At 48.1% G+C, this 112,554-nt stretch carries 94 protein-coding genes and 1 rRNA gene; 18 read left to right on the top strand and 77 right to left on the bottom strand.

The window, feature by feature from the left end; translation table 11 throughout:
* The 3 genes from C0033_RS21935 to C0033_RS21925 form a co-directional block, all read right to left on the bottom strand.
* Positions 1–64, bottom strand: a 16S ribosomal RNA gene (locus C0033_RS21935); the annotation flags it as partial.
* Positions 65–635: 571 nt separating this feature from the next.
* Positions 636–1,730, bottom strand: coding sequence for a slipin family protein (locus C0033_RS21930; RefSeq protein ID WP_103230059.1), 1,095 nt, complete (start codon positions 1,728–1,730; stop codon positions 636–638).
* A gap of 485 nt (positions 1,731–2,215) precedes the next feature.
* Entirely contained in the window at positions 2,216–3,448 is a 1,233-nt protein-coding gene (locus tag C0033_RS21925) for an RtcB family protein (RefSeq protein ID WP_103230058.1), read from the bottom strand.
* Positions 3,449–3,596: 148 nt separating this feature from the next.
* Here C0033_RS21925 and C0033_RS21920 point away from each other — a divergent pair, with 148 nt between their 5' ends.
* Together C0033_RS21920 and C0033_RS21915 are read left to right on the top strand one after the other, a co-directional pair.
* Positions 3,597–4,841: a WYL domain-containing protein gene (locus C0033_RS21920; RefSeq protein WP_103230057.1), complete on the top strand. Its 1,245-nt coding sequence runs from the start codon at positions 3,597–3,599 to the stop codon at positions 4,839–4,841.
* Complete coding sequence (locus C0033_RS21915; protein WP_180994851.1) at positions 4,841–5,818, top strand: WYL domain-containing protein; 978 nt, start codon at positions 4,841–4,843, stop codon at positions 5,816–5,818. Before C0033_RS21920 ends, C0033_RS21915 begins: the two co-directional genes overlap by 1 nt.
* A gap of 102 nt (positions 5,819–5,920) precedes the next feature.
* On the opposite strand, the gene C0033_RS21910 is transcribed toward C0033_RS21915, so the two are convergent.
* The 4 genes from C0033_RS21910 to C0033_RS21895 form a co-directional block, all read right to left on the bottom strand.
* Positions 5,921–7,222, bottom strand: coding sequence for an alpha-glucosidase/alpha-galactosidase (locus C0033_RS21910; protein ID WP_103230055.1), 1,302 nt, complete (start codon positions 7,220–7,222; stop codon positions 5,921–5,923).
* 40 nt (positions 7,223–7,262) lie between these two features.
* Positions 7,263–8,672, bottom strand: a complete 1,410-nt coding sequence (locus C0033_RS21905; RefSeq protein ID WP_103230054.1) for a sugar ABC transporter substrate-binding protein — start codon at positions 8,670–8,672, stop codon at positions 7,263–7,265.
* A gap of 35 nt (positions 8,673–8,707) precedes the next feature.
* A complete protein-coding gene (locus C0033_RS21900) occupies positions 8,708–9,535 on the bottom strand; it encodes a carbohydrate ABC transporter permease (protein ID WP_103230053.1) in 828 nt (275 codons plus the stop codon).
* 62 nt (positions 9,536–9,597) lie between these two features.
* Positions 9,598–10,470, bottom strand: coding sequence for a sugar ABC transporter permease (locus C0033_RS21895; RefSeq protein ID WP_180994850.1), 873 nt, complete (start codon positions 10,468–10,470; stop codon positions 9,598–9,600).
* 255 nt (positions 10,471–10,725) lie between these two features.
* On the opposite strand from C0033_RS21895, the gene C0033_RS21890 reads away from it, so the two are divergent.
* Positions 10,726–11,562 carry an AraC family transcriptional regulator gene (locus C0033_RS21890; protein WP_103230051.1) on the top strand — a complete coding sequence of 279 codons (837 nt, stop codon included), beginning with the start codon at positions 10,726–10,728 and terminating at the stop codon, positions 11,560–11,562.
* Between the two features lie 129 nt (positions 11,563–11,691).
* Here the strand turns inward: C0033_RS21890 and C0033_RS21885 are convergent, their stop codons facing one another.
* The 3 genes from C0033_RS21885 to C0033_RS21875 form a co-directional block, all read right to left on the bottom strand.
* The gene (locus tag C0033_RS21885) at positions 11,692–13,230 is read right to left on the bottom strand and encodes a HAMP domain-containing sensor histidine kinase (protein ID WP_103230050.1); all 1,539 of its coding nucleotides are present in this window, start codon (positions 13,228–13,230) and stop codon (positions 11,692–11,694) included.
* Positions 13,227–13,904 carry a response regulator transcription factor gene (locus C0033_RS21880; protein ID WP_103230049.1) on the bottom strand — a complete coding sequence of 226 codons (678 nt, stop codon included), beginning with the start codon at positions 13,902–13,904 and terminating at the stop codon, positions 13,227–13,229. Before C0033_RS21880 ends, C0033_RS21885 begins: the two co-directional genes overlap by 4 nt.
* A 281-nt stretch (positions 13,905–14,185) precedes the next feature.
* A complete protein-coding gene (locus tag C0033_RS21875; RefSeq protein WP_103230048.1) occupies positions 14,186–15,079 on the bottom strand; it encodes a LysR family transcriptional regulator in 894 nt (297 codons plus the stop codon).
* Positions 15,080–15,187: 108 nt separating this feature from the next.
* On the opposite strand from C0033_RS21875, the gene C0033_RS21870 reads away from it, so the two are divergent.
* Positions 15,188–15,772 carry a LysE family transporter gene (locus C0033_RS21870; RefSeq protein ID WP_103230047.1) on the top strand — a complete coding sequence of 195 codons (585 nt, stop codon included), beginning with the start codon at positions 15,188–15,190 and terminating at the stop codon, positions 15,770–15,772.
* Positions 15,773–16,208: 436 nt separating this feature from the next.
* Here the strand turns inward: C0033_RS21870 and kduI are convergent, their stop codons facing one another.
* The 13 genes from kduI to C0033_RS21805 form a co-directional block, all read right to left on the bottom strand.
* On the bottom strand, positions 16,209–17,051 hold the full coding sequence (gene kduI, locus C0033_RS21865) for a 5-dehydro-4-deoxy-D-glucuronate isomerase (RefSeq protein ID WP_103230046.1): 843 nt from the start codon (positions 17,049–17,051) through the stop codon (positions 16,209–16,211).
* Positions 17,052–17,192: 141 nt separating this feature from the next.
* On the bottom strand, positions 17,193–18,113 hold the full coding sequence (locus C0033_RS21860; RefSeq protein WP_103230045.1) for an AEC family transporter: 921 nt from the start codon (positions 18,111–18,113) through the stop codon (positions 17,193–17,195).
* Positions 18,114–18,124: 11 nt separating this feature from the next.
* Positions 18,125–19,918 carry an aspartate--tRNA ligase gene (aspS, locus tag C0033_RS21855; RefSeq protein ID WP_103230044.1) on the bottom strand — a complete coding sequence of 598 codons (1,794 nt, stop codon included), beginning with the start codon at positions 19,916–19,918 and terminating at the stop codon, positions 18,125–18,127.
* Positions 19,919–19,949: 31 nt separating this feature from the next.
* Complete coding sequence (gene hisS, locus C0033_RS21850) at positions 19,950–21,221, bottom strand: histidine--tRNA ligase (protein ID WP_103230043.1); 1,272 nt, start codon at positions 21,219–21,221, stop codon at positions 19,950–19,952.
* 177 nt (positions 21,222–21,398) lie between these two features.
* Entirely contained in the window at positions 21,399–22,853 is a 1,455-nt protein-coding gene (hemZ, locus tag C0033_RS21845) for a coproporphyrinogen dehydrogenase HemZ (RefSeq protein ID WP_103230042.1), read from the bottom strand.
* A 14-nt stretch (positions 22,854–22,867) separates the two neighbouring features.
* On the bottom strand, positions 22,868–23,518 hold the full coding sequence (locus tag C0033_RS21840; protein WP_103230041.1) for an MBL fold metallo-hydrolase: 651 nt from the start codon (positions 23,516–23,518) through the stop codon (positions 22,868–22,870).
* Positions 23,519–23,604: 86 nt separating this feature from the next.
* Positions 23,605–25,884 (bottom strand): bifunctional (p)ppGpp synthetase/guanosine-3',5'-bis(diphosphate) 3'-pyrophosphohydrolase, encoded by a 2,280-nt coding sequence (locus C0033_RS21835; RefSeq protein WP_103230040.1) that lies wholly within the window; start codon positions 25,882–25,884, stop codon positions 23,605–23,607.
* A 116-nt stretch (positions 25,885–26,000) separates the two neighbouring features.
* Positions 26,001–26,978 carry a porphobilinogen synthase gene (gene hemB, locus C0033_RS21830; protein ID WP_103230039.1) on the bottom strand — a complete coding sequence of 326 codons (978 nt, stop codon included), beginning with the start codon at positions 26,976–26,978 and terminating at the stop codon, positions 26,001–26,003.
* Positions 26,954–28,048, bottom strand: a complete 1,095-nt coding sequence (gene cobD / locus C0033_RS21825; RefSeq protein ID WP_103230038.1) for a threonine-phosphate decarboxylase CobD — start codon at positions 28,046–28,048, stop codon at positions 26,954–26,956. Before cobD ends, hemB begins: the two co-directional genes overlap by 25 nt.
* Positions 28,045–29,022, bottom strand: coding sequence for a bifunctional adenosylcobinamide kinase/adenosylcobinamide-phosphate guanylyltransferase (locus C0033_RS21820; protein ID WP_103230037.1), 978 nt, complete (start codon positions 29,020–29,022; stop codon positions 28,045–28,047). The genes cobD and C0033_RS21820 overlap by 4 nt, the downstream gene beginning before the upstream one ends.
* Before the next feature lie 53 nt (positions 29,023–29,075).
* Positions 29,076–31,031, bottom strand: a complete 1,956-nt coding sequence (gene cobK, locus C0033_RS21815) for a precorrin-6A reductase (protein ID WP_103230036.1) — start codon at positions 31,029–31,031, stop codon at positions 29,076–29,078.
* Position 31,032: 1 nt separating this feature from the next.
* Positions 31,033–32,193, bottom strand: coding sequence for a cobalt-precorrin-5B (C(1))-methyltransferase CbiD (gene cbiD / locus C0033_RS21810; protein WP_103230035.1), 1,161 nt, complete (start codon positions 32,191–32,193; stop codon positions 31,033–31,035).
* 90 nt (positions 32,194–32,283) lie between these two features.
* Positions 32,284–34,464 (bottom strand): ASKHA domain-containing protein, encoded by a 2,181-nt coding sequence (locus C0033_RS21805; protein ID WP_103230034.1) that lies wholly within the window; start codon positions 34,462–34,464, stop codon positions 32,284–32,286.
* A 113-nt stretch (positions 34,465–34,577) separates the two neighbouring features.
* Here C0033_RS21805 and C0033_RS21800 point away from each other — a divergent pair, with 113 nt between their 5' ends.
* Complete coding sequence (locus C0033_RS21800) at positions 34,578–35,837, top strand: AraC family transcriptional regulator (protein ID WP_103230033.1); 1,260 nt, start codon at positions 34,578–34,580, stop codon at positions 35,835–35,837.
* Between the two features lie 20 nt (positions 35,838–35,857).
* On the opposite strand, the gene C0033_RS21795 is transcribed toward C0033_RS21800, so the two are convergent.
* From C0033_RS21795 to cobI, 9 genes are all read right to left on the bottom strand, one after another.
* The gene (locus tag C0033_RS21795; RefSeq protein ID WP_103230032.1) at positions 35,858–36,490 is read right to left on the bottom strand and encodes a precorrin-8X methylmutase; all 633 of its coding nucleotides are present in this window, start codon (positions 36,488–36,490) and stop codon (positions 35,858–35,860) included.
* A gap of 4 nt (positions 36,491–36,494) precedes the next feature.
* Positions 36,495–37,991, bottom strand: a complete 1,497-nt coding sequence (locus C0033_RS21790; RefSeq protein WP_103230031.1) for a cobyric acid synthase — start codon at positions 37,989–37,991, stop codon at positions 36,495–36,497.
* 21 nt (positions 37,992–38,012) lie between these two features.
* A complete protein-coding gene (hemC, locus tag C0033_RS21785; protein WP_103230030.1) occupies positions 38,013–40,400 on the bottom strand; it encodes a hydroxymethylbilane synthase in 2,388 nt (795 codons plus the stop codon).
* Between the two features lie 3 nt (positions 40,401–40,403).
* On the bottom strand, positions 40,404–41,156 hold the full coding sequence (gene cobM, locus C0033_RS21780; RefSeq protein ID WP_103230029.1) for a precorrin-4 C(11)-methyltransferase: 753 nt from the start codon (positions 41,154–41,156) through the stop codon (positions 40,404–40,406).
* Positions 41,157–41,158: 2 nt separating this feature from the next.
* Complete coding sequence (locus C0033_RS21775; RefSeq protein ID WP_103230028.1) at positions 41,159–41,947, bottom strand: sirohydrochlorin cobaltochelatase; 789 nt, start codon at positions 41,945–41,947, stop codon at positions 41,159–41,161.
* Between the two features lie 29 nt (positions 41,948–41,976).
* Entirely contained in the window at positions 41,977–42,927 is a 951-nt protein-coding gene (gene cbiB, locus C0033_RS21770; RefSeq protein ID WP_103230027.1) for an adenosylcobinamide-phosphate synthase CbiB, read from the bottom strand.
* Complete coding sequence (locus C0033_RS21765) at positions 42,924–43,694, bottom strand: adenosylcobinamide-GDP ribazoletransferase (protein WP_103230026.1); 771 nt, start codon at positions 43,692–43,694, stop codon at positions 42,924–42,926. The genes cbiB and C0033_RS21765 overlap by 4 nt, the downstream gene beginning before the upstream one ends.
* Positions 43,695–43,793: 99 nt before the next feature.
* The gene (gene cobJ, locus C0033_RS21760; RefSeq protein WP_103230025.1) at positions 43,794–44,522 is read right to left on the bottom strand and encodes a precorrin-3B C(17)-methyltransferase; all 729 of its coding nucleotides are present in this window, start codon (positions 44,520–44,522) and stop codon (positions 43,794–43,796) included.
* Positions 44,523–44,601: 79 nt separating this feature from the next.
* On the bottom strand, positions 44,602–45,297 hold the full coding sequence (gene cobI, locus C0033_RS21755; RefSeq protein ID WP_103230024.1) for a precorrin-2 C(20)-methyltransferase: 696 nt from the start codon (positions 45,295–45,297) through the stop codon (positions 44,602–44,604).
* 468 nt (positions 45,298–45,765) lie between these two features.
* On the opposite strand from cobI, the gene C0033_RS21750 reads away from it, so the two are divergent.
* Positions 45,766–46,671, top strand: a complete 906-nt coding sequence (locus C0033_RS21750; RefSeq protein ID WP_103230023.1) for a LysR family transcriptional regulator — start codon at positions 45,766–45,768, stop codon at positions 46,669–46,671.
* 120 nt (positions 46,672–46,791) lie between these two features.
* Here the strand turns inward: C0033_RS21750 and C0033_RS21745 are convergent, their stop codons facing one another.
* The 6 genes from C0033_RS21745 to C0033_RS21720 all read right to left on the bottom strand — a co-directional run bounded on the left by C0033_RS21745 (position 46,792) and on the right by C0033_RS21720 (position 53,541).
* Entirely contained in the window at positions 46,792–47,505 is a 714-nt protein-coding gene (locus C0033_RS21745; protein WP_242984574.1) for a peptidoglycan recognition family protein, read from the bottom strand.
* A 12-nt stretch (positions 47,506–47,517) separates the two neighbouring features.
* A complete protein-coding gene (locus tag C0033_RS21740; protein ID WP_103230022.1) occupies positions 47,518–48,372 on the bottom strand; it encodes a 3-isopropylmalate dehydrogenase in 855 nt (284 codons plus the stop codon).
* Between the two features lie 631 nt (positions 48,373–49,003).
* On the bottom strand, positions 49,004–49,273 hold the full coding sequence (locus C0033_RS21735) for a hypothetical protein (protein ID WP_103230021.1): 270 nt from the start codon (positions 49,271–49,273) through the stop codon (positions 49,004–49,006).
* A gap of 14 nt (positions 49,274–49,287) precedes the next feature.
* Positions 49,288–50,841, bottom strand: a complete 1,554-nt coding sequence (locus C0033_RS21730; RefSeq protein WP_103230020.1) for a xanthine/uracil/vitamin C permease — start codon at positions 50,839–50,841, stop codon at positions 49,288–49,290.
* A gap of 26 nt (positions 50,842–50,867) precedes the next feature.
* Positions 50,868–52,244 carry a monomethylamine:corrinoid methyltransferase gene (locus tag C0033_RS21725; protein WP_103230019.1) on the bottom strand — a complete coding sequence of 459 codons (1,377 nt, stop codon included), beginning with the start codon at positions 52,242–52,244 and terminating at the stop codon, positions 50,868–50,870.
* A 277-nt stretch (positions 52,245–52,521) separates the two neighbouring features.
* Complete coding sequence (locus C0033_RS21720; RefSeq protein ID WP_103230018.1) at positions 52,522–53,541, bottom strand: ADP-ribosylglycohydrolase family protein; 1,020 nt, start codon at positions 53,539–53,541, stop codon at positions 52,522–52,524.
* Positions 53,542–53,628: 87 nt separating this feature from the next.
* On the opposite strand from C0033_RS21720, the gene C0033_RS21715 reads away from it, so the two are divergent.
* Entirely contained in the window at positions 53,629–54,414 is a 786-nt protein-coding gene (locus C0033_RS21715) for a GntR family transcriptional regulator (RefSeq protein ID WP_103230017.1), read from the top strand.
* A gap of 64 nt (positions 54,415–54,478) precedes the next feature.
* Here the strand turns inward: C0033_RS21715 and C0033_RS21710 are convergent, their stop codons facing one another.
* From C0033_RS21710 to C0033_RS21680, 7 genes are read right to left on the bottom strand one after another with little or no spacing between them, the layout of a single operon-like run.
* A complete protein-coding gene (locus C0033_RS21710) occupies positions 54,479–54,883 on the bottom strand; it encodes a secondary thiamine-phosphate synthase enzyme YjbQ (RefSeq protein WP_103230016.1) in 405 nt (134 codons plus the stop codon).
* A 12-nt stretch (positions 54,884–54,895) separates the two neighbouring features.
* Positions 54,896–56,035, bottom strand: a complete 1,140-nt coding sequence (locus C0033_RS21705) for an SIS domain-containing protein (protein ID WP_103230015.1) — start codon at positions 56,033–56,035, stop codon at positions 54,896–54,898.
* A 22-nt stretch (positions 56,036–56,057) separates the two neighbouring features.
* Positions 56,058–56,957 carry a sugar phosphate isomerase/epimerase family protein gene (locus C0033_RS21700; RefSeq protein WP_103230014.1) on the bottom strand — a complete coding sequence of 300 codons (900 nt, stop codon included), beginning with the start codon at positions 56,955–56,957 and terminating at the stop codon, positions 56,058–56,060.
* The gene (locus C0033_RS21695) at positions 56,954–57,766 is read right to left on the bottom strand and encodes an HAD family hydrolase (protein WP_103230013.1); all 813 of its coding nucleotides are present in this window, start codon (positions 57,764–57,766) and stop codon (positions 56,954–56,956) included. Before C0033_RS21695 ends, C0033_RS21700 begins: the two co-directional genes overlap by 4 nt.
* A gap of 18 nt (positions 57,767–57,784) precedes the next feature.
* The gene (locus tag C0033_RS21690) at positions 57,785–59,203 is read right to left on the bottom strand and encodes an extracellular solute-binding protein (protein WP_180994849.1); all 1,419 of its coding nucleotides are present in this window, start codon (positions 59,201–59,203) and stop codon (positions 57,785–57,787) included.
* A gap of 52 nt (positions 59,204–59,255) precedes the next feature.
* Positions 59,256–60,089, bottom strand: coding sequence for a carbohydrate ABC transporter permease (locus C0033_RS21685; protein WP_103230011.1), 834 nt, complete (start codon positions 60,087–60,089; stop codon positions 59,256–59,258).
* Complete coding sequence (locus tag C0033_RS21680; RefSeq protein WP_242984573.1) at positions 60,086–60,982, bottom strand: sugar ABC transporter permease; 897 nt, start codon at positions 60,980–60,982, stop codon at positions 60,086–60,088. The genes C0033_RS21685 and C0033_RS21680 overlap by 4 nt, the downstream gene beginning before the upstream one ends.
* Positions 60,983–61,350: 368 nt before the next feature.
* Between C0033_RS21680 and C0033_RS21675 the strand changes: the two genes are divergently transcribed.
* Complete coding sequence (locus tag C0033_RS21675) at positions 61,351–62,745, top strand: sodium-dependent transporter (protein WP_103230010.1); 1,395 nt, start codon at positions 61,351–61,353, stop codon at positions 62,743–62,745.
* 155 nt (positions 62,746–62,900) lie between these two features.
* Here C0033_RS21675 and pepD read toward each other — a convergent pair whose 3' ends face one another.
* From pepD to C0033_RS21650, 5 genes are all read right to left on the bottom strand, one after another.
* Positions 62,901–64,409: a beta-Ala-His dipeptidase gene (gene pepD / locus C0033_RS21670; protein WP_103230009.1), complete on the bottom strand. Its 1,509-nt coding sequence runs from the start codon at positions 64,407–64,409 to the stop codon at positions 62,901–62,903.
* A gap of 47 nt (positions 64,410–64,456) precedes the next feature.
* On the bottom strand, positions 64,457–65,767 hold the full coding sequence (locus C0033_RS21665) for an ABC transporter permease (RefSeq protein WP_207656887.1): 1,311 nt from the start codon (positions 65,765–65,767) through the stop codon (positions 64,457–64,459).
* The gene (locus C0033_RS21660; protein WP_103230007.1) at positions 65,767–66,810 is read right to left on the bottom strand and encodes an ABC transporter; all 1,044 of its coding nucleotides are present in this window, start codon (positions 66,808–66,810) and stop codon (positions 65,767–65,769) included. The genes C0033_RS21665 and C0033_RS21660 overlap by 1 nt, the downstream gene beginning before the upstream one ends.
* Positions 66,803–68,410: a sugar ABC transporter ATP-binding protein gene (locus C0033_RS21655; RefSeq protein ID WP_103230006.1), complete on the bottom strand. Its 1,608-nt coding sequence runs from the start codon at positions 68,408–68,410 to the stop codon at positions 66,803–66,805. Before C0033_RS21655 ends, C0033_RS21660 begins: the two co-directional genes overlap by 8 nt.
* A 159-nt stretch (positions 68,411–68,569) precedes the next feature.
* The gene (locus C0033_RS21650; protein WP_103230005.1) at positions 68,570–69,820 is read right to left on the bottom strand and encodes a DUF3798 domain-containing protein; all 1,251 of its coding nucleotides are present in this window, start codon (positions 69,818–69,820) and stop codon (positions 68,570–68,572) included.
* A 250-nt stretch (positions 69,821–70,070) separates the two neighbouring features.
* On the opposite strand from C0033_RS21650, the gene C0033_RS21645 reads away from it, so the two are divergent.
* Positions 70,071–70,979 (top strand): LysR family transcriptional regulator, encoded by a 909-nt coding sequence (locus C0033_RS21645; RefSeq protein WP_103230004.1) that lies wholly within the window; start codon positions 70,071–70,073, stop codon positions 70,977–70,979.
* A gap of 457 nt (positions 70,980–71,436) precedes the next feature.
* On the opposite strand, the gene C0033_RS21640 is transcribed toward C0033_RS21645, so the two are convergent.
* Positions 71,437–71,814 (bottom strand): DMT family transporter, encoded by a 378-nt coding sequence (locus C0033_RS21640; protein WP_103230003.1) that lies wholly within the window; start codon positions 71,812–71,814, stop codon positions 71,437–71,439.
* Between the two features lie 103 nt (positions 71,815–71,917).
* Positions 71,918–72,844 (bottom strand): LysR family transcriptional regulator, encoded by a 927-nt coding sequence (locus C0033_RS21635; RefSeq protein WP_103230002.1) that lies wholly within the window; start codon positions 72,842–72,844, stop codon positions 71,918–71,920.
* Between the two features lie 125 nt (positions 72,845–72,969).
* On the opposite strand from C0033_RS21635, the gene C0033_RS21630 reads away from it, so the two are divergent.
* Positions 72,970–73,833 (top strand): DUF6282 family protein, encoded by an 864-nt coding sequence (locus C0033_RS21630; RefSeq protein ID WP_103230001.1) that lies wholly within the window; start codon positions 72,970–72,972, stop codon positions 73,831–73,833.
* An 18-nt stretch (positions 73,834–73,851) separates the two neighbouring features.
* Positions 73,852–75,147 carry an SLC13 family permease gene (locus tag C0033_RS21625; RefSeq protein WP_103230000.1) on the top strand — a complete coding sequence of 432 codons (1,296 nt, stop codon included), beginning with the start codon at positions 73,852–73,854 and terminating at the stop codon, positions 75,145–75,147.
* A gap of 129 nt (positions 75,148–75,276) precedes the next feature.
* On the opposite strand, the gene C0033_RS21620 is transcribed toward C0033_RS21625, so the two are convergent.
* Genes C0033_RS21620 through C0033_RS21590 form a run of 7 tightly spaced genes read right to left on the bottom strand, consistent with a single transcriptional unit; the run spans position 75,277 to position 82,659 of the window.
* The gene (locus C0033_RS21620) at positions 75,277–76,449 is read right to left on the bottom strand and encodes a M20 family metallopeptidase (protein ID WP_180994848.1); all 1,173 of its coding nucleotides are present in this window, start codon (positions 76,447–76,449) and stop codon (positions 75,277–75,279) included.
* 42 nt (positions 76,450–76,491) lie between these two features.
* Entirely contained in the window at positions 76,492–77,466 is a 975-nt protein-coding gene (locus C0033_RS21615; RefSeq protein WP_103229999.1) for a dipeptide ABC transporter ATP-binding protein, read from the bottom strand.
* Between the two features lie 3 nt (positions 77,467–77,469).
* The gene (locus C0033_RS21610; protein ID WP_103229998.1) at positions 77,470–78,441 is read right to left on the bottom strand and encodes an ABC transporter ATP-binding protein; all 972 of its coding nucleotides are present in this window, start codon (positions 78,439–78,441) and stop codon (positions 77,470–77,472) included.
* 11 nt (positions 78,442–78,452) lie between these two features.
* Positions 78,453–79,292, bottom strand: coding sequence for an ABC transporter permease (locus C0033_RS21605; protein ID WP_103229997.1), 840 nt, complete (start codon positions 79,290–79,292; stop codon positions 78,453–78,455).
* 16 nt (positions 79,293–79,308) lie between these two features.
* Entirely contained in the window at positions 79,309–80,256 is a 948-nt protein-coding gene (locus C0033_RS21600; protein ID WP_103229996.1) for an ABC transporter permease, read from the bottom strand.
* 20 nt (positions 80,257–80,276) lie between these two features.
* Entirely contained in the window at positions 80,277–81,929 is a 1,653-nt protein-coding gene (locus C0033_RS21595) for an ABC transporter substrate-binding protein (protein ID WP_103229995.1), read from the bottom strand.
* Positions 81,930–81,978: 49 nt separating this feature from the next.
* On the bottom strand, positions 81,979–82,659 hold the full coding sequence (locus tag C0033_RS21590) for an SGNH/GDSL hydrolase family protein (RefSeq protein WP_180994847.1): 681 nt from the start codon (positions 82,657–82,659) through the stop codon (positions 81,979–81,981).
* Positions 82,660–82,853: 194 nt separating this feature from the next.
* Between C0033_RS21590 and C0033_RS21585 the strand changes: the two genes are divergently transcribed.
* Positions 82,854–83,816 (top strand): LysR family transcriptional regulator, encoded by a 963-nt coding sequence (locus C0033_RS21585; protein ID WP_103229993.1) that lies wholly within the window; start codon positions 82,854–82,856, stop codon positions 83,814–83,816.
* A gap of 21 nt (positions 83,817–83,837) precedes the next feature.
* Positions 83,838–83,963: a hypothetical protein gene (locus C0033_RS27695; RefSeq protein ID WP_278320772.1), complete on the top strand. Its 126-nt coding sequence runs from the start codon at positions 83,838–83,840 to the stop codon at positions 83,961–83,963.
* A gap of 822 nt (positions 83,964–84,785) precedes the next feature.
* On the opposite strand, the gene C0033_RS21575 is transcribed toward C0033_RS27695, so the two are convergent.
* The 8 genes from C0033_RS21575 to C0033_RS21540 form a co-directional block, all read right to left on the bottom strand.
* Positions 84,786–86,180, bottom strand: coding sequence for an MATE family efflux transporter (locus C0033_RS21575; RefSeq protein WP_103229991.1), 1,395 nt, complete (start codon positions 86,178–86,180; stop codon positions 84,786–84,788).
* Between the two features lie 2 nt (positions 86,181–86,182).
* On the bottom strand, positions 86,183–86,617 hold the full coding sequence (locus C0033_RS21570; protein WP_103229990.1) for a MarR family transcriptional regulator: 435 nt from the start codon (positions 86,615–86,617) through the stop codon (positions 86,183–86,185).
* Between the two features lie 284 nt (positions 86,618–86,901).
* Positions 86,902–87,348 carry a DUF3237 domain-containing protein gene (locus tag C0033_RS21565; protein ID WP_103229989.1) on the bottom strand — a complete coding sequence of 149 codons (447 nt, stop codon included), beginning with the start codon at positions 87,346–87,348 and terminating at the stop codon, positions 86,902–86,904.
* Positions 87,345–88,250 carry an alpha/beta hydrolase gene (locus tag C0033_RS21560; RefSeq protein WP_103229988.1) on the bottom strand — a complete coding sequence of 302 codons (906 nt, stop codon included), beginning with the start codon at positions 88,248–88,250 and terminating at the stop codon, positions 87,345–87,347. The genes C0033_RS21565 and C0033_RS21560 overlap by 4 nt, the downstream gene beginning before the upstream one ends.
* A gap of 168 nt (positions 88,251–88,418) precedes the next feature.
* The gene (locus C0033_RS21555; protein WP_103229987.1) at positions 88,419–89,348 is read right to left on the bottom strand and encodes an alpha/beta hydrolase; all 930 of its coding nucleotides are present in this window, start codon (positions 89,346–89,348) and stop codon (positions 88,419–88,421) included.
* 21 nt (positions 89,349–89,369) lie between these two features.
* Positions 89,370–90,863, bottom strand: coding sequence for a tripartite tricarboxylate transporter permease (locus C0033_RS21550; protein ID WP_103229986.1), 1,494 nt, complete (start codon positions 90,861–90,863; stop codon positions 89,370–89,372).
* 15 nt (positions 90,864–90,878) lie between these two features.
* Positions 90,879–91,340, bottom strand: a complete 462-nt coding sequence (locus tag C0033_RS21545) for a tripartite tricarboxylate transporter TctB family protein (RefSeq protein ID WP_103229985.1) — start codon at positions 91,338–91,340, stop codon at positions 90,879–90,881.
* Positions 91,341–91,378: 38 nt separating this feature from the next.
* On the bottom strand, positions 91,379–92,479 hold the full coding sequence (locus C0033_RS21540) for a tripartite tricarboxylate transporter substrate binding protein (RefSeq protein ID WP_103229984.1): 1,101 nt from the start codon (positions 92,477–92,479) through the stop codon (positions 91,379–91,381).
* A 231-nt stretch (positions 92,480–92,710) separates the two neighbouring features.
* Between C0033_RS21540 and C0033_RS21535 the strand changes: the two genes are divergently transcribed.
* Both C0033_RS21535 and C0033_RS21530 read left to right on the top strand, forming a co-directional pair.
* Positions 92,711–93,712 (top strand): LysR family transcriptional regulator, encoded by a 1,002-nt coding sequence (locus tag C0033_RS21535; protein ID WP_103229983.1) that lies wholly within the window; start codon positions 92,711–92,713, stop codon positions 93,710–93,712.
* Positions 93,713–93,772: 60 nt separating this feature from the next.
* Positions 93,773–94,666 carry a LysR family transcriptional regulator gene (locus tag C0033_RS21530; protein ID WP_103229982.1) on the top strand — a complete coding sequence of 298 codons (894 nt, stop codon included), beginning with the start codon at positions 93,773–93,775 and terminating at the stop codon, positions 94,664–94,666.
* 68 nt (positions 94,667–94,734) lie between these two features.
* On the opposite strand, the gene C0033_RS21525 is transcribed toward C0033_RS21530, so the two are convergent.
* Positions 94,735–96,258: an altronate dehydratase family protein gene (locus tag C0033_RS21525; RefSeq protein ID WP_103229981.1), complete on the bottom strand. Its 1,524-nt coding sequence runs from the start codon at positions 96,256–96,258 to the stop codon at positions 94,735–94,737.
* Between the two features lie 279 nt (positions 96,259–96,537).
* On the opposite strand from C0033_RS21525, the gene C0033_RS21520 reads away from it, so the two are divergent.
* Positions 96,538–97,440 (top strand): LysR family transcriptional regulator, encoded by a 903-nt coding sequence (locus C0033_RS21520; RefSeq protein WP_180994846.1) that lies wholly within the window; start codon positions 96,538–96,540, stop codon positions 97,438–97,440.
* 415 nt (positions 97,441–97,855) lie between these two features.
* Here the strand turns inward: C0033_RS21520 and C0033_RS21515 are convergent, their stop codons facing one another.
* The 9 genes from C0033_RS21515 to fdrA (C0033_RS21475) form a co-directional block, all read right to left on the bottom strand.
* Entirely contained in the window at positions 97,856–98,035 is a 180-nt protein-coding gene (locus tag C0033_RS21515) for a fdrA domain protein (RefSeq protein WP_103229979.1), read from the bottom strand.
* Positions 98,032–99,606 carry an acyl-CoA synthetase FdrA gene (gene fdrA / locus C0033_RS21510; RefSeq protein ID WP_103229978.1) on the bottom strand — a complete coding sequence of 525 codons (1,575 nt, stop codon included), beginning with the start codon at positions 99,604–99,606 and terminating at the stop codon, positions 98,032–98,034. Before fdrA (C0033_RS21510) ends, C0033_RS21515 begins: the two co-directional genes overlap by 4 nt.
* A 9-nt stretch (positions 99,607–99,615) precedes the next feature.
* Complete coding sequence (locus tag C0033_RS21505) at positions 99,616–100,851, bottom strand: DUF1116 domain-containing protein (protein WP_103229977.1); 1,236 nt, start codon at positions 100,849–100,851, stop codon at positions 99,616–99,618.
* 29 nt (positions 100,852–100,880) lie between these two features.
* A complete protein-coding gene (locus tag C0033_RS21500; protein WP_180994845.1) occupies positions 100,881–102,104 on the bottom strand; it encodes an Nramp family divalent metal transporter in 1,224 nt (407 codons plus the stop codon).
* A 26-nt stretch (positions 102,105–102,130) separates the two neighbouring features.
* The gene (locus tag C0033_RS21495) at positions 102,131–102,964 is read right to left on the bottom strand and encodes a DUF2877 domain-containing protein (protein WP_103229975.1); all 834 of its coding nucleotides are present in this window, start codon (positions 102,962–102,964) and stop codon (positions 102,131–102,133) included.
* A 13-nt stretch (positions 102,965–102,977) separates the two neighbouring features.
* Complete coding sequence (locus C0033_RS21490) at positions 102,978–104,561, bottom strand: L-lactate permease (RefSeq protein WP_103229974.1); 1,584 nt, start codon at positions 104,559–104,561, stop codon at positions 102,978–102,980.
* Positions 104,558–105,808 carry a DUF1116 domain-containing protein gene (locus tag C0033_RS21485; protein ID WP_103229973.1) on the bottom strand — a complete coding sequence of 417 codons (1,251 nt, stop codon included), beginning with the start codon at positions 105,806–105,808 and terminating at the stop codon, positions 104,558–104,560. Before C0033_RS21485 ends, C0033_RS21490 begins: the two co-directional genes overlap by 4 nt.
* A 135-nt stretch (positions 105,809–105,943) precedes the next feature.
* Positions 105,944–106,882: a carbamate kinase gene (gene arcC, locus C0033_RS21480; RefSeq protein WP_103229972.1), complete on the bottom strand. Its 939-nt coding sequence runs from the start codon at positions 106,880–106,882 to the stop codon at positions 105,944–105,946.
* Positions 106,872–109,862: a DUF1116 domain-containing protein gene (gene fdrA / locus C0033_RS21475; RefSeq protein ID WP_103229971.1), complete on the bottom strand. Its 2,991-nt coding sequence runs from the start codon at positions 109,860–109,862 to the stop codon at positions 106,872–106,874. The genes arcC and fdrA (C0033_RS21475) overlap by 11 nt, the downstream gene beginning before the upstream one ends.
* A 119-nt stretch (positions 109,863–109,981) precedes the next feature.
* Here fdrA (C0033_RS21475) and C0033_RS21470 point away from each other — a divergent pair, with 119 nt between their 5' ends.
* Together C0033_RS21470 and C0033_RS21465 are read left to right on the top strand one after the other, a co-directional pair.
* On the top strand, positions 109,982–111,592 hold the full coding sequence (locus C0033_RS21470) for a PucR family transcriptional regulator (RefSeq protein ID WP_103229970.1): 1,611 nt from the start codon (positions 109,982–109,984) through the stop codon (positions 111,590–111,592).
* 16 nt (positions 111,593–111,608) lie between these two features.
* Positions 111,609–112,469: an alpha/beta hydrolase gene (locus tag C0033_RS21465; protein WP_103229969.1), complete on the top strand. Its 861-nt coding sequence runs from the start codon at positions 111,609–111,611 to the stop codon at positions 112,467–112,469.
* The last annotated feature ends 85 nt before the right edge of the window (positions 112,470–112,554 follow it).

The raw sequence follows: 112,554 nt of genomic DNA, 5'->3' as shown, positions 1-112,554 counted from the left end.
CGACTTGCATGTGTTAAGCACGCCGCCAGCGTTCATCCTGAGCCAGGATCAAACTCTCATGTTAAAGTTTTGATCTTGATTCAAAATTAACGTTAGCTAATTTTAAATCCGGAGAGTGTTTTTCAACTCTCTTTACTGTTTTTGTTTGGTTCGTATACATCTCTGTATTGTTCTGAACTTCTCATTCAAGGCCATCAAACATGACCTGTTTTATTAGAATTTTCAGGGTTTTACATACTGTTCAATCTTTAATTATCAAGGTTCATTCTGTGTTGTTGTCTTCAACAGCAACTCGATTATCTTATCACATGTTCAAGTGCTTGTCAACAACTTTTTTTATTTTATTCAAAACTTTTTTACAAAGTTTCTTTGTTTTTGCCTCATTTCGTAAGGCGAATATTATAATATCAAACCATTCATCAAAAGTCAACAGGTTTTTACATATTTTTCTAAGTTTTTTTCCTTTCATTTTACATTTTCCGCTTCCCCTTTGATTTGGCCTGCAAAAAACGCTATATCTTGTATACGCAGTCTTTCTTCTATACAAGAAAGACCGGAACAGATATAGCGTTTTTTGTTGGGTGATGTCAATCGCAAGATGTTTTTTATATGCGGCACTTCTTTTGCGCTGCTTTTTAACCCATTAAATTGTTCAACTGCTCCAGCAAAGTTCCGCTGCCGGCCACATTGATATTTCCAACTTGGGTGCAGATTCTCTCCAAACATTCCATTTCTTTTAATTTGTAGAGGGTTTTATTCTCATCCATCAGTTTGGCTGTGTTGAGAAGGGAACGGGTGGATGCCACCTCTTCTCTTCTGGTGATCACATTGGCCTGCGCTTTTTTCTCTGCGATCAGCACCGTGTTTAAGATCTCCCTGATTTCGCCCGGAAGGATGATGTCTTTGATTCCGGCGGAAAGGAATTCTACGCAGTTGCGGTCCTGCTCTTCTTTTAACCTCTGATAGATGTAGCCTGATATCTCTTCTTTCTGCTCAAGCAGTTCGTCCAGGCGGTAGCGGCCTATATATTCCCGGATGATTAACTGAGCGCAGGAATACAGCTGGTTTTCCAGTCCTTTTATGGTATCCACCATTTTTCTTGGGTTGGCAATCCGGTAGGTACAGATCAGATTAATACGGATTCCGATTCTGTCGGCTGTCAATATCTCCTGTCCGGTAATATCCAGTTCTTTTGTTTTCAAGTCCACAATCCGGCATAAAACGTCTTTTGAATAGAGCCAGTAGTAGTGAGTGCCGCTGGTCAGTTCGTCGGTATACTGGTTATCCAGATATAGCAGGCCGGTTTCACCTGGCTGGATTTCTATTTTTTTGTAATATTTAAGCGGTATGTAGGACAAATACTGTTTTGTCACCTCTTTGTCCATAACCGTTTCCCTCATATCCAACAGGCGGTATTCGTATTTTTCCCATACGTTCCAGAAAAGATATTCTTTTTCGGTTAAAACTCCGTTCAGGTTGCCGTTTAGATATAAGAGCCCAAGGAAACCGTCGGGAATTTGGATATGCAGAACCTGTTTAGAGAATTCAGGGTCCTGAAGCAAAACTGCTTTTGGAATCTTGGAAAATTTCACCGGTCCGTTCATCTCTTCGACGATCACTTCATAGCCCAATGATTTTATGTAATTGTGTTTTCCGTTGGACAGCATTTTTACATAGCTGCCGTCTTTTAACAAGAAACCACACTGCGTTTGATTGATTATATATTTCATGATTACCTCCGTTCTTCTGCCTTTGGCAGCTTAACTTTTTTAATAATTTGAAGCTTGTGATTCCGGTTTGCATCACAAGAAATATGCGGAGTCTGATTTAGGCAGAATCGAAAAGAACCGGCTTCCCGAAACAAGTTCCGGGACATGGGGACTTTTTTCAAGCTGCGGTAGCCATCGGGCTTCAGGGCATTTTCCCTGCTGCCATTTTCGTAACGGTAAAGCGGCGCTGGCCTTTTTACCGTTTGCGAAACGGCCGATACAATCCGGTATCACTTGCACATTTGAGAAGAAGTTCATTCTTCTAAACACTTGACAGGTGTTTTATGATTGCTCTACCCACTGAGTTACGGCGTTAGCCGGCAGGATTCGAACCTGCGACAAATCATTTCTGCTATCCCACATAGCATTTATCATAATTACTACGGCATACCAAACTGCAGCGCAGCCGGCACCATCCGGCATATATGCCAAGATACAGTAGTTAATTATCCTTTTATAACCCCTACGGTTTTTAACCGTTTTATGGGGACTACCAGATCGGTCTGGCTGTCCATGACCGACTCGATATCCTTGTATGCAAAGCGGCTTTCTTCCGCCACATCGGATTTATTATATTTTCCAAGCACGACTCCCTGCTGCTTTAAATCTGTCATAACCTGTTCGCAGGAAAATGCGGCCATAGCTCCCTTTCTGGAATAAGCTCTTCCGGCGCCGTGGGAGGAGGAGCAAAAGCTTTCTGGATTTCCTTTTCCCATAACCACGTAGCTGTAGGAACCCATAGCGCCCGGTATTACAGCCAGCTCGCCATTTCTGGCTCTGGTGGCGCCTTTTCTGTGAACCCAGACATTTTTGTCATAATGGTTTTCCAGAGCCGCATAATTGTGGTGGCAGTTGATCTCTTTTCCGCAGTTCATCTTCAGGCCCATATGTTTCTCAATCTGCGCTGATGTTATGGCGATTACCTTTTTCGTCATGCGCTCCCTGTTTTCAAAGGCGTATTCCAGAGCCAGGTTCATCCAGTCAATGTATTCACGCCCCTCTTCGGATTCAACCGGGAGAAATGCCAGACGGTATTCATCCGGCACTTTGCTGTGCCACATGGTGTTTAACGCTCTCGCTCTGTTGTGGTACTCATCACAGATTTCCTTTCCAAAATGGCGGCTTCCCGAATGGATCATGATTCCGAGAAATCCGTCCTGGTCCTCTTGAAGTTCAATAAAATGATTTCCTCCGCCCAGAGTGCCGACCTGGTAATAAGCGTCTTCAATTAAGGGAAACAAATGTGGATTTTTCTCATAAATTTCACGGTTCTCCATGGCGCGGTTCAAAACCTGGGATTCCTGCTTTGTTTTATAGGAATTAAAGCCTACGGGAATATTTCTTAAAATATCTCCTACTATGGACTGGATCAGTGTTCCGTTTCCGGTCATGATCCCGCGCATCTCTTCCACTTTTATATCAATGGATACAAAATTCATTCCGCATCCGATATCCACGCCTACCGCATTGGGGATAATAACGCCTTCCGCTGCGATCACGCCGCCGATGGGCATTCCTTTTCCGGTATGGGTATCAGGCATGAGACAGGCCCATTTATGTATAAACGGAAGATTCGATAAATGGTAAGCCTGTTCCAAACAGCTTTCTTCTATCTGTCCTGCTGATTCCAGCCAGACTTTAATTGGCTTATTTGTTTTTTCATTATAAATTACGAACATCTCTTTCTTCCTCTCTTTATTATTCCGTGTTGTTTTGTTGTGCCTTTATCGTATCAGGAATCTTATGAAGTATCATTTAAAAAAAGTTGCGAACTTCCATTAATAACCAGTATAATGATTTTAAATAGCAGTTCAGGGAGGCGGGAATATGTCGGAATTCAGTGAATTGGTGAAACGGTTTGATAAGATAAGGACTTATGTCCGCGATTTCTATATCTATGGCTTTAAAACGAGGGAAGACTATCAGAATAAAAGCGCCCGCACCTATGACAATGAGCGGAGGCGGATCGAAAGCTGGTTTTCCGATTACATACAAAGCGACTATAATTCGGAGCGAAAAAAATCGGTGGCTATCACCATTGACAGCAGCCGCATCTCGGTCAATCCGCTGTATTCGGTCTGGAAATCAAAAAGTTTTACTTCCAATGATATTATGCTTCATTTTTTCATTCTGGATTTGCTTCAGGACGGGGAACTGAGAAGCGTGGATGAGATTACAGATGAAATTCAGATCAATTATCAGGTTCTGTTTGATTCTCAGACGGTTAGAAAAAAGCTGGTGGAATATGAAAAGAGCGGGCTTTTCACTCTCTATAAGGAAGGGAAGCAGAATCTATACGGGGTGAATCCCAGTGTGGAGGAAGAAATACCTGAGGAACTGCCTGACCTTTTAAATGCGGTTCGTTTTTATCAGGGAATCTCGCCGTTTGGGTTCGTGGGAAGCACCATTCTGGATAACCAGCAGACGGATAACGATCTGTTTCGCATGAAGCACGATTATCTGGTGCACACGCTGGAAGATGAAATTCTTCTGCCTCTTCTCACCGCGATTAAAGAGCAGAAGGTTGTATCCCTGACCATAAGAGGCAGCAAACGGGGAAATGTTTCCGAGGCAATAGGCACGCCTCTTAAAATATTGGTCAGCACTCAGACAGGAAGGCGGTATGTCTGTCTCAGGAACCGACGTTCCTGCCGCTTTCACGCCTACCGGCTGGATACCATCCAATCCGTATCTGTGGGCGAAGCCGAACCTGAATTTTCCAGGCATATGGAAGGTTTGCTGAGGAATCTCAGTTTTTGCTGGGGCGTATCCTTCGGCAGCAAGCGGAATCCGGAAGAGGTGAAGCTCACTTTAAAGATTAATGAAGAGACGGAACAATACATATTAAACAGGCTGGAACGGGAAGGAAGACATGGAACCATAACCAGAACAGGTCCCGGAGCTTACCTTTATGAAGTCCGGGTATGGGATGCCAATGAGCTGCTGCCCTGGGTTAAGACATTTACCGGTCGCATCCTCTCTTTTGAATGTTCCAACAAGCAGGTGGAGGCCATTTGGCGAAGGGATATGGAGCGGATGATCAGCCTGTATCTGGGGGAGGAGGATTTTTAATGGAATTGTTCTCAGAAATCTATAACTGTTATTATCAGGTTGTGGACCGTATTTTAAAGAAGGGGGCGCTGGAACCGGTCAGCGTAAAGGAGATGAACCGGCTGGCGGATACTTATGGGTATGGAGAAAGCGCAGTCTCCATTGTGCCCCGTTTGACCGGCGGGGATTGGGACCTTCTGGTTAAAACGGACGAAGGGTATCTTTCTAAAATTGATAACCTGCAGGTGCTGCCTCTGACCCTGCTTCAAAAATCCTGGCTGAAATCCCTGCTCTTTGACCCGAGGATCACCCTGTTTTTGACGGACTGCCAGCTTCGCATCCTGTCGGACTATCTCAGAGATGTGGAGCCTCTGTTTAGAAATGAAGATTTTCTCTATTTTGACCAGTATTCCGACGGGGATATGACAGGATCGGATGCTTACCGCAGGCATTTCCAGACGATTGTAAAGGGGATTAAAGAAAAGCAGACGCTGAAAATCGCCTATTATTCCGGCAAGGGCAAGCTGTCGGAACGGACTTATCTGCCCTGCAGGATTGAATATTCTGCAAAGGATGATAAATTCCGCTGTTTTGCGCTGTTTAAACGGGCGGGAAGGGATTGGAGACTGGAAACGTTAAATATCGGCCGGATGTTTTCCGTAAAGGAAACGGGATTTTTCGTAAAGGATGAAGTGGATATTGACCGGTATATTGAAAAATCTTATTGTGAAGATCCTGTGGTTTTGGAGATTTCCGAGGAACGCAATGGGCTGGAACGGGCTATGCTGCATTTTGCCTGCTATGAAAAGCGGATTGAAAAAATGGAGGCCACAGGAAAATACCGTTGTTCCATCTACTATAATCAGAGTATGGAAACTGAGCTTTTAATTCAGATTCTATCTTTTGGACCGGTGATAAAGGTGTTGGGGCCGGAAGGGTTTTTGGAACAGATTAAGATGAGGGTGCGAAAGCAGGCGAGACTGCTTTCCCGGAACTAAATAGTTAATTAAGCCGGAGATGATCAGCGTGAAAGAGGAACCGGCGGCAGCGATGGGGCTGCCGCCGGTTCCTCTTTTATGCATTTTCGATGTAAAAACTCATTATTTATACTGAGGCATCCAATCTTTATGCGCTTCGAACATCTCGTCGCACATGCTGATAATCTCATCCATAGTCAGCTCGGCCGATGTATGGGGGTCCAGCATTACGGCATGGTAAACGGTCTCTTTTTTCAGGGTCCTTGCCGCTTCGATTGTGAGAAGCTGGACATTTAAGTTGGTCCGGTTCAATGCGGCCAGCTGTTCCGGCAGTCTGCCCACATAGCATGGGGTGATGCCGGATGCATCGGAGATGCAGGGAACTTCCACACAGGCTTCCGGCGGCAGGTTGGAAATCAAACCGTTATTGATTACATTTCCGCCGAATTTGAAGGCTTTGTTGGTAAGCACGGATTCCATAATGTATGCTGCGTATTCCTTGGACTGTTCGTGGGAATTGATCAGCTTTTCTCTCATTTCCGCCCATTCATCGATGTGGCGGATGCAGCGGCGGGGATATTCGTCCAGCGGAATGTTGAACCGGTCAATCAGTTCGGGATATTTGTCCTTGATGAAATAGGGCATGTATTCGGCATTGTGTTCGCTGGATTCAGTCACATAGTAGCCGAACTTGTGCATGATCTCGTGGCGCACACGGTCTTCGGCTGGGGCGCCCTGTTCCAGAGACCTGCGCTTGATCTCGGGATAAAGGTCTTTTCCTCCTTTTGTTATCTCTAAAACCCAGGCCATGTGGTTAATTCCGGCTATTTTCCACTGAATCGTATCATCATAGTCCATGCCCACGCCTGCCATCAGTTTGGGAACGGCAACCTGTACGCTGTGGCATAATCCCACCAGATTCACATCCGTATACCGGAGCATATAGCCGGTCAGGATTCCCATGGGATTGGTATAATTCAGGAAAATGGCGTTGGGGCAGTATTTTCCGATATAATCGGCAAATGTCTGCATCACCGGAATGGTCCTCAATGCCCGGAACACGCCGCCCACGCCTAATGTATCCGCTATGGTCTGGCGCAGGCCGTATTTTTTCGGAATTTCAAAATCGGTCACCGTGCATGGCTCGTAGCCGCCCACTTGAATCGCATTGATCACAAAATCGGCACCTGTCAATGCTTCCGGCAGTTCAGTTAAGCCCACATACTTTTTGATAACTACCTTGCCTTGTCTGAATTTGTTGTTGATCGCCTGGAGCATGGCATAGCTGTCCTGGTCTCTTACCGGGTCTATGTCGTATAACGCAAATTCCAGGTCTCCCATATCAGGGTGAAGCATGCAGTCCCCCAACACATTTCTCACAAATACGGAACTGCCCGCTCCTAAAAATGTAATCTTGGTTGCCATCGCTTTATAAGCCTCCTGTCTCATAGTTTTGAGTCATTTATTAATAATCCTGCAGAATTTCCGTCATTGTCTCCTGGCAGGTTTGTACCACTTCTTCGGCGGTCTTGCTTCCGTCTACAATCATCGGGTCCATGGCCTCGCAAAATGCCATATTCAGGTTCTGGAACGGCACGGAAGTCTCATCCGCTCCCATTTTAGGATCAACGGTTCCCGCAATCTCCAGGAAAAGATTCATTTCATTCTGAAATTCGCTGAATGTCAGGCCTTCTTCCATAAGGCTCTTTCTGACGGGGATGAAATTGCCGGCTTCACAAAAGCCTTTCATGTGTTCTGCGTCTGTGAGATATTCGATTACAATTGCAGCTGCTTTCGGATATTTTGTTCCGGCATAGGCGAATAAACCGTTGCCGCCCATATCTGATCCTGTTTTACCGTTTTTCTGCGGCATATAGGTAACGCCCCAGTTTTCCGGATCAGGCATATTTTCTTTCATATAAGAACAGTGCCAGCTTCCTGAAAATGTAAATGCAAGCTGCTCTGCCACGAACAGCTGGTTGGCAACTGTTTCGCCGGTGAACGCGTTGTTGTTGATTAAGTCCTCTTTTCTCCATGTTTCATAAAGCTGGATCGCTTCCAATACTTCCGGTGTGTCCATAGTAACTTCCGTCTGGTCCTCATTTAAAATGGCGCCGCCGTTCATGTAGACAAATGGAAGATAGCGGTATCCGGATGTCTTTTCCCAGATTCCGGCAAAGGCATAATCCAGGTTGTGATCCTTTTTCAAGGTTCTGGCAATGTCGGTTATCTCGTCCCAGCTCCAGGATTCGTCTATGGACTGTGGAACTTTGATTCCTGATTCCTCAAACATGCGCTTATTGTAATAAACGGCCATTACATCCGTATGATGAGGCATTGCAACTAATTTTCCGTCATATTCACATGCCGTTTTGTAGGCGGGAACGAGATCGTCCAGGTTTTCTTTCGAAATGTATGGGGACAGATCCAGCATGGTATCCGTTTCTTTGAATTTTCCGAGGCGCTGGTAGGTGTACCGCATTACGTCCGGCCAGTCATTTCCCGCAACTCTGGTATCCAGCATGTCGCGGTATTTGGAAGACGGATAGGTCTGGGCCGTGATCTTAATCTCAGGATGGTCTTTCTGAAGATTTTCCAGCGCCCAATCCCATGCCGCTTTATCGGATTCCGAGCCCTCCCAATATGCGACTTCGATTTCCGCCCCTTCTTCTGCGGTGAGTTCTCCGCTTTGGCCCGCTTCGGTTTGGGCTGCGCCGGTCTGAGGGGCTTCTGTCTGGCCTGCCTCAGCCTTGGTGGTCTGCTGTTCGGGCGCCTTTGTTCCTGCTTCCTGGCCGGATGATCCGCATGCGGCCAAGGACATGGCCATGAACAGACCCATCATCAGTGCAGTCAGTTTTTTTCCTCTTTTTTTCATGTTATTTCCTCCTCTACTTTCTTTTATTATTTCATTTAACCTTTGATACCGCTGGATGCCATTCCCTGCACAAATTGTTTCTGGAAAAGCAGGAATATAATTACCACAGGGCAGATGGAGATCAGGGATGCGCTCATCATATCGTTCCAGTTTACATGCTGGGAACCGTTTAGGAAGGCTAAGCCCAGCTGAACGGTGTATAATTTGGAACTGGAAACCATAATAAGCGGCCATTGAAGGTCATTCCACCGCCACATCACGGTAAAAATTGCCAGCACGCTGATTAATGGTTTTACGTTTGGAACCACGATCCTGGAAAAGATTCCGAATTCGGTGGCGCCGTCGATTCTGCCTGCCTCTAAAAGTTCATTGGGAATCTCTTCCATAAACTGTCTTGACATGAAAAGCCCGAAGGCCTCTGCGCATGGAGGTAAAAACAGGCCGATATAGGTATCTCTGATCCCGATTTTGGACGCTATGATGAAGTTGGGGATCATGGTGACCTGTAAGGGAATCATCAGAGTGCTCAGCACGATTAAAAAGCAGAAATTCTTCCCCTTAAATTCATATTTTGCAAATGCAAAGCCGGCCAAAAGGTTGATTCCGATTGTGATTAAAGTTGCCAGCGTTGTGACAATAAAACTGTTTTTGAAATAAGTATTGAAATCCGCCACCTTCAGTGATTTTGCAAAATTGCTGAATACAAACTCGGAAGGCCATAATTTAGGCGGGAAGGCAAATACCTCGTTCAAAGGTTTTACGGCTGTGATGAACATCCAGTAAAAAGGGAATAAGGTGATAATTGTCACGCCCAGCACAAACAGAAAAATGACGATCTTGATCAGTATTGCTTTTCTCTTCATTTCTTTTCCTTTCCGAAGCATTTCGCCGCTGAATACGGCGGTCCAAATATCCGGTCAGCCTCTTATGATTCTTTATTGTTCATTAAACGAATTGCGGTCAGCACAAACATAGCTCCGAATAAAACCATGCCCGCGGCTGCGGCCCGTCCATAATAGTTCTTGGTGAAGCCCATCTCGTATATGTACATGACAAGGGTTTTCGTGGAATTAAGAGGTCCGCCCTGCGTCATGGTGTACACCAGGTCAAAGGAACGGAAGCTGTGTATTATGCAGGTTACCAGCACAAATACATGGGTGGTTTTCAGAAGCGGAAAGGTGATGTACCGGAACTTCTGCCAGGAATTTGCCCCGTCCACCGTGGCGGCTTCGAAATAGTCCTGGGAGATTCCCTGAAGCCCTGCCAGATAGATCACCATGTTGTATCCGGTTCTCTGCCAGATGGTGCCGACGATAATCATGATCATGGCGAATTTGGGATCGTTTCCCCATTTAATCGACTGAAAGCCCATCAGGTTCAGCAGATAGTTGATAAGGCCCAGCTGATCCTGAAACAGCCACATAAAGACTACGCCGACCACAACGGTGGATACGACGGCCGGCACATAGATCGCCGAGCGGAATACTCCTTTAAAGGGAAGCTGTGTGTTGAGCAGTATTGCCAAAAACAAGGCCAGAACCATGACTAAAGGAACTGTTGCCACCGCGTAATAGACAGTGTTCCAGACGGATTTCCAAAATACATCGTTGGAAAACAGCCAGGTATAATTTTCAAATCCAATGAACTGAGGCTTTCCGATCCCCTTCCATTTCGTAAGGCTGTAGTAAAAATTCATGAAGATGGGGATGATCATGAAAACTAAAAACAATATCATGTTCGGCATGATGTAAAGATAGGGCACCACTTTGATATTTCGCCAGAAAGGTTGTTTCTTCATGTACATTTCCTCCTTTTTTTGCATAAAAAAATACACTGCATCTGATTTAATTGCAGGCTGATCCAATATATTTTTATCTATTTTTACTTTTTTTGTCGGTTTTTATCTCTTTTTTTATGTATTTTATATAATATATCTTAGATTTTTTCGCTTGCTTCCGCAATATATTAAACTTTCATTATATGGAATTTTCTTGCATTTCACCAGAGATTGTGATAGATTTTGTTTAAGACCTGCTTTAGAAAGGAGTTTTCCATGGAGGAACCGTTTAAAAAATTTTTTAATTTCCCTCATGCCAACATGAACGGGATCGTTATCAATACCGGAGGGATTTCCCAAACGGAACCGAATCATATCTGGGGGCCGGGAATCCGTACCTATTACCTGATGCACTATGTCATTTCCGGCACCGGCTGGTACCATGTGAGTAAGAACCAGTATCAGCTGAAGGCCGGCGATCTGTTTCTGGGATATCCCAATGAAGTGATCTATTACGGAGCCGATATCAAAAATCCCTGGAAATACTGCTGGGTGGGGTTCAGCGGCCTGGATATACCGGGGATATTAAAATACACGGATTTTTCCAAGAAGAATCATATAATGCACATAGAAGATCCCAATGTTCCCGATGCGATCATCTCCCTGGCTAACTGCTATGGCATGTCCATGGTCGATTATTTTTCCATGCTGGGACATCTGAACAACCTGTTTGCGCTATTAATCAAATATTCAAAAAAGGAACAGCCTCAGGCTGTGAGAAATATCCATTTAGACCGGGCGGTCGCTTATTTTGACAATTGTTTCAGCAATTCACGGATGACTATCGAGGATGTGGCCGAATATGCGGAAGTGAGCAGCAATCATCTGTACCGCCTGTTTATGGAGGCATTTTCCCTTCCTCCCATCAAATATCTGACGCAGCTGCGCATCCGTGAAGCCTGCAAGATGATCCGCGATCTTCCCACCAGCCCGATCAGTCTGATCGCCTATTCGGTTGGTTACGACGATCCTTTATACTTTTCAAAAGTATTTAAAAAGCTGACTCATGTCTCTCCAAGTGAATACAGGAAAAACGGCGCGGCGAAATCTTGATTCAGGTTGTATGCGCAAAAGAAAAAATCCCCCGGCGGGAATGATCAGGTTCAGAAGGCTATTCGGTTCTGCCTCACATCTGATCGTTCCCGCCAGGGGATTTTCTCTTATTTATTTCTTTCTTACTGTTTAACACATATCATTACTCGTATCCAAAGTGAACCAGAACTCCACTCCGTCTTCCATATTGCGGACACCGCACTCTTTGTGATGGGAATCCATTATGGCTTTTACGATGGACAGACCGATCCCGCTTCCGCCGTATTCCCTCGTTCTGGCCTTATCCACTTTATAAAACTTTGTCCAGATATTAGGCAAATCCGCTTCCGGTATGGGTTGTCCCGTATTGCGGACGGAAACGCGGACCTCTCCGTTATTCTCTTCCATCCTGATGGTGATCTTCTTCTCCCCATCCAGATGGTTCAGCGCATTGTTTAAATAATTGGTGACCACTTCTTCGATCTTAAACTCGTCGGCCCACACATAAACCGGCTCATCCGCCTGAAACTCCACTGCGGCCTGCTTATTCTGAATCAGGATTCCGGCGGAGGAAAGCACGCCCCGGATCAGTTCCGTCAAATCGAACCGTTCCATCACCGCCGTATCATTACCAAACTCCAGAGCTGTTAAGGTCAGCAGCTGGCGGACCATCTTGTTCATCTTATTGGCCTCGTCCATGATCACTTCACAGTAGTAGTCGCGGCTTTCTTTATCTTCACACATGCCTTCCGTCAGGCCTTCCGCATATCCCTGGATCAGCGCGATGGGGGTTTTCAGTTCATGGGACACATTAGCAATGAACTCTTTGCGCATCTCATCGATCTGAATCTTCTCCTCAATGTCCTTTTGCAGCTCTAAGTTGGCGGATTTCAATTCACCGATGGTGTCCTTCAGTTTATCGGACAGCCGGTTCATGCTGGTTCCCAGCACCCCGATCTCATCCTGGGCATTGCCCTCATATTTGGCCTCAAAATCCAGATTGGACATTTTTTCCGAAAGGGAAGCCAGCTTGAGAATCGGAGAGGTCACTTTTCTGGTGGTCAGATAGACGACGATACAGCTTAAAATCATGGCAAGCGATCCCACATAGGCCAAAAAGCGGTTGGAAACGGCCACGCTCTCCCTGATGCTGGCTAAGGGAGTGGACATGATAAAAGTTGTCCTGTTGTCGGAAAAATACCCCCAGCTCTCCAGGTAAAATGCTTTCGACCTGCTGTCATATGCCTTCTGAATCGTAAAATTCTCCGCCCTTCGCAGCACCTCGGTCTTTGGCAAATCATATCCCAGAATGTACCGCTGGGCTTTATCGGCCAGAAAAGCTCCCTCTCTTGCAGAAGGCAGAATCGTCTCTCCCGTCACGCTGTCGGAAACCACGATGGAAATGTTGTATTGCTCCGCCACCATTCTGAGCAGAAATGCCACATCTCCCAACGTTTCTTTATTTGAATTTTCGCTTTCTTCAAAGTCTTGAATCAAGGTTTTTCCATCTCCGGCCTTGTCCAGAACCAGCTGGTCAAATCTTTCATAGACCCGCTCCAGAACCCGGAGCTTATCCATCATATAAAAGCTTTCCAGACACAGGTTATTCACACACCAGATCGCCACCAGAGATAATGCGGACAGCCCTACAAAAATCAGGGTAAATCTGGTTCTAATGGATTGTTTCATTCACTCACCTCGAATTTATACCCCATGCCCCATACGGTTTTGATGTAATCTCCCTTCTCACCCATCTTGCTTCTCAATTTCTTCACATGGGTATCGATGGTTCTGGCATCTCCGAAATAATCGTAATTCCACACATTATTCAGTATCTTTTCCCTGGATAAAGCGATGCCCTGATTTTCGATGAAATAGCACAGAAGTTCAAATTCTTTATAGCTCAGTTCGATTTCTTTACCGTCTATGGTCACCTGATGAGCCGCCTTATCCACACGGATTCCTCCGATATCCACCGCATCGCTTAAACTGGAGCTGCTCCGCCTTAAAATCGCTTCCACTCTGGCAACCAGAATCTTGGGGCTGAACGGTTTTGAGATATATTCGTCCACTCCCAGATCGAAGCCTTGAAGCTCATCCCGCTCTTCTCCTCTGGCCGTCAGCATGATGATCGGCACTTGGGAATATTTGCGGATGGTCTTGCAAACCTCCCATCCGTCCATCTTGGGCATCATCACGTCTAATATAATTAAGGCGATATCTTTCTGATCAAAGAAAACGTCCACCGCTTCCTCTCCGTCAGAGGCTTCTATCACCTGAAATCCTTTTACTGTAAGAAAATCTTTTACCAGCTTCCGCATTCTCGATTCATCGTCCACAACCAATACCTTCAACTGATCCATATTGCCCTCCTAACATTACTATCTAATTCTTTCGTAATTGTTCAGTACCCTCACAATTACGAGCAAAAATCCATGCAAAATCGCCTGCGGCGATGGGATTTTTGCCTGCTTTCCCGCATTTTATTACGGTCAGCGCAGTAAATGCGCAGACCTACTGAACAGTTACATACTTTCTAATATTGTAGCAGATAAAAAAACAGTTTTCTACGTTTTCACAGAGATTTCACAGTTGGCCGTGAACAGTAACGTTGGCCGTAAAGCGGGCCTTTCAAGTGATCGGATCAGCTTTCAGACATGTTATCGGTCAGCAGACTGATGAACAGTTCCATGAGCGGACTGATCCATTTATTCTTATGATGACCGCATACTCCGGTGATCGTCCTGTGTTTCAGCTCCGTCTGTATCTCTTCCAGTTCCCCGTTCTCCAACTCCTCTTTCACCGTAAATTCCGGCAGGTAGGACACGCCCATATCATTTTTTACCAGATTTTTTATGGTGGGAATGCTCCACAGTTCAATGGTATGATCCAGCACAATCTCCTTTTCTCTCAGATAGGATTCAAACATCTGACGGAAAATGCAGTCCGGCTCATCGATGATAAACGGCACATTCATCTGCTGGCCGGGTGTGATGAAATCCGGGTATCTCCGCTTCGTATCGGCGGAGGCCACTAAGGCCAGGGAATATTCGCCGAACGGATAGGTGCGGATCGACTGTTCCAGCCCTCCGATCTCCCGATAGAAAAGTCCCAGGTCAATGGTTCCTTCCATCAGTTCCCTTCTGATCTCATAACAGTTGGTGGAACGCAGGAACAGCCTGGCATTGGGGGCGGCTTCGTGAAACTGTTTTAAAATGGGCGGAAGCTTATAGCACAAAAAGGACTCTCCAACCGCAATCCGCAGGTCTCCCCGCAGTCCGTCCGATGCTGTTCCAAAATTCTGCATCCTGTCCACAGAAGCCAGCACCTCATCCACATAGGGGATCAAGCTTTCTCCCGCTTTTGTCAAAACCATTCTGCGGCCAATCTTTTCAAAGAGCTGAGCGGACAGCTCCTGTTCCAGCTGCTGCATCTGAAATGTGATGGTGGACTGGGTATAGTTTAACATCTCGGCGGCCTTGGAAAAGCTTCCATAAACCACGATATGTTTAAATGTGTTCAGATATTTTAAATCCATTCCTGCGCCTCTCTTTACTTCAATAAAATCAAATTATTTTTATAATTATTTCAATTTGTTTTAATATTATTTTGATTGTATTATATTCCAAAAGGAGGATGATAACAAGTGCTGACTACTATTTTAATTTCTTATCTGCCCTATGCTATGATAACCGCATTCACCCCCGGGCCCAATAACATTCTGGCGCTCAACACCATGACCTCTTACGGATGGAAACGCGGAAAACCCATGATACTTGGGATCGCTTCCGGCTTTACATGCGTGATGGTCATCTGCGCCGCCGGCTGTTTTGGTATGGCAGGAGTTCTGCCCGCTTTTACTTCGTTCATGAAATACATAGGGGCGGCATATCTGATTTGGCTGGCCGTACACATCGTTTTAAGCCGGCAGGATAACACGGAAAGCGGCGGAAAAAGTTCTTTTTGGAACGGGTTTTTGCTGCAGTTTATGAATGTGAAAATTATACTCTATGCGGTCACTATTTATACATGCTATGTGCTGCCGTTTTCCCGTTCCGTTCCGTCTCTCGCGGCTTCTGCCTTTTTGAATACAGCCGTCGGCATCCTGGGTACACTTACCTGGGCTATGGCGGGAAATGCACTTCAGTCCGGCATCGGAAAGCACCGGAAGCTTTTCAACTGGGCTATGGGGATTATTCTGATTTGGTATGGAATCAAGCTGGTGATATAAAAAACTTGATTTCTAATCCAACAAATCTTATTTATCCTCGGCTAGCCAAGCAACAGCCGGAAAGAAGGGGAACCCCAGGCAGGCGGCGGAAGGAATATGATAAATGGGGATCGTATGGAACCCCTTAGTTGTACTTAGATCTGCAGAGACAAAAAGAGACAGGTAGAAACTGATTTCCAGGTCAGTTTCTAAAGCGCCCCCTGAGCAGTGAAGTCATCAGGAGTTCACTGCGAATGGGCGCTGCCCTGTCTCTTTTTGTCTTTGCGGGTCTTAGTACATCTTAGGGGCGAATCCCGAATCCCCATTTATCATATTCCTTCCGCCGCCTGCCTGGGGTTCCCCTTCTTTCCGGCGTACCTTAGTTAACTAAATAAAAATTGCCAATCCCCGCGCCCGGCTTTCGCCGGCCGCAGGATTGGCAATCGATTCAATTCTATTATCTTAATTCAGTTGTTGGAATGGTGTCCATATCGTCGAATGCCTGGTTCTCGCCGCCCATAGCCCAGATAAAGGTATAGTTGCTGGTACCTGCTCCTGCATGGATGCTCCAGGATGGGCTGATAACTGCCTGCTCATTCTGCATTACGATATGTCTTGTTTCATTTCCTTCGCCCATCATATGAAATACTACGTTGTTTTCCGGAACTTCGAAATACATATAAACTTCCATACGTCTCTCATGTGTATGAGCCGGCATGGTGTTCCAAACGCTGCCCGGATCTAAAACAGTCATACCCATGGATAACTGGCATGTTTCAAGAACATCCGGATGGATGAACTGGTTGATCACACGCTTGTTGGATGTTTCCATAGCGCCAAGAGGTTTCTTAGCTGCGTCTTCGATCGGAATAAATGTGGTCTTGCATGCCTTGTGGGCAGGTGCGCTTACCATATAGAATTTTGAAGGGTTGGAAGCGTCATCGCTGGAGAACAGAACTTCTTTTGTTCCCTTTGTGATGTATAAGCAGTCTTTATATCCCATCTTGTATTCAACGCCGTCAGCTTTGATCACACCTGATCCGCCGATGTTGAAAATACCGATTTCACGTCTCTCAAGGAAATAGCTTGTACCAAAATTAGCCCAGATATCGATTCCTTTATCAATGGAAACAGTCTCTGTCGTAGGCATACATCCCAATGTTACCATACGGTCAACGTGAGAATATACGGCTACCACTTCGTTGGGAACATATAAGTTCTCAATCAGGAACTCATCCCTTGTCTCCTGTGTTGTATAACGTTTAAAGTCTCTCTGGTTGCAAGAATAACGAATATCCATTGTAAACATCCTCCTTAAATTTATGTCTTATTATGTACTTGTATACACTTTACATCTGTTTTCATAATAACACAAATGCCTTGTGATTACAAGGCATTTTAAATATATGTCCATATTTTCTTTTCGCTCAAAAGACATTTTCTATAAAAAAGTGTATACAAGCATCACGAGAGGAATCGTGATTAAGGACAGGGTTGTCGTCACCCCGAAAAGCTCGGATGCATAGATGGCGTCCTTTCCGTACCGGAGGGCGAATAAGGTTCCTGTCGATCCAGCCGGACAGGCTGTGGCTAAAACTACCGTGGTTGTAACCATGGGGTCCAGATGAAATGCATTTAAAACAACCATGGTTATAAGCGGAATCACAAGAAGTCTGAGCGAGCTGATCAGATATATCCTCTTTTTCTTCAGCATCTTAATCAGGCTGCTGTCTGCCAGGGAAGCGCCTGCTACCAGCATTGCCACCGGAGTGTTCATGTCTCCTAAAGCGGCCAAAGGTTCCCGGATCATTTCCGGCAGTCGGATCTGGAAGAGATAGAAAATGAGGCCGGCTGCAATTGCGAATATGGTCGGCGTTTTCATCGCCTTCAGCGCCTCTTTTGCCGTCTGCTTTCCAATCATCAATAAAATTCCGTGGGTCCAGACGAACAGGTTGAACACGGTTATGTAGGCGGTTATGTAAAATACGCCGTCAGCGCCAAAGATTCCATTGACCAGGGGGATTCCCATAAAACCGCAGTTGGAATAAATGGCGGCCATGCTTTCAATTCCATAATTTTCTCCCGAACTTTTCCGGATGAATACTTTTGTGATGAGAATTGCGATAACATGGCTTACAGCAGCCAGAAACAGAGCCATGAAAAGCCCTTCCAGCTGCTGTCTGCTGAATTCCCTCTGATAGGAACAGAAAATCATCAGTGGTGCGATCACCATCAAAAGAAGATTGGATAATTTTCCGTTTGTTTCGGAGGTAATAATATTTGTTTTGAAACAAACCGCACCGATCATCGCCATCACAAACATGGTGATGATCTTATACGCGGTTATGGCTGCTAATTCCATCTGACCTTCCTTTATTCCTGAGCGCCTTTACTCACTTCAATGCCAAGTTCTTCCAGCTGCTTCACATCTACAACGGACGGAGCTTCCGACATCAGACAGGACGCATCCTTCACCTTAGGGAATGCGATCACGTCGCGGATGCTGTCACAGCCTAACATCAGCATTGCCACACGGTCTAAACCGTATGCCAGACCTGCGTGAGGCGGAACGCCGTATTTAAATGCATCTAACAGGAAGCCGAACTGCTCATAAGCGGATTCCGGTGTGAATCCAAGAACTTCAAACATCTTGGACTGAATATCGGCCTGATGAATACGGACAGATCCGCCGCCCAGCTCCGTACCGTTTAATACGATATCATAAGCTTTTGCCCGGACTGCGCCCGGATCGGTGTCGATCATATGCCAGTCTTCTTCCATAGGCATAGTAAACGGATGGTGCATTGCCATGAAACGTCCCTGCTCTTCGGAGTACTCTAAAAGCGGGAATTCTGTTACCCACAGGAATTTGAAATCATCTTTTTTAAGCAGATTCTGCTGTTTTGCCAGTTCCAGACGCAGGTTGCCAAGCACGTCGTAAACAACTTTATTCTTATCCGCTGCAAATAAAAGCAGGTCGCCAGGCTTTCCGCCCATAGCTTCCACAAGCGCGGTCAATTCTTCTTCCTTCATGAATTTTGCAAAGGAGGATTTATAAGTTCCGTCTTCATTTACAGCCAGATAGGCCAGGCCTTTTGCGCCGAAGCCTTTTGCAAATTCAACTAATGCGTCGATCTTCTTTCTCGGCATAGCGCCCTGTCCTTCTGCGTTGATTCCGCGGACAGAACCTCCATTTTCAAGAGCGCCTTTAAATACTGCGAACTCACAGCCCTCCACCACTTTTGAAACATCTTTTAATTCCATGCCGAAACGCATATCCGGCTTATCGGAACCAAAACGGTCCATGGCTTCCTGCCATGTCATCCTTTGGATCGGCAGTTCGATATCGTAGTTCAGAATCTCCTTAAATAACTTCTGCAGAAGTCTTTCATTGACATCCAGCACATCGTCCACATCCACAAATGATAATTCCATGTCGATCTGTGTGAATTCCGGCTGTCTGTCCGCACGAAGGTCCTCGTCGCGGTAGCATCTTGCCAGTTGGAAATAACGGTCATATCCGGAGCACATCAAAAGCTGTTTGTAAATCTGCGGAGACTGTGGAAGCGCATAGAAGGAACCTGGATGCACGCGGCTTGGAACCAGATAATCGCGGGCTCCTTCCGGGGTACTCTTAACCAGAGTAGGAGTTTCGATCTCCAAAAATCCTTCTTCTGCCAAAAACTGTCTTGTGAGAATCGCGATATCGCTTCGAAGCATCATATTCCTTTGAATATCAGGTCTTCTCAGATCCAGATAGCGGTATTTCAGACGAAGTTCTTCTTTCGTCTTGCTGTTTTCCTCAATCGGGAAAGGAGGTGTTTCCGACTCGGATAAGATGCGCAGGCTGTTGGCACGGACTTCAATCGCTCCGGTTGCCAGGTTTTCATTCACTGCGCCGGAACGGGCTTCCACCCGTCCTGTAACGGCCACAACGAATTCGCTTCTCAGCTTCTCAGCTTTTTCAAAATTTTCTGTTCCACAGTCGCTCTCTTCAAATATTAACTGGATGATACCGGAACGGTCTCTTAAATCCACGAAAATGATGCCGCCTTTATTTCTGCTCTTCTGTACCCAGCCCATAACGGTCACTTCCTGGCCGATATTAGCGGTTGTAACTTCTGTACATCTGTGGGAACGTTTCAGTCCCCTCATTGACTCTGCCATGACTTTTCTCCTTTTACGCTCGTTCTGCTCTCTATTTTAACGCTTCTTTATAAAATTCCTTAAATTCCAGATATCCTTCTTTCTGAAGCTGCTCTTTCTGGAATTTTTTATTCTTGTTCATCTGGGAAACCAGAACCTGAACTCCCTCGGACCGTTCCTGCATGGCCTCTTCGATTACCTTGGACATCACCTCGCTGCTGACGCCTTTTTCAATCAAATATGCCTTTTTAGCCTTGGAACCAGGCACAGTAAATCCATTTTCCATCAGAATTGTTATGATTCTTTCAAAACCGATGGAAAATCCGCAGGCCGGCGTTTCCATGCCGGTGAATTTGCCGATCATCTTGTCATAACGGCCGCCGCCGCCCACTGATCCAGGGAAACCTTCCACTTCAATCTCAAAAATAGTTCCCGTATAGTAGGACATGCCGCGGACTAAGGTCGGGTCGAACACGATATCGAATTTGCAGGAAGGAACATTGGCCACGCTGTCCATGATCACGGCCAGATTCTCGGCTTTTGCCGGCTCCATCACTTCTGCAAGGACTTCTCCCAAACTGCGGACGCCTGACGCGTCATGGGTCACGGAAGAAAACAGTCCCAGATATTTTTTCACCTGGTCTGCGTCATATCCCATCTCAGTCAGCTCTGCCTCTACGCCGTCCATGCCGATCTTGTCCATCTTATCTAAAGAAATGAAGATCTTATCATAATCGTCTTCCGGGAAGCCGCAGTAAGCTGCCATTCCTTTTAAGATGTTGCGGTCGTTGATGCGGATGCGGTAATTATATTTGTCAAAACCGATCTTTCCAAGCAGGGTTGTGGTAGCTAAAATCAGCTCGATCTCAGCCAAATTAGTAGGATCGCCTAAAATATCGATATCACACTGGACAAACTGTCTGAAACGTCCTCTCTGAGGGCGGTCGGCTCTCCATACGGAGCCCATCTGAAGGGCTTTGAACGGAGCCGGAAGCTGTGCCGCATTGTTGGAATAATACCGGCAGAGGGGTACAGTAAGGTCGTAGCGCAGTCCGCTGTCCACCAGATCCTTTTCCTCCTGTGCTGTCTCCAAATTCAGTTTTTCGCCTCTCTTCATGATTTTAAAGATCAGCTTTTCATTATCGCCGCCCTGCTTGCTGGTTAAATTCTCAATATGTTCCACGCAGGGAGTTTCAATCGACTGGAACCCGAAACCGCGGTAGGTTTCTTTTATCTGATTCATCACATAATCCCTTACCTGCATCTCTGCGGGAAGGATGTCTTTCATGCCGGTAACCGGCTTCTTTTTCAGTGTTGCTGCCATAATTTCCTCTCATTCTGCCGCAGCTGCGGCTTTTCTAATTCAAGGGACCACCGGATTTAACATTAAGGGTGAAGGCATTTTCGAAAATGCCTTGACGTTTTACTTTAAACGTGAAGGCATTTTCGAAAATGCCTTCACCCTTAATGTTAAATCTTGATGGCCACGTTCTATTTTAAATTACATTTCTAATTTTGCAAGCAATTTTTCCTTTCTTGCTATCATTTCATCTGTTTTTTGAATATACAGATCCACATCCTTCACATTCTCCGCCCGTTCCAGCCTGTTTTCCGAAGCATAGAGCACTTTTGTCGTAGTTCCCGCGCCGCAGGCTGCGATGGTCTGCTTCTCTTCCATAATCAGAATATTATAGATACATGCCTTTCCGGGAAGCGCATAACCTACATTTTCAAAATTCCCGGCCATGTTCTTCTGGCGGTACAGATAATAAGGTTCCATGCCCATCTCTCTGGCATATCTTGCGGTCAGGTCGATCATCTCCTGGGTGTTGGTAATCTTCAGGTCTGCATATTTTTCTTTAAACATGTTGAGGCGGGCGGCTCTCTTGATGGCAAGGGAATGAACCGTTACGCTGTCCGGCCCTAACGCCTTGATCTCTTCCATGGTACTTACCACGTCTTCCATGGTTTCTTCGGGAAGTCCGATGATCAGGTCCATATTGATGTTGTCAAATCCCATCTCACGGGCCAGTTTAAAGCAGTCCTTCACCATTTCCACCGTATGATGGCGGCCGATCAGGTCCAGGGTCTCCTGCTTCATGGTCTGCGGATTGATGGAAATGCGGTCCACGCCGTGTTTTTTCAGCACTTGGAATTTTTCCCTGGTAATGCTGTCGGGCCGTCCTGCTTCCACGGTAAATTCCTGAACGGATGAAAAGTCAAATGTCTCTTTTAATTTGGTGATCAGCCGATCCAAATCTTCGGCCGGAAGGGAGGTGGGGGTGCCGCCTCCGAAATACACCGTATCCAGAGTCCGTCCTTTCATCCTCTCTGCCACGTATTCCATCTCATGAAACAGAGCTTCCAGATAGAGATGGGTTCTGCCCTGCCATTTGCCGATTGGGTATGAGGTGAAGGAACAGTACAGACAGGTGGTTGGACAAAATGGAATTCCGATATACAGGCTGTACCCATGTTCATAATCAATGGTGGACAACAGCTGTTTTTCCCGTTTGGCAATCTCTATGCTCAGCGCGATTTTTTCATCGCTGGTATAATACGTATCTTTCATGTAATGATAAATCTGTTCCTCTGTCATGCCTTCCTGAAACTTGGTCATGGCGATTTTGGTAGGGCGGATGCCGGTCAGAGTTCCCCAGGGAAGTTCTTTTCCGGTGCGCTCTTTCAGCATCAGATACAGATGCCTCTTTATCCTGTTTTTTGTTTCAAAACGGTCCTGGTAAATCACAGCGAAAGAGCATTCCTGCTCGAAAGGCTGTTCTGCCGCTTTCATCCGGAGGGTGAAATTTGAATGGGAATCATCCAGGATTCCTTGTATTTCAAATGTATTATCTGTGGTTTCTTCGTGGGAAAATGTCTCTCCCGGATAGAAAGCCATCAATAATTCCCTGATATCCTGCTCATAGGCAGAATCATTTAGCAATATTCCTATCATAGTTTTATCAATTCCTATCTTCTTCTCATATAAACCGCAACCGGATTATATTTTTTCTCGTGTCCAATGGTGGTGGGCTCTCCATGGCCCGGATAAACCATGATATCGTCTTTTAACGGAAACAGCCGTTCTGTTATGGACTTCACAATCTCCGAAGAACTTCCGGTGGGCAGATCCGTTCTGCCGAGAGAATCCGCAAACAGCGTATCCCCGCTGATCAGCACATCTTCGTCTTCGAACAGATAGCATACGGAACCAACCGTATGGCCCGGCGTCTCCAACACCTTGATCTTATATCCTGCCACAGTGATGACTTCATTATCCCGCAGCAGATAATCCGCTTCCATGCTGGTCTGTTCCGATCCCATGGTACCGGAAAGGTTCTGATACGGGTCTTTCAACAGGTTCTCCTCATTCATCCCCATATACACGGTTACCCGGAATGACCGCCTGATATCGTCCACAGCCATGATATGATCAAAATGGCCGTGGGTCAGAAGAACTGCGGCGGGAGTTACCCCCAGCTCTCTGCACCTGTTTAAAATATACATCCCGTTATCCGCCGGATCAACAATAATGCCCTCTTTTTTATTCTCATTATATATGATATAACAATTGGTGCTGACCATTCCCAGCACACAAGTCTTAATACGAAAATCGCTCATGTTCCCTCACCTTCCATTTCCTGTTAGACAGCTGTTCTAATATCAGCAGAAATCATCTCCTATGATATGAGAAAAACTGCGATATCCTACCCCGCAGTTCTCTCAATATCTAATACGCCTTCAATTTGTCTCAATTTATCTGTCAAACGATTCAATTCCTCAATTCCATGTATGTCAAATGTCATAATAATCGTGGCTTTTCCCTGTTTGCTGGTCCGCACATTCATGGACGTAATGTCGATCTGCCGCTCTGTGAAAACCTTGGAAATATCTACGAACATGCCGATCCGGTTGTTTGCATAGATCTGGATCTCTGTGGAATAGCGCTCGCGGTTTTCGCCGCCTTCCGCCTGCTGCCACTCGGCATCAATCAGTCTGGCCCTCTCGTCTTCCGGAAGGTTGATGATATTGATGCAGTCCGTTCTGTGTATGGAAACGCCACGGCCTCTGGTCACAAATCCCACGATCTCGTCGCCCGGAACCGGGCTGCAGCATCTGGAGAAACGCACCGCCACATCGTGAATTCCCTTTACCACAATGCCGCTCTTGGATTTTTTGGAAACAGGAACCTTGTTGGTCATCTCCGCAATGCCGTCTAAGATGTTGGTGTCCGTCACTTCTTTTTTCAGTTTCTTTTCCCGCTCATCCAGCATCTTGTTGATGATCTGGCCTTCTTTCAGGCCTCCGTGTCCGATGGAAGCGAGAACCGAATCCCAGTCACGGAACGCATAACGGGCCATAACCTTTTCCATGTATTCCGGTTTATTGATATCGGATAAGTTGATGCCCTTCGCCTTGCAGTAGCGTTCGATCATCTCCTTACCTTTTAAAATGTTGTCTTCTTTCAGTTCGGTCTTAAACCACTGGTTGATCTTATTCTTGGCCTGTGTGCTCTTAACCAGGGAAAGCCAGTCACGGCTGGGCCCCTTGGAGTTCTGGGACGTGATGATCTCGATTCTGTCGCCGTTCTGGATCACATAATCGATATTGACCAGTTTTCCGTTAACCCTGGCTCCCACCATCTTGTTTCCCACCGCACTGTGAATCGAATATGCGAAATCGATGGGAGTGGAACCGCTGGGAAGGGTTTTCACATCTCCTGACGGAGTAAAGCAGTAAACGCTGTCTGAAAACAGGTCCAAGTCGCTCTTAATCAGGCTCAGGAACTCTTTGTTGTCCGACATGTCCCGCTGCCATTCCAGAATCTGACGAAGCCAGCTTAACTTGGCCTCTTCATCCCCTGCCGCCACCTGGCCGCTTCCGCTCTCTTTATACTTCCAGTGGGCCGCAATACCGAATTCCGCGGTGCGGTGCATCTCAAAGGTTCTGATCTGAATCTCAAATGGGCGTCCGCTGCTGCCGATCAGCGTGGTATGGAGGGACTGGTACATATTGGGTTTCGGCATGGCGATGTAATCCTTGAAACGGCCCGGAATCGGCTTGTAAAGCTCGTGGATCACTCCCAATGCGGCATAACAGTCCTTTACGGTGTCCACAATAATGCGGACTGCGAACAAATCGTAAATCTGGTCCAGGGTCTTATCCTGGTTCACCATCTTTTTATATATACTGAAGAAATGCTTCACTCTTCCGTCCACCTGGGCTTCAATCCCGGCTTCCTTAATCTGCTTTTTCACTTCTTCCACAATTTCTTTTACAAATGCTTCTCTTGCATCCCTGCGCAGTGTGATCTTTTCCGCCAGATCATAATAGACATCCGGCTTTAAATACTTTAATGAAAGGTCATCCAGTTCGATCTTGATCTTGGAAATGCCCAGACGGTGAGCGATGGGGGCATAGATCTCCATGGTCTCTTTGGCCTTTTCCTTCTGTTTCTCAGGCCTCATGTACTGGAGCGTTCTCATGTTGTGGAGACGGTCGGCCAGCTTAATCAGGATTACGCGGATATCCTTTGCCATGGCTAAGAACATCTTGCGCAGATTTTCCGCCTGAATCTCCACTTTATCCATGGACCAGGACAACTGGGTCAGTTTCGTGACGCCGTCCACCAAAAGGGCAACCTCTTCTCCGAATTCCTTGGCAACCTCTTCTCCGGTCATCACCGTATCCTCCACCACATCGTGAAGGATTCCGGCGACTATCGTCTCCTTATCCAGTTCCAGATCCGCCAGAATAATGGCAACGCAAAGAGGGTGAATGATATAGGGTTCACCCGATTTTCTCTTCTGCTCTTTGTGGGCATCATATGCGATCTTATAAGCTTTTTCTACCAGGCTGATATCATCAGACGGGTGGTATTTCCGTATGCTTTTAATCAGATCATCATAGAGCTCTTCCGGGCTTGTAAAGTCCGCCGGAGCCTCCAGCTCTATATTCAGTTTTTCCGAAACCGTATCATTTGTCATAGATCGTCACCTTTTCTGCAGGAAATAGTTATTCTACATTATAATTTTATTTAGAAAAAAAATCAATATTAAAATGTTACAAGAACTTTCAGAAACTTGTAATCCATACATTAAGGTTATCCAATAATTCCCCTGTCAATCAGGGATGCGATCTCTTCTGCGAAGTAAGTCAGGTAGATGGACGCTCCCGCCCGGTAGGATGCAACCGCCATTTCGGCAATGATTTTCTCTTCGTCTATGTATCCCATCTTCGCTCCGGCTTTCACCATGGCGTATTCTCCGCTGACGCTGTAAGACGCCACCGGCACGTCCACCATATCAGCCACTTCCCGGATCACGTCCAGATAATTCATGGCCGGTTTTACCATGATGATGTCAGCTCCCTCTTCCACATCCAAAAGGGCTTCCTTGATCCCTTCTTTCCGGTTGTGGTAATCCATCTGGTAGGATTTTCTGTCTCCAAATGCAGGGGCCGAACCTGCCGCATCCCGGAACGGGCCGTAGAAAGCAGACGCGTATTTCACCGCATAGGACATGATGGGAGTTCCCGTAAAACCGTTTTCATCCAATTGATTCCTGATTGCCAGCACGCGGCCGTCCATCATGTCGGAAGGAGCCACCATATCCGCCCCCGCCTGCACGTGGGATAATGCGGTCTTGGAGAGAAGTTCAAGGGTGGGATCATTGTCCACCTCATGTCCGCAGAGAACGCCGCAGTGTCCGTGGGAGGTGTATTCGCACATGCATACGTCGGTAATCAGATAGAGGTCAGGGAACTGTTTTCTGGCTTCCCGTAACGCTTTCTGAACAATTCCGTCCTCTGCATAGGCGCCGCTTCCCACTTCGTCCTTGTGGTCCGGGATGCCAAAAAACATCACGCTGTTTACCCCCGCCTTTTTCAGTTCTTCCAGCTTGTATGCCGCCTGGTCCACGCTGTAGCGGAATTGTCCGGGCATGGTTGGGATCTCTTCTTTAATTCCGGTTCCTTCTTTCACAAACATGGGATAAATCAGGGACGCTTTATCCAGCCTGGTCTCCCTTACCATCTTTCTGAGCAGTTCATTTCCTCTTAATCTTCTCGGTCTTTGCAGCATTTTTTCTTCTCTCCTTCTATAATTTGATCCAGAACATCCGTTAGTTTTCTGTTATCCTCATGATTTCTGACCGCAATCCTGTAATAGGTTTCATCCAGGCCTTCATAGTTGCAGCACCGGCGGATCATGATCCCGTATCTTAGCATTTTATCATATAAACCGGGACAGTCCTCCACCTGGATCAACAGATAATTGGCCTGTCCCGGAAATACTCGAATTCCACGTTTTTTTAATGCGGCTGTCAGCCAGTCTCTCTCTTCCCTTACATAAGCGGCAGACGTTTTCACAAAATCCCGTTCTGTTAAGGCCGCTCTCCCCGCCGCCGCCGCTATGGTATTGACGCTCCAGCCCTGCCCCGCAGACCGGATCTTACGAATCAGCTCCCTGTCGGAACAAAGAGCATATCCCAGCCGGATTCCCGGTATGGAAAACATCTTTGTAAATGATTTTAATATGACCATATGGGGAAAATCCTGTAAATACGGCACCATGGTATCATCCGCTTCTCTTTCTGTAAAATCCAGGAAGCATTCGTCTAAAACCAGGACCGTCCCTGTCTCTTCAGCCTTTTTGGCTATATCCAGAATAAGTTTTTTTTCTGTTAAAATACCTGTAGGGTTGTTGGGATTACATATAAACATGAGATCCGTCCCCACCGTTATGCAGTTTAATATATCTTCTGTAACTTCCAGTTTCCCGTTCAGTTGATAATGAACGATCTTAGCATCTGTCTGCTTCAGCGCCTCTTCATATTCCAAAAACGTGGGCGCTGTCACCAGCGCCTTTTTAGGCCTGATCCCATAGACCAGGCGGAAGATCAGATCCGCGGCCCCGTTGCCCGCCAATATCATCTCTTCCGGCACGTTGTGAAAAAGACTCAGGTCATGAACCAGAAGAGCGCAGTCCGGGTCCGGATAATAGATCAGTTCTTCAAGGCTCTTTTTCATAGCCTCCTTTACGCTCCCCGGAATACCAAGAGGGTTCATATTCGCTGAAAAGTCCAGACAATCTTCCGGCCTCACGCCAAGACTTGCAGATACGCCGTAGATATCTCCTCCATGTGTCTTCATCTCTCGTCTTTCCTCTCCGCCATAAACTGTTTGAGCCAGATTCTGAGAGATTGGGCCGCCTGTTTGGCAAGGCTGTGGTTCTTACCGTCCGCAACCACTCCGGCCACCAGTTCCCCTTCCCGGGCGATTCCCGGAAAATAAAAGCTGCACTGGCTTTCATCCCCCGCATGGCTGACCATAATTCCCCGCTCTCTGCATAATTTTGCAAGGCGGCCGTTGACATCCGGGCGGTTTGTCGCGGCCACAGCCAGATAAACGCCTGCCAAATCCGTTTCTCTTACGGGCCTTCTCTCCCAATGGACCTGGCCGCTCTGTTCCAGCTGTTCCATCTGGGCGCATCCATCCGGCGCCGCCACAAGGACAACCGCGCCGAATTCAGCTAAAACAGCAGCTCTTCTGGCCGCAATTTTGCCCGCTCCGGCCACCAGAACCCGTTTTTTGCTGATATCCACGAACAGCGGAAAGCGGGGATAATCCTGGGGCTCGCTTCCGATCAACCGGTCTGCCATCTGCTCTAACCGGCGGTTGACCTGGTGCACCGTCTCTATATAATCTCTCGTTTCTTTGTCATAGCTTTGATCATACTCCATTTGGCCCGTTACCACAATGAGTTCCTGACATTTGCCTTTCAGTTCATTCACTTTTTCGCAGACCAGCCGGATGGTTTCCTCCGCCGGATGGGCTGGGGTTTCCTCCGTTCCGAAATAGAAATTCGCAGTCAGGTTCACAATGCATTCCAACACCACCACGGCGTCACTTGGAATATCCAGCCGGTCGATGAAAACCGGGCATTCTACGGTCTGAAACCCTTTTTCTTTTCGCAGCTCCCGATGATGCTCCACCCGCTTTTTTCCCTCTTCCCCGAATGGGACCATGGTTGCAAGATAGATTCTTTTTTCTCCTAAACGAACCGCCAGCGCCTCCGCTTTGGCCGATTTCCCTGATTTTTCAGGCCCTGTTACCAGATACAACATAGCCAGTCCCCTTTCTTTCTTCGTAAATGCGCAGACCTGCTGAACAGTTACCTTTATTCAATCACTGCAATTGTTACGGGGTTTTGTCCCATCATCAGATGGTAATTTCCCGCTTTTTTCGCTTTCGCCGCCTGAACCTGAACGATTTCTATCTGGTATTCTCTGCCGAGAGCCGCGATTTCGGCCACTGTTTCCAGGGCGATGGCGTTGATTACAATCCTCACAGACGGATTTTTCCGTTTCAGAACTTCTATGATCTCTTTTAAATTGCCGGAAGAGCCTCCGATAAATGCATGGGTCGGAACCGGCAGGTTTAATAGGGCTTCGGGCGCTGTTCCTTCTATAATTTCCAGATTGGAAAGACAGAATTTATCCCTGTTTTTACCGATCAGCTCCGCCGCCAGCGGCTTCTTTTCAACCGCATACACCATGCCGTCTTCTGCTGCCAAAGCCAGTTCCACGGATACCGAACCGGTACCCGCCCCGATATCATAAACAACGGAATCCTGTTCCATCTGAAGTTTTGCTATGGAAATGCACCTCACTTCATCTTTTGTCATGGGCACCTTATCCCGTATAAATTGTTCTTCCGGAATTCCCAGAAGCAGCTTTTTCTTTTCAAACCGCTCATTTATAAAAACCGCACAGCACAGATTGGAAAATTTCTCCTTCACCGCCGTTCGGGGAGTTCCCTTAAAGATCCGTTCCTGGCCATAAGACAGGGAATCTCCAATATAAATGGTCACATCCTCCATCCCGAATTCTGTCATGAGAGCGCACAAACGGTGAAATTCCTCTTCCTTTCCCAACAGAGCAAATACTTTTCTGTGGCTCCGTATCTTTTGTATCAGATTCTGTTTTCTTCCGTGGACGCTGCATAAAAACATATCATCCCAGGATATGCCAAGCTTTGCGCAAAATGCGGATACGGAAGAAATTCCGGGAAGCAATGTGACCGGATATTCTTCCAGCTGATCCATGAGTTTTTTCGTTCCGCTGTAAAATCCGATGTCGCCGGACATGAGTATCATGATATTTTGATACTCGGGATGAGCTTTTATCCACTCCTTTATCTCCTCAGGCCGGTAGCTGTCAAAAACTGCCATTCCCCGTACTTTCGCCGCTTCCAGCATACGGCCGCTTCCAATGCATACGTCCGCTTCCGAAAGTTTTTGCAACACCTCCGACGTCATCATGTTCTCTGATCCAGGCCCGATCCCTGCTATGGTAATTACGGCCTTTTCTTCAATTCCGTACTGTTCCAGCAAAAGCTTTCTGATCTCTTTTGCCGTGTATCCTTCTGTCTCTTCCGGCCGTTTAATCACTACCGGAACCGCTCCGGCATCCTCACAGGCCTGGATTTTTTCTTCGAATCCGCCTGCCTGTCCGGAAGACTTGGTCACCAGGTAGCGGCAATGAAACTGACGGATCAGGGCCGCATTCAGCTCTCTGCCAAAGGGTCCCTGCATGGCGATCACATTTTTAGGAGAGATGTTCTGAGCCGTACAGAGTTCTAAGGAGGATGCGGTGGGAAGCACGCGGAAATACAGCCTGGATGGGTCGGATAACTCCATATAAGGCGCCAGTTCTTTGCTTCCGGTGGTTATCATCACATTTCCTTCTTTGTCTTTTAAATACTCTGCCGCTTCCCGGACAGATGCAACGCAGACGGCCCGGTCTGACCCGGCCAGCCCATGTTCTTCTTCCCTTAGAAGCCTGTAATACGGTACGCCTGCGCTTTCACAGGCCGCCTTTATATGCTGGGTGGCTTTCACCGCATAGGGATGGGTAGCGTCCACCACACAGGAAAAGCCGTGTTCATTCAGAAAAAGCCGGATCTCCTGCTGATCTTTATATCCGGTTACGACGGTTGTGTTTTCCTCTTTCGGAAGCAGCGTCTCGCCGTATTCGGTCGCCACGCTCACCCAGGATTCAATCCGATTCCGGCTTAAAAAGGAGGCCAGTTCTCTTCCCTCACTGGTTCCTGCAAATATCAGTACTGCATTCATTTCACATATACTCCTTTACTTTCTTCAGAAGATCCGGAACCTGTTTCGTTGCTCCTAAAAGTCCGTACTCATTGGAATACATCACGATTCCCGTCTCTAAGCGGCCATATCCCCTGCGCTCCACATAATAGAGGATTTTTTCCAACAGGCTTTTGGATACCTGTTTAAGCATTCCTGCCTGCTTTAAGACTTCCAAAGCTTCGTCTGTGGTCACACATTCTAAAATCTTGGCCGCCGTGGCCGCATCCCCGCCGCAGCGGATCACATGGGCTGCCATCAGTTCCGTCCTGGCGTCCGCATTTCTGGAATGGGTGTTCATGATGCCGCCTGCCAGCTTCACAAATTTTCCGATATGGCCGATCATCAGGATTCCCTTGGCTCCCGCCTCCATGGCCAAATCGATGCTCTCTCCGATGAAGTTGCTGGTCTTTACGATATACCGTCCGGGAATCTCATATTGATTCAGGGAGAAGGACTCCCCGTAATTGCCGGGAGAAAGGACAATGTAACCGTTCCCCTCCGCTAAAAGCTGCTTCATCTCTATTCCGATGCTGGCAATCAGAGCCGCTTCGCTCATGGGAATCACAATCCCGCTGGTTCCCAAAATGGAGATTCCGCCCACAATACCAAGACGGGGATTAAATGTCTTTTCCGCCGTTTTTTCGCCTTCCGGCACGGAAATCTCCACCTTAATCCCGCCCAAATCACCGTATTCCTTCAAAAGCGCTTCCATCTCTCTCGTTATCATTTCCCTTGGAACCCGGTTGATGGCTGCGGCTCCGGGCGGCTGGTCCAGGCCTTTCCTGGTAACCCGTCCCACTCCGGGGCCGCCGTCTATCTCAATTCCCGGTTCTTCTGTTCTGCTCACCTTTGCCATGATGAGAAGGCCATGGGTCGCGTCCGGGTCGTCGCCTCCGTCCTTCCTGATTCCGCAGGACGCCCAGCCGTCGCCCTTTTCCAGCTCTTCTACCTCCAGATAAAGGCGGATTCCTTTGGGCGTCATAAGCTCCACATGATCCGATACAGTCCCTGAAAGCAGTGTAAAAAGAGCTGCCTTGGCCGCGGCGGCGGCACAGGAACCTGTTGTATATCCGCATCGGAGTTTCTTATTCTCTTTCCATACATATCCCTGGGGACATTCCTGTATTTCCTTATCCTGCATCATTTCCCGCCTTTCCGCCGCTTCTGACAGCTCATTCTCTTGTTATTCGAACCGGCAATTGTCCGGTAAGCGCTCAGACCTGCTGAACAATTACTCAAAATACATATATTCCATGTAAAACTCATTAAAGTCCTTGTCCGTGGACAGACCGATTTCCTCTGACCGGGCCACCAGCTGCTCCATCTCTTCTTTGGCGTGTTCTTTTGTGAGCGCCAGATAAGCGCCTCCTAAGGAACTGTTGCCCACAGTTTCGATCTTTCCGGCCAGTTCTTCCGGAATCATGCCGATTGCCACCGCCTTCTGCTGGTCGATCTTATATCCGAATCCTCCGGCCAAATAGACTTTATGGATCTGTTCATAGGAAACGCCGTATCTGAGAATCAGGGTTTCCAGTCCGGCTCTCACAGCGGATTTGGCCAGCTGAATCTCTCTCACATCCTTTTGAGTAAAGGATATCTCTTTTCCATCGGGCGCCAAAGCTAAAACCAGCCCGTCGTCGAAATATTCGTCATCCAAAAGCCCGGTTTCATCCACCAGACCGGTCCGTATCAGCTCTGCCGTAGTTTCAATCACTCCGGTTCCGCAAAGTCCGATGGGAGGCTGTTTTCCTATGGTTTCTATGGCAGGACGGTTATTCTGATCCAGGTTTACATGGCAGATCGCCCCCGCCACGCTTCCCATGCCGCAGCTGATATTTCCGCCCTCAAATGCAGGCCCGGCCGCAGTGGAGGTTACCAATATCCTGTCTTTACAGCCGATTGCCATCTCCCCGTTGGTTCCCAGGTCGATGAGCACGCTCACCTGTTCCGACTTATGAAATCCGCAGAACAGCAGCCCCGAAACGATATCTCCGCCCACGTAGGTGGAGATTCCGGGCAGGATTTCCACCGGACATTCTAACATCGTATCACCGAATACCTCTTCAAATGGACGGATAATGTAACTGATATCCACCGGGTCAAAGGGATATACGCCCAATGTTTCACAGGAAAACCCTAAAAGCAGATGGGTCATCGTGGTGTTGGCGCCTACGGCAATCTTTTTAATCTGATCCGCATCAATCCCGCCCCGGCTAATTACGGAACGGATTCCTTCTAAAAGATCTTTTCGGATGCAGGCCCTCAGTTCTTCCCCTTTTCCCTGGTTGGATGCCAGCATTCTGGATACCACGTCGGCGCCATAGGCCCGCTGGTGGTTAATGGAACTGTGGGAAGCGGCCAGGGCTCCGTCCGGAACGGAAATCAGATGAACTGCGATGGTTGTGGTTCCGATATCGATAGCGATGCCGTAACTGCTGCCTGAGGTTTTCGTCTGTTTTTTTTGTTCCTGGAATTGGCTCAGCACTTCGAAACTGTCTTCCTGTCCATTTTCTAAAAGGATGCTTACGTCATCCTGGGGATAAGCCAGACAGGAAAGACGGCAGCCTTCTTCCAGCTCTTTTTCCGTGAAAAATTTGCGGTCGGACGGGGATGGGGGCAGGCTGCCTTTTGTTACCCTGATCCGGCATTTACCGCAGATGCCCTTTCCCCCGCATACCGCGCTGAGATAGGTGCCATGGCGGATCAAACCGTCCATAATGCTTTCTTTATCCTTTAGTTCCATAAAATAGGTGCCGGATTGTTCCGTCACTTCCACCTGGACGGGAGGAATATTCCTCATCTTGCAGTCCAGTTTGGAACAGGCTCTGCAGTTATGCTGTGTGCGGAATACTTCACGGTCTGAAGTGAGCACAAATACCTGGCATGTGGATTTTACCGGATCGTACATATATCCCGAGGACAGGTTCATATCCAGTTCCTCTTTGGCGCGGAGGACTTCATATGCCTCCTTCTGGGCTTCCATGGGAATATCCTGAGGAGCCTCCAAGCGCCTGGCAATCCCCACATTCCTGTTTCCGCAGGCCTCTTTGATCTGTTCCTGCCAGGACCGTTCCAGGCTGAACAGGCAGGAGTCCGCCATGGCGTCCGCCAGCATGCCTTTTAGAAACTCGCCTTCCTTGAAAAGCTGATCCGCATAGGCGCTCACCTTGCGTCCCACGGTGGCGATCAGATAGATCACCGGGGTTCCTGCCGGATACTCTTTTGTCTCCGTTTCTTTCGTCAGCCGGGAAAATTCAAAAATTCCTGCCGGTTCGATCATCTTATAAACTTCTTCTTCCAGACTCTCATAGGATTCTTCCACTTCTTCATAAACGGGGCTGTCTTCATGACAGTCGATCAGCCGGAACACCTCATCCCGGTTCATTTTAGGCTGTAAATTGCTGATTTTCATGCTTGTCTCCCTTCCATCACCTGCGGCATTGGGATTTTTTTAGATTTATTGTATTATTTTTGGATTTTATACGGTTTTATGATATAATAGCTTTAATTAAGGGGGGAATTTTTATGGAATCTTATCTGTATACAATCGTAGCCAAAGAAAAACTTCAGGAACTTTTAGAAGCTTTCCATGCTTGTCTAAAGCTTCCGATTCAGGTGCTGGATGAAAACGGCAATGTTTTGGAACGCTGCGGCGACCCCAGCACATACTGCCGCCATTTTATCCCCTATCTTCCTCCCAATGATTCCTGCCAGAAGCTTCATGCAACCGCAGGAAAGCGGGCCATGGAGCTGGGTGAAACTTATATTTTTTCCTGTCATGCCGGTTTAAACCACATCGTTTTTCCGTTAATCAACCAGGAGGCCCTGTTTGGTTCCATTTTAGTAGGCCCCTTTTTAATGGAAAATCCAGACTCTCTGCTCATCACGGACCTGCACAACAATTATCCGGATATTCCCCTGGAATCCCTGCTGGATCTCTACGATTATGCGGGCCAGGTTACGGTGATTCCACCGTCCATGGTCACTCAGGTCAGCCGTCTTTTGTATCATCTGTTTTCCAACTTCGTATCAGACGCCAGACAGGAGCTGATCTTCAACCGCGGAAAGATTCATCAGCAGTCCAAGATCAACGAATCCATCCAGATGTACAAAAATCTGGAACTGGACAAGAAAATATCCTATCCGTTTGAAAAGGAACGGGAACTTTTAACCAAAGTAAAAACAGGCAACAAGCAGGAAGCCAGTGCGATCTTAAACGACCTGTTGGGCTATGTATTCTTCTCAGAGGGGAACAGCATCGAAATCATCAAAAGCCGGGCCTCTGAGCTCTGCTCCCTTCTTTCCAGATCGGCCATCGAAGGGGGTGCGGGAACCGATCAGATCTTAAAGATCAACAACCAGTTCCTGAAAAACCTTCAGACGGTGAAGAGCATCGACGCCCTCTGCTATATGCTTCAGGAAGTCCTGGATATCTATATGGAATGCATGTTCAGCCAGCTGAATACGAAAAATGGAGATGTGGTCAGAAAGGCCATGAAATACATATCCGAAAACTTCGCGTCTTCTCTGACCTTGGAAGATGTGGCGGATCAGGTCCACTTAAATCCTGCCTATTTTTCTTCCATATTCAAACAGGCCTGCGGTTCTTCTTTTAAGGAATACCTGAATATGGTGCGGGTGGAGGAGAGCAAGCGCCTTCTGGCCAACACCGATTATTCGTTGATTAATATTGCGATAGCCACCGGTTTTGAGGACCAGAGCTATTTTTCTAAAATATTTAAAAAGCACACGGGACTGACGCCTAAGCAGTACCGGTCCCATTGATTTACGGCAGCGGCAACGCCTTATCTTGCTATCTGGTAAAGGAGAGCATTACAGATAGAAGCGGCGATGTTGCTGCCTCCTTTTCTGCCTCTTGCAATGATGGACGGAACCTCATCTTTCAGAATCAGTTCTTTGGATTCCACCACATTGACAAATCCCACCGGGGTACCGATGATCAGCGCCGGATTAACCAGACCTTCTTTCATCATCTCATGCAGACGGATCAGCGCAGTCGGCGCATTGCCCACCGCAAAGATTGCCGGCCCATTGAGGGCGGCCCCCCGCTCCATGCATACGGTGGCCCGGGTTACGCCCCGCTCTTTTGCTTCTCTTGCCACATCTTCATCCGCCATAAAGCAGCGGACGCTTCCGCCGCATTTTTCCAATGATTTCTTATTGATGCCCGCTGCGGCCATATTGGTATCCGTGACGATAACCGCGCCCGCTTTCAGCGCCTCGATTCCCTTTTGAACCGCCTGATGGGAAAACACCAGGTTGTCCGCGTAATCGAAATCAGCCGATGTGTGGATGCAGCGTTTTACCACCAGAAATTCCTCTTCCGGCCAGGTTCTCTCCCCCAGTTCCCGGGCGATGATTTCCATGCTTCTTTTTTCTATCTCATCCGGTTTTACAAATTTTATCTCTTCTGCCATGCGTTTATTCTTCCTCCATCATGCGGTAGACCGCTTCCATATCAAAAGACGATCTGATCAGATCCGCCAGCTTGTCATACTGTTGTTCTTTGTATGCCTGCAGGTCAAAATCCTCTTCTTCCAGGCAGATTCCCTTTTTAAGAGCCAGCGCTGACGAAAGTGCGGCAGCCAGTCCGTCCGTATCGAAAATTCCGTGCAGATAGGAACCGAACACGGTGCCTTTTTCATTGGAAAGGCCGTCGGTTCTTCCGTCTAAAAGGCGCACTGCCTCTTTGCAGCCGCCCAGATTCACGGTCTGTCCCATATGGATCTCATATCCGGTCACTTCCTTTTCGCCGAAGGAGCCAAACATGGGAACCGGATAGAGAAACTGTCCGGTGGTCCGGGTTCTGGTCTTTTCCTGGGCGAATACGGTTTCCGCGTCCAAAAGCCCCATTCCCCGCATGCTTCCGCCGTGTTCCACGTTCATGGGATCGTGAAGCATTTTCCCTAAAAGCTGGAATCCGCCGCAGATTCCGATCACCGGAACGTCCTGTTCCGACAGGCGGAGAATCAGGGTTTCCAGGCCGCTTTCCCGCAGCCAGTTCATATCGTCCATGGTGTTCTTGGTTCCTGGAAGCAGCACCAGATCCGGGTTTTTCAGCTGCCCGGGGGCTGTCACATACCGGAGTGAAACTCCCTTCAGGCGCTCAAATGCGCTGAAATCCGTGAAATTGGATATGTGGGGAAGGCGGATCACCGCAATGTCCACACCTGCCCCGGCCGTCACCCGGTTCAGCCGGTCGGATAAGCTGTCCTCGTCGTCAATATCGATATTCTCCATGGGAATCACACCGACCATGGGGATTCCCGTTTTTTCTTCTATCATTCTAAGGCCCGGTTCCAGGATGGAAACGTCGCCCCGGAATTTATTCACAGCCAGGCCTTTTATCATCTTCTGTTCGTCCGGCTCCAACAGCTTCACCGTCCCGTAAAGGGATGCGAACACGCCGCCCCGGTCGATGTCTCCCACCAGGATCACCGGCGCATGGACCATTTTGGCAAGGCCCATGTTCACGATGTCATTTTCCCTGAGGTTGATTTCCGCCGGACTTCCGGCGCCCTCGATCACTATGATATCGTACTCTTCTGCCAAAGCGTCAAAGGCACGCTTTACGTCGGGTATGAACCTGGTTTTATCCCTGTAGTAGTCGACGGCCTTCCAGTTTCCCAGCACCTCGCCGTTTACAATCACCTGGCTTCCCACGTTGCTGGTGGGTTTTAACAGGATCGGGTTCATGTACACCGTGGGCTCAATTCCCGCCGCCTCGGCCTGCATGGCCTGCGCCCGGCCGATCTCCAGCCCGTCTTTTGTTATATAGGAATTCAATGCCATATTCTGAGATTTAAAGGGAGCCGTCCGGTATCCGTCCTGCTTAAACACACGGCAGAGTCCGGCCGTGACAAAGCTCTTTCCGGAATTGGACATGGTTCCCTGTATCATAATCACTTTTGCCGCCATATTTTATCCTCTCATTCGGAGTTAACGAAGCTCTTTTAACCGGTCCGCCAAAATCGCCTCAGCAATTCCGGCCGCCGTGTATTCCGCCGCCGTATCGTAAACTTCCAGTCCGGCCTTTTTCGCTTCCTCTGTGGTGGAAGGGCCGATGGAAATGATTCTGGCCTCCGGCCGGTTCGTTTCATCCAGCATATTTTTAAGCGCTCTCGCGGCCGAGCCGCTGGCGACTGTTATGTAGTCCACATCTTTTATAATGCGGTTCAGTTCCTCTTTTCTGCGCTCATCCGTCCATGTCTCATACAGCGGAAGATCTTTGTACTCTATGCCGGCCGCCTTTAAGGCATCCGGCAGAGCGCTTGATACATCCTTTGCCCGCACAAACATCACTTTCACGCCGGTATCCAGGGTTGGCACCCATTCCCGGGCCAGGGCTGCGCCGGAATAGACCGACGGCTGAAAATCACAGATGAATCCCTGATCTTCCAGCGCCTTTGCACTGCTCTTTCCTACCGCAGCAAATTTCAGGTGCATCAGTTTTCTCAAATCGATATGCTCTCTGCGCAGAATGTCAAAGAACAGGTTCACTCCGTTTATGCTGGTAAATACGATCCACTGGTATTCTTCCATCCGGCGGACAGCATTTAACGCATCCTCTGATACCAGGGGTTTTGTCTCCACCAGGCTCAGCGATATGGTCTCCGCCCCCAATGGGTCCAGTTCCATTTCCAGCTGTTTAACCATATGCCTGGTTCCCGTCAAAAGGATTCTGGTTCCGGATAAGCGCTCTTTCAAAAACCATTCCAGCTCTTCTTCCAGGTTCACCACCTGGCCGATGACCGTAATGGCCGGTGTCTCGATCTGCTGTTCCTTCGCCGCCTGCACCACGGTTTCCAGGGTTGCAGCAGCTTTTTTCTGCCGCCCTGTGGTTCCTGAGGAGATGACGGCGGCCGGAGTGGCCGGATCTTTGCCATTTTCTATCAGTTTTTTCGCAATGCGTTCCAGATTGTGAAGGCCCATCAGAAAGATTAATGTTCCCTCTTCCTTGGCAAGCGTTGCATAGTTTAACACTTCCGTGTCTTTATGATTTCCCTCATGTCCCGTTATCACATGGAATGAGGATGCCATGTTTCTCTGTGTAACCGGAATGCCCGCATAAGCCGGCACGCTGTAGGAAGATGAAATTCCCGGAACAATCTCAAATGGAATTCCATGCTTTTTCAGTTCCAGCGCTTCTTCTCCGCCTCTTCCGAATATATAAGGGTCTCCGCCCTTTAAACGGACCACGTATTTGCCTGATGCCGCTTGATTCACCAGCACTTCATTGATCTTATCCTGGGTCAGGTGATGGTTGGAGGAACGCTTTCCTGCATAGATGAGCTCAGCGTCCAGCGAGGCTTCGTTGAGGATGGATGGGGAAATCAGGTTGTCATAAACAATCACATCCGCTTTCCGCACGCATTCCAGGCCCTTTCTGGTCAGCAGTCCCTTATCTCCGGGTCCTGCGCCCACCAAAGACACAGTTTTATAACTGACCTGGGCGGCCAGGCATTCCGCCAGTTTTTTACCGTCCTCTTCCTCATATCCGTCCCGGTACATGCTCTTATAAACCGGATGAATCCCGTCTTTTGCATACATGGCTGTCATCATTAAGCCGTCTTTTTCCCGGCGGCAGTAAGCTCCGCAGGGAGCGTTGCAGCTGCCTCCCAACAGGGTAAGGTACTCCCGCTCCGCCTTTAACATCACGGCCGCCTCTTTTGAATGGATGCCCTTCATGATATCGGGTAATCCGCCTTCCCTGATCTCCACCGCTAAAATCCCCTGTCCCGGAGCCGGAACGAACTGCTCTTTATCCAGATATTCCAGATAAAATCCCTCCGGTTTTTCCATTCCAAGCCGTTCTAAGCCTGCCGCGGCCAGCAGGATGCCGTCGTACTCGCCCTGTCTCAGCTTTTCCAGCCGGGTCTGGACATTGCCCCTCAGCATCTTAATGCGTACCTGGGGATTCACGCGCTTGAACTGAAGTTCCCGCCTCAGGCTGCTGGTTCCGATCACGCTTCCCTTTTTTAAATCCACAGCCCTGATTCCTGTAGTGGTCACCAGCACGTCGCCCGGATTTGCCCGGTCTAACACCGCGCCCATGCAGAGGCCCTTTGGAAATTCCATGGGCATATCCTTGGCGCTGTGGACAGCCATATCGATCTCACCGTTTAAAAGGGCCTCTTCCAGCTCTTTTGTGAATACCCCTTTTCCTCCAAATGAGGTCAGGGAGCGGTCCAGAATCTTATCCCCTTTTGTGGACATGGGCACGATCACGATCTCCGCTTCCGGAAACCGGGACTCAATCTCACGCCTTACAATCTCAGTCTGAACCATTGCCAGTTTGCTTTTCCTTGTTCCGATCCGTATTATCATCCCTCAATCGATTCCTTTCCTGTATTCATGGGTAAAATGTTTATCGTAAAGCTTGGACAGCTCATAGTCATCTCCTAAAAAGCCGCCCACAACGGTCAGAGCCGTTTTGGTAATACCGGCTTCCTTCACCTTTCCGGCAATATCTTTCAGAGTGCCGGCCACAATCTTCTGGTCTTCCCAGGTGGCCTTGTAAACCACCGCAACGGGAGTATCCTGGCTGTATGATTCCTTCAGCGTCTCCGACAGCAGTTGAATCTGTCCCACGCTTAAAAATATGATCATCGTAGCCTGGTGTTTTGCCAGATCAGCCAGCTTTTCTCCTTCCGGCATGGGGGTGCGCCCCTCCATCCGGGTCAGAATCACCGTCTGGCTGACCCCCGGAAGGGTATATTCTTTTTTCAGCACCGCAGCCGCAGCCAGAAATGAGCTGACTCCCGGAACCACGTCGTACTCAATGCCAAGCTGGTCCAGACGGTCCATCTGCTCTCTGTGTGCTCCGTATACAGCCGGATCACCCGTATGCACCCGGGCCACCGTCAGACCCTTTTCTTCAGCCTCTTTCATCACTTCGATCACTTCGTCCAGGTTCATACTGGCGCTGTTGTAGATCTTTGCCTCTTTTTTCGCATCCTTTAATACCTGGGGATTTACCAGCGAACCGGCATAGATAATCACATCCGCCTCATCGATCAGACGTTTCCCCTTTATTGTTAAAAGTTCCGGATCTCCCGGACCCGCTCCTATAAAATGAACCATGATCAGCCCTCCTTTTCCGCCTGGTCTATATGTTTTAAAAACAGACGGCGGACTCCTTTATATTCTCCAAGCCCTTTCAGCAGGCAACTCACTTCGTAGCCTGCGCCTTCTAACTGGCTTCTCCAGGACTCTTTATCGTCGCTTGCCATGTCATTTTTCGCATGGTCCCCGGCCACGATCATGAACGGAGCCAGAATCAGCTTTTCATAGCCGCCTTCCTTTAAATGCTTCTGCAGCGTTTCCATGGATGGATAAGCTTCCACCGTTCCCACAAATACATTGGGATATCCTTTATCTTTAAACTGATAATCCAGCGCGGCATAAATGGTATTGGCATAATGCGTGGTTCCATGGCCCATAAATACCAGCGCGGTCTTTTCTTCCAGCGGCCCAAACTCTTCCATCAGCGTGTCGATCACGTAAAAGGAATCCTGTTCACAGGTGAGAAGAGGCGTTCCAAAGCGGATCTCTTCTAACTGCTCCTGAAAGGCCATCACGTCCTTTTTCATCTGGTCGTTTTCAATGCCGTTGATCACATGAGTGGGCTGGACTGTCAGGCGGGTGACGCCGTCTTTTACGATCTGTTCCATCGCCTCGCTCACAGTCATCATATGATATCCTGCTTTTCCCACTTTCCGTATGATCATCCCGCTGGTCCAGGCTTCATAGATGCTGCATTCCGGATGGGCGATGCGGACTTCATTTACGATGGCGTCGATGGTCTTTTTTCTCGTATCTTCATGGCTGGTTCCAAAGCTGACAACCAGAATCGCCTCTTTGCTGTTTAACATTTTATCCTCCTTTTATAGCCGTACAGATGTTAAATGCCGACTGCCAGAACAATCAGCATCGCGGCCGCCGACGTTATATAGAGCAGCCTGTTTATCCGTTTGATATCCTCGATTTCAATTTCTCTCTTTTTATCTCCGATGGTCAGCTTTTTATAAAGCTTGCCAAAATAATACGCATCTCCTGCCAGCTGCACCCCCAGCGCTCCTGCTGCCGCTGCCTCTGTCTGAGCCGAATTGGGGCTGGCATGATTTCTGCCGTCCCTTCTCCAAATCCTAAATGCGTCTTTTCCGTTCAGCCCGGCAAGCGGGGCCGTAAGGATCATCAAAAGTGCGGAAATCCGGGCCGGAATATAATTTAAAACATCGTCCAGCTTCGCCGGAATTCTTCCGATATAAAGGTACTTTTCGTCTTTATACCCCACCATGGAATCCATGGTGTTCACCGCTTTATAAAAATAGCCCAACGGAGCTCCGCCGACTGCCATGAAAAGCAGAGGTGCAATCACCCCGTCCGACAGATTCTCCGCCACCGTTTCCACTGCGGCCTTTGTCACCCCGGCATTATCTAAGTCCTGGGTATCGCGGCCCACTATCATGGAAACCGCATGGCGGGCCTCTTCAATTGTCCCGTATCTCAAAGCTTGATACACCTTCATGCTTTCGCTTTTCAAGCCTTTTACGGCTAAAAGCTGATAGCACAAAAAGCTCTCTCCGGCCAGGCCCACGCCCGGACCGGCTTTATATAAAAGACTGCACAGCAGCCAGGACAGTCCCGTCCAGAAAATCACATTTCCTGCACACAAAAATACGCTTCCTGCCAGCAGTTTCTTTTTTTCATCTTTTGCGATTCTTCTCACTGTTTTCTCTGCCCATGATATCGTTTTGCCCATCAGGCAGACAGGATGGATCATCCATCTGGGATCGCCGAACATCAAATCCAGGATAAATCCGATCCCCAGCGCCGCTATATGTAAATTCATAGTTGTCTCAATCCTTCCGCAATGACTACGGAATAGAGCATCACCAATTCGCAGATCTGAAGGAAAAATCCCGCCAAATCTCCTGTGATTCCGCCAAATTCCTTATATGACATGAAACGGTAATAGAAAAACACGAAAACCGCCCCTGCTGTCATAATGCTGCCAGCAATCATGTTCATTCTTAAAGCCAGACAGGTGAAGATTATGAAAACAGCCGCCAGCACTCCCCTGGTAACCGCCTTGTGGGCAGAACTTGAAAATGTATAAGCCAAGCCGTTCTTTCTCGCCCCCTGAAAAAGGACCAGAGAAAGGCCGCTCAGAGACCTGGATATCACAAATCCCAGCGAAATCAGCAGGCAGCTTTGTGCATCCTTTAAGCCGCTCACACCGCCCAGATACAGCACCATATAAACGGCGCAGCCGATAATTGCAAATGCCCCCGTATGGGAATCTTTTAATATCTCCAATTTTCGTTCCCTGGTCTGGTAGGAGCTTAACGCGTCCATGGTGTCCAGAAAACCGTCCATGTGGATTCCCCCTGTGATCAGAACCGGAACTGCGCACAAAACAGATGCCTTAAAAAGCTCTCCTGCGTTGATATATCCCAACAGGCAGTAAAATGCGAAAAATGCCGCGCCTTCCAGAAGACCCACCAGAGGGAAAAAGCAAAGCGCGTATTTCATATTTTTTTCATTCCAGTCCACTTTGGGCATGGGTATCTTCGAATACATCGCGCAGGCAATTACCATTGATTTGATAATAGTCATTCAGCCGTCCTCATTTCTATTAAATCGTTATTCACAGCCCCGGCGGTCTCTGCCGTCCGGTCCGGTTTTGGAAGTTTGCAGAAACTGTGAACCGTAACATTAAATCAAATACCCTCTTGGAGTTACCATGTGGCCGTCCACTACTTTTGTCTGTGAATTACCGATAAATACGGTGGTGAACATATCCACCTTCGTATCCCTCAACTCTTTTAATGACATCGTCCTTCCGTTTTCCCCTTCCCGTCCAATATTGGCTGCGATTCCGCAGACCGTATCTTCCGATGCATAGCGCATCATGATATCGCAGGCTTTCTGCAGATAATCATGGCGTTTCTTGCTGGAAGGGTTGTAAAGGCAGACCACAAAATCCGCCATGGCAGCGCATTCCAAACGCTTTTCGATCTTCTCCCACGGGGTCAGAAGATCGCTTAAACTGATCAGGGCAAAATCGTGGATCAGCGGCGCTCCGAGAACTGCTCCGCCCGCAACTGCGGCAGTGACGCCTGGCACTACCGTAATCCGGCAGTCCGGATACTCAGTTCCGATCTCATACATCAGCCCTGCCATCCCATACACGCCTGCGTCGCCGCTGCATATCATTGCCACGTCTTTTCCCTTGTCCGCTTCTTCAAACGCCAGGCGGCAGCGCTCCACTTCTTTTTTCATGGGCGTTGTCATCATCTCTTTATCCGGAAAATACTCTTTAATCAAATCCACATATACGGTGTATCCCACAATCAGATCGCAGGATTTTAAAATTTCCGCCGCTTTTATTGTCATCTGTTCATAGCTGCCAGGGCCTATGCCCACAACATAGATCTGCTTCATCTTTCCTCTCAATCTGCCGCTAATGCGGCGCGTTTGTTCTTTTATGATTTCTTACAGTCTGTTCAGTAAATGCACCCGCCTACTGAACCGTTTCCTGCTCTTTCACAATCATCAGGGAATAATACCCCGCATTTTCATCGATTTCATCTGTGGTCCGATAAATCTTTTCATCCTCCATCCCGCAGTTTTCGATCATCACGGCTTCCATGCCCAGCTCTTTTATCTGTTTTTTCACATTGCCGATCTGTCTGCCTGACTTCATGAGCACTTTTGTTCCCGGCAGCTTTAACCCTTCTTCAATCTGATAGGATGCCGGAAGCACGTGGAGCTGCTGAGAACGCTCTACAAGCCCCATATCCAGCCTGGCCGCTACGGCGCAGAAGGATGGAATCCCATTCACCAGTTCGGTGGAATAGCCCGCCTCTTTTACCAGCTTATGAATGTAAAGGCAGGTGGAGTAAACGGTCACATCTCCCAGATTCAAAATGCCCACGTCATTTCCCCGGTCCATCCATCCGGTAATTTCAGCTGCTGCCTGTCTGTAATTTTCTTCTAAAACGGCTTTATCCTTTGTCATCGGCATGGGAATTCCGCACACCTCTTTTTCGGCCAGCTCCGGCACCGCTTCCAAGGCGATCTTATAGGCCACGCTGGTCTTGTAATCCTCTCCCGGAACTACTATTTTATCGCATTCTTTTATCAGGCGCACCGCTTTTAAGGTCAAAAGCTCCGGATCTCCCGGGCCTACGCCGATACCATATAATTTTCCTGTCATTTTTATCTCTCCCTGAACCTGAAGGTTCTCTTTTTCATATTAGAAATGCTCATGCCCGAAACCGTAACCGGAAAGGGGCTGCAAACCGACGGAACCCGGCCTGACGGCAGAGGCCCGCGGGGTTATGAACAGCATTATTTCCACTAAGAAACCAGTATATCATATTATACATTTTAACGTCCACAGCTTTTGCTTTCTTGTATTATCTTTGTAATTTTTTAACCTTTTTTAGCATTCCCGGCGTATTGGTTGTATGGTACAATAATCGCAGAGCGATTATTGTACTTGCGCATACTGGTTTCTGTGTTCACCGCAGAAATCCAGGCGCTAAATTCCTGCGGAGCATACCATGGCCGCTAGCGGATATGGTACAATAAAAACACCGATCTATGGCTTAACTGCGGCCATAACCGCTTGTTTGAAATAAATGCTGCTGAAGTATTCGATGGATTGGAGAATAAAAGAGTTATGGATACAAAATATCTGGAATATATCATCACCATTGCAAAAGAACAGAATATGAGAAAAGCCGCCGATAAGCTGTTTGTCTCCCAGTCGTCTCTGAGCCAGTATTTAAATAAGCTGGAAACGGAAGTGGGAACCCCTCTCTTTTACCGCACTGCAAAGGGGCTGACGCTGACACCGGCAGGCGAGCTCTATGTAGAGACCGCCCAGACCATGATGAGTTTGAAAAAGCGGCTCTATCAGAACATTGCAAACTTATCTTACCAGGAGCATCTGGTCATCGGAACCACCTCCCAGTGGGCAATCCGCCTGTTAACTAAGGTGATTCCCATCTTCAAGGAACGGTATCCGGGCATTATGCTGGAAATAACGGAAAGCTTTTCTCTTCCCATGAGGCAGCGGATGGCTGATAAAGAGGTGGACTTCTGTCTGGCAACCACACTCCGCACCGATGATTTTTTCAAGGAAAGCAAACTTTTAGGGACGGAAGAGCTGTATCTGGCAGTACCCAAAAGCCATCATTTTTCCCTGATCCATCCCAGCTTCAGCTACAGCGTCACAGCAGAGGACCTGAAGGATTATTTTGCCAATGACAACTTTCTTCTGACACAAAAAGGGTCTTCCATGCAGATGCTTGTGGACACGTTAATCCGGCCTTTGGGATTTCGGCCCAAAGTCTTCGGCTATATGGACAATATTCAGTCCATCTGCGGCCTGGTCTCCACCGGGGTGGGTGTCTCTTTTATTCCCGGCTCCTGTATCGGCGAGCTGAGGAATGTGAATCTGTATTCCATGTCGCCTCAGATGAAGCGCTATAATATCATCGGTTATCAGCCGCAGCTAATGGACAATCCTGCCGTGGCATATCTGACGGAGCTTTTGGAAGCTCACTATATTAAAACCTCGTAATTATTCAGTTTTTTCTCAATTATGGGCGAAAATCCATGCCAGGCGTAATGAATCAGGCGGTATAGCCAATCCCGTTTCCGGAAATTCCGAAAGGGTCTGGTTATACCGCCTGAATGCATTTTATTTCTCCCCCATCTTCTTTTTCACATCCGACCGGAACTGTTTCCACGCGTCTTTGTGGTCTACAAAATAAAGGGGACATTTTTTCTTAGTAATATCATAATGCCGGATCACATCGCCTGCATCCAGATCCAGCTCTTTACAGAGCCAGGCTGTCAGCTTCACCATGGATTCATAAGTTTCCGGTGTAAATTCTCCTGTGGCGTCCGGATGGCAGCATTCGATGGAGATGGTGTCCGAATTTCTTTGATTGGATGCATATGCCACTTCGTCCAGCGGCATGCACTGAACGATCTCACCTTCCAATCCGATGATGAAATTGCTGCTCACCGATACCTTATTATCTCCGGTCTGATCCGCCAAACTGTCGAAATAATTCCTGTTCTGCATGGCGGTAGTGCCGGGATTTCCCACATAGTGAATGACAATGCCGTTGACCCGTTCCAGCTTTTTACCGGGCCTGGAAAACTCATTGACCCTGATAAAATTCTGCTCGATCCAGCTTGGCATTTCAACCGTATCCAAATCCACCTGCTTCGGCTTTCGTATTACCTCCACCAGCCAGACAATGCCTAAGAGGATGACCAAAAAGATCCCTGCCAAAACGGCGATCAGAATCCTCCTCTTCCGGCGCAGGCGCTTCATCCTCTTTTGTCTCCGTTCCCGTATTTTCCTTTGTAATTCAATCTGTCTGTCAATCTCGTCTTTTCCCACAAGCACCTCTTACTAATCTGTCAAGATTTTTTGAACTTCATCTGTTGTAATTCCACATGCTTTGGCAATCTCCTCCGGCGTGCTGCCTTGGGCATGCATGCGAAAAACCGTTTTGGCCCTGGCAATTCCACGCTCTATGCCGCATTCAATTCCCTGCTCGATTCCTTTCTCCATTCCAGCCTTCAATTCATCTGCAAACAACTCTCTGATCGCATCGCACATATCTTTCGCCTCCTCTACCGCATCATGGTTTGCTCTCATCAGTACATCCATAACCGCCGAATACAGCGGACTGTTTCTTTTCGTCCTGTATTCCCTTGCCAATTTTTCGATATCATCGGTTATTGTTAAATCTTTTCTCAAACGGCTCAGCCAGAAATTATGTTCCGGTGACAGCCGGCTGACCACAATCATCTGCATCGGAAAAACAGCTCCCTCTATGTAGTAAATTCCCGCCTCCTCACAGGTAACCGTTAATTTTTTCTGATTGATCAGATACGACACCAGTTTTTTGGGGAAATGGGTACATACAAAGGTGATTGTGATCTCTTCCGGCGATATCTGGCAGACCCGTTCCGTATCGGCCTGATATAGACACGCATACCCCAGCACCTTATAATAATCGTTAATGCTGAGATAATCTTCAGGGCTCTTATATTCTATAATATTATGCTCTCTGAAAATCTTTCCAATATTTTTCCGTATCCGGCCGCCATTTCTGACTTTTATAATCAGAGTGTCGATCAATAACGGCTTTTTGCTGAGCTGGTGTTCGTCTTCAAAATAAAGCTTTTCCCGTTCTTCTGAAAACTCGATCTGAGCCGCAGCATAAAAAGCGGGATGCCACTGCAAATATTCTGTATTCATTTGTCTCTCCTCATTATATTATCTTTTTTTGACAGAATCAAGTTACGCTCTGCATCACCTCCTGCATTTTTGATCATTTAGTTATTATTCACAGCTCCGGGAATCTCTGCTGTCCGGCCTGGCTCCGGCAGTTTATACGGCCTTTCCTGTTCCGTTTTCGGGCATAAGCACTTCTAAACGTGCAGGATTTTTCTAAAAACCATAGTAACATCATTTAATGGAAAACTGCGGCCGAAACGGCCCAAAGAAAGCGGTCAGATACCGCAAAAAAGAATGTAGATTCATTATAGGATTCGTATAAAATAATTGGATTTTTTAGGATCAAATTTGATAGGAACCAAATTCTTTTTGAAAGATAGATAGGATGATAGGATACCAGATTTTTATCCATAATAGAAACTCTTGCGAATTAGGATTTCATGTTTGAAATCCCCGCTTTAACAGACAGATCGTATTTTTTCGTTTAACCGTTATTCTAACATATTTCTCCTCTTTTGTGAAGGAAATCTTTCCATTACAAAATGCTGCCGAAAAACAGCCGGAAACGAAAAGGATCGGGAATGAGCCGCATCTCCGGCCCATTCCCGATCCCACCTCTTTTCCGGCGTATTTTCGCCGTCACAAAGTCTTTTTATTCCCTGCTCAGCATAACCTCTTCCCCGTATTCCACGTACACCTCATCCAAAAGATCCTTCCCCATCCTTGCGATAAATCCTTCCTGGTCCATCGCTTTTAAGGGCTGTATCTCAACGTCTTTAATGTCCCTTCTGCCTCTGATAAAGACGGTGTCTCCCCACTGCTTCATCAAAGAATATCTGGCATCTTCGTCAATATATACCACTCTTTTATGATTATCTGAATCGTCATAGGGTCTTAATACTCTCACACATTTTGCATCCATGTTCCATTTCCTCCTTATACGTAATCGTATCTGCGCGGCACATCCATCAGTTTCTTCTGTGTTTTATGAATGATGAAGCAAATGACCGCACTGATTAAATAGCCCACCGCATACGGGAAATTCATGGTATTCAGGCCGCAGCCCAGCCCGGTGGAATGCATGAAACCGAAAAAGGAAAGCACTGAGGCAATTACCAGCGCATATGCCGCTTTATCAAGTCTGCGGTCGATGATAAATACCACGGCAGCGCCCCACATAATGCTGGTTAGGATCGCTCCGCTTCTCATCGCATAAACACCGTGCCAGGTCACGCCGTAATCCAGCATTGCCTGAGAAAATTGATCGGAAGAGTTCATAGTCAGTCCTTCTTCAATGAATATGCCGAAGCTTCCCAGCGCATCTCTCACATAAGTATAGAGCACATCCGCAATATGAGGGATCAGTGCAATTGCCACCGCGGCCCCATGTCTTCTCGGAACATCGGTAAAGGACTGAACCACCATGAGAATTGCGCACCATAAAAAGGTTATGGAAGCGATTACCGCAGGCATCAGGGAATCGAAGAACCCATAAACGCCAAACAAAGCGGAAGCTCCGAAAAGCAGTCCGGTCACCCAGGAAAAACCGATTCCTGAACCGCTCTTTTTCAGTCCGGGATGGCCAAGCCATACGGTGTTTGGAATAATGCCGCCGAATAAAGCGGAAAGCATGGTACAGCAGCCGTCTGCGATCTGGGCATGGCCCACATTGTATTCATCTCCTGCAGCTATGGAAGACTCCACATTGTCCATTGTTTCGATGAAATTATACACTTCGATGGGGATGATGATGCCCAGATACGGCACGATCATCTTAAATCCCGCTATAATATGAGCGCCTGAGAAAAACGGCACAACAAAGCCGATGGTGGACGTATCCACGTTCACCCGTCCGAGACAGATTGCATAGACCACGCCAAATACCACGGATACCAAAAGCATAGGAATCTTTTTCTTAAACACATAACCGCCGATTAAACCGATTAATGCGATCAGCAGTACCGGCATGCCCAGAATTGGATCATGGTAAACTTCGAATAAGCCTACCGTAGCCATCCAAACCAGTCCGATTCCTGCCACGTTTCCCAGCATGGCCGCTCTTGGAACGTATTTTCTGATATAAGGTCCAACAAAACCGCCCAGAAGTTCGATTGCTCCGCCCAGGAAACATGCGGCCACAGCAGCGGTCCAGCACTCTTCCGGCGCAAGTCCCGCATAAGACAGGGGATAAATGACTCCGTACAGATAGACAAACATGGCCGGTGTGGACACGCCTGACGGAAGAGCGGTCACGTCATTTTTTCCTGTTTTCTTAGCCAGATTCCATCCCATAACCGCATAGACGATTCCGCTGGCCATGAGCCCGATGGACAGGCCCGGAACCACCCTTCCATAGATGATATCATCCGTCCAGCCGATCCCTTTTAAAGCATAGATAATGATAATATAGTTAACCAGATTTCCCACAAATGCATAGACAACTCCGCCCACGTCTTCTCTTTTAAACAGGCTGATATTATTCGTTTTCATCTCATTTTCTCCTTTGTGCACAAAGCCTAAAACTCAATCCCCATCTCTGCCAGTTCCTGTTTCACTTCCTCATACATCTTCAGCCATCCTTCCACCGGCTCGATTGTTTCCATGTTATAAGATTCTTCAAAGCTGCGGCCCGGATTTCCGCCTTCCATGGAAAATACATGTTCGTATTTTTCCAGTAGTTTTAATACGATCTCATTGGCCCTTTCCCGGGTCATGCCCTGTCTTGCGACGGCTTTTCCCACTTCTCCCATCAGGCGCACTTCCAGACCGGTTCCATTAGGCAGGTTCCCGTTGGCTGATCCAACCCCTTCCAGATGTCCGCCGCATACGGATACCACGATGGAATTGGCTGCCACTTCGTATAAGAGTTCCTTTGTATAAGCGCCGCTTGCAGGCCACAGATCGCATACGATGATCGCAGGAGCTTTTTTGGCAAATGTCTGGCAGAGCACCGCCTGAAGCCAGAGGCAGCCTCTTGCCGTTGTGGCGATATCCCGGATGTGGATCGGATGGCAGAGATGGTAATCCGCCATATACACGATATTGGCCGCCAGCATGGAAGCGATCATAACCACAGTGGCCCCCGGGGCATCTCCGGCAAGGCCGCCCACCATGGTACAGGCCAGAGAAGCATTTCTCATTCCGTAATCCAGAGAATTGGCTGCTCTCACAAGGTTTCCGTTATCCACGATCAGTTCATTGAACATGGCAGTCAGGTGGGAATCACAAGGACGGAGGCGTTTTTCACAGGAAGCCGCCAGATCTCCCATCTCCGTCACCGCGCTTTCTGCCGCCAAAAGCCCCATGCCGGGTTTTCCTGCTTCCGCAAGGGCTTTATGAAGATATTCCAGCTCTCTTCTGACCGCAATCAGTTCTGTGGGCGCCCCGCTTTTTACCTGATAGCCGTCCACATCCACCAGAGAACCGCAGGTTAAAAGGTCGATCACAGGCTCTTTGGCAGAGCTTAAAATGATGGGATAATAGAGGCGTTCCGGCGTGGGACATCCGGGATTTCCGGCCCATACTAAGGGTTCTCTTCTGTCCTCCACTTCCCTTGCGATTAAGGTCACCGCGTCTTTTCCCTCTCCCATCACAAGAGAGGTCTTCATATTACTGATCCCCTCTTCTATCTCCTCTTCAGACAGAGACATAATGCGTCCGGTGGACATGTTGAACACACCATTGTGAGCCAGGAATTTCTTTGCGGCTTCAAACATGTCATCAAACAGCTTGTCCTCAGTCGGGATGATCACCTGTTTGTCCCAGGTAAAATCATAATCTTCCACCAGTTCCCGAACTCCATCCACAATGTAATCCAGATCCCAGTCCTCTTTTGATACCTTCTCTCCTTCTTCCCCTCTTTGCCAAATCGACAGATACTCTTTTGCTGTCATGTGCTTCCTCCTTCTTCCTTCGTGAATTGTTTTTATATCGCATTTTTTATGAAATAAAAAAAGGACGGGAGGCCTGATTGAAATTTTAGAATTACAATCAGGCTTCCCGTCCTTTTATTTACTTGCCAAACTTTATCAATTAACTTGATTATAGCACAATGGTAAAGTTTCTCAAGAAGGAAAGTATTAATTAGTCATATTTTGTTTTAACTATTATATATAAGTATTGCTAATATATTCCATTTTAATCTTCTGACGCCGGACTCCGCTCTTTTCCTTATGCTACCGTCCAGTCCTTTGCCAGTTCGATCAGCTGCGGTACATAGACCGACAAATCGATATCATTCACTTTATTAATGGTCTCTACCCAATCCGCAGGCACAGTTTCGATTCCCGAATAGGCTCCGGCCATAGCTCCGGCCATAGCTGCGTTGGTATCGCAGTCTCCGCCGAAATTCACGCAGTATTCATTGACCAGTTTTACATTGCCTTTGCCGAGAACAAAAAGAGCTACGGCAACCGGTATGGAATCGGCGGCCAAATCCATCCCCGCGTAGATATCATAAAGATCTTTCAGGGCCTGTTTTGGAGTTTCCGCTTTCTTTACGATCTCACAGGCATGGGCAATTCTTTTGGAAATGGACGGCGCACAGATTTTATTGCCGTAAGCGGCGCCTAAGTCGGCGGCTTTCTGAGTTTCCAGCACGATCTTGTCCAGATCCGTTTCTCCCATCAGGCATACTGCAACACCTCTTGCGATTGCGGCGGCAGAGGATACGCAGACATCGGTGTTATGGGTCGGCATACAGGTCATGTAAACGTCTTTTACCAGGTCTTCACAGCCGGACTTCCTGATTCCGTGAATGATGCCCACCGGGCTGATTCTCATAGCGGAACCGTTTGTATTGCCGTTTATACCTGAAGTATGGATATCGGCGCCTTCCCGGATGGCCTTTAACGCGCGTTCGGTGCTGGGGCCCAACGGGCTGGCATATTTTCCTTTCACACGGTCCGCCCATTTGATGATTTCATTTACTACATCGTGGGGAACCACTTTTTTGTTGCGGATGAATGAATGCATCAGCGCCAGCGCCTGTTCCGTGTCATCGGTATATTCTCCGGACTTTAAGCCGTCGTGGAAAATGTGTCCCGGAGCGGGCGGATAAAAGGTGTCGATCCAGCCCCATGTGTCCTCCACCTGCTTCTGCGGATAAGTGGATGACGGAACCCCCAATGCGTCTCCGGTGGCCATGCCGTAAAGAGACCCTAATACCCTGTTTTCTAATGTAATACTCATGTTTGCTACCTCCTGTAATCATTGACTTTTATGTATTTTTCTCTTATAATCAATTAATTAAGATTAAAAGAAAAGTGCGGTGAATTTATGCATTCCATTGATAAGAACTCTCCCATCCCTGCGTATTATCAGGTATATAACGATCTGAAAAAACGCATCTCCATCCATGAATGGGCTGTGGGACGGCCAATTCCTTCTGAAGCAAAACTGAACGACGAATATAAGGTCAGCAGGATCACCATCCGGCAGGCTTTAAAAGAGCTGGAACGGGATGGATTCATCAAGCGCCAGCAGGGAAAGCCGGCGGTTGTCAATGAAATCCGTTCCCCATTTGTCCATAACCTGAGCTATAATCTGGTGTCCAGCGAACGTTTTAACTCCGGCGGCCTCCAGTCCTATAATATTACGGCCGAGAAAGTTGAGCAGTATGTGATTAAAGAGGCTTCGGCAGAAATCTGCGGCCCGCTTCAGATCCCTTTGGGCTCTCCTGTTTTTTATTTTTCCAGGCTCTATTATTCCAATGGAAAGCCGGTTGCTTTAGGAAAGTCCTGGATTCCATCCCATTTTGTGCCGGGAATCGAATCCATCGATATTCCCAATAATAAGCTTTCTGCCACCCTGGCTCACGATTATAACCTGATCGCCGCAGAGGTGGATGATACGATTGAAGTGACCCGCCCTACTCTGGAGGAAACGCATCTTCTGGATATCTCTCCGGATTCTCCGCTGATGCTGGTTAACGGCCTGTCCGTTTTGGAAGACCAGACTCCGTTGGAGCTTTCCAGCACATTTTGGATCGGCAACGCGGTGCGCTTCAAACTCACTTTAAAGAATGTCGGCGGTTCTTATCAGATTGACAATAAAATTTTATAAAAATACCCTGGCAGGCAGCATGAATGGAATATGCCGTCTGCCAGGGCATTTTTATGGCTTTATTTTATCCTTCGATTACCTTTACGTAGAATTTCCGTTTTCTGGGGCCGTCGAATTCCAGGAAAAAGATTCCCTGGGAACCGCCTAAAAGAAGCTTTCCGTCTTCTACAATAAAGCACATCTCCACTCCCATCAGGGAGGATTTCACGTGTCCGGCCGCGTCCTGCGGCGTGTCGTGCTGATGTTTAAAATCCACTTTAGTAGGGATCAGGCGGCAGATCTCATCCTGAAGATCCTCAAAACCTTTGGGGTCCCAGAAGGAAGTCACGGTCATGGACGCGGTGGTATGGGGATTGAACACCAGGCAAAGCCCTGATTTCACTCCGCTTTCGGATACGGCCTCCTTCACCTGGTCCGTTATATTAATCACATCATTATATTCTGTCTGTAAATCATATTTTTTCAGCATAGCGGCCTCCTGTTAAATTATTACGATCTCACTGTTTTTAAGTCCCGCCGCACCCTGGCAGAATTCCCATGGTCCGGTACAGCCGCGGCATTGTTTTTCATCTCCCATAGCCATCAGATAGGCTGCCAGCAGGCACACCGGCACAAACTGGGTCAGCGGCATGCTGTATGGAGTTCCGGGTTTCGGCACCCGGACATAATAGGCGTCCACGCCGAAATCTTCTTTCGTTCCATCCGTTATGATCATCAGCTTTCTTCCCATGCCGGCCGCCGCCTTTATCATCTCTTTCGTCCGGCTCAGGCCCGGGTTGGTGGTATTTGCCACAACAACGGTTCCCACCTGGTCCACATTCTTTAAGAAACAGTTTAAATGGAACCATTCTTCCGAATTAATGTGCATGGAATATCTTCCCGTAGCTTCCATCATCTTTGCATGGCCAAACCAAGCTGTCGCATAATCAAATCCGGCTCCCACATAATCAAATGCAGGAAGATCCTTCCACGCCTCGGCGATCTCTAATACAGAGGCGTCGATCTGAGGCATCATGTCAGCCAGCGCCTTACCCTGATCCCTCACTTCGTGGCGGTAAACAGAGGCCTGATCCATCGGATATCTGCCTCTCACTTCTCCCATGCGGATGGCTAATAATTCCAGCGCCATCAGGCATACCAGATAGGAACGGGTTCCCGGAGCGCTCTCAAACCTGGGGATTTCCAGCTGAAGTACGCGTTTTGCCTGCATTCCCACCGGAGATTCCGGTTTTCCGGTGATTGCCATGGTGAACGCTCCGTATTTGTTGCAGCGCTGAACTGCTTCCGATAAACGGGCTGCACCGCCGGAATTGCTGACGACGATCACGAGAGGGCTGAACGCATTGCCGGTTAAAAGTTTCTCCGGGGTATAGCGGCAGAGTTCCAGGGCCGGAATTAAATCCACTTTAATGCCGGTCAGAATCTCAAACATGGGCTTCATTGCCATGGTGGCCGCATAAGAATCTCCGCACCCTGTCAGAATAATTCTCTGGCAGGAATAGATCTCCTGAAATGATAAGATATTTCTTGTTTTAGGCTCCAAATCCGCATACTGAGCATCCATCAGTTCCGGAAGGCTCATGACCTGGCGCCTCATTGCATTGTCGTATGTAGCACTCATATTGTTCCTCCTGCACTGCCGTCTAAACGGCATTTATTTTATCTGAATCCGGCTGAACCAGGGACAAAAGATACTGTCCCAGCTCATAGCTGTACCTGAGGGCCGCCGGAATCACTTCGTCCGGGACAGCCTGGGTATAGCGGTGGGTTTCATACGTAAAGTCGCCCTGATATCCGATCGCATTGAGGGCTTCCATAATCTCCTTCCAATCCGTAGCGCCCATGAAAGGAAGGATGTGGTCGTCATTTTTCCCGTTATGATCCGAGATGTGGGTGGCCTTTAAACGGTTTCCAATCAGGTTCAGGGCGCTTGTCTGGCTCTGCTGCATGATGCTGGCATGTTCCGCGTCCCAGCAGATCCCAACGTTGTCATAGGGAAGGGAATCCACCAGATCCACCAGTTCTTCCGCCGTTGTGGTATAACGCCTTTTGGGTGAAATGTTGAGATCCCAAAGGTTTTCAATCGCAATGCCCACCCCGTTTTCTGCCGCCAGTTCAATCACCGGTTTAAAATATTCCAATGCCTTTTGTTTCGAACTTTTCACCGGAGTGGCCGAATCGAAATCCGTTCCCGCATGAATGACCAGCCATTTGATCTTCAAACGCCCTGCGGACACAATTCCCCTGCGGATCAGTTCGTCCAGATATTCTTTGTCCTTTATGCCCGGATCGCAGTAGTTGTAAAAATGGGAATGCCCCTGGGAAAATTCAATCCCGCACGTTTCCTTCGCCTCCATGGCCTGATCCAGCCATCTTTCCCAGCCATCCTCCCGAAAGGGTGTCTGAAAGGTGGAAAAATCATGGAAATTCATGTCCAGAACCCGGTAACCGGCTTCTGATATCCGGCGGATGGAATCGGTGACCGACGCCTTTATTCCACCCGGGCGGTTAAAATACATACATGTTGATGTTGATAGTCTCATGATGCCTCCTCTGTATCTATTCTGCAAAACACCCGCACTGCCTCCATCACTCCGTCCAAATGATCTTCGGAAGCGACATAATCAGCACACTCCTTTGCATCCGGAATCGCATTGGACACGGCAGCCCCTATTCCCGCTTCCTTCAGCATTTCGCAGTCATTTTTATGATCGCCGATTGCCAGCACATCTTCCATTCCGATACCCAGATAGCCGGCCAGAAACTGAACGGCGCTGGCCTTGGTGGCCCGGCAGTTTACGATCTCAACCGACATATCCGTATATCTTGTAAAGCCGTATTCGGGCGGAAGCTTCCTGCACAGCTCTTCCATCAGCGCAATCCGTCCGGTACGGCGGTTATCCATAATCATCAGCTTTTCCAAAAGCGTGTGATTCCAGATTTCCTCTGAAAGTATCATGGGGTCCTGATAATACCCCTGTTCTTTTCTCTGATCTAAAATCCATGGAGTTTCTTTATAGTAAAATTCGCTGCCGCCTATACTGAACACCACGGACATATCCAGACGGTCTGCCTCTTCTATAAGAGAGCGCAGCCCCTTTAAAGCGATCTGATGCTGTTTTATTATTCTTCCCCTCTGTAAAATCACAGCGCCGTTACAGGCGATATAGGGGATTTCCAGCCCCAGGAGTTCCTCATATTTTTCACTCAGGCACTGGCTTCTGCCGGTGGCCATCGTAAAAAGAATGCCCTTCTCCTTCAGCTTTTGAATCATCCTGACGGCTCGCCCGCCCAGAACCGAGTTCTGGGCTAAAAGCGTGCCGTCCATATCACTGACAACTAGTTTTACCATAACAGATTTCCTTTTCTTTTACTGATTTGCTCTTACATAGTTGGAAAGTTTATCGTTGCAGTCATTGACAATGTTGTCATGGGTGGTCTGAATATCCTGCTGTCCGCTTCCGAACAATTCCATGTTGTCGCGGATGATTCCGTCGATTTCCCAGTTGATGATATCAAATGGTTCCTGTACGTTTGGATTGGAATTTCTCAGTTCATCGCATGCAACCGCAAACTTATCATTTTCTTCCAGGAAGGTCTTCATCTCATCCAGGTCGTATGTACCGTTATTAACCGGGATATATCCGGTCGCGCTGCAGAAATCATACTGTGCCTCGGGGCTTGTCAGATACTGGGTAAAGATCCAGGCCGCATCCACAACATCCGGATTTCCGCGGTCGAACATAACTGTGCTGGAACCGCCTACGGCTACTCCGCCTTTGTCATCTGCGCTTACCTTTGGAAGGTATGCGGTTCCCCAGTCAAAGTTATCTCCCACTAAGCTTGTGATCTTGCCGATACGTGCGGAAGACATAACTGCCATTCCGAATAACTGCATGGAGAATTCTTCGTTGATGTTGTCTTCCACTTCTTTATATCCGCCTGTTTTAACCACTTTATCCCATTCATTTAAGTAATTCATTAACGTTCCGTCTTCGCCGAATGTGACCTTGCTCATCATTCCGGTGCGGCCGCCTTCGTTGTCTCCAAAGAAGTTGTATTCGCCCTGCATTCCGATCCAGTTTGCAAGCTGGTAACGTCTGACCGCCACATTAAGACCGTAACGTGTAACCTGGCCTTTATCGTCCTTCTGCATCAATTTGGCTATGCAGTCCGCCATATCTGCGATGGTTGCAGGCGGATTTTCCGGATCCAGTCCGACTTCTTTAAACATATCTTTGTTATAATAGAGAAGAATTGCAGATGCATTAAACGGCATGGCGATCATCCGTTCCTGATAGCTGGCCGCTCTGGCCGCATTTGGCAGAAGGTCTTCTTTCTTTACCGTCACATCTTTTCCCGACGCATACATATCTTCTGTGGGAATCACCTGCTCATAGTCTTTAATAGAAGGAATTCCTGCATTGGCGATCATGGCGCAGTCCGGGAAATTGGCCGTATCCTTGGCCTGATACAAGGTCTTTAACTTTTCATTGATATCGTCGCCCTGGAAAATGCATTCCACCGTGATGCCTTTGTCTTTGCCAACGGTTTCATTGAATTTCTGCACTACTGCGTTAATTGCCGTTTCATTGGCTCCCGTCATGGTATGCCAGTATTCCACTCTCACAGCGCCGCCCGCCTCGGACTGGCTCGTTTCTTTGGCCGCTTCGCTTCCTGCTGCTGCCGTTGTTGCTGCTTCACTGCTCTTTGCCGGTTCCGGCGCACTTCCTGATCCGCCGCATGCGGTCAGTCCCGCTGTCATAGCGGCTGCTAATAAGATACTCATAGCTCTCTTCATAAGTGTAATTTCCTCCTTCTTTTTTCTGTATTTTCTGGGTTTATCCCTTAACAGAACCTACCATAATGCCGCTTACGATCTGCTTTTTAAAGATGATGAAAACTAAGATCGTGGGCACCAAAACAATTGTTGCAGCCGCCATGATGGGGCCGTATACCGTACCGTCGGGGAAGTTTAACATGGTGATTCCCACCTGCACGGTTCTCATATCATTTTTATTCGTCACCAGCATCGGCCAGAGGTATGTATTCCAGGTGCCGATGAAAGCGGATATGAATACTGTAGTCAGAACTGACTTGTTAAGCGGAAGCAGTATCCTGGTGAAAAAGCGGAAGTTTCCGCAGCCGTCCACATTGGCCGCATCATAAAGTTCATTGGAAAATGACAGAAAATTCTGTCTCATCATCAGGATGTTGAGGGCCGATGCGCAAAAGACGATCATCATGCCGATGTATGTATTGATCAGCCCCAGCTTGGAGACGGTCTGGTAATTGGTAACCAAGAGGCAGTCCGCCGGAACCATTATGGTGGCCATGAACAGCATGAAAATCACATTTTTCCCTCTGAAAGTCAGAAATGCGAATGCAAATGCCGCCATGCTGGCCGTCAGCACACGGATCAGGCTGGAACTTCCCGCAATCACCAGGGAGTTCCACATATAGCGGATCAACGGAGTGGTGCTCAGGGCAATCTTGTAGTTTTCAAACTGGATTCTCCGCGGGAGCAGAGACAATTCCGTGTTCAGAATCTGATCGGAATCCATGAAGGAAACGCTGACCGCATAAAGAATCGGCGAGATAACAATGCAGCCTGCCGCTATGCATAAGACCTGAAACAGGATACTGAAAAAACGCTTTCTTGGATTACTTGTCATTGGTAATGCACCCCTTTCTTCTCAAATGCAAAACTCAGGCACATAGCCGCAAATGTGAGAATGAATGCGATGATTGCAGCGGCATATCCGTCATTATAATTCTGGTTATTAATGGACTGCTGGAACATATAGGAAATCATGGTCTGGGTGGAACCCTGCGGCCCGCCTTCCGTCAGAATCAGCACCAGCCCGGACATCATCATATTCTTCGCCAATGAATTGCAGATCAGGAAAAATACGGTTGGGGAAATGAGGGGAACCACGATCTTAACCGCCTTTTTCACCGTCCCGGCGCCGTCCACTTCCGCGCTTTCCAAAAGTTCAGCCGGAACACCTCTGACCGCCGCCAAAAGAAACAGGAAATTGTAACCGATGTTCATCCACACCGCTATGATGCTGAGGGAAATCATCGCAATCTTGGGATCGCCCAGCCAGCGGATCTTCTGGCCTACCAGATGGTTTAACGCTCCAATTGTCGGGTTATAGAGAAGGTTAAAGATCATGGCCGTTACGGATAATGACATGGCCATGGTGATGGCAAACATCGTCTCATAGATGGAAGATGTTTTTGTCTTCTTGCAGCAAAGCATGGCCAGCACCAGAGAGATTATAATCGCTACCGGAGAAGACAAGGCCACATAAATGAGTGTGTTACCGATTGACTTAATAAACTTTGGATCAGACAATACATGGATGTAATTCTCCATGCCGACAAAGTTTCTGATCTCCCCTTTTGCATTGACTAAAAAGAAACTGCTGTAAATCGTTTTGACAAACGGGTAAAAAGTGAAAACCGCAAAAAATGCTGCAGCCGGCAGTAAGTAAAGAAACGGCTCAACCTTTTTAGAAAATCTCTTTTTCCCTCTTCCTGCAATCATCGGTGAATCGTTCATCGACGTCCTCCTTTCTTGTGTGAGAAACAAATGACCCCTTTTTCATCTTGTTATACTTTTATAATATGTGTTAACTTGTAATAAATGTATCATAAGTATATAGGAATGTCAATACAAGTTGGACATTTTACACAAATTTCACATAAGGAGCTTTATCATAACATTTATTTATATAAGATCGGTACCATTCATAGTCCGTGGGAGGGGTTTGGCCGTCAGGCCGGATTCTTTAAGAGGGTAGACGCATCGAAGAGGCTGTGATAAAATAAACACGATATTTCGCCGGATTGCCGGCTTATTTTATGAAAAGCCTTACCACCGGAGGTTTAAGAAAACAGGTCTCCGGTAAGGCAGAATGAGGGGTTATCATGGAACAAAAACAAAAACGAAGCCAATGGGCCAGCAACTTAGGCTTCATATTGGCCGCCGCGGGAAGCGCCGTCGGATTGGGAAATATCTGGAAATTCCCCGGAAAAGTGGCTGCAAACGGCGGAGGGGCTTTTTTAATCTGCTACATTTTAATCGTGGCTTTCATCGGTTTTCCTGTCATGCTGGCTGAACTCTCCATCGGACGGAGCACCCAGAAAAATGTGATCGGTGCATTCAGGCAGCTAAACCGCCATTGGAGTTTTGCAGGAGGAATCGGGGTTTTGACCTTATTTGTGATTCTTTCCTATTATACCATCGTGGGCGGATGGGTTATGAAATACGTCTGGGTTTATTTATCGAGCGCTGATTTTGGTTCTGCAGCCGACGGAGCGAGCGTGTTCACCGCGTATTTTTCCGGCTTTATATCAAAACCGGTGGAACCTCTTTTGTGGGCGGCCGCATTCTTTTCTATGTGCATCTATGTGGTGGTGCACGGAGTGTCCGGGGGAATCGAACGGGTCAGCAAGATTCTGATGCCCGGCCTTTTCGTTCTTCTTCTGGGAATTGTGATCTATGCATTTACATTGGACGGAGCCAAAGAGGGGCTTGGATTCATGCTGAGAGTGGACCCGGCGCATTTTAACGGGGATACTGTGGTGGCCGCTTTAGGACAGGCCTTTTTCTCCCTGAGCGTGGGAATGGGCATTATGGTGACCTATGGTTCCTATGTTCCTAAGACGGAAAGCCTGGCAAAAAGCGCAGGCTGCATCTGCGTCCTGGACAGCCTGGTTGCCATTCTCTCCGGCCTTGCCATCATCCCGGTAGTCTATCTGACCGCAGGACCGGAAGGCATGGGTATGGGCGGAGGATTTGCCTTCATGGCCCTTCCGGAGATATTCAGCCGGCTTCCGGGCGGGAGATTTTTAGGGTTCGCATTTTTCCTTTTGCTTTTTTTAGCGGCTTTAACAAGCGCCATCAGCATATTGGAGAGCTGTATCGCCTGGCTGACCGAGGAATTTCATCTGTCCCGGTTAAAGGCCACCCTCTTTTTAGCGGTTCCTATGAGCGTTCTCAGCGCCGGTTATTCCCTGTCCCAGGGAGCTGTGGACATCCGCCTTCCGTGGTTTGATTTCACCAACGGCCTACACCGGATTCCCATGAACGCCGCCATGGAAAAATTCACGGATAACCTGATGATACCGTTGGGAGCTCTGTGCTTCTGCCTCTTTACCGGATGGATCTGGGGAACAAAAAATGCCTCCAGGGAACTGGAAACTTCCGGTCATCCGTTTGCCCTCAAAAAAATATGGGCATTTTCCGTCCGGTTTATGGCTCCAGCCGTAATCGTGGTGATTCTCTACTTTACTTTGGGCAAGGGGCAGGGCTTGTCATAGGTATATAATAGGTGTATGAAAATTCTAATCAGCCGAAAGGCACAAAAAACGTGGAATGAGGAACGGAGCAGAACGCTCCGTTCCTCATTCCACGTTTTCCAGCTGTTTAACCGGCCTTTTTCGCAAAATGAATTTTTATAAGATTTATACTTCCTTTAAACTAAACCGGCGCATTCCTGGCTCATCTCCCTCACGGAATCCGTTTCTGTCTGTTCCTCCGATAAATTGAACAATACCCGCTCCAGCAGATAGTAAACCCGCTCGAAGGAATCCATATAAAGATGTTCGTTGGGCGTATGGTAATCTTCATAGGTTGCTGCTGTGGTCACCATATCCATTTCAGGAATCTTATGCTTGAACACCACGCAGTCATTGCCTCCGTGGCTGATATTGACGACTGGTTCCTTACCGTACAGTTCCACGTAGGATTTAACCATGGTATCCCGGATAGGGGATACGGCTTCCCAGTCCCAGCCTTTATCCAGTTCCACCGATTCCACTTCCCATCCAAGGGTGCGCACAAAGGTTCTCATCTCCTCATCCAGAACATCTCCATGTATCATCTCCTCTGTGGAAATCACGGAAAAGATACGGACCGCATCCGGGTCTGTGTAGATTTTCTTCATGATCACAGAACATCTCACCTCGTCCAATTTACACGGTTTTCTGTTCCTGGCTCCATAGGGCATCAGATAAATGCTGTTGATCAGATTGTCACTGCATTCTTTGGTCATCATTTTTTGTCCGTCCTGCACAGGCACCGCACGGATTCTGATATCGGGATCGCTTTCCGCATATTCACGCCTGATGCACTGCTGCTGACGCTCCAGAATCTCATTCATGCGTGCCTCTTCTCCATCCGCCAGGCAGATTCTGGTCCGGCAGTCTTCCGGTATGCCTTTACCCAGTTTCTCGGTGGAAATCACGCGCACGTCCATATCCTGATTCAGGTAATGGAGAGCCCGAAACGTCATCTTTATGGCGCTGATCCTCTCTTTCGGCACATTGGCTCCCTGATCCCCGCCCCTTAATCCATCCACCAGAAGTTCATAGGTTTTTCCCTTTGTCTCTTCCCGTTCCGTTTTCAAAGCTGCGGTCATCTGGATTTTCGTCGTGGTTCCCATGCGGAAAACGCCTTCTGATCCCGCATCCAGCCCGATCATCCGCCTGGAATCAATTTTGCTCATATCAAATGCTTTCGCTCCGTCCAAACCTGTTTCCTCCTGAACGGTAAACAGGCATTCCAGGGGCGGATGCACCAGATCTTCTTTATCCAGCAGCGTCAGCATCATGGCAACCGCACAGCCGTTATCCGCTCCGAGCGTCGTTTTATTGGCGCGCAGAATATTTCCTTCCACGATCAATTCAATGGGGTCTGTCTCAAAATTGTGATCGGAATCCCCGGCTTTTGCCGCCACCATGTCCACGTGGCCTTCCAAAAGAACAGGAGGAAGATTTTCACAGCCTGCGCTTCCCTTTTTTTTAATCAGCACATTGTACATCCGGTCACGGTAACACCATAATCCGCGGCTTTCGGCAAACTCCACCAGGTACTGTGAGATTTCCTTCTCGTGAAAGGTAATTCTCGGGATTCTCGAAATATCTTCAAAAAAATGATATAAAGCCTGTGGCTCTCTGTCTTTAATCAAATAATCATTACTCATCTTGTCTGCTTCTCCGTATTTTTTATTTATTTCCTGAGATTTTTGTGCTACGACTGCTGTTCCTGCTGAAGCAGAAGCCTTCTCTGCTTGGCCGCTTTTGCCGTATGAAGCAGAAGAGCCAGGGCAATAACGCCATAAGATACAAACACCCTGAAATATTCCCCTATCTGCGTGTCATTAAAAAGGTTTGCGCCGGCCATGGGAGCAACCGTAAACAGCGTATGGAATAAAATAATCCCTAAAAATGCATGGCTGACATTGGCTTTTTTAATGGACGCTCCTCCGACTAAAAGAGCTGCAATTGCAAAGGTCGCAACCTGCTCATGGGCCGTATAGGTAGCAAAATTGCCGATATTCTGAATCGATATAATCTGGCCGAAACTGGCTAATACGGTTGAAATCACGATTGCAATGACTCTTGTCTTATCCACATTGATGCCCGACGCCACCGCCACCTTCATGTTCTGCCCAACCGACCGGAAATCCTGGCCCAGTTTCGTATTGATAAGAAATCTGGTAAATAAGGCTGCCAGAATCACCAGCACCGCCGTAAACACGGGGACGTCCACAAATGCCATGGCCATATTGATTTTTGCATTTCCTCTTACCAGAACCAGTAAAATGCCATAAACCACGACTGCTGCGCCCAGGCCTTTTACCCGGCCGAATCCATTTTGCTGCTGCAAGCCATCCGGCAAAGGCAGATTCCTCTGTGCCGTCAGAGTTCTCTGCCGCAGCTCCCCAAATAGCTTCCATGCAAATACAATCAGCAGCAGGATAAATCCATACAGAAATGCTTTATCGAGAGAAATCCTTAAAAGTTTATCAAATGCTCCCGCCGTCTTTTCCGACAATTTCATGGTATTTAACAGTCCGATTCCGCCGGATATGGTCATATCGGGATTGTTCAGAGGGATGATTCCACCGACTAAAACCATGAATATGAACTGGTAGACTCCATTTGCAAAAAAGCCCAGAATCATGCCCGTTATCATCTCCTGTCCTTTCGTTTTGTTGAAAAGACGTCCGATCAGCACGCCTAACAGGATGGCAATGGGAGTGCTGATTATAAGAGCCAGCACCAGACCGGCCACGCCTTCCACCTTCCAGTATGTGACCATAATCATAGCGGTCTGAGCGCTCATGGCTCCCAAAACAATGCCGAAATTAAGTCCCAGGCCGGCCAAAACGGGGATGATTAAGGACAACACCAGAATGCCGTTTCTGAAAAGCCTTTGAACGATCTGTTCAAATAAGAAAGCAGGGGTCTGATCGGCAACCGCGATGGCCGCCGCGCAGAGGATAATGAACATGACCGTTACGATATTATTGGTAAACAGATCCTTTATCTTTTTCATCATTTATCACCTGCTTTCGTAAGCGCATACAGAATGACTCCGTTGCTGATGATAATCCGGATTATTTCAGACAGATTTCCCTCCGGCATCACTTCATTGGCTATGGGAAGCGCGATTGTCAGCATGGTCTGGAACAGAACCGTTCCGAATATAACATGAGTAACTGAAGCCTTTCTCACCGTGGCCCCACCGATCAGAATCGCAGCCGCACAGCTGAATGCCATCATCAGAGGAGCGTTGTAAAACTGGTAGAATCCATAGCTCTGCGCATAGACGATAATGCCCACCGCGCCCAGACAGGTGGAAATCACCATACCCAAAATCCTGGTCTTATCCACTTTGATGCCAATGGCCTTTGCATAAGCCGGATTGGCCCCTCCGATCTTCATCTTGATTCCCAGTTTGGTGCGCAGAAAGATCCACATCAGCAGACAGAGGAACAGGGAAAATAAGATCAGCCCTGTGGGAATTTCGATATTGCGGGTAATTTTAATCTTTAAAAAGTTATCCAATATTTTTTCATAGCTGCCTTCTACAGAAACGATATTTCTGAGCCCTGAACCCATGGGAAATGTGATCGCATCATTTTTAAACGGAGACACCAGCCAAACAATATCCATAAACGCAACCACCGAGAATCCCACATAAGTGGCGATCATTCCCTCCGAGCCCCTGACCTTGTTGAGCAGAATTCCATAACCGGTTCCAAACAGCGCAGCCAGAGGAAGGGAAATTACAATCGCCGCCAGAAAACCGGCCAGGCCCGTGATCCTCAGTTCCAGACTAAGTGCCCCTCCTAAAAGCCCGCAGACAATTCCCAGGGGGAGTCCATAGTTCATGCCGATTCCTGACGTGATGGAAGGAACCATGGCTAACACCAGGATCAGATTCATAAAAATTCTGGTTAAGGATTGGGAAAACAGCATATCGGACTGCAGCCCCAGCACCGGCAGAAGCAGGCACAAAACCAGGACAAATCCTGTGATAATCAGCCTTGGCAGTCCGATTGACCGGTAAAGACCGCTTAATTTTGTCTTACTCATTTTCCTCACCTCCCGCCGTTTTTTCACTGGCTCCCGACATCATCAGCCCGTATTCCGCATCCGGAGCGTCAGGAAGAAGCACACCCTGGATCTTCCCTTTGGTTATGATCACGATTTTATCGCATACGGAACGCAGTTCCTTCAATTCACTGGACGTGACCACAATGGTCACTCCGTCTTCCCGGTTCAATTTTTGAAGATAATCCAACACTATCTTTTTCGCCCCGATGTCGATTCCCCTTGTGGGTTCCGATACAAACAGCATCTCCGGTTCCAGCGTAAGGGCCGCCGCGATGCAGACTTTCTGCTGGTTTCCGCCGGATAATGCGCCTACGGCCTGCTTGGGCCCGGTGCATTTGATCTGAAGCTCTCCGATCATCTTTTTCGCCCGTTCATTGATCTTTTTCCTGTCGATCTGCCTGAGCGGCCCATACTGTTTCAGGAACTGGCCGTGAACCTGCATGGAGGGATTGACTATGTTGTCCTCGATGGAATCCTGCAGAATCAGGCCCACGCCTTTCCTGTCCTCCGATACAAAAGCGATATGCTTTCGAAGAACCGCCAAAGGATCGTTCAGTTTTAAACGTTCGCCTTTATAAACCACTTCTCCATCCGCATGACAGATTCCTAAAATACCATTGGATATGCCCAGCTTGCCATATCCGGCCAGCCCGGCAAATCCTACGATCTCGCCTTTTTTAATATCCAGATCGATACCCTTTACCATCTCTCCCGGCATCATGACTTTTAAGTCTCTGATGGACATCAGCGTTTCTCCGTCCGAAAAATCCCGGTACTTCGCAATGGAATCCGCGTCAATTCCCCTTCCCACCATCAGTTCCGCCAATTGAACCGTGGACGCATTTTTACCTGGAATAGTGGTCACCTGCTCTCCGTCCCGCATAACCATGATTTTATCGGAAATCCGGATCACCTCATCCAGTTTATGACTGATAAAGAGGATACCAACGCCGGAATCTGCAATTTTCCTCATAACTTCCAAAAGCCTTTGGGATTCGCTTTCCGTCAGAACCGCCGTGGGCTCGTCAAATACGATCACCTTAATATCCTGTTTGTCGATCTCCCGGGCGATTTCCACAAACTGCATATACCCCACCGGCATGCCTTCCACAAGAGCCCATTCGTCGATCCCAAGCCCCACCCGGTCCAGGGCTCTTCTGGCATCCTGCTTCATGGTTTTCCGGTCCAGAGTTTCCAGCTTTTTGCCAAATGCCCGGCTGAACGGGTTGGGTTTTGTCAGCTCCCGGTTCAGTTTAATATTTTCCGTCACGGTAAAATCCGGAAGCAGCATAAATTCCTGATGCACCATTCCAATTCCCAGTTCCATGGCATGATACGGTGATTTTATGGATACTTCCTTCCCCTCGTAAAATACCTTGCCTTCATATCCGCCTGTCGAATGAATTACCGGCATTCCAAACAAAACGTTCATAAGGGTTGATTTGCCCGCCCCGTTTTCCCCGATCACAGACATGATCTCGCCGGGCTTCAGATGAAAACTGATCCCTTTGAGTACCCGGTTTCCATAGTATTCCTTGCCTATATCCTTCATTTCCAGGACATACTCATATTCCGCCATTCCTCATCACCTGTCTTATGTATTTTTAGAGAAAAAGCAAGCGGTGGCCTGCCTGCTCTTCTATTTGGTACTTCGTGCTTAGGATAATTCCCGGCCCAGGGCGCGGCTCTTTACCGGTTCCCTGCTTCCGGAACGGGAGATTCCCGTATGACTATGCAATTATTCGCCGAAGGTGCTGAAGTCAACCAGTTCTCCGGTCACATAGATTACATTGTCAAATTTCGTTCCGTTGTTGTCCACGTAATTGCTGAACTGGATATCGGCTTTGGCGTACTCGGACATTTTCTCTTTTAACACATCCGGGTCGAATTTGCCGTTTGTCTGGCCTTCACAATAGGCTTTGGCATATTCCACGCCAGCGCAGATGAACATGGGATAAACTGCAAAGCTCCATGTGGAAAGACGTTTTTCCATTCCAAGAGCCGTGGATTTTTCTTTGATCTGCTGAAGGCCGTACTGGAAATCGCCTTTTTTATCTTCCGGTATCTCAATTCCCAGTGCCGCCGGATAGCCGTTAAATGGTGATGGGTCGGACTGGAGGATATAGATTGCTCCGCCTTCCACAACTGCCTTAATCATAGGTTCATTCATCGCCACGCCGGTTGCATAAAATGCGGTGTCAGGGCCAAATTCTTCGATCTTTCTTCTCACGTCTTCCAATACAAACTGCTGGGTTCCTGCTACGCCGGCATCGCTTTGGGTATCCGGTGTCATGACTTCCATGAACTCGATTCCCAGCTCTTCGCATTTCGCCTTAATCGCTTCATATCTGGTATGGATTACCTGCATTGCCATCTGACGCGGGAAGGAATAATGGATCAGCCTGGTTGCGCCTCTCTCTTTTGCGCCTTCCACCATCTGAATTCCCAATTCTTCCGTTGCTTTCTGAAGACAGATATCCGCAACTCCGTCCGCACCGATCACAGCCGGATCTTCCGTCATACCGCCTACGATACAGAGCATGTCAGGGCGTTTTTCCTTGATCTTCTGGATCGCAGCCGTGGTTCCCTCAATGGCCTGACAGAACACAATGGCTTTTACATCCGGATCGGATGCCAGGCTCAGCGCGTTGGAAATTGTAGTCTCGAGCTCTGAAGACTTGTCCGGATATGTGGCAGTCACGATCATATCCCCGTATTTCGCTTTCATTGTCATAGCGGCACGGTAATTTTCTTCTGTTGAGGACACTGTATCTGTCATGATTCCGATTTTATAATTTCCCATAGCCTCGGCCTGTGAGGTTTCGCCTTCTTTTTTATCCGCCGGAGCCTCTGATCCGGCAGCCGTCGTCCCGGCAGATGAACTCCCCCCTGTTGAAGCGGCTGGCTGGCTTGATGACCCGCAGGCGCATAATCCGCCTATCATAGAAACTGCCAGCAGCAATGACATCATTTTTTTCATTTTCCTCATCTTTTCTTCCTCCTAGCGTGTGATTTTCTAATCCGGAAAAGGATGGATACAACTCCATTTTCTATCCCGTTGATTAACAAATAATTATTATTTTTGCACTAATAATCTGTTAAATCTAGTTTTATATTATAGTATTTGCACAAATAAATCCAATATATAATATTCATAAATACTATTGAAAAAATCAATAGTATACATTAAAATTAATTTATTATATTAGTTTTAACGCTGCACTTATGAGGAGAAAATTATGGATTTAAAACAGCTGAACTACATCGTTGTGATAGCGGAAGAACAGAATCTGACCAGGGCGGCCGAACGCTTATTCGTATCACAGTCCACGCTGAGCCTTTTTCTTGGAAAATTGGAAAAAGAACTTGGATTATCCCTGTTTGCCAGAGAAAAGAACCGGCTTTCCATCACTCCGGCCGGAGAACTCTATGTAGAAACCGCAAGAAAGATGCTGGACATGAAAAAAGAGCTTTATGAAAAGCTCCATATCTGTCAAAACGACGATACGCTGAATATCGGCATATCCTCCCAAATGGTTCTTCAAATCTTTGCAAAAGTTTTTGCCAAATACAAGCCCACCGCCCCCAATTTCAATGCGAATGTGATGGAAGGCCGCGCCGTAGCCATCCTGGATAAGCTTCATGAAGGAAAACTGGATATAGCAATCATCGGCCGCGGAGAACTGATCAGGGACGACCGTTATCATATCCAGCTGATGAAAAAAGAGGAAGTCTGGCTGGTGGTTCCTCCAAACCATCCCAATGCGGCAGCCGCATCTACGGATTACGATAATCCGCCTGTGGCGGACATGTCTCTGTTTGCAAACGAAAATTTCGCCCTGTCCCCCAGGGATACCTGCGACTATCAAATCGCTCTGAGACTGTTTAACGATTATCACATGAATGCAGGCGTTGTCTGCGAGTTAAACAGCACCATCGCCCTGTGCCGCATGGTTTTACAGGGACTTTGCCTGTCTGCCATTCCCTGTTACTGCATTCCCAGGGATATGGGACTGCTGGTCTGCCGGCCTGACAAACCTTATTACCGGTATATGCTCTGTCTCCAGCGTAAAGACAGGCATCCAAGCCAGGATGAGTTAAACCTGATGAACCTGCTGACTGATACGTATGCGCATTATTATGATTGAAGGCTCGAGTTTCCGCGTTTTTTGGAGCCCGGTCTTGTGTGGGGGCCTGGCGTCCGGCTTTGCCGCAGGGGCCTTTCCAATATGGAGCCCGTCCTATTCCGGATTCGGGCATAAGAGGATGTAAGCGTGCGGGATTTTTCTAAAAACCTTTGGGAAAGACCGCAACTCGCTTACGCTCAAACAGGCGGCTCTTTCCCGCAGAACGAAAAAGTCCTGCGCGCTAACATCCTCTAATGCCCTGCATAGTCATAGGACGGGCTCCATATTGGAAAGGCCCCTGCGGCAAAGCCGGACGCCAGGCCCCCACACAAGACCGGGCTCCAAAAAACGCGGAAACTCAGGTTCTATCAGTAATACTTGAAATGTGTTGGTAGTTACTATTCGTGTTATAATGGTGATTCCTGGATCAGGCTTTTTTTAGCATCTTGGGCTATCAGGTAGATGACTCCGCCCAGGATCAGGAAACAGCCTGCGGCTTTTCCGGTTTTTCGCGAAAGATCATGCTGATCGCAAGGGATACCCATAAAGGATACATAAAATGGATGGTGGTGGCGGTTCCGACTGCGGTATAGCTGTAGGAACTGTAGAGAAGGGCGACGGTAAAGCTGCAGCCCAGGGATACTTCCACAATCGCCCGAAGCTGCTTACCTGAAAGCTTCATGTTTTCTTTTTTCATTAGTGCCAGGATAAACAGAAAGGGCAGGACAAACAGGTATCGAAAAAAGGCCAGGGTGATCCCGTTGCTGCCCATGGTATAGGTCATCCGTCCGATCACCGGCGTGAAGCCGTAGATCACCGCGGATAAGATTGTCAGTACAATTCCTTTTGCTTTCATGGATCTTTCTCCTGTTTTTTTCTTTCTATTTCTCCATTCCAGCCCGCTTTTGGGCAAAAAGCAAACAGAGAGTGTTTTCAGCCAATCTTTATGTATAAAATGCTCAGGCCAGATCCTCCGCCATAAATTCTTTTATGGCCTGCCCCAGGGCGGCGGCGGCCTTTGGCCTGTAATTGGTGTAGGGATAAACCAGCGCCAGATCCAGAAAAACGCCTTTCGTTCCGATGGACAGATAGACTGCATCCTTATAGGCTTCCGCACAGGAACGGTAAGTAAACGCCAGTCCCAGCCCTTCCCGGGCCATGGCCGCTCCCATGTCTGCGGTGATATTGGTATTGTGCGATTTAACCTTTATTCCCGCCTTTTTAAACTGCTGCCTGCTGATACTTCCCAGAATCGTATCATAATCGCTGAGAATGTACTCAAATTCAGCAGTATCTTTTAAATTCACCCAGCAGTCGGGAAATCCCTCTTTCTTGTGGGCGTACTTCATCACAGGATGTTCCCGGTTGGCCACAATCACGATTTCATCTTTCTTTAAAAATTCCACTTCATGAGTTATTTTCGTCAAAGGCAGGGCGACGATGGCCAGATCCAGGGAACCGTCCACGATTTTATCTTCCAAAGCCATGCTGTTGGCTTCTACGATATCCACACGGATATTGGGGTATTTTTCGTAAAAACGCTTTAGTATTTTCGGAAGCAGATAACGTCCACGGAATGAACTGACTCCGAATATAATGCTTCCCGATTTCAGCTGCGCCATATCGCACAACTCGTTCTGCACCAGCCTGTAATGGGTCAAAATGCTTCTGGCATTCTCCACAAACAATTCCCCCGCCGCAGTCAGACGGATTCCTTTGGAGGTTCTGACAAACAGAGGTGTTCCAAGTTCTGATTCATACTGCTGCAAAAACTGGCTCAGGCTGGACTGGGCCATATAGAGCCGGTCGGCCGCTCTGGATATGCTTTTTTCATCCGCCAATGTCACAAGGTAATTCAACTCTTTTAAATGCATCTTCTCTCCCATCGGTTTTTCCGATATATAGTATAGGATATTTTAGCTTTCATCAATTGCATTTCTATTATATGATAAAAAATATCCAATATCAATGTTTGATAATTGAAGTTTATAGGAATGAAAGGAGATTTATCATGGGGACTGTTTCTTTAAAAGGTGTAATTGACATGCACGTCCATTCCAATCCGGATATCCGGCACCGCGCATATGACGATTTCGAATTAATGGAAGCCGCCATACGGGTGGGGGCCAGAGCCATTGTGATTAAAACGCATCAGGGCACTACGGTGGACCGGGCCTATCTGTGCAACCGCCACAACGAGCTGGTACATAAAGGAGATAATGATTTTACCATGTTCGGCAGCGTCACCTTAAACCGTCAGATGGGAGGAATCAATCCTGCCGCTGTGGAAAGCGGTTTAAAACTGGGGGCAAAGGTCATCTGGCTTCCCACACAATCCGCCAGAAACCATTTGGAAAAGAACCATGCCGATACCGGAAACTGCGTGGACGTTATCAAAGACGGCGTCATCGTTCCGGAACTGAAAAGCGTATTTCAGCTGGTTAAAGACTATGACGCGGTCCTCGGAACCGCCCACATCTCACCGGCAGAGTGCTTTAAAGTGGTAGAGGCAGCCCGCAGCGCGGGAATCAAAAAAATCGTAGTTACCCACCCGGAATGGTGGCTGGTAGGCATGAGCCTGGAAGATCAGGTGCGTATCGTAAAAGACTATGACGTTATCCTGGAACACTGTTTTGCCCAGCCTTTAGGAGGCGGAAAATATCAGAGCAATCTTCCGGCCAACTTAGAAGCGATTCAGGCCTGCGGATATAAAAATGTGATGGTCTGCACCGACGGCGGCCAGGTGGAAAATCCCAACTGGGAAATCGCACTGGAGCAGTATATCCAATATCTTTATGATCACGGCATATCAGAAGAGCAGATTCATCATATGACACACACCATACAGGCCGGCCTTTTAGGGCTGTCCGAATAAGAGGAAGGGGTATTTTCTATGTTAAGCATTTTAATTATTGGGGCTATTGCAGTATCCGTGGCCATCGGATACAAAACGAAATTCAACACCGGCTTTTTTGCCATCGCTTTTGCCTATCTGATCGGATGTTTCGCCTTGGGAATGAAGCCAAAAGCAGTCATTGCCGGATGGCCGGTCAGCACCATGTTCGTGATCTTTTCCGTTTCCCTGTTTTACAATTTTGCATTGGTTAACGGAACTTTGGAGAAAACGGCGCGCTATCTTTTATACGCCTGCCGGAAATTCCCCGGGCTTCTGCCTTTTGCCCTTTATTTTGCCAGCGCAGGAATCGCAGCTTTGGGAGCCGGTTTCTTCACGGTAATGGCATTTATGGCTCCTATCACACTGCTGATCTGCGATGAAGCTAAGATGGACAAAATGACCGGCGCTGTGGCCATCAACTGCGGCGCTTTATCAGGCGCCAACTTCATGACCAGCGGCAGCGGCATCATCTTCCGGGGCCTGATGGACGAAGGCGGAATGGTGGATTCCTCATTTTCCTATACGGCGGTAATCTTTGCGGCCAGCGTTGTATTTTCCCTCCTTTTAATCGCAGGTTTCCGTTATCTCCCACGTGGAAACCGCAATATTGGTAAAGGGATGGTGTTTGAAAAACCGGAAGCATTTACTGCAAAACAAAAACAGAATCTTTATCTGATGATTGCAATGATCACGACCGTGCTCATTTTCCCGATCCTGCACATCATTCTGCCTGATGTTTCTGTTATCACCTTTATCAACAGCAAGCTGGATGTGGGTCTGGTTGCAGTCCTCTTTTCCGTCATCGCCCTGTTCCTTCAGCTGGCGCCTCAAAAAGACGTCATCGCTAAAGTACCGTGGAACACCATTATCATGATCTGCGGCGTGGGCATGTTAATCAGCGTTGCCATCGAAGCCGGAACCATCGATCTTCTGGCATCCTGGGCCGGAAGCAGCCTTCCTGCATGGCTGGTGCCTATCGCATTCAGCATTATCGGAGCTATCATGAGCTTCTTCTCCAGCACTCTCGGAGTTGTATGCCCGGCACTCTTCCCGCTGGTGCCCACTTTGGCTGCCACAACAGGAATCAGCCCGCTGGTTTTATTCAGCTGTATCGTAATCGGCGCGCAGAGCTCGGCCATCTCCCCATTTTCCTCCGGCGGAAGCCTGGTTCTGGGTTCCTGCTCCAATGAGGAAGAACGGAATGCGATGTTCCCGCGGCTGCTCTTTTTAGCCGTGCCGGCCAGCGTATTGTCTGCAACTGCTTTCAACCTGATCTTATCTGTTATTTTATAATTTAAGAATGTACAGCTGCCGGAAAGCAAAACGGTTCCGGCAAACGTAAAATGCGGCTGCCGCACTTTTGATTTTACAATCACCGGTGCGGCTGCCGCATTCTCTTTAATCCCCTGATCCTATACTTTTTTATCCGTAAATCTTTAGATTTTCCTGAAATTCTGCTTGAATTTCTCCCAGTTTTTCCTTATTTCCGATCACATCCCAGCTAGTCATAGCCAGAATCTCGGCTGCCAGACATACCGCGAGATGGGCGTTCCCGCTCTTTCCGGCATCCAGATAGGCTTGCGAGTGGCTGGATGTTCCCTGAGGCACAAAGGCGATTCTGATACAGGAACCCGGAATTTTATGCAGTACGTTGCCAAAATCCGTGGAACCGGTCTTTTCCCTCGGAGGAGCAATGGACGGGGAATTTACCGCCCGGGCATTCTCCATCATGAGTTCATTAATCAGATAAGACGGTACCTTGCCGTCCACCCGGTTTTTCTCTGTAATTTCGCATCTGGTTTCAGTCATCATGGCCGCGCCTTCCAGAACCTTTACCAGCCTTGGAACCAACTCCTCTATATAGGCCGTGCTGTAGGAACGGATTACAAAGGTGGCTTCCACAAAATTAGGCACCACATTGGAAAGAGGGCTGGTCTGGCGGATGGCATACTGCATTCTCACATCATCCCTCACATGCTCCCTTAAACATTCCAGGCCATGACAGGCCAGCATCAGCGCGTCTAAAGCGCTCCTTCCATCCTCCGGTTTAATGGCGGCATGGGCTGCCGTTCCATAATAACAGACCTTAAAACTCCTGAGAGCAAGACTCTTCACATCCACGTTGGTTTCCGGACTTCCGTGCGTCATGAAAGCGACATCGATATCGTTAAAATATCCCTCGTTCATCATGATGATCTTTCCCCTGGAATTTTCTTCCGCAGGCGTCCCGTATACTACGATTTTAACCGGAGTATCCTCTCCTATACACTCCCTCAGCGCGGCTGCTGCTCCTAAAACCGCCGGTCCCTGCATATGATGGCCGCATCCGTGTCCAAAATCCCTTAATGCGTCGTATTCGCATAAGAGGCCGACGGACGGCCCACCCGTTCCGATCTCATAAACACCGCGAAATGCCGTAGGCAGGCCCGCGATTCCTGTTTCAGTCCGGAATCCGTGTTTTTCAAGGAATTCCACCAAGATCTTCGACGCATAGATCTCTTCTCCAGACGCTTCCGGATGATCGAAAATATCATCCGCCATCCGGATTAATTCCCCACGGTTTTCCTCTATATACCGTATTAATTTATCTTTCACTGATTACTCTCCCTCCTGGCGGCCCTTCTCCGGTGACAGCCGTTATTTCATTCTGTGGCAGGCTACCATATGACCGTCTCCGATGTCCTTGAGTACCGGCGCGCTCTTTTTGCATTCTTCCGTACAGAATCTGCACCTTCCATGGAAATAACATCCGGAAGGAGGATTGGCCGGACTGGGGATATCGCCTTCCAGTGAGATCTTTTCAACCTTACGGTCCGTTCTAACCTGAGGCACCGCTGATAAAAGGGCCTGTGTATAGGGATGCATTGGCGTTTCAAATAATTGTTTGCTGGTTGCTAATTCCACTACCTTTCCAAGGTACATTACCACAACCCGGTCACAGATATACTCGATAACCGACAGATCATGGCTGATGAAAAGATAGGTCAGGTTCAAATTCTTCTGCAAATCACGAAGCAGGTTTAAAATCTGTGAACGGACTGATACGTCCAGGGCCGATACCGGCTCGTCGCAGACCACAAATGCCGGGTTGGTGGCAAGTGCTCTTGCGATAACGATTCTCTGACGCTGGCCGCCGGAAAATTCATGGGGGTAACGGTCCAGCTGTTCTTCCTTTAAATCCACCAGACGCATCAGTTCTTTCACCCGTTCCTCCCTCTGCGTTTTATCACCATAATGGTTAATAATGAGAGGTTCTTCCAATATTGTACGGATTGTCATCTTGGGATGGAGGGAACCGAAAGGGTCCTGAAAGACGATCTGCACATCCTTCCGTCTCGCTTTCAGTTCTTTTTTGTCCAGTTTTCTGAAATCCTCTTCTTTATAATAAATGTCTCCGCCTGTCGGCTCTGTCAGGCGAAGCATGGAACGGACCAATGTAGTCTTGCCGCAGCCGGATTCTCCTACCAGCCCCAGCGTTTCACCTTCATATACCTTAAACGATACATCATCCACCGCTTTTACGTTTCCCACTGTCTTTAATGCAAGGCCGCGTTTGATCGGAAACCATTTGGCCAGATGCTGCACTTCCATAATTACATTCTGCTCTGCCATCTATCAGCCCTCCTTATCATAAAGCCAGCATTTTACACAGTGATGATCCGATACGGATGTCATGGACGGCGCTTTGCTACGGCACTGATCGGTCGCATAGGTGCATCTCGGGTTAAACACGCATCCTTTTGGAAGATTTCCCGGACTGGGAACCGTACCCGGAATTACATACAGTTTTTCCTTGCTTCCCATGGCCGGAAGTGATTTTAAAAGCCCTTGTGTATAAGGATGGCAGGGATGCTCAAATAATTCCTCTGCCGTACCTTCTTCAATCACCTGGCCGCAGTAAAAGATGATGGCTCTGGAACACACTTCCCTCACCACGCCTAAATCATGAGTGATCAGCATAACGGAGGTGTCCAGCGTATCCTTTAATTGTTTCATCAGTTTCAGTATCTGTGCCTGGATCGTCACGTCCAATGCAGTAGTCGGTTCATCGGCGATCAGAAGCTTAGGCCGGCAGGAAAGCGCCATGGCAATCATCACCCTCTGGCGCATACCGCCTGACAGCTGATGGGGATATTCCTTCATCCTTTGCTCCGGCGACGCGATCTTAACCAGCGTGAGCGCTTCCACCGACTTTTTATAAGCTTCTTCCTGTGACATCTTTTCATGGCTTTTAAATACCTCCATCAGCTGTTTGCCGATGGTAATAACAGGGTTTAAGCTGGTCATAGGCTCCTGGAAAATCATGGACACATCTTTTCCCCTTACCTCACACATCTGTTTTTCCGATAAACTCAAAAGATTTTGTCCGTTTAAATTAATCTCTCCCTTGATATAGCCGGGCGGACATTTGATTAACCGCATGATGGACATTGCCGTCATACTCTTTCCGCAGCCGGATTCGCCTACGATACCTACGGTTTCCCCTTCTTCTATATAAAAACTCACATTATTGACTATATTTGTCGTTTCTCCATAGGAGGAAAAACCCACGTTTAAGTCTTTAATATCCAATACATGTTTGCTCATGGCTTGCCTCCTTATTTTTTCGACAGTTTCGGATCCAGGGCATCTCTTAATCCGTCACCCAGAAGGTTTAAAGACATAACCGACCAGAGGATCGCAAGGCCCGGAAGGAAGATCAGGTACGGAGAGGTGTAGATATGCTGCCTCGCTTCCGATAATATGGTCCCCCAGCTGGGAATATCCGGTGATAAACCGACGCCCAGGAAAGTAAGGCTGGCTTCATTCAGCACGGTGAGCGCCATAATCAGGGTCAGGCGCACAATGATAGGCGACGTGCAGAGCGGCAGAATATATTTAAACATAATTCTCATATCCGAAGCCCCCATAGCTCTGGCCGCTTCCACGTGTTCCAACTGTTTTGCCGAAATTACTGTTGTACGCACGGTACGTACCATTCTGGGAAGCTGGGTGATCGAAAGCGCCAGCACCAGATTGGGGATGCCAGATCCCAGCACGGTCAGGATTACAAGGGCCAGAACCACTGTAGGAAATGCCATCAGTCCGTCCATAAACCGCATGATAACGGCATCTGCCTTGTGATAAAAGCCGGCCAGCATACCGAGCACAGTTCCGAATATTCCCACCATCACAAGAACGGATACCGATATACTCAGAGAAATCCTGGCTCCATAGATGATTCTTGAAAATACATCGCGGCCGAATTCATCGGTTCCGCACAGATGAGCTGCAGAAGGAGCCCGTAAGCTTTCCGCCATATTCATCTTTTGGGGATCAAAGGGGGCGATGTTTTTGGCAAACAATGCTACCAGTATCATGGCTGCAAACATAAATCCGCCGATCAGTACCATATTGTACTTGCCGAAGAATTTTCTCCAATTGCGTTTCTTTTTCATGTTCGTCTCCACCCCCCTATTTATACTCGATCCGAGGATCGAAGAACTTATACAAAAGATCCACAACCAGGTTCACAATCACATAGATAAATGCCACGTACAAAATATGTGCCTGTATGACAGGATAATCACGGCGCACGATAGAATCAAAAGCCAGACGCCCCAGTCCCGGGATGTTGAACACGTTTTCCATGACGATCGCTCCACCCAGCAGATGAGCGATTGAAATTCCGATCTGTGTAATGATCTGATTCATTGCATTTTTAAGCGCGTGAATTCCTATTACGGCTTTTTCTCCCAGGCCTTTGGATCTGGCAGTTCTGATATAATCGCTGTTCAGCACGTCAAGCATGCTGGAACGGGTCACTCTGGCCAAACTGGCGGAACGCTGCAAACCTAAGGCAATGGCCGGTAGGAGCAGATATTTTAAGGACTGCATAAGGCCGCCTTCCGATATGTATGCATAGCCTACGGCCGGAAAGATCGGGAGCTTGATCGCAAACAGAATGACAAGGTTCAGCGCCAGCCAGAAACCGGGCATGGATATGCCGATCATGGACAATACCATACACAGCTTATCAAGAATCCCGTTCCGGTGGGTTGCCGCCAGGATTCCAAGAGGAACCCCGATCAGCATACTAATGCACATCGCTAAAATCACCAGCATCCAGGTAGACTCTAAGCGCGACATAACTACATCCATCGCCGGCTGGTCGTAATAAATGGAATCACCAAAATTGCCTCTGACCGCATTGCCCAGCCATTTACCGAACTGCACCACAACCGGCTGATCCAGTCCCATTCTGATTTCCATGTCTGCAATCTCTTCCACCGTAGCGTCATCGCTGAGCATGGTCAGCGCCGGATTGCCGGGGACACACCGGATCAGGAAAAATACCATGACCGCCACGATAAACATCGTGGGAATTGCAGATATTAATCGTCGTATTGTATAATTAATCATATAGACACATCCTTTTATTTTCAGTCAACCCAGATATTCCAGTAATATTTCTGAACCGTATCAAATGTATTGTGAACGGCTTTTCTCTTCACTTCAACTACCCGGCGCTCGCCAAAGGTGATGATCGGAAGCTCTTCATAAAGCACCTTTGACAACTCCTGCCAATATTCGTACCGTTTATCAAAATCTGTTTCATTATTCATTTTTTCTATCAGTTCATCCTTTTTATCAGACTTATAGAAGCCTGCCCATCCATCCTCAAAGAATGCGATCTGGGTCGGATCCACTTTTTCGCCTAAACCGGAACTGAACATATCAAATTTATCCGGATTCATGCGGTACTCTTTCAATGTTGCATTATCATAAACCTGGATATCAATTACGATTCCGGCGTCTTTTACCATATCTGATAATGCCAGAGCAGTTTTGTACATGTAAGCGTTGTCTTTCGTTGTAATAAAAACAAGCGGGCTTCCGTCATAAGAGGACTGAGCCAGGTATTCCTTTGCTTTTTCAATATCAGGTGCATTATATTTGCCAAGGCTGTCTTCCACGAACCATTTGCTCTTAGTGCTGGTTACGCTCGGATTCAGATAATAGAGGTCTGCGGAACCCTGCGCGGCTAACATCAGTGAATCCATGTCCAGACAAGCCAGGATTGCATTTCTCAGGTTTACATCGGTGCAAGGCCCTTTTTCATAGTTGAAAACCAAACCGCAGTAAATGGATAAGTCCTTAATTTCAATATCCAGGTTCGGATCCGCTTCCAAAGTTGCTCTCATATTGTCCGGTACACCGAACGCAATATCGTATTCATTGGTTTGAACGCCGGAAATACGCGCATTGATATCAGGGGCGGAATAGAAATAGAGTTCATCCACATAGCCGTGACGCGTCTCTGCCAAACCGTCCTCTTCTGTTTCCAAAGGTTTGTAATCGTTGTATTTCTCCATTTTGATATAGCGGTCGGCCAGATGTTCTACATATTTATACGGACCGCTTCCGTTTAAATCTTCGTCGGCAATCTTGCTGTCAGGATATTTTTCACAAATTTCCTGTGGAATTACATAAAGTCCGCGGTCCCAGTTAGACATAAAGGTTGCAGCTAATGGAGCCGGTTCCTTAAAGCTGAATACCAGGGTTTCATCCACCACTTCCATCTTATCCAGTTTGCTTTCCACATTGCTCTTGGCAGATTTTACATTCGTCATCCAGCGCTTTGCCGAAGCTTCCACATCGGTAATTTCGCATGGGCTTCCGTCATGAAACGTAACTCCGTCGCGCACTTTCAGGATAATCTGATTATCTTTTTCCTCAAAGGTACAAACCTGAGGACAAACTTCTCCTGCGATGTTATTGCTTAAAACCGTCTCAAAGATGTGGGATGCAGGAATCTGTGCAGGTTCCGCGTCTTCCAGCATGGGATCCATCGATGACGGGTCGTTATTAATCGTAACTCTGAGCGTACCGCCGTATTTGGGTTCCCCGGCCTCTGCCTTTGTTTCCGGCGTTTCTGCCGACGGAGCGCCCGTTTCTGTTCCGGCTGCCGGTTTTTCCGTTGCAGATGCAGATTCTGATCCGGCTGCCGGAGCATTGCCTCCGGAACAAGCCGATGAAGCCAGCATAACTGCAGCCATAACCCCCGCTAATAATTTGTTCGTCCGTTTTTTCATACTCTCTTGCACGGCATCTTAAACCGATGCCGCTCCTCCTCTCTGATTTTTATAAAGTTTCTACTTCCCTAACTACCTGTTCAAAGATCAGACGATGAACTCTGTCCGGCGGATGCAGCCCGTCACGGACTCCTTTCCCTGACATCATCATCTCTTCTACGGTCAAGCTGTTTTCCTTATAATAGTTCAACAACCTGTTATAATGACTGATAAAGCGTATCTCTTCTGCGGCCGCCGTCTGTTCCAATATCCGGTCCACATCACTCATATAGAAAAATAGTTCCGGACGGCTTTCGTTTTGTTCGGTGGAAGGCGGATAAGACATAAGAATTACTGTCTTTCCCTCATTTTTCAAATATTCCGCTATAAATTTTAAATTCCTGCCAAGTACTTCTTTTCCGTCTTCCTGCTTCCTGTCATTCGCTCCTATCATCAAAAGAATCACTTGATCGGATTCGTCTGTAAATTGGGACAGATTATCTCTCAGCTGTGTAGAATTGAGACGGCTGCAGGAACGGTTTACCACCTGACTTTGAGGATACAATTCCCGGACATAGCTGCTAAACAGCGAAGCCCAGCACAACTTTCCCATCTGCTCTTTATATTCTTTTCCGTTAATTGTAAGAATCACCGGCCCCGACCTGCTGTCATCGGAACTTCCGCTGCCGGCCGTTATGCTGTCACCAATAATCTTAATCCGGATACCTGACAGCAAAAGCTTTTGATACACCTGAATCCCCCCTTTTTTTATGTAATTTGTGCACTTTTTACATTTGTTTTTATTTTACTTGTGTGTTTTTCATCAATATGCTATATTGTTATCATCATTATAGTAAACTTTATTTGTATCGTCCAATATCTTTCGGAACCGATTTTCCATAACTTAATTTCATAGGGGAGCGTTAGAATAAGGAGGATTTTCCCATGGATTTTACAAGATTAGAATATTTAATCGCTCTGGATGAATGCAGAAGTTTTTCCAGAGCCGCTGAAAAATGTTATATTTCACAGCTAGCCCTTACCAAAAGCATCAATAAACTGGAGGATGGACTGGGTGTCAAACTTTTTGACCGTTCTAAGTCGCCCATCTCCTTAACTTATGCGGGAGAACGGTATTTAGACGGCGTCAGGAATATTATGGCCATGAAAAACCAGCTGGATCAGGAGATGGCTGAGATAGCGGGATGCAAAAGGGAACGTTTAAGAATCGGAATCCCGGAAAGCAGAAGCAAGAAATGGTTAGGACAGATTCTTCCCCTCTATACGGCGGCCTATCCAGATGTGGACATCCAGATCTTCGAATCTACCAGTCTGAAGCTGGAGGAAGCCTTAATCCAGGAAAACGTTGATCTCACCATAGCTACCCCGCTGCCGCTTCTCACTCCCGGCATCGACTATGAGCCTTTAGGAAGCGAGGGACTGCTCCTCGTACTTCCGCCTTCACCGGACATCTTTGGAGAGGAAATTCCCGCTGCCGGCATAGATGTCATTTACCACATTCAGCCGGAGCACTTAAAATATCTGCCCTTCGTCTCTCCCATCAAAACACAGGGACTTTACCGGGCTGCCGTACAGATTTTTGACCGCCACGGTATGAAACCCAGAACCCTTTTGGAAACCGTAAATCCATCAACCGCAGCCGTGCTGGCATCGGAAGGCCTTGGTTTTTCTATTACTTCCATGGACAGAAACCATTTAAAAAATCTTCTGCACTCCCCGCTTTTGGGCACCCTGGATGATCCGCCCTATCACCGGACCTTAATCGCAGCATGGAAAAAAGGCCGGGAACTGTCATTCCCAGCCAAACAGCTGATTGAAACCACCAAAAAATATGTAAATACCCGATCCGGCTTAGACCTTTCTTCCGTAAAGATACAACGCCTTTAGCTAAATTGTTATTTAACGGGGGTGGCGAAGGGGGTACGCACGAAACGGGGAGGCGGAGCCGGAAGACGAAGGTCAGAGGGGCTGTCCGGGCCGGGGAAGAAAGATGCAGCCAAATGGGATTCGGGATTCGCCCCTAAGAACTACTAAGGCCTGTAAGGACAGAACGAGGCAGGCCAGCGCCATTCGCAGTGAACTCTTGATGACTTCGCTGCTCAAGGGCGCTTTAGAAACTGATCTGGAATTCATTTTCTACCTGCCTCGTTCTGCCCTTACGGGCCTAAGTAGTTCTAAAGGGGTTCCATACGATCCCATTTGGCTGCATCTTTCTTCCCCGGCCCGGACAGCCCCTCTGACCTTCGTCTTCCGGCTCCGCCTCCCCATTCCGTGCTGGTTTTCGCTAGCCTGGTTAAAAACAATGTTATTGAATTGGTATTTATATAGAAGCCAATTTACATGGATCGCCACGGGATTTTCAGAAAGGCCTTCGGGTTTTTACTTTAAACGTGAAGGCTTTTCGCGAAAAGACCTCACCCTTTACATTAAATCGTGAAAGCATTTCTGAAAAAGACTAAACGGTTGATGTAAAAACTTACTCTCCCATCCATCAAATCTTTTTTCCTCAGCTAGCCAAGCAACAGCCGGAAAGAAGGGGGAACCTGGGCGGGCGGCGGAAATCATAAGGAATAGGGGATCGTTTGCAGACCCTTAGAGGTACTTGGTCGGCAGAAACGGAAAAAGGCAGACAAATACTGAATTCCGAATCAGTATTTGAGGCGCCCCTTGAGCAGTGAAGTCATCAGGAGTTCACTGCGAATGGGCGCCGCTCTGCCTTTTTCCGTTTCTGGCGGCCTTAGTACCTCTTAGGGTCGAAACTCGAATCCTCTATTCCTTATTATTTCCGCCGCCCGCCCAGGTTCCCCCTTCTTTCCGGCGTTTCTTTCTAAACTAAATAAAGATTTACAGCTCACATTATTTTTCTTTAATGTGTTGATTTAGCTTTTTCATTTCTGGGATGATGAAGCATGCGACGATTACTGCTGATCCGATATCTGCTACCGGCCCTGCATATAGGATTCCATCCAGGCCGAAGAACAGGGGTAGAATTAGGAGCAGGGGAATCAGCAAAAGCAGCTGTCTGAGCATGGAAAGGATTGACGCTTTTAAGGGCTGTCCGGTAGCCTGGAAATAGTTGGTGGAGACGATCTGGAAGCCGGAACAGAAGATACCGCCCAGATAGATTCTCATACATTTCACCGCAAATGCCATAAAATTACCGTCTTCACTGCCGAACAATCTTAAAATCAGTTCCGGCATGGTCTGGCAGATCAGCCATCCCACCATAATGGATATGGTTGCTGCAATCACTGCGGACTGATAGGCTTTCTTAATTCTGGTATATTTTCTTGCGCCGTAGTTAAAGCCCAGAATCGGCTGTGCGCCCACACCGAAACCGATGCAGAAAGAACCCAGAATCATAACGATCTTCATGACAATCCCCATAGCGGAGAGGGCCACTTCGCCGCCGACTTCGCTTTGATTGCCGTAATAAACAAGGGAATTATTCATAACTACCTGCATCACACAGGCCACCAAAGAGGTGATGCCGGAAGAAGCTCCCAGCGTAATCGCTTTATTATAAATCCTCTTAACGGGTTTCATCATGGATTTACAGAATCCCATATGGCGTCCGCCTCTGGCGAAATAGATAAACAGGATTACACAGGAAAGGATCTGTGAAGTTATGGTGGCAATTGCAGCACCTTTTACACCCCAATGGAAGACAAATATGTAAATAGGGTCTAAAATCGTATTCAAAGCGGCTCCGATCAGGATTCCGTACATGGACATCTTGGGACTTCCGTCCACTCTGGCCATATTGGAAAGAGCGATTCCCAGAATGCTGAACGGAACGCCTAACAGCACGATGGAACCATAATCTTTTGCATAAGGAAGAACGGTTTCTGTGGCGCCGAAACGGATCAGCATAGGTTCCAAAAACAGCAGTCCCAATACGGCGATAATGATGCCCACTCCCAGGGAAAGGCTCAGCAGGTTATTTAATGTAAGCTTCGCCTCATCCGATCTTCCCTCCCCAAGCATAATGGATGCATAGGCGCTGCCGCCGGAGCCGATCAGGGTAGCAAAGGCCATGACGATCGTCATCAGCGGGAAAACGACGGTTGTGGCCGCATTTCCCAGATATCCTACGCCCTGGCCGATAAAAATCTGGTCTACAATATTGTAAATGGAGTTCACCAGGCAGGATATGATGGATGGGATCGCAAAACTCAACAGCAGTTTTCCAATCTTTTCATATCCGAGGGGATTTCCATTATTTTGTTTCGTCATTGTGTCTGTCTTCAAAGTCAAATTCCTCCGTTCATATAGTGATACACATTTTCAGCCATCTTGGCCATCAGCCTGGAAGCCGTTCTGACCTCTTCTTCGGTCATACCTTCCGTCATAACCCCATTCCACTTCACCCGCATATCGTAGACAGCCTGAAATACTGCCTCGGCCTTTTCCGTGGTATAAAGCCGCCGTATCCTCCGGTCTTTCGCATCTACCTCGATCCGTATATAATCTTCTTCTTCCAGCTTCTGCACCGCTTTCGTCACAGTTCCCTTGTCAAAATGACCCAGCTGGGCCAAGTCATACATGCTGGTTCCCTGGTTGGAATGGATATGCAGCAAAAAAAACTGCTGTCCGCAGCCAATACCATATTTTGAAAGCTCTCTGTCATAGTAACGCTGTGCCTGTCGGTAAATGATAGACGCATATTTGTTTAAATTCGTTTCCATTTTCCTCGACTCCCACTCCTCTCTTAAATAGTTGCATACTCAACTATCTTGGATATTATACATCACATTAGTTGAATATTCAACTAGTTTTTTATTGATAAGCCAGCGGCAGCCAATGGTGCGAATGGAAAAGGATACGGGACCAAAGTGTGAAGGCGGAAAAAGGCACCAGAAAGGGCGGCGGATTTCTGCTTTATCCGCCGCCCTTTTTGATGCCCGGTGCATTTGTATCAAAATTTACATGGACCCTCAAGGCTTTTTCGAAAATGCCTTCACCCTTTACTTTAAAGCATCTTATAGATACAGATATCCACGCCTCTGATTCCATCCTTTACCGATCCATTTAAGCTGGCCACATAAACTCCATAATTCAGCCATTCATACTTGCCGCGCGGCGCATGAAAGGTAGGCATAGTGGCAATTACGGAATTTTCATGCACACGGCTTTTATAGCCAAGATTTTCAATTGCAATATACACGCCGTCATCCGTTTTCAGCAGATACTTTGCAAATACGGTAGCCGAAGTGACGCTGTCTTCCGAATCCCCGCCGTGTCCCATATTCCAGTCCGCGCCTCCCGGAACCACGGTACCGTTTAATTTTCCATGGAAGCTTCCTCCGCTTATGAGAATCGCTCTCAAATATCCCCAGTCATTTGCGCCCACTTCCAGCCGTTCCGGGCAGTCCACCCTCAGTTCCATGATCAGTTCAGCGTCCAGTTTTGTTGTCATTGATTTTCTTCCTCCTTTGTAAAAATCTGTTTCATCGTTTCTATGTACAATTTTTGGCCTTCCATATAATCATCCACACAGTGAGTCATAAACCCATGGCGGCAGTCCAGATAGCGTTTGGCCGTTACCTTTACTCCGGCGGCGATCAGTTTTGATGCATACTGTTCGGCTTCAAACCTTAAATTGTCTTTGCCCGCTGTAATCACCAGCGCTTCCGGCAGGCCTTTCATCATATCCGCGGTTGCGAATACAGGGGAGACATAGGGATCTTTTGCGATGTCCGGATCTCCTGCATATAAGGCGTTAAACGCTCTGGCTCTCTCAGGCGAGATCAAGGATGCGTCTGCCCCTTCTTTCTCCATCGGATCGGTGTACAAATCCATCGGCGGATAATCCAGAATCTGAAGGCGCATGGTAAAATCTTTTGTTTCATTGGCTTTCAGGGCAATGGCCGCCGTCAGATTACCGCCTGCGCTGTGTCCGCCCACAACCACTTTGGACGGGTCGATTCCCAGGTATTCTGCGTTTTCAAACGCCCACTTTACTATATCATAACACTCATTGAACGCAATTGGATAGGGGTATTCCGGCGCCAGCTTATAATCTACATCTACGGTAACGCAGTCCGCTTCATAGGAAATCCTGGAGCAGAAAAGAATATCCCGGTCCATATGCGGGCGCACAAAGCCGCCGCCGTGTATGTTGATGTATAAAGGACAGTTCTCGCTTTTATCTTTCTTTTTGATGATATAGATCCGGGTGTCCCCTTCTCTCGTGTTCACGAAATGTTCTTCGCATATGGTTTCATTTTGGTATTGTTCAAATGTTTCCGGCAGCTCAGCCTCCAAAACGCTGCTGCTTCTCAGCTGCTCCGCTAATTTTATCTTCTCTTCAAATGTCATAATTCTCCCACCTTTATCCGCCTTTCATTCAAATATATGGAACTTTCGCATTATTTTGCAGGAATTTTGATTTAAAAATAGACAACCACATCAAAGGATTCTGGTTGTCTTTACTTTTGACGGCAGGCATGCCTGCCGTCAGTCCTGTCTTGGCAAATCTTATATTTGTTAAAGCAAGTATTTATCAAAAAAATTGGTCACGATCTCTTTTGTCTGATATTGGAAAAACTCCGGAGTGCCGTGGCCCGCCCCTTTTAAAAGGTACAGCTCCACCTTGTCCTCACGCCCTGTTTCCACCAGTTTCTGATAGAATTCAATGCTGATGGACGGAGGAACCAGCCAGTCCGAATCCCCATGCATGATCAGCATAGGAGCCATATCCGCCGCCTCTTCCAAACGGTAAACGGCGCTGGCATCCTTGGCGCGTTCCAGCATGGTATCGGGATCGCCTCCCATAAGGGCCCCGGCATGAGTTTCTTCCACCGTTTTCCACCGGTAATTGGGGTCGTTTTCCATCTGCACCCTGTCGTGCTTCATTAACTGCACCACGTCCACCGGCCCGAACATATCATATGCCGCCTGGACCTTAGACGAATATCCCTTCCATTCCTCCGTATCGTAACCGTCCAGATTCAGCGCCGCCATGGCCGCCAGATGGCCGCCGGCGCTTCTTCCCATAATTCCGATACGGTCCGGGTCCAGCTGGTATTCTTTTGCATGAGCCCGTAAAAAACGGATTGCCGTCTTAACATCAATCAACTGATCCGGCCAATGTCCCTGAGCGCTGCTCCTGTAATACACGGGGATCACCGCATAACCGGATTCCGCCAGATATTCGATCTCCGCGATCATCTGATTCTTGTCAACGCCCCTGTAACCGCCGCCGGAAATCCAGATAATGACAGGCTGTATCCCCACCTTATCCGTCTCCTTCGCATCGGCCATGGCCGCTTTTAATTCACTGTTTCCGCTTGCCGACATAATGGATAATTCCAGATTCAGAGGATTTCTCTCCAAATCATTCACTTTAGAATATACAATGTGATCCACAAAATTAATAGTGGGCTTACGGCGCTCCGGATTAATGTAATATTTCACCTGAAAAACCTCCGTCCTTTATTAATTTGCTGCCGATTTCTTTTTATTCAGCATATCTTTTATGTATGGCCATGCAACGCTCACCACTGCAACCAGCAAAAAGATCAACGAAACTGGTCTCAAAACAAAATCTGCAATGCCGTTGTTGCCGTAACTCACACCTTTTCTGAAGTATTCCTCCAGTTTCGGTCCTAAAATAAACGCCAGAATAAACGGACTGCTCGGAATCTTTGCCATATCCATCAGGATACTAAGACCTGCAAATACTAACATCATCACAACATTGAACATGGTATTGCTGCTTGTATATCCGCCTACAAAACACATAACCAAAATGATTCCGTAAAGGTAATGATAAGGAACCTTTAACAGATAAGGGAACCATCTCATACCGAACAGCTGCATGAATAGCACCAGCACAGCCGCTACCAGAGTAGCAGCAAAAATCACATAAGAAACCTGCGGATTGGCGCCGATCATCAAAGGCCCCGGCTGAAGTCCGTGAATCATCAGACCGGATAACAAAAGCGCCGTGGTGGAATCTCCCGGAATACCCAAAGCCATCATGGGGATCAGCGCTCCGCCTACGGAAGCATTGTTGGAAACTTCCGATGCCCAGATGCCGTCAGGACAGCCTTTTCCAAATTCTTCCGGCTTTTTGGAACCGGATTTGGCCTGTGCATATGCAACCATGTTGGAGAGCCCGGAACCCATGCCCGGAAGGAATCCGATCCAGAGTCCGATCATGAAAGAACGGATGATATTTACAATATTGCTGGTTATATCCGCTATTTTAATTCCAATTCCCTTAATACCCTTGGTATCCACTTCGGGCATATCCTGCTGCCCTTTTGCGTAATCAACCGCCACCTGTTTGATGGCAAATACACCCAACATCAGCGGAACCATGCTGATTCCCGCGCTCAGCCAGATGCTGCCGAACGTAAAACGCCTTTGGGCTGTAACGGGGTCCATACCGATTGTGGCGATAAAGATACCGAGAAATGCGCCCATCAGGCCTTTGAATATGCTCCCCTTTGACAGAGAAGCCACCAGTGTGATGGCGCAGAAGCACAGGGAGAAATATTCCCACGGCCCCAATTTTAAAGCCAGATCCGCAATTACCGGACTGAGCACAGTCGCGATAACGACAGAGAAAAATGTACCTGTAAAAGAACCCAGAATTCCAATGCTCAAAGCCCTGACCGTCTCCCCCTTCTGACTCATGGGATAAGCGTCAAAGCAGGTTGCGATTGAGGCCGGAGATCCCGGAATTCCAACCAAAGTAGCTGCGATAAAGGAACCCGACACGCCGCCGACCCACATACCGATCAGCATGGCAAAACCAAGAGTGGGTTCCATGCCAAATGTAAGCGGTAAAAGCAGCGATACGCCCAATCCGCCGGATAATCCCGGAATCGCGCCAAATACAATACCAGCCAGACTGCATACTAATATAATCAGTAAATGAGACGGCTGCAGAACAGTCATTAATGCGCCTAAATATGCTTCCATATTCTGTAACCTCCCCTAAAATAATCTGCCCATAGGCAGTGGAATAACAAACAGCTTTACAAATACAAAATACAAAATACCGGTCACTGCCAAAGCGATCACCACAGAGGCGATCTTAGAAACAGGTTTTCCGCTTCTGAGGACAGCGATGAATCCCAGCATTGCAAGCGGTGTCGCAATCAGGAATCCAAGGAATGTCAGTCCAAGGATATAAGCCGCCATCACTGCAATCACCACAGCAAAACGCTTCCAGCCCTCTTTGGTTAAATATATGGTTCCTCCGTCAGATTCCGGATCTTTTGAAAAGAACATGCCAATACCGCACAAAATCATGCCGATCGCCGCAATCTGCGGGAAAAGGCGGGGTCCGGGTTCTGCCAGATTCGGCAGAATCCTTACCTGTTGTGTCAGTACAAGAATTGCAATACTGAGCAGTATAAATACAACACTTACGATCTTATCCTTGCTTACTTTCACGTTTTCCTCCTCATTTCATCTGTCTTACAACAAATGTTTTATCTCACATTGATTCCCAGAGAAGTTGCAACTTCCACAATTGCCTTCTGTTCGTCTTCCAGCATCTGTTTGCTCTCTTCTACTGTATGCCATTCCGGAGTAGCGCCCATGGCTTCACATCCTGCGATAAAGTCCGGATCATCCAGAACTGCCTGTAAAGAAGCGTTGATGGCCTCTACGGTCGCAGCATCGGTTCCCTTTGGTGCGAATACGTAGATATTGGAGCCCCATGATGCGTCTACGCCCTGGGACTGAAGTGTTTTCCAGTTATCCCCTCTTGCCACAACTTCTTCCACGTCCTTGCCGTCACGGCTGATCATACCGATTACTTTTACCTTGCCGCCTTCTACGTACTGCACTGCGTTCTGATAGGTTACATTGCCTGCTGAAATGAATCCGCCTGCCACATTGGTAAGTTTCTCTGTTTCATTGGCAGCTTCTACCATCTTAAACTCAACGCCTGTCGCTTTTGCGATCTGTCCCCAGATGAAATGGGAAGAGTTTCCGTTGGCAATGGCGCAGGAAACCTCGCCCGGATGAGCTTTTGCATATTCGATAAATTCAGTCATATTGTTATATGGCGCGTCAGGAGCTACGATAATCGCCTGGTCTCCCATATACTGCATAGCAGCTACGATTTCATAATCTTCCACAGGATTGATCTCTGATGCGCCGGTCTGATACTGGCAAAGGCATCCGCTGTGGTTCGCTAAAAGGCTGTAGCCGTCCGCCGGAGCAGTTCTTCCGGTCTCCATACCAACCTGTGCATTGTCAAAGTTGACAACCGCCACAGAAGCTCCAACTGTTTTCTGCCATGCAGTCGTGATATAACGAACCTGTAAGTCGGTTCCGCCGCCTGCTTTAGCCGGAACGTTCACTGTAATGGCTGACTTAGGCCAGTCTGTCGTGGATGCTGATCCTGCTTCCGATGCCGCTTCTGTTTTGGCCGCATCTGTCTTTGCTGCTTCTGTTTTAGCCGCTTCTGTCTTTGTATCCTGTGAAGATGCAGATGTGCTGGTTTTTGCTGCACCGCCGCCGCATGCTGCCAATGATGCCGCTGTGATAATTGCTGCTGCTAAAATACTGATTTTCTTTCTCATGTCTTTTTTCCTCCCTATACTGGTAAGTCTTCTTTTTTCATTTATAACTATTGATTATGTCATTTAGATAATCAATAGTTATACTTTATTTTTCATTTTTCCGACAATTGGTCTGTATCTCTGTAGGATTCCCCTTGTCATTTATGATTATATTACACAATTTTAGGATTGACAAACACTTATAAATTATATATTATATAAGCAAAAGTTATATTTCTTGAGAGGAATTTTATGAATACACGTCAACTCACTTATATTATAGCAATTGCAGAAAAAGAGAATCTCTCCGCTGCCGCCGCCGAAGTAGGAGTTTCCCAACCGGCGCTGAGCAAATATCTGGCCGATTTGGAAAAGGAGCTGCATACGGAGCTCTTTTTAAGGCATAAAAAAAAGCTTCTTCTCACAGCCGCCGGAAGGATCTATGTGGAAGCTGCGAGAAAAATTGTCTCCGTTAAAGAGCAGACCTATCAGACCATCGGCTCCTTATCCAGAGAATATAAAGAAACCATTACGGTAGGGGCCACGCCTCTCAGAGGTTCCATCGCCATCGCCCGCATTTTCCCACTCTTTTGCAAGCGGTACCCCAACATTAACATTTCCATTAAAGAAAATTATATGGCCGGACTCAGGCAGGCGGTCACCGACCGGACTGTGGATATCGCCCTGGGCACGTGTATCGATCTGGACAGCCCTGATATCCTGCACATTTCTGCGTGTGAGGAAGATATCGTTCTCTGTGTGCCGGTCTTTCATCAGCTGGCCTCGTCCGCCAGCAAAGATCTGGACCATCTGACTCCTGTTGATATCAGGAATTTTCAGGACAGTCCCTTTCTCTTAGGCGGCAAGGGGTCTACCATACGCACCTTGTCCGACAGCATTTTTAAGCAGAATCAGATGAATCCGACGATTGTATATGAATCCAACAACAATCTGGTTCTGCTTAACATGATACAGAGCGGGGCCGGAGTATGCCTTCTCCCCAAGTCCTCCATGAAACCCTCGGATCATATCGTCTATTTTTCCCTGAGGCCACGCTACTATCTGAACCTCACCGTTATGGTTCCGAAAAATCATGAGCTGCGGGAAGAGGAGCGCTATCTGACCGCCCTCATTCTGGCTTCCGACTGCAACCATCCCAGATACCGGCTGAATCCCACGCCTTTGGCAAAGCAGATCATGGATGAATTCAGCCTGCCGGACTTCATAGACGAACCCACCACCTTTACCCTATAATTTGTAACAGTTCATCTTTCCTTGTCTGTTACCGCAATCTGTCAAAACAGGAGATACCCAATGGATACACGGATTATCGAATATATGATCGCAATTTCCGAAGAAAAAAGCCTGAGCAAAGCCGCCGAAAAATTATACATTTCGCAGCCCGCCCTGAGCCAGCAGTTAAAAAAGCTGGAAGCGGAACTTAAAACCCCCCTGTTCGTTCGGGAGAAAAATGCTTTGGCCCTCACAGACGCCGGGCGCATCTACATCAACGGCGGCCAGTCCATTCTTCACATTAAACAGGAAGCCTTAAAACAGCTGACCAATATGAATTATACGTCCAGGAATTTTATACGCTTCGGCTACGCTCCGGTCAATGCCGTGGAGTGCCTGCCCGCATTCCGCCGGGAATTTCCCGATATCGAGATTTCCACCCGCCAATACAGTTCTCAGGATGCAAAAGAAGCCCTGATTCAGGGCAATCTGGATATTGCGGTGGTTCTGACCTCTTCCCTGCAGCATGGAAGCCTGGAATTTCTGCCGCTGTGCAAGGATGAACTATTGCTGGCCCTTCCGGCAGGCCATCCTGCGCTGAAGGAAGAAAATCCGTTTAAAGACGGTTATTCCATCCTGGCCGGCGACTACTTTATTCTGGACCCTCCTGACACCTACTCCAGAAATATCGAAGACAAAGCGCTGAATTCCATGGGGATCACGCCTAAAATCCTCTGCGAAACCAATGATTATACAACGGAACGGTATATGTTAAACAGAGGGCTGAGCAACTGTTTCATCCCCAAATTCTCACTTCATGCAGAAGATTCCTTCCATACCTATCCGCTGGACCCGCCCCAGCCTTTTTACGTGGCCGCGGCCTATTCAAAGAATATCATTTTATCGGAACCGGTAAAGTATCTGCTCAGACTGCTGCTTAATTTGTTCGACCGGTATCTGGGTGGATTTAATTAAAAAAGGAATCAGGTCCGGCTCCCGCCTTTCCTGATTCCTTTTTTTCTTGTTTATTTATTCAAATAACACTATGCCAACACTCCAATCTGCCATGGAACATACTCATCATAGCCGATTCCCAGCGCCTCGCTCTTAGTCGTCTCTCCAGATGCCACACGGATCAGTTTTTCAAAAATAATCTGTCCCATCTCATCCAGATTCTTTTCCCCATCGATCACCATGCCGCAGTTAATATCCATGTCGTCGATCAAATTCTGATACATCGTGGAATTGGACGCCAGCTTAACAGTCGGGCAGTGTACCGCACCAAAGCAGGAACCGCGTCCTGTGGTAAATGCACAGAGAGTCGCTCCGGCGGCAAATTCTCCGGTTACGGATACAGGATCGTATCCCGGGCTGTCCATGATCACAAGGCCCTTTTCCGTCACGCGCTCCGCATACTGATAGAACGCATTGACCGGGGTGCTTCCGCCTTTTTTTGCTCCGCCCAGGGATTTTTCCAGCACATTTGCCAGACCGCCCTTATTGTTGCCCGGGCTCACTTTGCCGTTGATCTGACAGTCGCGCCCTTTATTGTATTCCAGCCACCAGTTCAGACGGTCCACGAATTTCTGTCCCACTTCAGGCGTTTTCGCCCGGCAGGTCAGCGTGTGTTCCACGCCAAATAATTCCGTAATCTCCGCTAAAATGGCGGTTCCTCCATTTTTCACAAGCAAGTCCACCGCTTTTCCAAGCGCCGGGTTTGCCGACAGGCCGGAAAATCCATCCGATCCGCCGCACTGCAGCGCCAGCACCAGATGTTCCACAGAAACAGGCTCTCTCTTGACCTGATTAGCGATTTCCAGCATCTCGTATACGGCCTGAATGCCGAGTTTAACCGATTTGGCCGTTCCGCCCACTTCCTGCATTACAAGCCTTCTCATCATAGGGCCTTCCGTCAGGCCTTCCTGTTCAAACATTCCGTCGATATTATTTCTCTCGCATCCCAGGGCGCACACCAGAGCTCCGGCTATATTGGGATTGACGCAGTGGCCGGAAATCGTCCGTCGCAGAAGATCCATGGCCTCTCCCGTCATCTCCATTCCGCATCCGATTCCCGTGATAAACGGAATTACCCCGTCCACATTGGGATAGGCTTTCATCACTTCAGGGGTGAAATGACCGGCAATCCGCCTGGCCACCGTGCCCGCACAGTTTCCCGCAACCGGAATTGCGATGAAATTCCTTGTAGCCACCCGTCCGTCTTCTCGCACGATTCCCATAAATGTGGGCCGTTCCTTTTCCGGCACCAGCTCCACAGGCTTATAATCTCTGGAAAATGCATAGTCCTTATCCACCTGATCAAACAGGATGTTATGACTGTGCATCATGGTGCCCGGAAGCGTATCTTCCGCCGCATAGCCGATTACAGTATTATATTTTTTAACAGGTTCTCCCTTTTTAATAAATGACGACGCCACCTTATATCCTGCCGGAACTTCCATCCGGGTGGTGATCCCCTCTTCCGGTATCTCAACTCCGGCTCCTATATCATGACGGGCCACCACCACATTATCATGTTCATCCAAACGTATAATCGGACATAATCCCATATCTTTCCTCTCCTTTTCCCCACATCAATTTCCATAAGCCTGCGCTCCCGGTAACAGTTCCGCCTTCCGATACCTGCGCCTGCCCCGGCCGCACTTTTTGTTACTTTCAGTATAACAATCCGCCATCGGAAAATCCAATATGTAAATTTAATGTATGTAATCGAAAAAATCGATAATGCAAAGGGTTCTCCCTTGCATCCTTCTTCCGATTCTCTTATAATAGAATAGAAGTTAAAATGCCAACAAATGCTGCCCGGCAGTAACAGTTCAGACAGCGGAATGGAGCCAACGATGAACACCAAACATATCTCTTATATATTGGAAATTGCGGAACAGAAAAATATCACGAAAGCGGCCGAAAAGCTCTACGTCTCCCAGTCCACATTAAGCCAATGCCTTGCCAATCTGGAAAGCGAACTGGGCACCCCGCTCTTTTACCGCCACAGCAAAGAGCTGTCTCCCACTCCTGCAGGCCTGTGCTACTTAGAAGGCGCTAAAAAGATGCTGGAAATCAAAAAACAGGTCTACGACACAATCGCAGACATGGCCGCCAATCAAACAATGGATTTTACCATCGGAATCTCCTCCCAAAAAGGAATCCGTGTATTCTCCAAAGTCTCGGCCCTTTACAAGGAGAATTATCCCAATGTCACCTTTCATATCCTGGAAGACCACAGTCTCCCCATGATCAAAATGCTCACCTCAGGCAAACTGGACATGGCGCTTCTGGCCGTGGACGACACAGGCCGGATACCCACCGCCTACGAACTCCTTCTGGACGAAGAACTCTTTCTCGCAATACCCGATATGCCTTCATTCCACGCTTACTTTAATGACAAGGGACTTCTATGGAACGCCTTATCCCAAGCCCCTTTCATCCTCTCCCCCAAAGGCACCATAATACGGGAATTAGAAGAAACCATGTGCAGCGCCCACCAGATAAAGCCCCACATAATTTGCGAAATCAGCAGCAAGTCAGCAGTCATCTCCATGCTGACAGAAGGCGTAGGAATCTCCCTCATGCCCCGCTCTTCAATAAAAAAAATAGACGGAATCCGCTACTTTTCCATCTCCCCCCAACTATACCGCCGCCACGTAATCGCATACACCAAGAAAAAAACTCCCGAACCCGAAAAAGAAGCCTTTATCCAATTAATCAAAGAAAACTATATTTTCGAGTGATACACCCTTTTAGCAATATGTCTTTTCAATAATATGCTTTTTCAATAATACGCTTTTCCCATAATACGCTTTTCCCTCTCTCAGCCAGCCAGTACACAGCCAGGAAGAATTGGGAACCGGGGCGGATGGGCGGACATAGGATGGTGATGGGATTCGTGTGAAGGCCGGTTAGAGTTACTTGGTTCCCAAGGGCAAAAAGAGACAGGCACAGACTGAATTCCGAATCAGTCTGTGAGGCGCCCTTGAGAGGTGAAGTTATCAAAAGTTCACCTCGAATGGCGCCGCCCTGTCTCTTTTTGTCCTTGGGAACCTAGTAACTCTCCGGCCGGAACCCGAATCCCATCACCATCCTATGTCCGCCCATCCGCCCCGGTTCCCAATTCTTCCTGGCGTCCCCTCTGAAAGAAAAAGCCCCCTACCCCCTCTCCGCCAAGCGGTCCAGGATTTCTATCAGCCGCAGGTTTCCGCCTGCCGGCGGCCTCCAGTCCACGTGCACGCATGGAATCTGCTGAGAGCGGACGGAATCATAAAATCCGGTCAGTCCAAGATTGATGACCTCCATATTGGTCTCCTGTGTAATCGGCTTATTTCTCATACGCGTTTCTCCTTTTCCTCACTGATAACTGCCGACAAGGCCAGTTTTACCGCCTGTGCGTTGGATTCTGCCACCAAAATTCCCTGTTTTTCCAGAATCTGTTTTTGGGCGTCATAATTCTGGAAATCCTCATAGGTGCCGCAGATCGCTGCTGCAAAGATGACGTGGCGGTTCTGCTCCTGAAGCATCTTTTGGGCTTTTGCCACTTCTTCCGCCAAAACTGCTGCCGGATTCTCGTTGGAACCATAGCCGATCTCCACATCTGTCAGAATCAGCGCTGTTTCCGGATCGGCAGCTTCCATCAAAAGCCGCTCTTCTCTTAAAGACGGTTCAATCATCGGATGGGGTTTGCCAACGGTAAACTCATCGTCTCCCAAATCCAGAATCGTATGTTCTCTGGAATTTTGAGCGCCGCCAATCTTTTCATCTTCAGTCATCGCAATATTGGAATACACCTTTTTGGTATGCTCGCGAATCATCAGCATGGCTTCATAAGCCAGAGTTCCTCCGCAATACAGGCCGCGGATGTATTTTTGCTGAGGCTGAAGCAGATTTTTCTGAGCGGCCATGGAGGAGACGATCTCCGGGTCCGGCTCATGGCTGGTGCTGTCTCCCGTACCGGACAGCTGAAGCGCCATGCGCGCCGCCTCCTCCAAGGTTGCGGCTTCTAACCAGGGAACATCCGCTTCCTCTTTCTTTTCACTGCCTAAAAAGCAGGCCACCACAGTTTTATTCCTGCCGCGAAGATAAGAAGCGATCTTATCCAATACGGAAGGAGCCGGGGGCTTGGATACAATTACGATTACATCCGTATGATCGTCATTTTCCAGAAGTTCCAGGCAGGACAGCATCATGCGGCCTCCTATGGCCTCCTTCACATCTCTTCCTCCGGTGCCAAAGGCTTGGGAGATCCCTCCGCCGCGGTTGCTGATCTGGCACATAACTTCCTGGAGTCCGGTTCCCGACGCAGCCACAATTCCGATATTTCCGCGTTTCACCTGATTGGCAAAGCCCAAACCCACTCCGTTGATCACCGCTGTTCCGCAGTCTGGCCCCATCATTAAAAGTCCCCGTTCCAGAGCCAGATCCTTTAGATTTTTCTCTTCTTCCAGCGTCACATTATCACTGAAGAGAAGGACATGGCGGTCCGCCATAAGAAGCTTTTTCACTTCTCTTGCTGCGAATTTACCGGGCAGGGAAACCACTGCTATGGAAGCATCCGGGCACTGGCTTATGGCTTCTTCCACGGTTTTAACCACATCACTGCTTTCCTTTTTCATATGGGCGGCTTTTTTATTCAGTTCCTCCGTAGCCATTTCCAGAACCTTGTCTACCGCTTCCTCCGATTCCGCACGTATGGCAAAAACCAGGTCGTTGGCCCCTGCTGCCCTTCCATCATCTGTCAGCAGCTTGGAAGCCTCCATCAAATCCTTATTCATATCCGTTGCCATCATCACTGCCACATTCTTTGTAGAAACCAGCTGTTTTCCGATCTTGCTGGTTAACAGCATCAATGTGGCGGAATCATAATAGCGGTTTTCTTTTACTATATTTTTAACTATCATCGGCATTTTTACCTCCTATATCCCCAAATTTTCTGCAAGCGCCATCAAAGCCTCTTCAAATGGCTCTATGGGAAGTACCGACATTCCTGCGCCTACCATTCCCACTCCTGCCCGGTTGGACGCGATCGCCGTATTAAGCACCGGAGTGATCCTCGTCTCAACCACTTTCATAATATCAATTCCGCACGGAACGCCTCTGAAATCATTGATCGGTATCTGATATTTGGGATGCTCGGCCAATGTGATCTTATACATGGAATCCGTGGTATCGATGGCGGTCTGCACGCTTTCGGCTCCCAAAAATCTTACAATTGCCGGAGCTGCCACCATAGCGCAGCCTCCGAATCCGCCCACCTCCATGATCGCGCTGTCCCCAATATCGGGATTGGCGTCCTCTTTCACATATCCCGGGAAATAGAGCCCGTCCACCACGGGAGACGGAGCGGTAAACCAGCGGCCAGGCAGTCCGCTGATGCGGATTCCTATATCGACGCCGTTTCTGGCGATAGCGGTAACCATCGTAGACCCTTCCACCCCGTCGGCCGCATCGGCCGCCAGTTTATTAGCCGCCATGGCTAAATTGAGGAAGAACTGGTCGTTGCCCACTCCGATGAATTTCAGTATATCTTCTGCATCCTCTCCCGCCGTTCTGGCGATATGGGGACATAAAAGCTTTAAGATGAGAGCCGTGGTCGCATGGTTTCTCATGTGCAGCTCGTCACCCATGGAAAGCCCCTGGGCCATGATGGGGGCCAGATCGATTCCGCCCAGTTCCCGGATAATCCTGGAAAATACAGGCGCCGCCACACGCTCCATCCATTTCAGCCTGTTCAGGGTTTTCTCCGAATATTCGCCGAACCGCAGGCCGACTCCGCTGCCCTCGCTGATGTTGGCATAGCTTCTTTTTCCGGTATTTCTGTCTTCCACCACCCAAAGGGGCATGGACCATGTGGTGAGGCCGGTCATCGGGCCGACTGCTCCGAACTCGTGGCAGGTCTTATAAACAACGCTGCCGTCGACGGCCTTAATCTTCGCTTCTTCAATATCCTTTGCGATCCCCTCATTTAAAAGCGCGCAGTACACAGCGCCTTTCATGGGTTCGCACATCTGTTCAAATTCAATCGGCGGGCCGGAGTGAAGGATGATATTCCTCTCAAGCCCGTTTAACACCTCATAGGCGGGCTTTACATCTATAAGTACCGGTTCGGAAGACATCAGCCTGCCCACCGCAATTTCATTTGCTTTCTGCATAGAAACCCTCCATTTTCAATATTTTAAGTTTACAGGAAATTGGAAAGGGCGCCGTAAAGTCCCCAGATTCCCAGACCCAATGTGACGAAAACCGCGATCGCTCCCCAGATGTTTCTGGGCTTTGAGTTGGTGTACTCTCCCATGATTTTTTTATTGTTCGTAACAAGCATCAGAAGAATGGCGATAAACGGAAGTGAAAATCCACTGGTAGCCTGCGCGAATACGATAATCTGAGTTGGTTTTGTGTTGATCATAGCCAGTACGGTACCGAATACAACCACGATGGCTCCCACGGTTTTCGCCTGAATGCAGTCACCGCCGCCTTCCCAATGGAACAGTCTGCTGAAAATCGACTTGATGGTAAAAGGAACAGCGATTGCAGAAGAAAGTCCTGCTGCAAATAATCCGATGTTGCCGATAATACGGGCCCAGCTGCCCAAAACCGGTTCCAGCTGTTTTGAAAATACCAGCGGACTGTTTACTTGGGTGCCTGTGCCGTATAAAACTGCGGAACTGGTGATGATAATGGACATTGTGATAACAACTCCGATAATTACGTTTACATTGATGTCAAACCGGGCGTCCGGGAGGTCTTCTATCTTATTATATCTGCCTTCACAGGTGATCGAGTGAAGGATCAGGTTGATTCCTACTAAAGTGGTTCCGATTAAAGCCAAACTGCTCACAATGCTTCCTTCCGGCAATGTGGGGATAATTCCCTTCAGGATTCCGGATAAGCTGGGGCGCACCGTGATCATCGTGATGAAGAAAATAATGCCCATCAAACTTACAAATATCTGCATAATCTTTTCAAGCAATTTATAAGATCCTAAAACTGCCGTCAACATAGCTAATGTGCCTACAATCAAAGCTGCCAGCCACTGAGGCATTCCGAATATGTCCCCAAGACCTGCCGACGCACCGATTTCATTACCCGCCTGAAATGCAAAACATACGGCCGCTACCGCAAGGAAAACAACTGCCTGGATCAGGATCTTCCACCCCTTCTTTTCCGGAAATATGGCAATGGACGCATCAATCACATTCATATTGGATGCGATAACCGTACGGGCTGCCATTTCCATCAGTATAATTAAAGAAATTCCGGAAAATACCACGGTCCACAACAGGGCATATCCAAAACTCACGCCCGCCATGGTGGCTGTCGTTATCGTTCCAGGACCAATAAATGCACTTGTAATAATTGCCGCCGGCCCCATATTTTTAAGTTTCTGTCCCAATGTACTCTTCATATCCATCCTCCTGTTATTCAATCATTTTATAGTTTGTATTCCTTCCGGCTGTCTGCCGGCTCTGCCTGTAAATACTCTGCCGCCCGTATGATCCCCTCCAATATATCCGCCCCTGAGGTATGCCCAAGCTGCAAAAGTTTTCCGGCTTCTTTTTGTTGTTTCGGGTCAGTCAATCCCTGAATGGTATGGATCACCACATCTGAGGCATTTCCCCCGCATGCCCAGATCAGATAGGATTTACTGATGTCGTTGGTTCTGTGTAATTCCGATGCCACCGCTTCCGCCGCCAGTTTAAATGCGGACGGATCAAAACATCTTAAAACCGCTAAAATCCCCGACAGCAAATCATCTCCCGAAGGCGTAAGCCCAAATCCCAGCCCGATACATTGTTCTGCCGCAGATTTAAGCATCTCTTTGTCCCGCCGCTTTAACGCTTTAAAAAAACGGCCGATTCCCTCATCCAGGCGTCCATAGATTTGGAGGGCCATTTCCAAAGGCGCCTGCTGCTGTTTTCGTCTCTCATTCAGCAGCATTTTATATGAATCCAGCAAAAATTCCCTGTTTTCCAGTTCAGGAAGAGCCGTATCAATCCTCCGGCACTCCTCTTCAATCCAAATGCTCTTTCCGCCTATGCAGATCCGCTGATCATCCCCGTTCACCTCTGTTCCGGCTTCGATACTTCCGGTGTCCAAATCCTTTATGTAAAAGGAGCCCGGCGGAACAATATACGGAAATGAATGGATTACCAGCATCGGCCGGTTTTCATCTGTCAATACATTAAAACTATGTTCAAATACGCTGTGGACCCTTCCCTGCCAGTTTCCTGCCGGCAGCGGCAGTCCGATTTTGCTGCAGTTCAAACGTCCGCCTCCTTTATACCGCAAACGATAAAATCAGGGTTATGATTCCCACGAAAAATACTTCCGTAACCGCCAAAGGAAGCATTTTCTTCAGCACCCATCCCTCTTTTCCCCGGCATCCGGCCGTGGTGGTTCCCAGAAGAATGGTAGAAGGCCCCACGATGGTACCTATGGCCCCTCCCACCGTCTGAGCCGCCAGTATGATCCAGCTGTTAATATGAAGAGCCGAAGCCATAGCCGCCTGGAAACTGCCCAGCAGGATATTGGAAGAGGTATTGGAAGAAGTCACAAATGCGCCCAGGATTCCGATAAACGGGGCCGCCATTCCATAAAGCCTTCCGGCCGCCGCAGTCACCCCCTGAGCGATGATTTCCATCAGGCCGCTGCCCCGCAGCACCTGCGCCATCATCACCAGAAGAAGAATTCCGAGAGAGGCCGGAACCGTCTTTTTAAGCGTCCCCTTCATCACAGCAGACGCATCATTTCCATGCAGAATCCCCTTTTTCAGGAATGCCATCCAGGTTACGCTTACCGACAGGAAAAGAATAAAACCGGCATGGGTCAGAATATGGAGAGGTCCAAAACTTCCAGTGGCTTCATTTACAAATCCCCTTCCCGTCTCAGTGGCCGGAAATGACAGCTGGAGCACCAGTCTGCCAAGCCACAGATTCACCGGCTTAACCATCAGAATTACCACGGAAAAACACACCAGCAGGCCAAATGGCAGAAGCGCCAGACCGATGGAAGCGTTTCCGTTAACAGCGTTCCCGCCGCTTTCCGGTTCCTTCAATATCCTCGAAGGGAGGCTCCATGCTTCCCTGTAATACCCGCATTTTAAAAATACTGCCGCAGCTCCCAATGCAATTGTGGTGGGCAGAAATGCTGCTATAGTGGTATTCATAAATCCTGCCGCCAGCTGGCCTCCTCCGTGAATCATGCTGATGATTACAAGAAAAGGCATCATATGGGATACCGCCCGCTTTCCTCCGTAAAAAGCACAGATCAGCACTCCTCCGGCAAAATCCACCGCCCATAAAAAGCAGCATGTCATCACCAGCGTCATCCCTATATCGGTCAATCCCGACTGGGTTATCAGGGCTTCCCAGGCCAGCGCAAAGGTTCCGAATGTATTGGCCCAGGCATGTCCGATCAGTGTGATTACCACCGCCCATCCCGGCGTCACTCCGATAGCGATCAAAAGCGGCGCGCATACGGCAACCGGCACTCCAAAACCTGTGATCCCCTGAAGGAAGCTGGAAAACAGCCAGCAGAATAACAGGATCAAAAACAGCTGGTCTTTGCTGTTGTCTATCGCCAGTTTCTTAATTGTTTCAAATGCCCCTGTTCTTTGGAGAATCTCGTATAGCACGATGGCCGGCCAGATCACAATCAGGATGGAAACTGCGCTCCACGCCCCTTTTGTCAGGTTAATGAAAAGATTGGCAAAAGAATCCATCCCCAGCGTTACAGCCGCCAGACCGGAAACCGCAAGGCCCAGTAAAGCCGCCTTTTCCGTCTTCATCTGTAAAATGCTCATGGCCAGAAACAGTATGACGATCGGTGCTGCCGCTCCGGCCCAAAGCAGGAATCCGGTCATCTCTCTTCCTCCGTCAAAGAGGCGTCAAATGCGATCAGTGCCTTTTCAAAAGCTTCAAAAGGAACTCTCGAAAGACCTGCACCGATCATTCCGTCTCCCGGCCTTTTGCTGACAATCGCCGTATTAATTCCCGGAGTGATGGTAGTTTCCGCCACCTTCATGATATCGATTCCAAGTGGCAGTCCTGCGAAATTCAGCCCGGGAATTGTATATTTTTGATGTTCCCCGATACAGATATTTCTCATTGTTTTCGTAAATTCCAGTGCTTCGTCCGTATCCGGTATTCCCAACAGCCGGACGATTGCAGGCGACGCCGCCATCGCAAATCCGCCGAATCCGTTGACCTCCATAATGGCGCTGTCCCCGATATCCCCGTTGGCGTCTTCCTGGCTGAATCCTGAAAAATACAATCCATCCACCAATGGAGCCGGAGCTGTAAACCACTGTCCCGGCAGGCTGCTGATGCGGATTCCCACCTCCACTCCATTTCTGGCGATGGCCGTGACGATGGAGGACTCTTTGATCCCGTCCGCCGCATCCGCGGCGCTCTTATTAGATGCCATGGCGATATTTAAGAAAAACTGATCATTTCTGTTGGTAAGAAACTCCATGATCCTGCCCAATTCTCCGCCGGAACACGCCTGAGCCAACGGGGCAGCCAAACGGTGCAGCAGCACCATGGAAGAGGCGATATTTCTCATATGAAGCTCGTCTCCCATGGAAAGTGCCTGAGCCATCACCGCGCTCACATCCAGCCCTCCCATATGGTCAACGGCCTTTCTCAAAGCAGGAGCCAGTTCCTCTTCTATCCAGTGAAGGCGGCTGATTGTCCGGTCCGTACAAGCTCCGAAGCGGATCACGTCGCCCGCCCCTTCATTGATCGTGCTGTATGCCAGATTTCCATTGGCCGTATTTTCTACCACAAACAGAGGCATAGACCAAGTGGTCACCCCGGTCATCGGCCCTACCGCGCCCTTTTCATGGCATGTTTCGAACCGGATTCTCCCGCTTTCCGCCAGTTGTTTGGCGCTGTCCCGGTTTTCGGCCAGGCCTTCGTAGATCAGTGCGGCATGAACTGCCTCCTGCATGGGAGCGCACATCCCGGGGTAATCGATAGGCGGTCCTGCGTGAAGCACCGTGTACTTATCAAAATCCTTTAAAACATCTTTCGCCTGGCGGATATCCACCAAACGGGGAGACGCATTCTTCAGACGATTTAATGCTTCCTGGTTCGCCGTCTTTATCATAACTGCACCTCTCCTTTCTGTAATTTATATATTAGTATAGATGTATTTTGACCAAACGTCATTGGGTAAGCCCGTAAATAATTTCGTGTTTTTTTATCTCTCAGGGATAATAATTCCCCGCTCCTTTTGCCGTTTTCAGGATGCGATGATCTTCGTCCCCGCACCGTCTCCTAAACAGTCCAGTTTTTCTATGGAAGTGATCACCGATCTGCGGTTTTCTCCTGATTCAGCAAATGTCATGGCCGCCTGAATCTTCGGCAGCATGCTTCCCTCAGGAAATTGGTGTTCTCTGATGTAGCGCTTCAGCTCTGAGCTGGTTACCTGTTTTAAAGGCATCTCGTCCGGTTTATTGAAGTTGATGTATACATATTCCACGCCTGTCAGTATTAAAAGCACATCCGCATCCACCAGCTCAGCCAGTTTTTCAGCGGCCAGGTCTTTATCCACCACGGCTTCCACACCGCGGTAGCCGACGCCCGACTTCACGACCGGAATGCCGCCTCCGCCTCCGCATATCACGATATTTTCAGGGCTTAACAGCTGGCGCACAGCCGGAAATTCCAGAATGCTTAACGGCTTGGGGGATGGAACCACTTTTCTCCATCCTCTGCCGGAATCTTCTACATAAAGACATTGTTCTTTTTCCATGGCCGCAAACGCCTCTTTTTCTGAGAGAAACGGGCCGATGGGTTTGGTGGGATGGGTAAATGCCTTGTCATTTTCGTCCACCTCCACCCTGGTTACAAGAGAAACCACGTTGCGCCGGATTCCGCTCCGGTTCAGTTCTTCCTGAAGCGCATTCTGAAGCCAGTAGCCGATGCTGCCCTGCGTCATGGCAACACAGGTGTCCATGGGCATCACCGGATTTTTCTCACATTCTCCCGCTTTCTGCTGAAGATACAAGTTGCCGACCTGAGGGCCGTTTCCGTGGGCGATGACAATCTCCCATCCGTCCCGGGCCAGATAACAAAGATGACGGCTGACTTCCTGAAGCGCCCTGCACTGGGCTTTGGCCGTCGCATCGTCCGTTAAAATGGCATTACCTCCCAATGCCAGAACCAATCTATTCTTCATAAAACTCTCCTTTGTATGCTTCCAATGCTTTCTCAAAACAGGCCAGAGGAGCTCTTACGGTTCCCGCACCGATTTGGCCTACGCCCGCATTTTTATGGGCAATTCCCGTATTTATCAGAGGAGTGATTCCCGTGGATACCACCTTTCGGATATCGATTCCCAAAAGGCTTCCTTTAAAGTCCCAGGTTGGGATGGTAAAGCCGGAATTGTGGCTGATGCAGATCCGCTCCATCTCCTCCGAAACCTGCAGTGCGTCTCCGAACCCGCCTGCACCCACAAACCGGGTGACGCCGGGAGCTGCGATCATGGCCATTCCGCCCACGCCTACAGTCTCCGTGATGGCGCTGTCTCCCATATCCGGGTTGGCGTCCGCCTCTTCATAACCGCTGAAATACAATCCTTTCGGCACGTTGACAGGTGCCGTAAACCACCGGTCCCCAAGGCCGCTGATGCGGATGCCGAATTCAACGCCGTTTCGCGCCATGGCTGTGACCACACAGCCTTCCTTTAATTTTCTCGCGCAGTCCGTAATGGATTTTCCTGCGGCCATCATAACATTTAAGAAAAACTGGTCTGTATCCGCCAGGAAACGGACCACTTCTCTCTTTTTAACTTCCTCTATATCGGATTCCATTATGAGAGGCGTCATCTCTTTCATGAAGATCAGGGACGCCGCTATATTTCTCTGATGGAATTCGTCTCCCATGGTAATGGCTTTTGCGATAATTACGTTTAAGTTAAGCCCGCCTTCTTTTTTCTGCAAAGCCCGGGAAAGAACAGGTCCCAGCGTATCACGCATCCAGCAGAGCCGGTCCACCACTTCCTGTGAATAAGCCCCAAACCGGAGCACCTTGCCGATCCCTTCATTTAAGGTGCAGTAGGCCACGGTACCGTCCAGGCGGTTGTTCACCACTAAAAGAGGCATATGCGCTGAAGTGATGCCGCCCATAGGGCCCACGGCTCCCACATGATGACAGGGAAGGAACCGGACTTTTCCCTGTTCCAAAAGAGCCTTCGCTTCCTCTTCATTTTCCGCCCAGCCTTCAAACAAGACGGCTCCTATACAGGAACCTTTCATCGGCCCGGTCATATTCTCATATGAGATCGGCGGCCCCGCATGAAGCAGGGTGTGTTCCTTTAATTCCGGTATCGCCGATTCAGCGGGAACCACATCTGTTAAAAACGGCTGGGAATTTTTCATCCGTTCGATTACTCTGCGGTTCATCTCGTCTATCTCAGGATGGTTTTTCAGCACTCTTAAAAGGCTGATGATCTTTTTATTGCCTCCTGCCATGGGCTTCCAGTCAAACTGTACGACTTCCCCGTCATATTTTCTGATGGATTCGCAGAAGCCTTTTACGCCCACATTGATAACGCGTGGTTTGGAATTTAAAAGTTCCATGATTTTATCGTCCGGCGGGGAAAGTTCCTTCTTTTTCCCGGTCCATTCCACCACCTTTTTATCCGGTTCCCTGTTTGTAAGTCCTTTAAGCTTTAAAGCCGTCCTGACCGCTTTGGCGTTGCTCTCTTCCACTATGGCCCCGCTGCGTTTCAATGTTTCCGCCGACTTATCGTAATCCTGGATATCCAGCCTGGTTCCGCAGACAGATGCCACATAATAGAGCTTCCTGCCTTCTTTTTCCGCCTGGGCGATGGTCTCTTCGATTACCGGAGCCAGCGCGCCGGCCATATCCGGGTGGCATCCGTATCCCAGCACACAGTCCAAAAGAATCACTCCCGTATCAGGCTGCGCCGCATATTCCCTCATCTTCCTGATCCGGACTTCGGGATCAATCATCGGATGGGGCTTGCCCTGGGTATACACATCGTCACCCAAATCGATGATTTCATAACCTCCGGCCTGAAGAATGTATCCGTCTTTTTTAATCAGACCGCCAAGCTCCAATGACTCGGAGATCATCATACCGGCTTCCGCCGCCAGCGTTCCGCCGGAATACAGGCCCTTAACCGTCTGTTCTTCACCTACAAGAGCCCGAACTTCACATTCGTCCTGGCCGTAATTGGTTTTCACGGGCCTGCCCTTCGCCAGGTCCACCGCCATATATGCCGCCTCTTCAAGGGTGTGGGCCAGATACACATTGCCTTCGTGGTGATCCGGTTTTTCACCTAAAAATACGGCCACCACCGATTTATCCACGCTCTGAAGCAGTTCCACCACTTCATCTCTCACCTCTTTGCACGGCGGCTTGGAAATGATTACGATCACATCCGTAGGATCATGATATTGGAGAGCCAGAATGGCGTCCTTCATGGTAACCGCGCCCACTTCCCGGCTCAGATCGCGGCCCCCGGTGCCAATGGCATGGATAACGCCTCCGCCCAGGCGCTCGATTATGGCAGTCACTTCCTGGATGCCGGTGCCGGAAGCCCCCACAATCCCGATATTTCCTGGGCTGACCACATTGGTAAATGCGATGGGAACGCCGGAGATAATTCCGGTTCCACAGTCCGGCCCCATAAACAGCAGTCCCCTTTCATGCGCTTTCTTTTTTAACCGCACCTCGTCCTCGAGGGAAACATTGTCCGTAAATGAAAATACATGAAGCCCCCGGTCCAATGCCTCTTCCAGATCGTTGGCCGCATATTCTCCCGGAATGGAAAACAGCGCCAGGTTTGCCTGAGGAAGCAGCTTTTTGGCCGTCTCCCAATCTTCGGCGGACGATTCTTTGCTCTTTTCCCGAACCGCCGACAAATTGCCCAGAAATGTTTCCGCCTCTTTCAGCACCAGACCCACCACATCTTCCTGATCCGCATCCACAACGATAACCATATCATTGGGCGCCGCCTCTTCCAAATCATCGGTATAAAATCCGGTGTTTTTGTATATATCCTTATTCGCTTCAGTCCCCATCATAATCGAACTTCTTTTTACTCCCGAAAGCGTATTGATCCGGTTTGTAAGGAGCATCAAATTAACAGAATCCTGATAACTATTTTTTTTGATTACAGTAAATAGCATTTGCATTCCTCCTTGTTTGTGATACTATCATTATAACGTGGCCATTTTTATTTTCATCGGCAACAAAATACAATAAATCTTTATTTTTTTATCCTCAACAGATAAAAGGAGGTATTCTTATGGATGTAGCAAAAATCCTTACCATACCGTCGCTGTCCACAGCCCGGGTAATTGCAGGCGGCGACGGGCTTTCGCTCCATGTAACCGGCATCATGGTTTTAGAGGCTGTGGATATTGAAAACTGGGGAAATGAAGGCGAAATCATTTTGACAAGCTATTTCGCCCTGAAAGATCTGTCTTCTGACGAAATCGTTCAATTCTTATGTAAACTGACGTCCATCGGCATCAGCGCTCTCATCATCAAGCTGGACCGTTTTGTTTCTGATATCCCGGAGGAAATCACCCATTACTGCAATCTCCACGCCCTCCCTCTGATACAGATTCCAAAGGAAGTAAAATATGAATCCGTGATTCTGGAAATCTTAGGCCCCATCATCGATTCCAACATCGCCATGCTGAACCGCCACTATGACGTCCACAACAAACTGATCCGCATGGCGCTTAAAGAGCCCACCCTACAACAGCTTTTAGAGGAACTGAAAAAGATGATCGGCTGCGACGTGACCTTAATCAACCACACCCACAGCCGGCGCATCAGCACCAATCCGGCGCTGGATAATTTTGAGGTGATCGAAATCCGCCCCATCACCTCCACCAGATATATGAATTTCTCATATAAACAGCTTCGGGTAAATTATTTCACCGAAGACTGTGAAAACGGCTGCCGGGCCATCAGTGTGGATGTCCCCAACTTAGACCATGCCAGGTATGAGCTGGTGATTCACAACCGCGGCCGGATCATCGACAACGACGATTTCATGGTCATAGAAAATGTGGTCAGCTTCCTTCAGATGGAATTGTTAAAGCAGTATTCCGTTTCCCAAAACCGTTTCCACCGCAACAACAACATGGTAAGCGACCTGCTGAACGGCAGAAACTTCGATTCCAGCCACTCGGAAGATATTTTAAATACCCTGCACATCGATCTTCACAACAGCTATCAGGTGATCATGATACGTTTGTTTTCTAAAGATCCCCAGCTGATGAACGATCCCGATTGGGCGGCAGGCATCTTCTACGGGCTGAAAACCCGGTATAAAAGCAGGTGGATGAGCATGGCCTATCTGGAAAAAGAGAGCCGGATCACATTTCTCTATAACTTTTCCAGAAAAACCGGCCCGATCCTGACAAGCACCGCCCAGGAACTGATCGAAGCCGTGCGGAAAACTCCGGGAATTCCTGATTTTAACTATCAGATCTCGTTAAGCTCCATCTCTGACAGAAACGGAATCCCCAAGATCAATCAGGAAGCCGTGGATATACAGAAAATCCTCCACCTGTTTTATCAGCAGGATTCCGCCCTGTCCTACGACGATCTGGGAATCTACAAACTGTTCATGTCCATGGGCAACCTGGAACACCCGGAACAATTTATTCCGCCAAGGCTGCTGCAGTTTAAAAAGGATTATCCTGAACTCATGGAGACCTTGAGCTGTTTTCTGGAAACAAACCAGAGTTTTTCGGAGACTGCCGCGGCCATGTATCTGCATCCCAAGACGATCCGGTACCGAATAAACAAGATCATACAGCTTTTGGGCTTTAATTTTTCCGATTCGGAACAGATACTTCAAGCCCAGATTGCATCCAGGCTTTTCAAATTAATGGGTTAGGGGGAACGTGATTTACATGAATACTTATACATTTCAAACGAACGGGGGATTTTCCATAAATGCGGATTATTATCCCGCCAAAAAGAATGAGAAAAACGTGACAATCCTGTATTTCCACGGCGGCGGACTGATGTACGGCCAGAGACAGGATCTGCCGGATATCTACCGCCGGATGTTCTCAAATGCCGGATATAATTTCCTGGCCTTTGACTATCCGCTGGCCCCGGAAAGCTCTCTGGCGGATATCCATTCAGGGACTGAGGAATGTGTGCGCTGGTTCTGGTCCGCCTTTCGGAATGAAAATGACGGGGAATTGCCCAGATATATACTCTTCGGCCGCTCCGCAGGCGCTTATCTTGCTCTGGTTTTGGCCCGGCGCTTGATATCTCTGGGGCTTCCGGGGCCGGAACGGATCATCAGTTTTTATGGATACTGCCGGTTTGATGAACCGGAATTTCACAGACCCAGCCCGTTCTACCTCCGTTATCCGCTCATTGACCGGGCTCTGCTTGAGGATGCGAAAAATGCTTCTTTTGTGACCTCAGGCCCTATTGAAAAGCGTTACAGCCTCTATGTGTGCGCGAGGCAGCATGGGGACTGGCCCTTGTGGCTGGCTGAGAATGAGGAGGAATTAAAGAGATATTCTTTGGGGGAAGATGATCTTTCTGTCCTTCCTCCGGCGTTTCTTACGGCAAGCTCTTCGGATGAGGATGTGCCGTTCCGGGTTTCTAAAAGGATGGCTCAGAGGATTCCGGGATCGGTCTTTTATCCGGTTTATTATCTGGAGCATGATTTTGACAGGGATACTGGACGGGCGGAGGGGAGACAGGCTTATGAGGCCTGCATTCTCTGGCTGGGGGATTTATGTAAAGGGTGAAGGGATTTCGGAAAAAGCCTTGAAGATCGATGTGAAAAAAGTTGGAATATCCACTTTTTTTACATCGATCTTCAAGGCTTTTTCC

The organism is Clostridium sp. chh4-2, assembly GCF_002899675.1.
Classification (GTDB): Bacteria; Bacillota; Clostridia; order Lachnospirales; family Lachnospiraceae; genus CHH4-2.
The sequence above is the reverse complement of the archived record's forward strand: the minus strand, read 5'-3'. Positions and strand labels throughout refer to the sequence as shown.

Excerpts from the sequence above, each read along its gene's own strand:
- C0033_RS21720 (WP_103230018.1), bottom strand. The coding sequence starts at position 53,541 with ATGAGTATTACATTAGAAAACAGGGTATTAGGGTCTCTTTACGGCATG.
- arcC (WP_103229972.1), bottom strand. The coding sequence starts at position 106,882 with ATGAAGAATAGATTGGTTCTGGCATTGGGAGGTAATGCCATTTTAACG.
- C0033_RS21505 (WP_103229977.1), bottom strand. The coding sequence starts at position 100,851 with ATGCAGAAAGCAAATGAAATTGCGGTGGGCAGGCTGATGTCTTCCGAA.
- C0033_RS21775 (WP_103230028.1), bottom strand. The coding sequence starts at position 41,947 with ATGTTAAACAGCAAAGAGGCGATTCTGGTTGTCAGCTTTGGAACCAGC.
- C0033_RS21880 (WP_103230049.1), bottom strand. The coding sequence starts at position 13,904 with ATGGATCAGTTGAAGGTATTGGTTGTGGACGATGAATCGAGAATGCGG.
- C0033_RS21700 (WP_103230014.1), bottom strand. The coding sequence starts at position 56,957 with ATGAGACTATCAACATCAACATGTATGTATTTTAACCGCCCGGGTGGA.
- C0033_RS21715 (WP_103230017.1), top strand. The coding sequence starts at position 53,629 with ATGCATTCCATTGATAAGAACTCTCCCATCCCTGCGTATTATCAGGTA.
- cobK (WP_103230036.1), bottom strand. The coding sequence starts at position 31,031 with ATGAATGCAGTACTGATATTTGCAGGAACCAGTGAGGGAAGAGAACTG.
- C0033_RS21490 (WP_103229974.1), bottom strand. The coding sequence starts at position 104,561 with ATGACCGGATTCCTGCTTTGGGCCGGAGCGGCAGCACCGATCGTCATA.
- C0033_RS21500 (WP_180994845.1), bottom strand. The coding sequence starts at position 102,104 with ATGAAGAGTACATTGGGACAGAAACTTAAAAATATGGGGCCGGCGGCA.
- hemB (WP_103230039.1), bottom strand. The coding sequence starts at position 26,978 with ATGCTGCAAAGACCGAGAAGATTAAGAGGAAATGAACTGCTCAGAAAG.
- C0033_RS21640 (WP_103230003.1), bottom strand. The coding sequence starts at position 71,814 with ATGAAAGCAAAAGGAATTGTACTGACAATCTTATCCGCGGTGATCTAC.
- fdrA (WP_103229978.1), bottom strand. The coding sequence starts at position 99,606 with ATGCCGATGATAGTTAAAAATATAGTAAAAGAAAACCGCTATTATGAT.
- C0033_RS21910 (WP_103230055.1), bottom strand. The coding sequence starts at position 7,222 with ATGGCAACCAAGATTACATTTTTAGGAGCGGGCAGTTCCGTATTTGTG.
- hisS (WP_103230043.1), bottom strand. The coding sequence starts at position 21,221 with ATGGCAGCAACACTGAAAAAGAAGCCGGTTACCGGCATGAAAGACATC.
- C0033_RS21705 (WP_103230015.1), bottom strand. The coding sequence starts at position 56,035 with ATGAGTGCTACATACGACAATGCAATGAGGCGCCAGGTCATGAGCCTT.
- C0033_RS21585 (WP_103229993.1), top strand. The coding sequence starts at position 82,854 with ATGGATTTTACAAGATTAGAATATTTAATCGCTCTGGATGAATGCAGA.
- pepD (WP_103230009.1), bottom strand. The coding sequence starts at position 64,409 with ATGAGTAATGATTATTTGATTAAAGACAGAGAGCCACAGGCTTTATAT.
- hemZ (WP_103230042.1), bottom strand. The coding sequence starts at position 22,853 with ATGATAGGAATATTGCTAAATGATTCTGCCTATGAGCAGGATATCAGG.
- C0033_RS21660 (WP_103230007.1), bottom strand. The coding sequence starts at position 66,810 with ATGAGTAAGACAAAATTAAGCGGTCTTTACCGGTCAATCGGACTGCCA.
- cobD (WP_103230038.1), bottom strand. The coding sequence starts at position 28,048 with ATGAAGACACATGGAGGAGATATCTACGGCGTATCTGCAAGTCTTGGC.
- C0033_RS21645 (WP_103230004.1), top strand. The coding sequence starts at position 70,071 with ATGGATTTAAAACAGCTGAACTACATCGTTGTGATAGCGGAAGAACAG.
- C0033_RS21465 (WP_103229969.1), top strand. The coding sequence starts at position 111,609 with ATGAATACTTATACATTTCAAACGAACGGGGGATTTTCCATAAATGCG.
- C0033_RS21650 (WP_103230005.1), bottom strand. The coding sequence starts at position 69,820 with ATGAGGAAAATGAAAAAAATGATGTCATTGCTGCTGGCAGTTTCTATG.
- cobM (WP_103230029.1), bottom strand. The coding sequence starts at position 41,156 with ATGGTTCATTTTATAGGAGCGGGTCCGGGAGATCCGGAACTTTTAACA.
- C0033_RS21600 (WP_103229996.1), bottom strand. The coding sequence starts at position 80,256 with ATGATTAATTATACAATACGACGATTAATATCTGCAATTCCCACGATG.
- C0033_RS21860 (WP_103230045.1), bottom strand. The coding sequence starts at position 18,113 with ATGGAATTAGCAGCCATAACCGCGTATAAGATCATCACCATGTTTGTG.
- C0033_RS21515 (WP_103229979.1), bottom strand. The coding sequence starts at position 98,035 with ATGAGAAATAAGCCGATTACACAGGAGACCAATATGGAGGTCATCAAT.
- C0033_RS21900 (WP_103230053.1), bottom strand. The coding sequence starts at position 9,535 with ATGAAGAGAAAAGCAATACTGATCAAGATCGTCATTTTTCTGTTTGTG.
- cbiB (WP_103230027.1), bottom strand. The coding sequence starts at position 42,927 with ATGAATTTACATATAGCGGCGCTGGGGATCGGATTTATCCTGGATTTG.
- C0033_RS21470 (WP_103229970.1), top strand. The coding sequence starts at position 109,982 with ATGGATGTAGCAAAAATCCTTACCATACCGTCGCTGTCCACAGCCCGG.
- C0033_RS21615 (WP_103229999.1), bottom strand. The coding sequence starts at position 77,466 with ATGGCAGAGCAGAATGTAATTATGGAAGTGCAGCATCTGGCCAAATGG.
- cobI (WP_103230024.1), bottom strand. The coding sequence starts at position 45,297 with ATGACAGGAAAATTATATGGTATCGGCGTAGGCCCGGGAGATCCGGAG.
- C0033_RS21835 (WP_103230040.1), bottom strand. The coding sequence starts at position 25,884 with ATGACAAATGATACGGTTTCGGAAAAACTGAATATAGAGCTGGAGGCT.
- C0033_RS21560 (WP_103229988.1), bottom strand. The coding sequence starts at position 88,250 with ATGACATTTGAAGAGAAGATAAAATTAGCGGAGCAGCTGAGAAGCAGC.
- C0033_RS21710 (WP_103230016.1), bottom strand. The coding sequence starts at position 54,883 with ATGCTGAAAAAATATGATTTACAGACAGAATATAATGATGTGATTAAT.
- C0033_RS21685 (WP_103230011.1), bottom strand. The coding sequence starts at position 60,089 with ATGACAAGTAATCCAAGAAAGCGTTTTTTCAGTATCCTGTTTCAGGTC.
- C0033_RS21805 (WP_103230034.1), bottom strand. The coding sequence starts at position 34,464 with ATGAAAATCAGCAATTTACAGCCTAAAATGAACCGGGATGAGGTGTTC.
- C0033_RS21520 (WP_180994846.1), top strand. The coding sequence starts at position 96,538 with ATGGAGCCAACGATGAACACCAAACATATCTCTTATATATTGGAAATT.
- C0033_RS21905 (WP_103230054.1), bottom strand. The coding sequence starts at position 8,672 with ATGAAAAAAAGAGGAAAAAAACTGACTGCACTGATGATGGGTCTGTTC.
- C0033_RS21800 (WP_103230033.1), top strand. The coding sequence starts at position 34,578 with ATGGAATCTTATCTGTATACAATCGTAGCCAAAGAAAAACTTCAGGAA.
- C0033_RS21920 (WP_103230057.1), top strand. The coding sequence starts at position 3,597 with ATGTCGGAATTCAGTGAATTGGTGAAACGGTTTGATAAGATAAGGACT.
- C0033_RS21795 (WP_103230032.1), bottom strand. The coding sequence starts at position 36,490 with ATGGCAGAAGAGATAAAATTTGTAAAACCGGATGAGATAGAAAAAAGA.
- cbiD (WP_103230035.1), bottom strand. The coding sequence starts at position 32,193 with ATGCAGGATAAGGAAATACAGGAATGTCCCCAGGGATATGTATGGAAA.
- C0033_RS21655 (WP_103230006.1), bottom strand. The coding sequence starts at position 68,410 with ATGGCGGAATATGAGTATGTCCTGGAAATGAAGGATATAGGCAAGGAA.
- C0033_RS21565 (WP_103229989.1), bottom strand. The coding sequence starts at position 87,348 with ATGACAACAAAACTGGACGCTGAACTGATCATGGAACTGAGGGTGGAC.
- C0033_RS21680 (WP_242984573.1), bottom strand. The coding sequence starts at position 60,982 with ATGAACGATTCACCGATGATTGCAGGAAGAGGGAAAAAGAGATTTTCT.
- aspS (WP_103230044.1), bottom strand. The coding sequence starts at position 19,918 with ATGGCAGAGTCAATGAGGGGACTGAAACGTTCCCACAGATGTACAGAA.
- C0033_RS21730 (WP_103230020.1), bottom strand. The coding sequence starts at position 50,841 with ATGAAAACGAATAATATCAGCCTGTTTAAAAGAGAAGACGTGGGCGGA.
- cobJ (WP_103230025.1), bottom strand. The coding sequence starts at position 44,522 with ATGAAGCAGATCTATGTTGTGGGCATAGGCCCTGGCAGCTATGAACAG.
- C0033_RS21735 (WP_103230021.1), bottom strand. The coding sequence starts at position 49,273 with ATGGATGCAAAATGTGTGAGAGTATTAAGACCCTATGACGATTCAGAT.
- C0033_RS21695 (WP_103230013.1), bottom strand. The coding sequence starts at position 57,766 with ATGGTAAAACTAGTTGTCAGTGATATGGACGGCACGCTTTTAGCCCAG.
- C0033_RS21605 (WP_103229997.1), bottom strand. The coding sequence starts at position 79,292 with ATGAAAAAGAAACGCAATTGGAGAAAATTCTTCGGCAAGTACAATATG.
- C0033_RS21540 (WP_103229984.1), bottom strand. The coding sequence starts at position 92,479 with ATGAGAAAGAAAATCAGTATTTTAGCAGCAGCAATTATCACAGCGGCA.
- C0033_RS21625 (WP_103230000.1), top strand. The coding sequence starts at position 73,852 with ATGTTAAGCATTTTAATTATTGGGGCTATTGCAGTATCCGTGGCCATC.
- C0033_RS21530 (WP_103229982.1), top strand. The coding sequence starts at position 93,773 with ATGGATACACGGATTATCGAATATATGATCGCAATTTCCGAAGAAAAA.
- C0033_RS21665 (WP_207656887.1), bottom strand. The coding sequence starts at position 65,767 with ATGAAAAAGATAAAGGATCTGTTTACCAATAATATCGTAACGGTCATG.
- C0033_RS21885 (WP_103230050.1), bottom strand. The coding sequence starts at position 13,230 with ATGAAACAATCCATTAGAACCAGATTTACCCTGATTTTTGTAGGGCTG.
- C0033_RS21550 (WP_103229986.1), bottom strand. The coding sequence starts at position 90,863 with ATGGAAGCATATTTAGGCGCATTAATGACTGTTCTGCAGCCGTCTCAT.
- C0033_RS21635 (WP_103230002.1), bottom strand. The coding sequence starts at position 72,844 with ATGGGAGAGAAGATGCATTTAAAAGAGTTGAATTACCTTGTGACATTG.
- C0033_RS21690 (WP_180994849.1), bottom strand. The coding sequence starts at position 59,203 with ATGAGTATCTTATTAGCAGCCGCTATGACAGCGGGACTGACCGCATGC.
- C0033_RS21725 (WP_103230019.1), bottom strand. The coding sequence starts at position 52,244 with ATGACAGCAAAAGAGTATCTGTCGATTTGGCAAAGAGGGGAAGAAGGA.
- C0033_RS21485 (WP_103229973.1), bottom strand. The coding sequence starts at position 105,808 with ATGATAAAGACGGCGAACCAGGAAGCATTAAATCGTCTGAAGAATGCG.
- C0033_RS21820 (WP_103230037.1), bottom strand. The coding sequence starts at position 29,022 with ATGTTGTATCTGGTAACAGGGCCTGAAAAATCAGGGAAATCGGCCAAA.
- C0033_RS21525 (WP_103229981.1), bottom strand. The coding sequence starts at position 96,258 with ATGGGATTATGTCCGATTATACGTTTGGATGAACATGATAATGTGGTG.
- C0033_RS21570 (WP_103229990.1), bottom strand. The coding sequence starts at position 86,617 with ATGGAAACGAATTTAAACAAATATGCGTCTATCATTTACCGACAGGCA.
- C0033_RS21840 (WP_103230041.1), bottom strand. The coding sequence starts at position 23,518 with ATGAGCGATTTTCGTATTAAGACTTGTGTGCTGGGAATGGTCAGCACC.
- C0033_RS21930 (WP_103230059.1), bottom strand. The coding sequence starts at position 1,730 with ATGAAATATATAATCAATCAAACGCAGTGTGGTTTCTTGTTAAAAGAC.
- C0033_RS21595 (WP_103229995.1), bottom strand. The coding sequence starts at position 81,929 with ATGAAAAAACGGACGAACAAATTATTAGCGGGGGTTATGGCTGCAGTT.
- hemC (WP_103230030.1), bottom strand. The coding sequence starts at position 40,400 with ATGATAATACGGATCGGAACAAGGAAAAGCAAACTGGCAATGGTTCAG.
- kduI (WP_103230046.1), bottom strand. The coding sequence starts at position 17,051 with ATGGATATTCGTTATTCTTGCAACCAGAGAGACTTTAAACGTTATACA.
- C0033_RS21610 (WP_103229998.1), bottom strand. The coding sequence starts at position 78,441 with ATGAGCAAACATGTATTGGATATTAAAGACTTAAACGTGGGTTTTTCC.
- C0033_RS21875 (WP_103230048.1), bottom strand. The coding sequence starts at position 15,079 with ATGGATTTAAAATATCTGAACACATTTAAACATATCGTGGTTTATGGA.
- C0033_RS21740 (WP_103230022.1), bottom strand. The coding sequence starts at position 48,372 with ATGAATACAGAATATTTGCAGTGGCATCCCGCTTTTTATGCTGCGGCT.
- C0033_RS21765 (WP_103230026.1), bottom strand. The coding sequence starts at position 43,694 with ATGACTATTATCAAATCAATGGTAATTGCCTGCGCGATGTATTCGAAG.
- C0033_RS21895 (WP_180994850.1), bottom strand. The coding sequence starts at position 10,470 with ATGAAGAAACAACCTTTCTGGCGAAATATCAAAGTGGTGCCCTATCTT.
- C0033_RS21915 (WP_180994851.1), top strand. The coding sequence starts at position 4,841 with ATGGAATTGTTCTCAGAAATCTATAACTGTTATTATCAGGTTGTGGAC.
- C0033_RS21890 (WP_103230051.1), top strand. The coding sequence starts at position 10,726 with ATGGAGGAACCGTTTAAAAAATTTTTTAATTTCCCTCATGCCAACATG.
- C0033_RS21790 (WP_103230031.1), bottom strand. The coding sequence starts at position 37,991 with ATGGCGGCAAAAGTGATTATGATACAGGGAACCATGTCCAATTCCGGA.
- C0033_RS21630 (WP_103230001.1), top strand. The coding sequence starts at position 72,970 with ATGGGGACTGTTTCTTTAAAAGGTGTAATTGACATGCACGTCCATTCC.
- fdrA (WP_103229971.1), bottom strand. The coding sequence starts at position 109,862 with ATGCTATTTACTGTAATCAAAAAAAATAGTTATCAGGATTCTGTTAAT.
- C0033_RS21750 (WP_103230023.1), top strand. The coding sequence starts at position 45,766 with ATGGATACAAAATATCTGGAATATATCATCACCATTGCAAAAGAACAG.
- C0033_RS21925 (WP_103230058.1), bottom strand. The coding sequence starts at position 3,448 with ATGTTCGTAATTTATAATGAAAAAACAAATAAGCCAATTAAAGTCTGG.
- C0033_RS21535 (WP_103229983.1), top strand. The coding sequence starts at position 92,711 with ATGAATACACGTCAACTCACTTATATTATAGCAATTGCAGAAAAAGAG.
- C0033_RS21675 (WP_103230010.1), top strand. The coding sequence starts at position 61,351 with ATGGAACAAAAACAAAAACGAAGCCAATGGGCCAGCAACTTAGGCTTC.